Source organism: Wolbachia endosymbiont (group A) of Eristalinus aeneus (assembly GCF_964026915.1).
Lineage (GTDB): Bacteria > Pseudomonadota > Alphaproteobacteria > Rickettsiales > Anaplasmataceae > Wolbachia > Wolbachia pipientis.
In genome coordinates this window covers 980,413-1,095,755 of record NZ_OZ034712.1, presented here as the reverse complement: position 1 = coordinate 1,095,755, position 115,343 = coordinate 980,413, and the positions used below count along the sequence as shown (strand labels likewise).

Annotated in this window: 124 protein-coding genes, 2 tRNA genes, 1 other RNA gene and 11 pseudogenes (2 of these 138 only partly in view); 78 read left to right on the top strand and 60 right to left on the bottom strand. The window is 35.2% G+C overall.

Translation table 11 applies throughout. The features are described 5' to 3' along the window. From odhB to AAGD62_RS05650, 3 genes are all read right to left on the bottom strand, one after another. Positions 1-451 carry the 5' portion of a 2-oxoglutarate dehydrogenase complex dihydrolipoyllysine-residue succinyltransferase gene (odhB, locus tag AAGD62_RS05660; protein WP_155968569.1) on the bottom strand. 722 nt of this gene lie to the left of the window's left edge, so 451 of the gene's 1,173 nt are visible here — the first part of the coding sequence; its start codon is at positions 449-451; its stop codon lies beyond the left edge, outside the window. A 726-nt stretch (positions 452-1,177) separates the two neighbouring features. Beyond that, positions 1,178-1,660 (bottom strand): IS630 family transposase, encoded by a 483-nt coding sequence (locus tag AAGD62_RS05655; RefSeq protein ID WP_231115908.1) that lies wholly within the window; start codon positions 1,658-1,660, stop codon positions 1,178-1,180. 28 nt (positions 1,661-1,688) lie between these two features. Next, positions 1,689-2,036 carry an IS630 transposase-related protein gene (locus tag AAGD62_RS05650; RefSeq protein WP_155968342.1) on the bottom strand — a complete coding sequence of 116 codons (348 nt, stop codon included), beginning with the start codon at positions 2,034-2,036 and terminating at the stop codon, positions 1,689-1,691. Positions 2,037-2,074: 38 nt separating this feature from the next. Between AAGD62_RS05650 and AAGD62_RS05645 the strand changes: the two genes are divergently transcribed. Genes AAGD62_RS05645 through AAGD62_RS05635 form a run of 3 tightly spaced genes read left to right on the top strand, consistent with a single transcriptional unit; the run spans position 2,075 to position 4,382 of the window. Next, positions 2,075-3,475 carry a hypothetical protein gene (locus AAGD62_RS05645; RefSeq protein ID WP_196770127.1) on the top strand — a complete coding sequence of 467 codons (1,401 nt, stop codon included), beginning with the start codon at positions 2,075-2,077 and terminating at the stop codon, positions 3,473-3,475. A 48-nt stretch (positions 3,476-3,523) separates the two neighbouring features. Then, the gene (locus tag AAGD62_RS05640) at positions 3,524-3,871 is read left to right on the top strand and encodes an IS630 transposase-related protein (RefSeq protein WP_155968342.1); all 348 of its coding nucleotides are present in this window, start codon (positions 3,524-3,526) and stop codon (positions 3,869-3,871) included. Between the two features lie 19 nt (positions 3,872-3,890). Next, the gene (locus AAGD62_RS05635; protein ID WP_155968340.1) at positions 3,891-4,382 is read left to right on the top strand and encodes an IS630 family transposase; all 492 of its coding nucleotides are present in this window, start codon (positions 3,891-3,893) and stop codon (positions 4,380-4,382) included. A gap of 124 nt (positions 4,383-4,506) precedes the next feature. On the opposite strand, the pseudogene AAGD62_RS06910 reads toward AAGD62_RS05635, so the two are convergent. After that, positions 4,507-5,514, bottom strand: a pseudogene (locus tag AAGD62_RS06910) (PDDEXK nuclease domain-containing protein). Between the two features lie 172 nt (positions 5,515-5,686). Between AAGD62_RS06910 and AAGD62_RS05615 the strand changes: the two are divergent. The 3 genes from AAGD62_RS05615 to AAGD62_RS05605 all read left to right on the top strand — a co-directional run bounded on the left by AAGD62_RS05615 (position 5,687) and on the right by AAGD62_RS05605 (position 7,633). Next, the gene (locus AAGD62_RS05615) at positions 5,687-6,307 is read left to right on the top strand and encodes a hypothetical protein (protein ID WP_155969014.1); all 621 of its coding nucleotides are present in this window, start codon (positions 5,687-5,689) and stop codon (positions 6,305-6,307) included. A 467-nt stretch (positions 6,308-6,774) separates the two neighbouring features. Beyond that, entirely contained in the window at positions 6,775-7,122 is a 348-nt protein-coding gene (locus AAGD62_RS05610; protein WP_155968342.1) for an IS630 transposase-related protein, read from the top strand. A gap of 19 nt (positions 7,123-7,141) precedes the next feature. Then, positions 7,142-7,633 carry an IS630 family transposase gene (locus tag AAGD62_RS05605; RefSeq protein ID WP_155968340.1) on the top strand — a complete coding sequence of 164 codons (492 nt, stop codon included), beginning with the start codon at positions 7,142-7,144 and terminating at the stop codon, positions 7,631-7,633. A gap of 292 nt (positions 7,634-7,925) precedes the next feature. Here AAGD62_RS05605 and AAGD62_RS05600 read toward each other — a convergent pair whose 3' ends face one another. After that, the gene (locus AAGD62_RS05600) at positions 7,926-8,264 is read right to left on the bottom strand and encodes an outer membrane protein assembly factor BamE (RefSeq protein WP_006279908.1); all 339 of its coding nucleotides are present in this window, start codon (positions 8,262-8,264) and stop codon (positions 7,926-7,928) included. A 131-nt stretch (positions 8,265-8,395) separates the two neighbouring features. Between AAGD62_RS05600 and AAGD62_RS05595 the strand changes: the two genes are divergently transcribed. The 3 genes from AAGD62_RS05595 to tsaB all read left to right on the top strand — a co-directional run bounded on the left by AAGD62_RS05595 (position 8,396) and on the right by tsaB (position 11,238). Beyond that, entirely contained in the window at positions 8,396-9,385 is a 990-nt protein-coding gene (locus tag AAGD62_RS05595) for a ribonucleotide-diphosphate reductase subunit beta (RefSeq protein WP_341812705.1), read from the top strand. A 138-nt stretch (positions 9,386-9,523) separates the two neighbouring features. Further along, a complete protein-coding gene (locus AAGD62_RS05590; protein WP_155969597.1) occupies positions 9,524-10,654 on the top strand; it encodes a cation:dicarboxylate symporter family transporter in 1,131 nt (376 codons plus the stop codon). Then, positions 10,654-11,238, top strand: a complete 585-nt coding sequence (gene tsaB, locus AAGD62_RS05585; RefSeq protein WP_155969018.1) for a tRNA (adenosine(37)-N6)-threonylcarbamoyltransferase complex dimerization subunit type 1 TsaB — start codon at positions 10,654-10,656, stop codon at positions 11,236-11,238. Before AAGD62_RS05590 ends, tsaB begins: the two co-directional genes overlap by 1 nt. Here tsaB and AAGD62_RS05580 read toward each other — a convergent pair. Further along, positions 11,233-11,856, bottom strand: a complete 624-nt coding sequence (locus tag AAGD62_RS05580; RefSeq protein WP_155969020.1) for an AAA family ATPase — start codon at positions 11,854-11,856, stop codon at positions 11,233-11,235. The two genes, tsaB and AAGD62_RS05580, sit on opposite strands and share 6 nt — an antisense overlap. 280 nt (positions 11,857-12,136) lie before the next feature. Between AAGD62_RS05580 and AAGD62_RS05575 the strand changes: the two genes are divergently transcribed. Next, positions 12,137-12,847 (top strand): class II aldolase/adducin family protein, encoded by a 711-nt coding sequence (locus AAGD62_RS05575; protein WP_155969022.1) that lies wholly within the window; start codon positions 12,137-12,139, stop codon positions 12,845-12,847. Positions 12,848-12,952: 105 nt separating this feature from the next. Beyond that, the gene (locus AAGD62_RS05570) at positions 12,953-13,087 is read left to right on the top strand and encodes an IS3 family transposase (protein ID WP_007548354.1); all 135 of its coding nucleotides are present in this window, start codon (positions 12,953-12,955) and stop codon (positions 13,085-13,087) included. A 125-nt stretch (positions 13,088-13,212) separates the two neighbouring features. Here the strand turns inward: AAGD62_RS05570 and AAGD62_RS05565 are convergent. Beyond that, positions 13,213-14,045, bottom strand: a pseudogene (locus tag AAGD62_RS05565) (IS5 family transposase). A gap of 113 nt (positions 14,046-14,158) precedes the next feature. Here AAGD62_RS05565 and AAGD62_RS05560 point away from each other — a divergent pair. Next, the gene (locus AAGD62_RS05560; RefSeq protein ID WP_155968342.1) at positions 14,159-14,506 is read left to right on the top strand and encodes an IS630 transposase-related protein; all 348 of its coding nucleotides are present in this window, start codon (positions 14,159-14,161) and stop codon (positions 14,504-14,506) included. 19 nt (positions 14,507-14,525) lie between these two features. Beyond that, positions 14,526-15,017, top strand: a complete 492-nt coding sequence (locus AAGD62_RS05555) for an IS630 family transposase (RefSeq protein ID WP_155968340.1) — start codon at positions 14,526-14,528, stop codon at positions 15,015-15,017. Positions 15,018-15,452: 435 nt separating this feature from the next. Here the strand turns inward: AAGD62_RS05555 and AAGD62_RS05550 are convergent. From AAGD62_RS05550 to AAGD62_RS05540, 3 pseudogenes are all read right to left on the bottom strand, one after another. Continuing rightward, a pseudogene (locus AAGD62_RS05550) lies at positions 15,453-15,794 on the bottom strand (PD-(D/E)XK nuclease family transposase); the annotation flags it as partial. Positions 15,795-15,801: 7 nt separating this feature from the next. After that, positions 15,802-17,181: pseudogene (locus AAGD62_RS05545) on the bottom strand (IS4 family transposase). A gap of 81 nt (positions 17,182-17,262) precedes the next feature. Next, positions 17,263-17,848, bottom strand: a pseudogene (locus AAGD62_RS05540) (DUF6444 domain-containing protein); the annotation flags it as partial. A gap of 296 nt (positions 17,849-18,144) precedes the next feature. Here AAGD62_RS05540 and AAGD62_RS05535 point away from each other — a divergent pair. From AAGD62_RS05535 to AAGD62_RS05480, 12 genes are all read left to right on the top strand, one after another. Further along, entirely contained in the window at positions 18,145-18,267 is a 123-nt protein-coding gene (locus AAGD62_RS05535; protein WP_255322264.1) for a hypothetical protein, read from the top strand. Positions 18,268-18,272: 5 nt separating this feature from the next. Continuing rightward, positions 18,273-18,914, top strand: coding sequence for a protocatechuate 3,4-dioxygenase (locus AAGD62_RS05530; RefSeq protein ID WP_155968861.1), 642 nt, complete (start codon positions 18,273-18,275; stop codon positions 18,912-18,914). Between the two features lie 136 nt (positions 18,915-19,050). Then, entirely contained in the window at positions 19,051-20,514 is a 1,464-nt protein-coding gene (locus AAGD62_RS05525; protein ID WP_341812704.1) for a leucyl aminopeptidase, read from the top strand. Between the two features lie 540 nt (positions 20,515-21,054). Further along, positions 21,055-21,384: a transposase gene (locus tag AAGD62_RS05520; RefSeq protein ID WP_007548762.1), complete on the top strand. Its 330-nt coding sequence runs from the start codon at positions 21,055-21,057 to the stop codon at positions 21,382-21,384. A gap of 1 nt (position 21,385) precedes the next feature. Further along, entirely contained in the window at positions 21,386-21,568 is a 183-nt protein-coding gene (locus tag AAGD62_RS05515) for a transposase (RefSeq protein WP_167347183.1), read from the top strand. Between the two features lie 19 nt (positions 21,569-21,587). Continuing rightward, on the top strand, positions 21,588-21,995 hold the full coding sequence (locus AAGD62_RS05510; protein WP_264339099.1) for a transposase: 408 nt from the start codon (positions 21,588-21,590) through the stop codon (positions 21,993-21,995). 367 nt (positions 21,996-22,362) lie between these two features. Beyond that, complete coding sequence (locus AAGD62_RS05505) at positions 22,363-23,475, top strand: MFS transporter (RefSeq protein WP_231115895.1); 1,113 nt, start codon at positions 22,363-22,365, stop codon at positions 23,473-23,475. A 60-nt stretch (positions 23,476-23,535) separates the two neighbouring features. After that, a complete protein-coding gene (locus tag AAGD62_RS05500) occupies positions 23,536-23,841 on the top strand; it encodes an integration host factor subunit alpha (protein ID WP_006279881.1) in 306 nt (101 codons plus the stop codon). Beyond that, positions 23,841-24,167, top strand: coding sequence for a MerR family transcriptional regulator (locus AAGD62_RS05495; protein ID WP_341812703.1), 327 nt, complete (start codon positions 23,841-23,843; stop codon positions 24,165-24,167). The genes AAGD62_RS05500 and AAGD62_RS05495 overlap by 1 nt, the downstream gene beginning before the upstream one ends. 45 nt (positions 24,168-24,212) lie before the next feature. Next, positions 24,213-24,809 (top strand): murein hydrolase activator EnvC family protein, encoded by a 597-nt coding sequence (locus tag AAGD62_RS05490; RefSeq protein WP_006279879.1) that lies wholly within the window; start codon positions 24,213-24,215, stop codon positions 24,807-24,809. Between the two features lie 12 nt (positions 24,810-24,821). Then, positions 24,822-27,338 (top strand): leucine--tRNA ligase, encoded by a 2,517-nt coding sequence (gene leuS, locus AAGD62_RS05485; protein WP_010962340.1) that lies wholly within the window; start codon positions 24,822-24,824, stop codon positions 27,336-27,338. Between the two features lie 128 nt (positions 27,339-27,466). Beyond that, entirely contained in the window at positions 27,467-28,102 is a 636-nt protein-coding gene (locus AAGD62_RS05480) for a hypothetical protein (RefSeq protein WP_155968855.1), read from the top strand. A 472-nt stretch (positions 28,103-28,574) separates the two neighbouring features. Here the strand turns inward: AAGD62_RS05480 and AAGD62_RS06905 are convergent, their stop codons facing one another. From AAGD62_RS06905 to AAGD62_RS05465, 4 genes are all read right to left on the bottom strand, one after another. Further along, a complete protein-coding gene (locus AAGD62_RS06905) occupies positions 28,575-28,739 on the bottom strand; it encodes an IS3 family transposase (protein WP_155968853.1) in 165 nt (54 codons plus the stop codon). Continuing rightward, entirely contained in the window at positions 28,729-28,863 is a 135-nt protein-coding gene (locus AAGD62_RS05475) for a hypothetical protein (RefSeq protein ID WP_269203991.1), read from the bottom strand. The genes AAGD62_RS06905 and AAGD62_RS05475 overlap by 11 nt, the downstream gene beginning before the upstream one ends. A 101-nt stretch (positions 28,864-28,964) precedes the next feature. Next, positions 28,965-29,195 carry an IS3 family transposase gene (locus AAGD62_RS05470; RefSeq protein ID WP_341812783.1) on the bottom strand — a complete coding sequence of 77 codons (231 nt, stop codon included), beginning with the start codon at positions 29,193-29,195 and terminating at the stop codon, positions 28,965-28,967. A gap of 122 nt (positions 29,196-29,317) precedes the next feature. After that, positions 29,318-29,611: a transposase gene (locus AAGD62_RS05465; RefSeq protein WP_007548709.1), complete on the bottom strand. Its 294-nt coding sequence runs from the start codon at positions 29,609-29,611 to the stop codon at positions 29,318-29,320. 136 nt (positions 29,612-29,747) lie between these two features. Between AAGD62_RS05465 and AAGD62_RS05460 the strand changes: the two genes are divergently transcribed. After that, positions 29,748-30,455 (top strand): pyridoxine 5'-phosphate synthase, encoded by a 708-nt coding sequence (locus tag AAGD62_RS05460; protein ID WP_155968851.1) that lies wholly within the window; start codon positions 29,748-29,750, stop codon positions 30,453-30,455. On the opposite strand, the gene AAGD62_RS05455 is transcribed toward AAGD62_RS05460, so the two are convergent. From AAGD62_RS05455 to rplM, 3 genes are all read right to left on the bottom strand, one after another. Further along, the gene (locus tag AAGD62_RS05455) at positions 30,448-30,759 is read right to left on the bottom strand and encodes an HU family DNA-binding protein (protein WP_006279876.1); all 312 of its coding nucleotides are present in this window, start codon (positions 30,757-30,759) and stop codon (positions 30,448-30,450) included. The genes AAGD62_RS05460 and AAGD62_RS05455 overlap by 8 nt on opposite strands. A gap of 146 nt (positions 30,760-30,905) precedes the next feature. Further along, entirely contained in the window at positions 30,906-31,361 is a 456-nt protein-coding gene (rpsI, locus tag AAGD62_RS05450) for a 30S ribosomal protein S9 (RefSeq protein ID WP_006279875.1), read from the bottom strand. Between the two features lie 10 nt (positions 31,362-31,371). Further along, positions 31,372-31,830, bottom strand: coding sequence for a 50S ribosomal protein L13 (gene rplM, locus AAGD62_RS05445; protein ID WP_010082596.1), 459 nt, complete (start codon positions 31,828-31,830; stop codon positions 31,372-31,374). A 129-nt stretch (positions 31,831-31,959) separates the two neighbouring features. Here rplM and AAGD62_RS05440 point away from each other — a divergent pair, with 129 nt between their 5' ends. From AAGD62_RS05440 to AAGD62_RS05400, 9 genes are all read left to right on the top strand, one after another. Next, entirely contained in the window at positions 31,960-33,183 is a 1,224-nt protein-coding gene (locus AAGD62_RS05440; protein ID WP_341812702.1) for a TolC family protein, read from the top strand. Between the two features lie 19 nt (positions 33,184-33,202). After that, positions 33,203-33,778, top strand: a complete 576-nt coding sequence (locus AAGD62_RS05435; protein ID WP_010082598.1) for a PopZ family protein — start codon at positions 33,203-33,205, stop codon at positions 33,776-33,778. A gap of 76 nt (positions 33,779-33,854) precedes the next feature. Next, entirely contained in the window at positions 33,855-34,433 is a 579-nt protein-coding gene (locus AAGD62_RS05430; protein ID WP_015588787.1) for an RlmE family RNA methyltransferase, read from the top strand. A gap of 992 nt (positions 34,434-35,425) precedes the next feature. Continuing rightward, a protein-coding gene (locus AAGD62_RS05425) for an IS5-like element ISWpi1 family transposase (protein WP_094189578.1) occupies positions 35,426-36,258 on the top strand; the annotation gives its coding sequence in 2 pieces (ribosomal slippage) (positions 35,426-35,795 and positions 35,795-36,258; 834 coding nt in all). 78 nt (positions 36,259-36,336) lie between these two features. Then, the gene (locus tag AAGD62_RS05420) at positions 36,337-36,684 is read left to right on the top strand and encodes an IS630 transposase-related protein (protein ID WP_155968342.1); all 348 of its coding nucleotides are present in this window, start codon (positions 36,337-36,339) and stop codon (positions 36,682-36,684) included. Between the two features lie 19 nt (positions 36,685-36,703). After that, entirely contained in the window at positions 36,704-37,195 is a 492-nt protein-coding gene (locus AAGD62_RS05415; RefSeq protein ID WP_155968340.1) for an IS630 family transposase, read from the top strand. 142 nt (positions 37,196-37,337) lie between these two features. Continuing rightward, complete coding sequence (locus tag AAGD62_RS05410) at positions 37,338-39,176, top strand: ankyrin repeat domain-containing protein (protein ID WP_155968845.1); 1,839 nt, start codon at positions 37,338-37,340, stop codon at positions 39,174-39,176. A 360-nt stretch (positions 39,177-39,536) separates the two neighbouring features. Further along, positions 39,537-39,848, top strand: a complete 312-nt coding sequence (locus AAGD62_RS05405; RefSeq protein ID WP_007548422.1) for a hypothetical protein — start codon at positions 39,537-39,539, stop codon at positions 39,846-39,848. A gap of 136 nt (positions 39,849-39,984) precedes the next feature. After that, positions 39,985-40,533: a head-tail connector protein gene (locus AAGD62_RS05400; RefSeq protein ID WP_151807563.1), complete on the top strand. Its 549-nt coding sequence runs from the start codon at positions 39,985-39,987 to the stop codon at positions 40,531-40,533. 214 nt (positions 40,534-40,747) lie between these two features. Here the strand turns inward: AAGD62_RS05400 and AAGD62_RS05395 are convergent. After that, positions 40,748-41,580: pseudogene (locus AAGD62_RS05395) on the bottom strand (IS5 family transposase). A 57-nt stretch (positions 41,581-41,637) separates the two neighbouring features. Between AAGD62_RS05395 and AAGD62_RS05390 the strand changes: the two are divergent. From AAGD62_RS05390 to AAGD62_RS05380, 3 genes and pseudogenes are all read left to right on the top strand, one after another. Next, positions 41,638-41,964, top strand: a pseudogene (locus AAGD62_RS05390) (DUF3168 domain-containing protein); the annotation flags it as partial. Continuing rightward, positions 41,939-42,328 carry a phage tail tube protein gene (locus AAGD62_RS05385; RefSeq protein WP_155968839.1) on the top strand — a complete coding sequence of 130 codons (390 nt, stop codon included), beginning with the start codon at positions 41,939-41,941 and terminating at the stop codon, positions 42,326-42,328. The pseudogene AAGD62_RS05390 and the gene AAGD62_RS05385, both read left to right, overlap by 26 nt. A 65-nt stretch (positions 42,329-42,393) precedes the next feature. After that, entirely contained in the window at positions 42,394-43,179 is a 786-nt protein-coding gene (locus AAGD62_RS05380; RefSeq protein ID WP_155968837.1) for a hypothetical protein, read from the top strand. Positions 43,180-43,582: 403 nt separating this feature from the next. On the opposite strand, the gene AAGD62_RS06900 is transcribed toward AAGD62_RS05380, so the two are convergent. The 4 genes from AAGD62_RS06900 to AAGD62_RS05365 all read right to left on the bottom strand — a co-directional run bounded on the left by AAGD62_RS06900 (position 43,583) and on the right by AAGD62_RS05365 (position 44,617). Continuing rightward, positions 43,583-43,747, bottom strand: coding sequence for an IS3 family transposase (locus AAGD62_RS06900; protein WP_010082072.1), 165 nt, complete (start codon positions 43,745-43,747; stop codon positions 43,583-43,585). Next, a complete protein-coding gene (locus tag AAGD62_RS05375; protein ID WP_010082071.1) occupies positions 43,740-43,901 on the bottom strand; it encodes a DDE-type integrase/transposase/recombinase in 162 nt (53 codons plus the stop codon). The genes AAGD62_RS06900 and AAGD62_RS05375 overlap by 8 nt, the downstream gene beginning before the upstream one ends. Positions 43,902-43,904: 3 nt before the next feature. Then, complete coding sequence (locus AAGD62_RS05370) at positions 43,905-44,201, bottom strand: IS3 family transposase (RefSeq protein ID WP_094189604.1); 297 nt, start codon at positions 44,199-44,201, stop codon at positions 43,905-43,907. A 122-nt stretch (positions 44,202-44,323) separates the two neighbouring features. Continuing rightward, positions 44,324-44,617, bottom strand: coding sequence for a transposase (locus AAGD62_RS05365; protein WP_007548709.1), 294 nt, complete (start codon positions 44,615-44,617; stop codon positions 44,324-44,326). Between the two features lie 496 nt (positions 44,618-45,113). Between AAGD62_RS05365 and AAGD62_RS05360 the strand changes: the two genes are divergently transcribed. The 5 genes from AAGD62_RS05360 to AAGD62_RS05340 all read left to right on the top strand — a co-directional run bounded on the left by AAGD62_RS05360 (position 45,114) and on the right by AAGD62_RS05340 (position 48,502). Further along, positions 45,114-45,494 carry a hypothetical protein gene (locus AAGD62_RS05360; protein WP_265032060.1) on the top strand — a complete coding sequence of 127 codons (381 nt, stop codon included), beginning with the start codon at positions 45,114-45,116 and terminating at the stop codon, positions 45,492-45,494. Positions 45,495-45,501: 7 nt separating this feature from the next. Beyond that, positions 45,502-46,506, top strand: a complete 1,005-nt coding sequence (locus AAGD62_RS05355) for an Mrp/NBP35 family ATP-binding protein (protein WP_007548295.1) — start codon at positions 45,502-45,504, stop codon at positions 46,504-46,506. A 233-nt stretch (positions 46,507-46,739) separates the two neighbouring features. Next, positions 46,740-47,087 (top strand): IS630 transposase-related protein, encoded by a 348-nt coding sequence (locus tag AAGD62_RS05350; RefSeq protein WP_155968342.1) that lies wholly within the window; start codon positions 46,740-46,742, stop codon positions 47,085-47,087. A 19-nt stretch (positions 47,088-47,106) separates the two neighbouring features. Beyond that, positions 47,107-47,598, top strand: a complete 492-nt coding sequence (locus tag AAGD62_RS05345; protein WP_155968340.1) for an IS630 family transposase — start codon at positions 47,107-47,109, stop codon at positions 47,596-47,598. A 71-nt stretch (positions 47,599-47,669) separates the two neighbouring features. After that, positions 47,670-48,502 (top strand): IS5-like element ISWpi1 family transposase gene (locus AAGD62_RS05340; protein WP_094189578.1). Its coding sequence is split into 2 segments (ribosomal slippage): positions 47,670-48,039 and positions 48,039-48,502, totalling 834 coding nucleotides; the frame shifts between segments, so codons are not numbered across the junction. A 43-nt stretch (positions 48,503-48,545) separates the two neighbouring features. On the opposite strand, the gene AAGD62_RS05335 is transcribed toward AAGD62_RS05340, so the two are convergent. From AAGD62_RS05335 to AAGD62_RS05325, 3 genes are read right to left on the bottom strand one after another with little or no spacing between them, the layout of a single operon-like run. Next, positions 48,546-48,953 carry a transposase gene (locus tag AAGD62_RS05335; RefSeq protein WP_264339099.1) on the bottom strand — a complete coding sequence of 136 codons (408 nt, stop codon included), beginning with the start codon at positions 48,951-48,953 and terminating at the stop codon, positions 48,546-48,548. A 19-nt stretch (positions 48,954-48,972) separates the two neighbouring features. Continuing rightward, a complete protein-coding gene (locus tag AAGD62_RS05330; RefSeq protein WP_167347183.1) occupies positions 48,973-49,155 on the bottom strand; it encodes a transposase in 183 nt (60 codons plus the stop codon). A gap of 1 nt (position 49,156) precedes the next feature. After that, a complete protein-coding gene (locus AAGD62_RS05325; protein ID WP_007548762.1) occupies positions 49,157-49,486 on the bottom strand; it encodes a transposase in 330 nt (109 codons plus the stop codon). 333 nt (positions 49,487-49,819) lie between these two features. Between AAGD62_RS05325 and ubiH the strand changes: the two genes are divergently transcribed. Together ubiH and AAGD62_RS05315 are read left to right on the top strand one after the other, a co-directional pair. Then, positions 49,820-50,968 (top strand): 2-octaprenyl-6-methoxyphenyl hydroxylase, encoded by a 1,149-nt coding sequence (ubiH, locus tag AAGD62_RS05320; protein ID WP_155968829.1) that lies wholly within the window; start codon positions 49,820-49,822, stop codon positions 50,966-50,968. A 443-nt stretch (positions 50,969-51,411) separates the two neighbouring features. Continuing rightward, positions 51,412-52,374 (top strand): IS481-like element ISWpi4 family transposase, encoded by a 963-nt coding sequence (locus AAGD62_RS05315; RefSeq protein ID WP_012673056.1) that lies wholly within the window; start codon positions 51,412-51,414, stop codon positions 52,372-52,374. A gap of 2 nt (positions 52,375-52,376) precedes the next feature. Here AAGD62_RS05315 and pth read toward each other — a convergent pair whose 3' ends face one another. Beyond that, entirely contained in the window at positions 52,377-52,925 is a 549-nt protein-coding gene (gene pth / locus AAGD62_RS05310) for an aminoacyl-tRNA hydrolase (RefSeq protein ID WP_155968827.1), read from the bottom strand. Beyond that, the gene (locus AAGD62_RS05305; RefSeq protein WP_155968825.1) at positions 52,925-53,536 is read right to left on the bottom strand and encodes a 50S ribosomal protein L25/general stress protein Ctc; all 612 of its coding nucleotides are present in this window, start codon (positions 53,534-53,536) and stop codon (positions 52,925-52,927) included. The genes pth and AAGD62_RS05305 overlap by 1 nt, the downstream gene beginning before the upstream one ends. Before the next feature lie 145 nt (positions 53,537-53,681). On the opposite strand from AAGD62_RS05305, the gene AAGD62_RS05300 reads away from it, so the two are divergent. Beyond that, positions 53,682-53,981, top strand: coding sequence for an NADH dehydrogenase ubiquinone Fe-S protein 4 (locus tag AAGD62_RS05300; protein WP_341812701.1), 300 nt, complete (start codon positions 53,682-53,684; stop codon positions 53,979-53,981). Between the two features lie 301 nt (positions 53,982-54,282). Here the strand turns inward: AAGD62_RS05300 and AAGD62_RS05295 are convergent, their stop codons facing one another. After that, complete coding sequence (locus AAGD62_RS05295) at positions 54,283-54,594, bottom strand: hypothetical protein (RefSeq protein WP_007548286.1); 312 nt, start codon at positions 54,592-54,594, stop codon at positions 54,283-54,285. Beyond that, positions 54,591-55,472, bottom strand: a complete 882-nt coding sequence (gene rsmH / locus AAGD62_RS05290; RefSeq protein WP_007548285.1) for a 16S rRNA (cytosine(1402)-N(4))-methyltransferase RsmH — start codon at positions 55,470-55,472, stop codon at positions 54,591-54,593. The genes AAGD62_RS05295 and rsmH overlap by 4 nt, the downstream gene beginning before the upstream one ends. Before the next feature lie 213 nt (positions 55,473-55,685). Here rsmH and AAGD62_RS05285 point away from each other — a divergent pair, with 213 nt between their 5' ends. Next, positions 55,686-56,933, top strand: a complete 1,248-nt coding sequence (locus tag AAGD62_RS05285; protein ID WP_155968822.1) for an MFS transporter — start codon at positions 55,686-55,688, stop codon at positions 56,931-56,933. Between the two features lie 27 nt (positions 56,934-56,960). Here AAGD62_RS05285 and map read toward each other — a convergent pair whose 3' ends face one another. Together map and ftsA are read right to left on the bottom strand one after the other, a co-directional pair. Further along, positions 56,961-57,743: a type I methionyl aminopeptidase gene (gene map / locus AAGD62_RS05280; protein ID WP_155968820.1), complete on the bottom strand. Its 783-nt coding sequence runs from the start codon at positions 57,741-57,743 to the stop codon at positions 56,961-56,963. A 132-nt stretch (positions 57,744-57,875) separates the two neighbouring features. Beyond that, positions 57,876-59,114 carry a cell division protein FtsA gene (gene ftsA, locus AAGD62_RS05275; protein WP_155968818.1) on the bottom strand — a complete coding sequence of 413 codons (1,239 nt, stop codon included), beginning with the start codon at positions 59,112-59,114 and terminating at the stop codon, positions 57,876-57,878. Between the two features lie 149 nt (positions 59,115-59,263). On the opposite strand from ftsA, the gene def reads away from it, so the two are divergent. The 10 genes from def (at position 59,264) to uvrC (ending at position 71,515) form a co-directional block, all read left to right on the top strand. Beyond that, entirely contained in the window at positions 59,264-59,803 is a 540-nt protein-coding gene (gene def, locus AAGD62_RS05270; RefSeq protein ID WP_155968816.1) for a peptide deformylase, read from the top strand. Continuing rightward, positions 59,793-60,605 (top strand): uracil-DNA glycosylase family protein, encoded by an 813-nt coding sequence (locus AAGD62_RS05265; RefSeq protein WP_155968814.1) that lies wholly within the window; start codon positions 59,793-59,795, stop codon positions 60,603-60,605. Before def ends, AAGD62_RS05265 begins: the two co-directional genes overlap by 11 nt. Positions 60,606-61,539: 934 nt before the next feature. Next, the gene (locus AAGD62_RS05260; protein ID WP_006279675.1) at positions 61,540-61,752 is read left to right on the top strand and encodes a hypothetical protein; all 213 of its coding nucleotides are present in this window, start codon (positions 61,540-61,542) and stop codon (positions 61,750-61,752) included. A gap of 5 nt (positions 61,753-61,757) precedes the next feature. Further along, a complete protein-coding gene (nuoG, locus tag AAGD62_RS05255) occupies positions 61,758-63,806 on the top strand; it encodes an NADH-quinone oxidoreductase subunit NuoG (protein WP_155969574.1) in 2,049 nt (682 codons plus the stop codon). After that, positions 63,790-64,815 (top strand): NADH-quinone oxidoreductase subunit NuoH, encoded by a 1,026-nt coding sequence (gene nuoH / locus AAGD62_RS05250; RefSeq protein WP_015588803.1) that lies wholly within the window; start codon positions 63,790-63,792, stop codon positions 64,813-64,815. Before nuoG ends, nuoH begins: the two co-directional genes overlap by 17 nt. Further along, entirely contained in the window at positions 64,808-65,803 is a 996-nt protein-coding gene (hemB, locus tag AAGD62_RS05245; protein WP_155968812.1) for a porphobilinogen synthase, read from the top strand. Before nuoH ends, hemB begins: the two co-directional genes overlap by 8 nt. Before the next feature lie 146 nt (positions 65,804-65,949). After that, on the top strand, positions 65,950-66,708 hold the full coding sequence (locus AAGD62_RS05240; protein ID WP_155968810.1) for a phosphatidylglycerophosphatase: 759 nt from the start codon (positions 65,950-65,952) through the stop codon (positions 66,706-66,708). A 44-nt stretch (positions 66,709-66,752) separates the two neighbouring features. Continuing rightward, entirely contained in the window at positions 66,753-67,592 is an 840-nt protein-coding gene (locus tag AAGD62_RS05235) for a glycine--tRNA ligase subunit alpha (RefSeq protein WP_155968808.1), read from the top strand. A gap of 3 nt (positions 67,593-67,595) precedes the next feature. Then, positions 67,596-69,704, top strand: coding sequence for a glycine--tRNA ligase subunit beta (glyS, locus tag AAGD62_RS05230; protein ID WP_213863469.1), 2,109 nt, complete (start codon positions 67,596-67,598; stop codon positions 69,702-69,704). Then, complete coding sequence (gene uvrC, locus AAGD62_RS05225) at positions 69,689-71,515, top strand: excinuclease ABC subunit UvrC (RefSeq protein WP_341812699.1); 1,827 nt, start codon at positions 69,689-69,691, stop codon at positions 71,513-71,515. Before glyS ends, uvrC begins: the two co-directional genes overlap by 16 nt. Before the next feature lie 101 nt (positions 71,516-71,616). On the opposite strand, the gene AAGD62_RS05220 is transcribed toward uvrC, so the two are convergent. Further along, a tRNA-Arg gene (locus AAGD62_RS05220) sits at positions 71,617-71,693 on the bottom strand. Positions 71,694-71,840: 147 nt separating this feature from the next. Between AAGD62_RS05220 and AAGD62_RS05215 the strand changes: the two genes are divergently transcribed. From AAGD62_RS05215 to AAGD62_RS05195, 5 genes are all read left to right on the top strand, one after another. Further along, positions 71,841-72,614: an ABC transporter ATP-binding protein gene (locus AAGD62_RS05215; protein ID WP_006280146.1), complete on the top strand. Its 774-nt coding sequence runs from the start codon at positions 71,841-71,843 to the stop codon at positions 72,612-72,614. Positions 72,615-72,742: 128 nt separating this feature from the next. Beyond that, on the top strand, positions 72,743-72,910 hold the full coding sequence (locus AAGD62_RS05210) for a twin-arginine translocase TatA/TatE family subunit (protein ID WP_006013840.1): 168 nt from the start codon (positions 72,743-72,745) through the stop codon (positions 72,908-72,910). A 166-nt stretch (positions 72,911-73,076) separates the two neighbouring features. Beyond that, positions 73,077-73,733 carry an exopolysaccharide biosynthesis protein gene (locus AAGD62_RS05205; protein ID WP_341812698.1) on the top strand — a complete coding sequence of 219 codons (657 nt, stop codon included), beginning with the start codon at positions 73,077-73,079 and terminating at the stop codon, positions 73,731-73,733. Continuing rightward, positions 73,726-75,099, top strand: coding sequence for a cysteine--tRNA ligase (gene cysS, locus AAGD62_RS05200; protein WP_155968797.1), 1,374 nt, complete (start codon positions 73,726-73,728; stop codon positions 75,097-75,099). The genes AAGD62_RS05205 and cysS overlap by 8 nt, the downstream gene beginning before the upstream one ends. Positions 75,100-75,105: 6 nt before the next feature. Further along, positions 75,106-75,525 (top strand): DedA family protein, encoded by a 420-nt coding sequence (locus tag AAGD62_RS05195; protein ID WP_155968794.1) that lies wholly within the window; start codon positions 75,106-75,108, stop codon positions 75,523-75,525. An 83-nt stretch (positions 75,526-75,608) separates the two neighbouring features. Here AAGD62_RS05195 and AAGD62_RS06895 read toward each other — a convergent pair whose 3' ends face one another. Then, entirely contained in the window at positions 75,609-75,743 is a 135-nt protein-coding gene (locus tag AAGD62_RS06895; protein ID WP_406833276.1) for a hypothetical protein, read from the bottom strand. Here AAGD62_RS06895 and AAGD62_RS05190 point away from each other — a divergent pair. Next, positions 75,735-76,082, top strand: a complete 348-nt coding sequence (locus AAGD62_RS05190; RefSeq protein WP_155968342.1) for an IS630 transposase-related protein — start codon at positions 75,735-75,737, stop codon at positions 76,080-76,082. The two genes, AAGD62_RS06895 and AAGD62_RS05190, sit on opposite strands and share 9 nt — an antisense overlap. A gap of 19 nt (positions 76,083-76,101) precedes the next feature. Beyond that, on the top strand, positions 76,102-76,593 hold the full coding sequence (locus AAGD62_RS05185; RefSeq protein WP_155968340.1) for an IS630 family transposase: 492 nt from the start codon (positions 76,102-76,104) through the stop codon (positions 76,591-76,593). Here the strand turns inward: AAGD62_RS05185 and AAGD62_RS05180 are convergent. Together AAGD62_RS05180 and gatB are read right to left on the bottom strand one after the other, a co-directional pair. Further along, the gene (locus AAGD62_RS05180; RefSeq protein WP_155968791.1) at positions 76,590-79,379 is read right to left on the bottom strand and encodes an ankyrin repeat domain-containing protein; all 2,790 of its coding nucleotides are present in this window, start codon (positions 79,377-79,379) and stop codon (positions 76,590-76,592) included. The genes AAGD62_RS05185 and AAGD62_RS05180 overlap by 4 nt on opposite strands. Positions 79,380-79,431: 52 nt before the next feature. Next, positions 79,432-80,853, bottom strand: coding sequence for an Asp-tRNA(Asn)/Glu-tRNA(Gln) amidotransferase subunit GatB (gene gatB / locus AAGD62_RS05175; protein ID WP_155968788.1), 1,422 nt, complete (start codon positions 80,851-80,853; stop codon positions 79,432-79,434). Positions 80,854-82,036: 1,183 nt separating this feature from the next. Between gatB and ruvX the strand changes: the two genes are divergently transcribed. Further along, on the top strand, positions 82,037-82,504 hold the full coding sequence (ruvX, locus tag AAGD62_RS05170) for a Holliday junction resolvase RuvX (protein WP_010082183.1): 468 nt from the start codon (positions 82,037-82,039) through the stop codon (positions 82,502-82,504). Between the two features lie 44 nt (positions 82,505-82,548). Here the strand turns inward: ruvX and ruvC are convergent, their stop codons facing one another. From ruvC to AAGD62_RS05145, 5 genes and pseudogenes are all read right to left on the bottom strand, one after another. Continuing rightward, entirely contained in the window at positions 82,549-83,037 is a 489-nt protein-coding gene (gene ruvC, locus AAGD62_RS05165) for a crossover junction endodeoxyribonuclease RuvC (protein ID WP_155968785.1), read from the bottom strand. Continuing rightward, entirely contained in the window at positions 83,038-83,865 is an 828-nt protein-coding gene (locus tag AAGD62_RS05160) for a cytochrome c oxidase subunit 3 (RefSeq protein WP_006279354.1), read from the bottom strand. A 47-nt stretch (positions 83,866-83,912) separates the two neighbouring features. Next, positions 83,913-84,572: a TenA family protein gene (locus tag AAGD62_RS05155; RefSeq protein WP_155968782.1), complete on the bottom strand. Its 660-nt coding sequence runs from the start codon at positions 84,570-84,572 to the stop codon at positions 83,913-83,915. A gap of 44 nt (positions 84,573-84,616) precedes the next feature. Next, a complete protein-coding gene (locus tag AAGD62_RS05150) occupies positions 84,617-85,288 on the bottom strand; it encodes a TenA family protein (protein WP_070356740.1) in 672 nt (223 codons plus the stop codon). Then, positions 85,285-86,117 (bottom strand): annotated as a pseudogene (locus AAGD62_RS05145) (IS5 family transposase). Before AAGD62_RS05145 ends, AAGD62_RS05150 begins: the two are co-directional and overlap by 4 nt. Before the next feature lie 58 nt (positions 86,118-86,175). Here AAGD62_RS05145 and AAGD62_RS05140 point away from each other — a divergent pair. After that, positions 86,176-86,526, top strand: a pseudogene (locus AAGD62_RS05140) (IS5-like element ISWpi1 family transposase); the annotation flags it as partial. Between the two features lie 36 nt (positions 86,527-86,562). Then, positions 86,563-86,805, top strand: a complete 243-nt coding sequence (locus AAGD62_RS05135) for a transposase (protein WP_155968262.1) — start codon at positions 86,563-86,565, stop codon at positions 86,803-86,805. Positions 86,806-87,042: 237 nt separating this feature from the next. On the opposite strand, the gene ispG is transcribed toward AAGD62_RS05135, so the two are convergent. From ispG to AAGD62_RS05055, 16 genes are all read right to left on the bottom strand, one after another. Then, positions 87,043-88,323 (bottom strand): flavodoxin-dependent (E)-4-hydroxy-3-methylbut-2-enyl-diphosphate synthase, encoded by a 1,281-nt coding sequence (gene ispG, locus AAGD62_RS05130; protein ID WP_341812697.1) that lies wholly within the window; start codon positions 88,321-88,323, stop codon positions 87,043-87,045. Positions 88,324-88,348: 25 nt separating this feature from the next. After that, positions 88,349-88,969, bottom strand: coding sequence for a TRP75-related protein (locus AAGD62_RS05125; protein ID WP_070356736.1), 621 nt, complete (start codon positions 88,967-88,969; stop codon positions 88,349-88,351). A gap of 197 nt (positions 88,970-89,166) precedes the next feature. Beyond that, positions 89,167-89,703: a hypothetical protein gene (locus AAGD62_RS05120; RefSeq protein WP_155968266.1), complete on the bottom strand. Its 537-nt coding sequence runs from the start codon at positions 89,701-89,703 to the stop codon at positions 89,167-89,169. 154 nt (positions 89,704-89,857) lie between these two features. Further along, entirely contained in the window at positions 89,858-91,972 is a 2,115-nt protein-coding gene (locus AAGD62_RS05115) for an FtsK/SpoIIIE family DNA translocase (protein WP_155968268.1), read from the bottom strand. Beyond that, positions 91,973-92,251, bottom strand: a complete 279-nt coding sequence (locus AAGD62_RS05110; RefSeq protein ID WP_006279515.1) for a YggT family protein — start codon at positions 92,249-92,251, stop codon at positions 91,973-91,975. It lies immediately after the preceding gene. A gap of 171 nt (positions 92,252-92,422) precedes the next feature. Further along, positions 92,423-92,698 carry a type II toxin-antitoxin system RelE family toxin gene (locus AAGD62_RS05105; protein ID WP_007550684.1) on the bottom strand — a complete coding sequence of 92 codons (276 nt, stop codon included), beginning with the start codon at positions 92,696-92,698 and terminating at the stop codon, positions 92,423-92,425. Next, a complete protein-coding gene (locus AAGD62_RS05100) occupies positions 92,689-92,910 on the bottom strand; it encodes a hypothetical protein (RefSeq protein ID WP_006279415.1) in 222 nt (73 codons plus the stop codon). Before AAGD62_RS05100 ends, AAGD62_RS05105 begins: the two co-directional genes overlap by 10 nt. A gap of 83 nt (positions 92,911-92,993) precedes the next feature. Continuing rightward, a complete protein-coding gene (locus AAGD62_RS05095) occupies positions 92,994-93,242 on the bottom strand; it encodes a type II toxin-antitoxin system RelE family toxin (protein ID WP_265032051.1) in 249 nt (82 codons plus the stop codon). Between the two features lie 43 nt (positions 93,243-93,285). Continuing rightward, complete coding sequence (locus AAGD62_RS05090; RefSeq protein ID WP_095742622.1) at positions 93,286-93,507, bottom strand: hypothetical protein; 222 nt, start codon at positions 93,505-93,507, stop codon at positions 93,286-93,288. A 110-nt stretch (positions 93,508-93,617) separates the two neighbouring features. Next, positions 93,618-93,824 (bottom strand): type II toxin-antitoxin system RelE family toxin, encoded by a 207-nt coding sequence (locus AAGD62_RS05085; RefSeq protein WP_231115925.1) that lies wholly within the window; start codon positions 93,822-93,824, stop codon positions 93,618-93,620. Between the two features lie 67 nt (positions 93,825-93,891). Continuing rightward, positions 93,892-94,122 carry a hypothetical protein gene (locus tag AAGD62_RS05080; RefSeq protein WP_264339247.1) on the bottom strand — a complete coding sequence of 77 codons (231 nt, stop codon included), beginning with the start codon at positions 94,120-94,122 and terminating at the stop codon, positions 93,892-93,894. Positions 94,123-94,310: 188 nt separating this feature from the next. Continuing rightward, a complete protein-coding gene (locus AAGD62_RS05075) occupies positions 94,311-94,748 on the bottom strand; it encodes a ClpXP protease specificity-enhancing factor SspB (RefSeq protein WP_341812696.1) in 438 nt (145 codons plus the stop codon). 22 nt (positions 94,749-94,770) lie between these two features. After that, positions 94,771-95,101, bottom strand: a transfer-messenger RNA (tmRNA) gene (gene ssrA / locus AAGD62_RS05070). Positions 95,102-95,225: 124 nt separating this feature from the next. Beyond that, positions 95,226-95,816 carry a CvpA family protein gene (locus tag AAGD62_RS05065; protein ID WP_015588828.1) on the bottom strand — a complete coding sequence of 197 codons (591 nt, stop codon included), beginning with the start codon at positions 95,814-95,816 and terminating at the stop codon, positions 95,226-95,228. Between the two features lie 57 nt (positions 95,817-95,873). Then, positions 95,874-96,470, bottom strand: coding sequence for a riboflavin synthase (locus tag AAGD62_RS05060; protein ID WP_151808045.1), 597 nt, complete (start codon positions 96,468-96,470; stop codon positions 95,874-95,876). A gap of 181 nt (positions 96,471-96,651) precedes the next feature. Then, complete coding sequence (locus AAGD62_RS05055) at positions 96,652-98,367, bottom strand: hypothetical protein (protein ID WP_155968270.1); 1,716 nt, start codon at positions 98,365-98,367, stop codon at positions 96,652-96,654. 146 nt (positions 98,368-98,513) lie between these two features. On the opposite strand from AAGD62_RS05055, the gene pheS reads away from it, so the two are divergent. The 6 genes from pheS (at position 98,514) to metK (ending at position 103,779) form a co-directional block, all read left to right on the top strand. After that, positions 98,514-99,557 (top strand): phenylalanine--tRNA ligase subunit alpha, encoded by a 1,044-nt coding sequence (pheS, locus tag AAGD62_RS05050; protein WP_155968272.1) that lies wholly within the window; start codon positions 98,514-98,516, stop codon positions 99,555-99,557. Beyond that, positions 99,558-100,850: a bifunctional UDP-N-acetylglucosamine diphosphorylase/glucosamine-1-phosphate N-acetyltransferase GlmU gene (gene glmU / locus AAGD62_RS05045; protein WP_155968274.1), complete on the top strand. Its 1,293-nt coding sequence runs from the start codon at positions 99,558-99,560 to the stop codon at positions 100,848-100,850. Between the two features lie 1,030 nt (positions 100,851-101,880). Further along, the gene (gene rplU, locus AAGD62_RS05040) at positions 101,881-102,183 is read left to right on the top strand and encodes a 50S ribosomal protein L21 (protein ID WP_006279565.1); all 303 of its coding nucleotides are present in this window, start codon (positions 101,881-101,883) and stop codon (positions 102,181-102,183) included. 10 nt (positions 102,184-102,193) lie between these two features. Then, on the top strand, positions 102,194-102,463 hold the full coding sequence (gene rpmA / locus AAGD62_RS05035) for a 50S ribosomal protein L27 (protein WP_006279564.1): 270 nt from the start codon (positions 102,194-102,196) through the stop codon (positions 102,461-102,463). 9 nt (positions 102,464-102,472) lie between these two features. After that, positions 102,473-102,549: transfer RNA gene (locus tag AAGD62_RS05030), tRNA-Ile, on the top strand. A 57-nt stretch (positions 102,550-102,606) separates the two neighbouring features. Further along, a complete protein-coding gene (gene metK, locus AAGD62_RS05025; RefSeq protein WP_155968278.1) occupies positions 102,607-103,779 on the top strand; it encodes a methionine adenosyltransferase in 1,173 nt (390 codons plus the stop codon). Between the two features lie 193 nt (positions 103,780-103,972). Here the strand turns inward: metK and AAGD62_RS05020 are convergent. Continuing rightward, positions 103,973-104,805: pseudogene (locus AAGD62_RS05020) on the bottom strand (IS5 family transposase). A gap of 90 nt (positions 104,806-104,895) precedes the next feature. Between AAGD62_RS05020 and AAGD62_RS05015 the strand changes: the two are divergent. Further along, positions 104,896-105,258, top strand: a pseudogene (locus AAGD62_RS05015) (IS4 family transposase); the annotation flags it as partial. A gap of 141 nt (positions 105,259-105,399) precedes the next feature. Here the strand turns inward: AAGD62_RS05015 and putA are convergent. The 3 genes from putA to secB form a co-directional block, all read right to left on the bottom strand. Next, positions 105,400-108,540, bottom strand: coding sequence for a bifunctional proline dehydrogenase/L-glutamate gamma-semialdehyde dehydrogenase PutA (gene putA, locus AAGD62_RS05010; RefSeq protein ID WP_155968280.1), 3,141 nt, complete (start codon positions 108,538-108,540; stop codon positions 105,400-105,402). 134 nt (positions 108,541-108,674) lie between these two features. After that, positions 108,675-111,269: an aconitate hydratase AcnA gene (gene acnA / locus AAGD62_RS05005; RefSeq protein WP_155968282.1), complete on the bottom strand. Its 2,595-nt coding sequence runs from the start codon at positions 111,267-111,269 to the stop codon at positions 108,675-108,677. Positions 111,270-111,283: 14 nt separating this feature from the next. Further along, a complete protein-coding gene (secB, locus tag AAGD62_RS05000; protein ID WP_006279761.1) occupies positions 111,284-111,787 on the bottom strand; it encodes a protein-export chaperone SecB in 504 nt (167 codons plus the stop codon). 164 nt (positions 111,788-111,951) lie between these two features. On the opposite strand from secB, the gene AAGD62_RS04995 reads away from it, so the two are divergent. From AAGD62_RS04995 to gyrB, 4 genes are all read left to right on the top strand, one after another. Continuing rightward, a complete protein-coding gene (locus AAGD62_RS04995; RefSeq protein ID WP_155968284.1) occupies positions 111,952-112,602 on the top strand; it encodes a Tim44/TimA family putative adaptor protein in 651 nt (216 codons plus the stop codon). A gap of 17 nt (positions 112,603-112,619) precedes the next feature. Beyond that, entirely contained in the window at positions 112,620-113,315 is a 696-nt protein-coding gene (gene dnaQ, locus AAGD62_RS04990; protein ID WP_064124802.1) for a DNA polymerase III subunit epsilon, read from the top strand. A 44-nt stretch (positions 113,316-113,359) separates the two neighbouring features. Further along, positions 113,360-113,968, top strand: coding sequence for an SCO family protein (locus tag AAGD62_RS04985; protein WP_155968286.1), 609 nt, complete (start codon positions 113,360-113,362; stop codon positions 113,966-113,968). Between the two features lie 808 nt (positions 113,969-114,776). Then, positions 114,777-115,343, top strand: the 5' end (the start) of a protein-coding gene (gene gyrB, locus AAGD62_RS04980) for a DNA topoisomerase (ATP-hydrolyzing) subunit B (protein ID WP_155968288.1). Its footprint extends 1,821 nt past the window's final position; the window shows 567 of its 2,388 coding nt (coding positions 1-567); its start codon is at positions 114,777-114,779; its stop codon lies beyond the right edge, outside the window.

Here is a 115,343-nt window from a genome sequence, read left to right as displayed (position 1 = left end):
GCAATTCATATTGTTTTATTGCAGGCTGTTCTGCTTTGTTCATATGGCCTATCACATCTGCTTTTGTTATTCTGCCTCCCATGCCAGTTCCTTTGACGCTTTCTGCACTGATTGCATTTTCTTCCATAATTTTACGAGCTGATGGAGCATCTTTTTTAGCAGCACTTTCGCTTTTATCTTCTTTTCTCGCTTCCTCTTTTACTTCTCCCACGGAAAGCTTCGCTAACAATTGATCAGGACTTATTACATCATCTTCCTTTACAAGAAATTCAGTTATTTGCCCCGAAGCTTCTGCAGTTAATTCGAGTGCTGTTTTGTCAGTTTCAATTTCAAAGATCAAGTCATCTACTTTTACTGCTTCTCCAATACCCTTCTTTATTTTTACTATACCTTCCGTAACTGACTCACCACCAAGAGTTTTTGGTGCTCTGATTTCTATAATTTTGCTCATAAAACAACTTCCGTATAAAACTTTCTATAGATTTATACATGAAAAGAGACATGTAATAAACTAATAAATTCATTGAGGCTCTTATCATTTAGAAGTGGACAACAACTCCCAAATGTCATTCCAGCGTGTGACACTAAGTCATAAAAATTCCTTGACAAGCCTCGCCAGCTCCCTTATCATGAAAACGAAGCTATTTATTTATCTTCTCTGTACAGATTAAATGACAAAAAAACTCAACGTATCTGGCGTCTCATGTTTAATTTTTTGCACTATGTGCACTCTATGTCTTTATCAAATTTCTAGGTTTTTACCTACACAAGCTGAAATACGCTTATAAAGCATTTAAAACATTAAAAAACGCCAACTTAAAAGATGGATAGTGAATAACTAGCTACCCTAGGGTTTCTTTTGCCTTTTTTTCTGTTTAGTAAATTTCTTAATGTTTATAATTTAGATTAGTTGCAGCTTAAAAGCAGCTGAGTCGTGGTTATTAGACGTTTAGAATAAAAAAACGCCATACTTGAAAGTATAATGTAAGTAACTAGCCAACCACGGGGCTTCTTTTGCCTTTTTTTTCGCTTGGTAAATTTTTTAATATTTATAGCTAAACGACAACCGTCATCCCGCTGCTTGTTAGCGGGATCTAGAGATACCGTGACGGTATGACGGTTCGCGGTGGTATGACGATAAGGTTTATACCTTGTCATGCAAGTACTATAGTATTTTCTAAAATGAATGATAAATTTCCATTATGGTATTACCAACCAAAAGTTGTAAGTCTGTATATTTATGCATTAAAGGTCTGAGGCGGCTTTTGATGGTATTCCAACAATGCTCTATAGGGTTCAAATCTGGTGAATATGTTGGTAGATAGAGCAAACGGCATCTAGCATTATCTATTAACTCCTTTGTTTTGGGAGTTTTATGGAATGTGGCATTGTCCATAACTATTGTAGTACCATGTGGCAATTTAGGTAATAACATCTTCTCTAACCATGTATTGAATACCTCTTTGTCACACCCACCTTTGAAAGTCATTGGTGCAATAAATCTCTTTCCAATCCACCCGCCTATTATACTGATTCTCTCTCGTTTTCTTCCTGGAATATCTGCATAAATTTTCTTTCCTATTGGAGCACGTCCATACTCTCGGTATAACCTATTATCAACTCCTGCTTCATCTATATATAAGATGCTGGAATGGTCTATTTTTGAGATTTTATCGGTAAATCGCTGCCTATCTTCTTGATTGCGCTCTTGATATAGTGTAACTTTTTTTTAAAGTAATTCTTAGCTGTTTCAGCCTATACCAAATTGAATTTATTCCAAATCCAAGATTTTGTTTCATCTCTGCCAGCGTATGATCTGGATTCTTTTTAACATATTCTTCGAGTATTTTTGGGTCTATTTTTCGAATAAAGCTGCCGTTTTTCGATGGCCTTAGGCTTTCACCAGCGGCTTTCTTTCTTAACCAGCGGTACAGAGTTGCTATTCCTATCTCCAAAAGCTCTGCCACCTCAACCTTTGACTTCCCTTTTTCTATCATCGATACTGCCCTTTCCCTTAAATCCACACTATACGCCATTATAACTCAAATAGCTTATTATACCTTTATCATTTACTTTGGGAAGTACTATACTTAGTAATCGTATATTTAAGAAGAGAGATGGCACATCAACAGGTGATCATGGTTGCAAGTATGAAGTAAAATTATTAATGCTGTATCTACTTTATGGGTTAAGTAGTAAAATTGACTTTTGGTTAGCATCAAACATAGAAGGTTTTGGAGCCTTTGATGATATTTTTTTTGAGTATAAAGATCAGAAGAACAAATCGAGAATTATCTTGGTTCAAGCTAAACACCGTAACGACCCTAGTTCATCAGCGAATATTACTTTTGAAGATTTGTTTATTGATGGAAACAATAGAAAGCGACAGAAAGAGGATTTCGGGTTAAACAAATATTTTGAATCTCATCCTGAGATTAAGCAAAACCCTGAGTATAAGAACAGTGATATTACACTTGTCATTCATGCTAATGTTAATGTGAACTTAAAAAAAGGTACAGAAAAGCAAGGCAAAGTAGAAACATTAGAGGAGTATCTGGAAGAGTCAAAGTTAACAGATGATAACATTTTAAGTATTTATGAAGGTCACAGAGGAACGTGCTACAAAATAAAAAATCATATTGAACTGAAAAAATACTTCAGTTGCGGCAGTGAAGATGAAATAGAAGATTTTTTACTTAGAATAAGGTTTGTAGTTAATCAACCTAATCATTCAAAATTAGATGATATTATTAAGAAAGAAATAGGGAGTATATACAAAATATCAGGCAAGAAAAACATTGACATGGTTTTTGACTTTGCACGCGGGAAGGTAGAAAAATGGTGGGAACAACAGGGTAGCGAAGTTTCTTATCTAACAAGAAAAGACAATTATTTTAAGGAAGCCATAGAACATCTTTATAGTCTCAAACTTAAGGAAGATCTACCTGAATTTTGGCAAGTCCCTCTTCGAAATTATAACTTTGTCGGCAGAGAAGCGCTGCTAGATAAAATAGAAGAATGCCTGAAAGCTAATGATACAGCAACACTAGTTGCTTGTCATGGAATAGGTGGAATAGGTAAAACACAATTAGCATTAGAATTTATTTGGAGTAAGCTCCAAAAATATAGATGGATAATTTGGCTTGATACACGAGATAGAAATACTTTAATTAACGAGTACATCAAGTTAGGACGTGGACTAAACGTTATTCATGGTTACAGAGAAAACGTTCGTGAAGAAGATCACGCCAAGCATGTTAAGTATTGGCTAGAACACCCTGAACGTGCTGGGTGGCTACTGATATGCGATAACGCTCCTAACTACAAAGATATAGCAGATTTACTTCCTATAGAAGGAGGAAAGATATTATTAATTTCTCGTTATACATTTGGCTGGCCACAACCACAGAACACTATTTCTGTTGATGTTTTTGAACCTGGAGAATCAAGGAGCTACATTTGTAAGATACTATAGTACTTCCCAAAGTAAATGATAAAGGTATAATAAGCTATTTGAGTTATAATGGCGTATAGTGTGGATTTAAGGGAAAGGGCAGTATCGATGATAGAAAAAGGGAAGTCAAAGGTTGAGGTGGCAGAGCTTTTGGAGATAGGAATAGCAACTCTGTACCGCTGGTTAAGAAAGAAAGCCGCTGGTGAAAGCCTAAGGCCATCGAAAAACGGCAGCTTTATTCGAAAAATAGACCCAAAAATACTCGAAGAATATGTTAAAAAGAATCCAGATCATACGCTGGCAGAGATGAAACAAAATCTTGGATTTGGAATAAATTCAATTTGGTATAGGCTGAAACAGCTAAGAATTACTTTAAAAAAAAGTTACACTATATCAAGAGCGCAATCAAGAAGATAGGCAGCGATTTACCGATAAAATCTCAAAAATAGACCATTCCAGCATCTTATATATAGATGAAGCAGGAGTTGATAATAGGTTATACCGAGAGTATGGACGTGCTCCAATAGGAAAGAAAATTTATGCAGATATTCCAGGAAGAAAACGAGAGAGAATCAGTATAATAGGCGGGTGGATTGGAAAGAGATTTATTGCACCAATGACTTTCAAAGGTGGGTGTGACAAAGAGGTATTCAATACATGGTTAGAGAAGATGTTATTACCTAAATTGCCACATGGTACTACAATAGTTATGGACAATGCCACATTCCATAAAACTCCCAAAACAAAGGAGTTAATAGATAATGCTAGATGCCGTTTGCTCTATCTACCAACATATTCACCAGATTTGAACCCTATAGAGCATTGTTGGAATACCATCAAAAGCCGCCTCAGACCTTTAATGCATAAATATACAGACTTACAACTTTTGGTTGGTAATACCATAATGGAAATTTATCATTCATTTTAGAAAATACTATATTCCAAAGTTTCAAGGCTATGAGAGAGTAAGTTATTGGCTGCCACTCTTCTTCCTGAGCCTCCATGCTGAGCTTTTGGTTTGCTAAATAATTGTTTGAATGATTTTAGTAGCATTACTTTTCCTTATCTGAAACTTTCGATAATTCAGCTTCTAATTCTTCTATTGTTGGCAGAGCTGTTTTTATGTTTTCTGGTAGATTCTCAGTGATTTGATATTCTGCAAGACCTATTGGTTTGGTCATGTCTCGGAGTGTATATTTAGCAAGTACATCGTCTTTAGATTTACATAAGATTAACCCTATAGAAGGTTGATCTGTCGAGTGCTTCAGTAAATCATCAACTGCAGAAAGATAAAAATTCATTTTACCAGCATATTCCGGCTTAAAATCCTTATCTTTTAGTTCAATCACTACGAAGCAACGTAACTTTAAATGATAGAATAATAAATCAATATAAAAGTCTTTATTACCAACATCTAAATGAAATTGTCTACCAACAAATGCAAATCCTTCACCGAGTTCTAACAGAAATTTTTCCATATGCCCTACGAGTCCTTTTTCTACTTCTCTTTCATGAGCATCCTTACCTATACTTAAAAAATCAAAAATATACGGATCTTTTAATGTGTAATGTGCTAGATCGGATTGTGGAGATGGTAATTTTTCTTTAAAGTTATTTCCCTTGACGTTTATGTAGTCCAAGCTCTATCTGCATAACCATAATGTTACGTATGTTCAATAGCTTTTTTTACATAAAATAATCTTATTTCATGACTTTCTATTTTTTCCAAAAGAGTGATATTGTGATACCAAGTTAATTGTGCAAGAGGCTCCTGCACAAATTCAACATCAGGATATTCTTCGGCAAACTTACGCATATACTTCAGATTTCTCATGCTAAAGCCTTTCATTTCTGGAAATGTACTTCTCAAATCCTTACTTAATTGATCAATTACCTTAGCTCCCCAGATTTTGGCGTTTTAGGATCTCTGTACCAATATGGTGGTAAAGCAAAATAAGCTTACTATTTACTGCAAGTGCTGCTTTATAACGGTTTGTTGCAATATGATCCTTCAACTGCTCTAAAAATTCTGTATATTCTTTTGCTATAATTTTTGTCATACGGTTCCTTTTAATCCATTATACAATTCCTTTGTCTGTCGAGAAGACAATCTTTCGCTTGCCTTCAGCTTTGAAGGAATTCCTTATTGACTTCAAACTTGTCCATCAACTAAAATATATTGACTTTACGTGCAATATTAGCTTTAAACCAGTAAAACAAGCTGCTTAACATATGCGTTTTTTCTATTCTAATTATATTCTTTTTTTGTCTTTATGTTGTTTTTTGCTTTTTTCGTTATCTTCAACAAAAGCCCAAACGAATGATACGTTAGCTATTCCTATACCACAAAGGAAAAAAGAAATAGTTGAGCACACTGTTGTAGCACAACCGAGGCAAATTATCGAAATGCAAGAAGAAGTCATTATTAACGAGGGTAAAGAATTCATTCCTGTTCCAAAAAGAAAAAAAAGTGTAGAGAAGAAACTAAGAAGGGATGTCAGAGAGGCAAAGAATGAAATAGGAAACGAAAAAAGCGTTGAGAGCAAAAAGGATGAATTAGTTGTAACAGAAATTATTAACTCTATAAGAGAAAAGCTCACAAAATGCTGGAGCATTCCTGAAAGCATAGCTTACAAAGAAAATTTTAATATAAAAATTAACTTATTGTTATCCAGTCAAGGCGAGATAATTATGGCGGATGTAGCAGACAGTGATTCCTATCGAAATAATCCACTTTTCAGGTCGATAGCAGATAATGCAATGCGTGCAGTATATAAATGTAGCCCATTGACCGGCTTGCCTACTCAGCACCACCACATTTGGCGTGAAGTAACACTAGATTTTATTCTATAGCTAAAGTAATTCTATAATTTAATAAGCCCACTGTATCCGTTCAGGATAGCAGCAAGGTAGTATAACCATAGAGTAAAAGTGAGTTTACAACAAATGGTGTCATCCCAGTGCTTGACACTGGGATGGCTTTGTTGCATCGCTAGCTATGATGGATTAAAGATAAAAAAGGTGGAGAATATCAGTAGCTTATTATTCTGGTATTTATAACAAGAACGGTCAGTGAATACCTAAATTTGAGTAAAAGAAATTTCACTACCACTCACTAATCCGGCTAAAATTCAAGAATTTCAATGCTTTAGCTATTTTCAATAGAATTAAATTTATTAATATAAATAATAAATTACTATTCTTAAATTTGATCAGATTGATTGCAAAAAAACAAGATTTTCAATAGGTTGCTTATAATCCTAATTATATAGTACTTCCCAAAGTAAATGATAAAGGTATAATAAGCTATTTGAGTTATAATGGCGTATAGTGTGGATTTAAGGGAAAGGGCAGTATCGATGATAGAAAAAGGGAAGTCAAAGGTTGAGGTGGCAGAGCTTTTGGAGATAGGAATAGCAACTCTGTACCGCTGGTTAAGAAAGAAAGCCGCTGGTGAAAGCCTAAGGCCATCGAAAAACGGCAGCTTTATTCGAAAAATAGACCCAAAAATACTCGAAGAATATGTTAAAAAGAATCCAGATCATACGCTGGCAGAGATGAAACAAAATCTTGGATTTGGAATAAATTCAATTTGGTATAGGCTGAAACAGCTAAGAATTACTTTAAAAAAAAGTTACACTATATCAAGAGCGCAATCAAGAAGATAGGCAGCGATTTACCGATAAAATCTCAAAAATAGACCATTCCAGCATCTTATATATAGATGAAGCAGGAGTTGATAATAGGTTATACCGAGAGTATGGACGTGCTCCAATAGGAAAGAAAATTTATGCAGATATTCCAGGAAGAAAACGAGAGAGAATCAGTATAATAGGCGGGTGGATTGGAAAGAGATTTATTGCACCAATGACTTTCAAAGGTGGGTGTGACAAAGAGGTATTCAATACATGGTTAGAGAAGATGTTATTACCTAAATTGCCACATGGTACTACAATAGTTATGGACAATGCCACATTCCATAAAACTCCCAAAACAAAGGAGTTAATAGATAATGCTAGATGCCGTTTGCTCTATCTACCAACATATTCACCAGATTTGAACCCTATAGAGCATTGTTGGAATACCATCAAAAGCCGCCTCAGACCTTTAATGCATAAATATACAGACTTACAACTTTTGGTTGGTAATACCATAATGGAAATTTATCATTCATTTTAGAAAATACTATAGTTAGCCTTTCATAAGTAGCGATGCAACAAAGCCCACTGGGATCCAGTTTTCTTTACAAATTCACCAAAAGTGCTTCATTCTATAACGCAAAACCCATACTTACCAAACCCAATGCATTACTTGCAATTAAGTTTCCTGGATCCAAGTAGTCTGGGCACTGCCGTCATAAAGGAACTAGTGTCAGCTACTTTCATGACACCATTCTGGTAGGCCCAAATCGCAATGTTCGTACAGTTATGGAATGAACCGCGGTATGACGTAGGAAGATCTGAGCAAACTTTCAATCAGAAACAGCCAAAGATCTCTCTAAGATGTCAGTTTCTTTTGTATCTTCAACTTTACCGTCCTGGTCGAATGAAATTTGCAGAGACTTACTACTATACTTCCTTTTTCCTAAAAAATTGGCTTGTTTAATTTTATATGAGACATAGTACCAAACATTGTCATCGAACTTTGATACTAATGTTGGTGATCCTAAAGTGTGAACCACTTTTTCTTTATCGTCACCTACTTTTATCTTGCTCCACAATTCAACACTAATGCCAGGAGCTCCGTGATTGTGAATAGTGTGAGTGCAGCTCACTGTAAATAATAAAATAAAAGATATTAATACTCGCATTTCTGTTGATAAATTACTTGAAGCTATAATACACTAATAAATTATCTGCCGTCAAATTTCAAAAAAGTTAAATTGACTGATTCTCAATATCACTTAATATAATATTTACTTTAGAAAATAATAGGTGTCTTATGTCATTGTTAGAAGCAGATCCAATATACAAACCTTTTAATTACCCTTGGGCGTATGATGCGTGGCTGCAGCAACAAAGAATCCATTGGATACCTGAGGAAGTTCCGCTTGCTGATGACGTAAAGGATTGGAAAACTAAACTTTCAAGTGTAGAAAAAAATCTACTAACCCAGATCTTTAGATTTTTTACTCAGGCAGACATTGAAGTAAATAACTGCTACATGAGGCATTATTCAAATATATTTAAGCCAACGGAAATATGCATGATGCTTGCAAGCTTTTCCAATATGGAAACTATACACATTGCAGCTTATTCTTATCTTTTAGACACAATTGGCATGCCAGAAAGCGAGTATCAAGCATTCTTAAAGTATGATGCTATGAGAAAGAAGTATGAATACATGTTAGAATTCGAGGAAAGCAAAAAACACGATAAAAAACATGTAGCTAAAACTCTAGCGGTGTTTGGTGCATTTACCGAGGGGTTGCAGTTATTCACATCATTTGCAATTTTGCTCAATTTTCAACGCTTTGGAAAAATGAAAGGCATGGGACAAATAATTGCCTGGTCAGCCCGTGATGAAACTTTGCACACCAATTCAATTATCATGTTGTTTAATACATTTATTAAAGAGAATAATGAAATTTGGGACGACGAGTTTAAAGAGGAATTATATTCTGCATGCCGTACTATTGTTGAGCTTGAGGATGAGTTTATAAAGCTTGCTTTTAATTTCGGAGACGTTGAAGGACTATCTGCAGAAGAAGTGCGCAATTACATACGCTACGTAGCAAACAGACGGTTAATGCAATTAGGTCTTGAGTCCATATATGATGTTAATGATAATCCTATTCCGTGGCTTGATGAAATACTAAATGGCGTGGAACATACGAATTTCTTTGAAAATAGAGTAACAGAGTATAGCCGTGCAGCAACTCAAGGCACATGGGAGGAGGCTTTTACTGAAAACGACACGAATAATAAGTGAGTGCTAATTTCACTCTTCTTTGTCATTCCAGTGTCAGCTACTTTCATTACGTCATTTGCTGTGCAGTTTAGACAGTTTTGCTTTACTTAACAACTAACTTACCATATATATGTCCATAGGACATTGGTATATAAGAACGTGCTACAACTATTAATCTTACTCACGGTCATCACTTCAGTTGCATTCTTTGGTCATTTAGTTCCAATGGAAGCAAAAACCTTCTTGTACTCAACGAGCCTGAGTATAAAAGAGGTTTTGCTATTTATAATGCCTTTTATTATTTTTGCGTTAATCTTTAGCAGTGTTAACAATCTTAAGCAGTCAGCTATAAAGTTCATATTGTTACTTATTATAATGATCTTCTTGTCAAATCTGGCTTCAAGTTTAATAGCTTATTCTGTTGGGCATTTTATCATACAAAACACTCATTCAATACAAGATATAACGTATGAAGAAACAATTGTTCCCTTATGGTCGTTTAGGCTGCCTGCATTGCTTTCTAATTTTTATGCCCTTGCCTGTGGATTTGTGTCCAGCATAGTAGTGTCCACACTGCTACCCAAGAAAAGCAAAGAGCTTTCGAACAAAATGTTAGATTTAACTCTCTTTATTTTGAAGACGTTTTTGACGCCGATTATTCCAATATTTGTACTTGGGCTTGCTTTAAAAATGCAGCATGATCAAGTTTTATCTATAATATTTAAGGATTACTCAATAATTTTCATTATTATAGCATCTGCAACCTACCTTTATGTTTTCCTCTTATATGGAGCAGCAAATTCATTCAAGGTTACAAGCTGGATAGCTAGTATAGGCAATATGATACCGGCATTTATTACTGCAATGAGCACAATGTCTAGTAATGCAACTATGCCACTTACTCTTGAAGGAAGCAAAAAAAATGTAAAGCAACCTGACATAGCATCGTCTGTTGTACCAATAACTGCTAGCTTTCATTTAGTAGGTGATTGCTTTTTTATCATAATATTATCAATGATAATTGCCTCCGGTTATTCATTGTTCACAATAGATTATGTAACTTTTCTTCTCTATTTTTTGTTATTTAAGTTTGCTATCGTGGCAGTGCCGGCAGGAGGAATTATGGTAATGCTACCTATTCTTGAGAAATATCTCAAATTCTCTCCAGAAATGCTTTCGTTAATTACAGCATTGTATATAGTGTTTGATCCAATAATCACTTCAGCAAATGTTATGGGTAATGGTGCCTTTACTATAATATTTTCAAAACTCTATGATAAGCTTAAGTAATGTCTATTTTAGCGATTGATACTGTAGGTATTGGTAGTTCAATAGCAATAGTTGATTATGATGGTAACTGTTTTGTAGAGCACAATTCCACCAGCAATAGTCATGCAGAATCATTTTTTCAAATACTAAGTACTTTATTTGATAAGCACAACTATAATTATGATAAAATAGATCATTTGGCGGTAGTAGTTGGACCAGGAAGTTTCACTGGAATTAGAGTTGGTATATCAGCTGCACAAGGTATAAATCTTGCTACAAATAAGCCGTTATACGGGGTTAGTGCGCTGGAAGTTCAAGCCTACGCAATATCTTTGCTTTGTGCAAATAGCAAAAAAAATATCAGAGCTATAATCAAAAATGCTCAAGGGTTTTATACACAGTTATTTGATTTCAATTTATTGCCGCTGTCTGGTCCAACTGCAGCATGTGACCCTGGTTACGCTACAAGCAGTACACATATGGATTGCAATTTAAATGCTAGCCATGCAGGGCTATTAGTTCATTATAGACTGAAGAACAAGCAAAAATTAAATGAAGTTGAAGCTCTATATTTAAATGAGCCTCAGTATATGAAATTGCTATAGACTATTTTTTTGCATACACGCAATTTGGCTAAGCTTGTGCATCTGGTTTACTATCTCTTGAGCTACTTCTTTTATACTCATATTTGAATTTTCTATCTCTATAGCACTCGGTGGTGTAAATAAATTGTTAATCCTACATTGCTCTATCATGCTATTTAGATTAATCACCTTCCTATTTTTTCTTTGCCTTTTTAATGCAATACGCTTTTGTAATGTCGGTAGATCACACCTAAGTACCACAGGAAGGATTTCTGTGTTCATTTTTTTACTAAGCCTTACTATTGAATCATACATCCTCATGTTCTGGTCATTATTTTCCATCAACTCATCAATAAATATGTAATTTTTTGAGTGAATCGGATAATTTTCTATTACCTGAAGCATAATTTGCATAATGCCATATATTCTATCTTGAACTTCTTTAGGTATTTGATCACGTTCAAAGACACCATCGTATATAGAGCAAGCTTGAACATTGTTATAGAACTTGCTATTTACAATTAATGCGTCTATCATATTAGATAATTCTATTGCTGTGGAAAGTTTACCACTTCCCGAAAGACCAGAGAGATATATGAAAAATCCTGCTGGCTGTTTTTTTGTGTTAATATTTACCATATTATTTTCAATCTTGAAACTTACATTTATAATAACATAAAAATGAAGCTTTAAAACATATGAAATATTATATAGAAAATTATTTTTGTAGTTAAGATATTATGTAATTTAAAAACATAAATTCTGTATATAAACTCTATAATAACGATAACTATTTTTAAGCAAGCTACAACACAAAAGTGTTTGGTATTCAGAAAGCAAGACAGAGTGGCATAGACTTATTAGTTTACTACAAGTCTCTTTTCGCGTATAAACCTTCAGAAGATTCTAACAGAGGATTGTGTTGTTAACAAAGAGCAGAGTAAAAAGGGATCTAGTCTATGCCTATCAGATTTTGTCCTACCTTAAGTTCGATGATCATACATATACTCACCTTTCAGTGCGTTCTGAAGATCAAAAGTCGTTTTATATTTATCCGTTTGGTATGCGTTTTGATGAAGTAGATGAACGTTCGTTAATGAAAGTATCATTTGATGGAGATGTAATTGAAGGCAAAGAATATCAATATAATAGAACTGGCTATATAATTCATGGTTTTGTTTATCAAGCAAGGAAAGATATTCAAGCAATTTTTCACTTGCATACACCTTCTATTGTAGCGGTTTCTTCTCTCAAAGATGGGCTGCTTCCTATAAGTCAATGGGCACTGCACTTTTACAATAAAATCTCTTACCATAATTATAATTCCCTAGCACTTAGCGATACAGAAGGAAAGAGGTTAATAGCTGATCTGAAAGAAAATTTTGTCATGTTAATGCGTAATCATGGATCTATAACGTGTGGTCGGACTATACAAGAAGCAATGTTCTACACATATCATTTAGAACGAGCGTGCAAAACTCAATGTTTAACGTTAGCAATGAATAAGGAGTTATCAATTCCAAGTGAAGAAATTTGCTCAAAAGCTGTAAAGGATCTCCTATCTTTTGAAAGCAATCTTGGTGAGAGGGATTGGCACGCATGGGTTAGACTAATTAAAAGTAAGTTGTAAGAGACTTTCGCACTACTATCTGTCATCCAAGTAGTGACCTTACCCAGAAAAAGTAGAGAGAAAGTTAAGACGTTTTTGGAGTAAAATAAAACGTTTTTTCAAAATATGACAAATAGAAGAGAATATACAGCAGAATTCAAATTAGAAGCTGTTAAGCTGGTTAAAGAAACAGGTCAAGCAAGTACAAAAATAGCAAAAGATCTAGGTATAGATGGCAGTATGTTAAGTAAGAAAATATGATGGAAAAATGTCTGGAGCATACGCATTTCCAGGCAAAGGCTCCTTATGACAAAGAAAGATTTGATCTAAAAAAAGAACTAACAAGAGAAAGAGACATCTTAGAGGTTGTCCGGAAACTAGTAAATTCAAGCATATTCCCTCTTTAACATAACCCTACTCATAGCTAGGTATATGAAATTCTCAGTGGATGTTGTGAGTAAATCATACTCCTTCGATAGCCTTCTATTCCTATTAACCCAAGCAAAAGTCCTTTCTACAACCCATCTTCTTGGCTGTACTTTAAACCCTTGTTCTCTTGTTGGTAGTAGCTCAGGTGGCGTATCTTTGTGCACCCAAAATCTACATGGAGGCCTTTTAACAATTTCAATATCTATGTCATATTCTTCCTTTATGTGATTCTTTAAATTTCTTCCTTGGTATCCCATGTCAGCCCACATTTTTTTAACTTTAGTATATTTTGTTCTCATATTGTTTAATGCTATTTTAATACCATCTCTATCATTTTCGTTAGCAGCGCCTACGTAACAACCTAGTATAAAACCCTGAGTGTCTGTAATTATATGCCTTTTTCTACCCTTTACTTTTTTACTTCCATCATAGCCTTTGATCCTCCCTTTTCTGTAGTCTTTACAGATTGACTATCTACTATACAGGCACTCGGCTGCTCATTCCTTCCTATTTTTCTTCTACTATATTTTGTAATTTCATAATTCATTTTCTCAAAAATTCCCTGCTTCTTCCATTGCCTGAACTGCTCATACACAGTCTTCCATAGCGGAAAATCATTTGGTAAATACCGCCATTGACACCCTGTACGCAATACATAGAAAATTGCTTCTAATATTTCTCTTTTGCTATACTTTGGCGGCCTTCCTCCTTTCTTGTATGATACTCTGAAGTGTTTTTCTATTCTTGCCCATTCCCTTTCGCTTAGATCTGTTGGATACTTTTTTCTCATCTTTACCCCGTACTAAAATTTCAGATATTATAGCCTTTTACTTATTTCCGGACAACCTCATATAGTACTTCCCAAAGTAAATGATAAAGGTATAATAAGCTATTTGAGTTATAATGGCGTATAGTGTGGATTTAAGGGAAAGGGCAGTATCGATGATAGAAAAAGGGAAGTCAAAGGTTGAGGTGGCAGAGCTTTTGGAGATAGGAATAGCAACTCTGTACCGCTGGTTAAGAAAGAAAGCCGCTGGTGAAAGCCTAAGGCCATCGAAAAACGGCAGCTTTATTCGAAAAATAGACCCAAAAATACTCGAAGAATATGTTAAAAAGAATCCAGATCATACGCTGGCAGAGATGAAACAAAATCTTGGATTTGGAATAAATTCAATTTGGTATAGGCTGAAACAGCTAAGAATTACTTTAAAAAAAAGTTACACTATATCAAGAGCGCAATCAAGAAGATAGGCAGCGATTTACCGATAAAATCTCAAAAATAGACCATTCCAGCATCTTATATATAGATGAAGCAGGAGTTGATAATAGGTTATACCGAGAGTATGGACGTGCTCCAATAGGAAAGAAAATTTATGCAGATATTCCAGGAAGAAAACGAGAGAGAATCAGTATAATAGGCGGGTGGATTGGAAAGAGATTTATTGCACCAATGACTTTCAAAGGTGGGTGTGACAAAGAGGTATTCAATACATGGTTAGAGAAGATGTTATTACCTAAATTGCCACATGGTACTACAATAGTTATGGACAATGCCACATTCCATAAAACTCCCAAAACAAAGGAGTTAATAGATAATGCTAGATGCCGTTTGCTCTATCTACCAACATATTCACCAGATTTGAACCCTATAGAGCATTGTTGGAATACCATCAAAAGCCGCCTCAGACCTTTAATGCATAAATATACAGACTTACAACTTTTGGTTGGTAATACCATAATGGAAATTTATCATTCATTTTAGAAAATACTATAGCAGCTTGTGGTTGGCTACCTACTTATATTTTAATGAATATAAGAGCTTTTATGTGGTTACTCCGTTCCATGGCTTCGTTTCACGTTAAACTTAGATTCCTACTATTTGCCGGAAGCTGGGAACATCAATAACTAAAGTCTTCAATCTTTAGTTCCACTTTTGCTTCATACCGTTTTGGTCTATGCGTAATTCAACCTCCTTTCGCATACTATGCTTTGACGACAATTCAAACATAGGTTCCTCTCGTAATCATATCTAACTCTGTTTGCAAGGATTCACCATGAGGTTTAGTGTTACCTGCTTTTATCTCATGCTTGCACCCCAAAGGTTGCCACCCTTTAAAATGTGAGATATACATTATCCCCGATGTCTAGGGAAAGTGGAATTTAACCACCACAAAACCACGACTTTCAGGGTCGCACTAAAAAAATAAATCCATTTTTCAACAATATTTGAAAGCTGATCTTCTTTTGTCTTATTAAACTTTGGTAGCTCGATGAAAGTGCAACTAAAATCTTTGAGATCATGTTCATAGGTAATTTTATCAAAAGTAACGTGATCAGATTTGTAAGCCAGCTTGTTAGGAAATAAGATAAAATCGGCGATAGCAATAAAAATAACTCCTTTAAGATCTTGATCACCTTTGTGAGCTTGACTTGAATAAGCTTTAGCAGCATAGTATTGAGCGCGTTTCTCAAAACCTTTATCACGAGCAAACTGGTCAGGTAAGGAAGCAGTATTACTACTACTCCCTCCCTTAGAAACCTTACTATTACCCACAAATATGAGGTTCGTGAGCAAGTCGCCATCCTTCTGCTAGATCAAAGAGACGTCTCCACCCTTTCCAAAGAGTAATTGGTCCTGGTTTTGGGTCGCTTTTTCTTGCTAAATGACCTCCAAGTTCACGAAACGGCTTCTTTTATAGTAGGGGCTATATTTGGACATGGTTTCCTGTGTATTTTAACATATAAAACTTTCCATTCTTCCTCAGCTAATAAGGCAGTACATGGTAATGTTGGGTTAGTTCTTGCAATTGATGTAATAAAGAAAATTCTCCAAGCAATAATGCTCATGACTGTTAAATACCTCATTAATCTTTCTGCTGTTCCAAGTCTACATTCCTCAACTTTGAGACCAGATTTTAAAATCTTATGCAATATCTCTATTTTCCATCTCAAACAATACCAACTAACTTTTTCAACAGCTTCTTCAAAAGTACTGACCGGAAAAAAGCATCCACTCTAGAGGACTTGCTTCGGGAGGAGAGTTTTTTTCAACAACATGAATTGCGTGAAGTTGTAGACTCTGTCGGTTTATATTTTATGTGACCTTCTTTACATTTTATATGGCCTTCATGTGATAAATTTTCCGAATCTAATTTCTAAAAACGCTGTCCTTTTTTGCTTGTTATCTCTAGCAGGGATTTCAACTTCTACTTTTCCAGCGCAAGGGAGGCCTTGGATAAATGACCATAATTTTTGCTTGTTCCTGGTATGCATGAATTTTTTATTTACATTTCTGTTGTGGCAAGCTCTTACTAAAATTTCTGAGTTAAGATTATGTGCAAGTTCAAAAAAATCATGCATATCTGCTTCTCTGTCACATACAGTTATAGCTTCGGTTTGGGCCAGATCTATAATATTATTTGTTTTCTTTAAACTTTCTAGCCATTTCATACTTTCTTTATCCTCAATATGAACGTTGTTACGATGGCTCTTTAGTCTTTTTTCTTCTTCAGAAATGAGTTGCCTCGAGTAAATCTTTTGATCCAGTATTCCCAGCTTCCGTACTAACAGCAAGGGCTGTATGCATTACTGCTCCTTTTCCAGCAATAGTTCCCAATCCGCTTATGGCTTGAGTATGAAATATAAGTTGTATCTTGAATCACAAGAATTCTTTTATGAGCTTTTGTTCTTTCAACTGTTTTATCAATTTGTGAAGCTAGAATATCGACTTCTTTTACGTTCTCATTTTGAAAAAAACGATATGCTGCTTTTGCTTCTGACCAACTTCTGCATGCCTCATTAATTGAGCTTTCAGGTAAACTTATCAAACTATCAGCAATCTTTACTAATCGGTCAGTTAATCTTTTATCTCCAAGTACAGCATCTCCAAATTCATTTTTAGCCCATTCATTACTCTCGTTTGCCATTTTTATACCCTCAATATTTGCAAACTTTAATATTGTAATACTTTATTTATAAGTACATTTATATTTGTGGATAATAGTAAGATTTGATATGCTGCCAACACTTATGTTCAAATTAAAAATGTCATTTATGATACTAGCCACTTCACGCTTTGAGTTTTTGTAAAATCCGCTGAGTGCTGCAATTATAGACTTAACCCTTGGACCAAATGTATCTGGCGTAACACCTTCTGGTAACTTGCTACTTTTTCTTTTTCTGCATCTCCGACAACGACCATGTTCCAATTACTACATAAGGCCTAATTTCCGGAAGATCAACTTTTTGGTGAACATAAGGTTTTTCGCATATTACAAGCTCTCCTCCGCATTCGCAAATATTAGGCAACTCTATTTTTACTACTTTATCCGCTTCCATTGTGGCATGAAAATTTCCTTTATGCCCAACCTGATCGCCAACATTCCTTTCGCTTTTTGGCTTGTCCTTTTTTATTTTGTATAGCTCTTTTGAGCTGGGCAGGGATGAGTTTTTTGAATTTAAACCGAGCCTTTCCTTTAATTCAGCGTTCTCTATCTTTAAAGCTTTATTTTCTGCTTTTAAGTTTTCTATCTCTGCTTCCAGTTTTTCTATTTTTTGCTGTAAATTTTTGCAAAGTTCTAAAAGGTTTACCACATTACCTCACTTTTGCTCTATGATTATCTTTATTATCTTGCTTTGTCTACCTTATTCTACCACTCCGCTGAACGGATACAATTTACTAAACAGAAAAAAAGGCAAAAGAAACCCTAGGGTAGCTAGTTATTCACTATCCATTTTTTAAGTTGGCGTTTTTTAATGTTTTAAATAGCGCGTTTCAGCTTGTGTAGGTAAAAACCTAGAAATATTGTGAAGACATAAGGTGCACATAGTGCAAAAAATTAAAAATAAGACGCCAACTACGTTGTTTTCTTGCTGTTTAATCTGCACAGATGAAGATAACTGAATACCTTCAGTTTCATGATAAGGGGGCTGGCGAAGGGTGTCAAGCAAGTTTTTTCGTTTCTATTTCCAATAAAAGTTTGTTATATGGTTATGCAAGAAGTCTATTATAAATGAAATGAATGTGAAAAATATCTTGTTAGCACTTTTAGTACAAATGATATTCAGTTTGCCGCTATTTGCAGCTGATCCTGTTTTGCTCAACTGCATTAAAACTCCGGAAATATATGACCTTGATGCAAGGCCAAAAAATTTTAGCTCTTCAAACAATTTAAGAAGGAAACCTGGTTCTCCAAATAGTGCAATAGGGGAATTAATACACATAGTGGGTAGAATTACTGATATAAACTGCTTACCAATACAAAATGCTGTAGTTTCTATATGGCACGCGAATTCACGCGGCGTGAACCATTACGATAAGAATATAGAGGATGATCCGAATTTTGCTGGATCAGGAAGGTTTGTAGTGAATAATCTTGGCTATTATAATTTTATTACGATAGCACCTGGTAAAATTGGTGATAGAGCTCCACATATCAACTTTCTAGTTCAACATCCGGATTTTCCGGAATTCACAACGCAAATGTTTTTTGTTGACCATAATTGCGATAATTGTGCTGATCCTGTTCTTGGAGATTTTGTTAGTAATGGGCTTGCAAGCCTTCTCATAACACCATTTACTTACAGTGATCAGGTCATAAAAACCTATACGTTTAACATTACCTTGGGCGGATATAATAAGTTCTCTAATAAAAGATAAAAAACCCTTGCATGTAAGGGAGTCCATAGTAAACTTGAGTGTTATTGTACTTAGGATGTATATGAAAAATATCTTACTGATGTTTTTGCTGTGTTTTATGTACAGTTTACAATTATTTGCAACGGAGATGCCAGCAATGAAAATAACAATTTCTAAAATTTCGCCCGATTTTAAAACAATAGTAACGGGTTTATTTGAGGACAACGAAACCGTAAATGATGGCGGAGTTTTGCAAGGAAAACAGATCATGGATAATATAAAGCAATTTAGCAATTTCAATGGAAGTTTTGGTGAATTTTTCTCTACTACTTTGCCAGAAGAAAAAAATGTCATAGTTGTTGGACTTGGTAAGAAGGATGAATGGAATGAAAATAAAGAATTAAATATTGGTGGTAAAATATATTGTGAGCTAAGCAGATTAAAAATTAAAAAAGCAGCGGTTTTAATCGAAGGTAGTGCAGCAAATGTTGCATATGGTGCGTTTCTGCGTAGTTTTAAGTTTGATAAGTATAAAACTAAAAAGGATGAGAAAATTACAGAGGTAGAGGAGATTACCGTATTAGTAAAAGATGAGCAATTAAGTAATGCTGAAAGATCATTTGAGCACTCAAGGCAAGAAGGTGAGAGTATATTCCTTGCGCGCTCTTTTATAACAGAGCCTCCTAACATTCTATATCCAGAATCCTATGCTGATCATATAAAAAAAGAACTTACTAAGCTTGGCCTTGAAATCGAGGTGCTTGATAAAAAGCAGATGGAAGAGAAAAAAATGGGAGCCTTGCTTGGAGTTGCACAAGGAAGTAGTAAAGAACCAAAATTAGTAGTGATAAAATGGAATGGAGCTGCTAAAGAACAAAAGCCAATAGCTTTTGTTGGTAAAGGCATAACGTTTGACACTGGTGGAGTATCGCTCAAACCTTCACGTGGTATGGAGTCGATGAAATATGACATGGCAGGCTCTGCTGCTGTGGTTGGGGTGATGCATGCTTTAGCAGGACGAAAAGCAAAAGTAAATGCGATCGGTGTGGTCGCACTTGCAGAAAATGCAGTGGGTGGTAATGCTCAAAGACCAAGTGATGTAGTAACTTCAATGTCTGGACAGACAATAGAAGTGTTGAACACCGATGCAGAAGGAAGGCTCATACTTGCAGATGCTTTGTGGTATACGCAAGAGAGATTTTCACCACAATTTATGATTGATCTTGCAACTTTAACTGGTGCTATAGTGGTTGCGCTTGGAAATAACGAATATGCTGGTCTTTTTTCAAATAATGATGAATTAGCAAACCGTCTGATTGATGCAGGAAATGAAGTAAATGAGAAGTTATGGCGTTTTCCTATGAATGAAACTTACGATAAAATTATTGATTCACCGATTGCTGATGTGCAAAATATCGCTCCTGCGGGCTCTGGCGGAGATAGCATAATGGCTGCACAGTTTTTACAGCGTTTTGTGGATGAAACTTGCTGGGCACATTTAGATATTGCAGGCACTGCTTGGCACGAAAAAGGTACTGACATTTGTCCAAGAGGAGCAGTAGGTTTTGGTGTAAGGTTACTTAATAAGTTGGTTGAAAAGTACTACGAAGCCAATGATTAAAGATCTTTATCTGGATTTATGGCTTGACTTACAGCTACATGAACGTTTATTTTTGAGGCGCAGCAAATGAAAGTAGCTGATACATATTTCTTTTTTTCTGGATTCCAGTGTCAGCTACTTTCATGACACCCTGACAACCGTCATCCCGCTACTTGTTAGCGGCTGAGATACCGCGAATGAATCGCGGTATGACGGTTCGTGGCGGCGTGACGATAAGCTCGTCATCCCGCTGCTTGTTAGCGGGATCTAGAGATACCGCGGCGGTATGACGTAGGACTGCTGTCATCCCAGTGCTCCTTTTTTTGTCATCCAAGTAGCCTCCTATGGTGTCATCCCAGTGCCCAGACACTGGGATCCAGTTGAGCTATTTCAACAAAAATACTGCATTTTGAGATGAACGTTTATTTTCACCAGATTATTTACAAGTATAACAATTAAAGTCTGGATTCCAGTGGGCTTTGTTGCATAGCAACTGAAAAAATCTGGTGGCTACTGACAAAATTCATTATAAGATAGCCATTTAACCTTGAAAGAAAAAATATGCCACAAAAAATGAGGGTCAGTAACCATAGCGAATATAACAAATTTCTAGAAAAAAGAGGAAATATTTTTCATTATATCAACGAAGCCATAGAAAAGTGGTACGAGAATGGTCCAAAAATACCAGGTGGCAACAATATTTATAGCGATAAAGTTGTAATTTTGGTGCACATAATAACTTGTTTATTTAGAATAGGCCTGAGGCAAACAGTTGGGTTTATAGCAGGATACCTTGAGCAAATTGGGAAAAATTTGCAAGTTATCAGCTATTCACAATCATCAAGAAGGTTTAAGAAACTCAATATTAAGATCAATGATTGCAGAAAATAATATGGAAGATATCGAAATTGCTATAGACAGTACAGGAATTAGTATATACAACAACACTCCTGGTCATAGCAAAGAAAATAGCGAAGATAGAAAGTATCGCAGCTATGAACAGACAAGAAAATTGCATGTAATGTTGAATACAAACAGCAAAAAAGCCATAGCTGTAAAATACAGTAACGGCTGATCACTATGGAGCTTGTGATTTGCTAAAAGAAGTCGATTTTCAGTATGTCATAAAAGTACTATATGCAGATAGGGCATATGACAGAGAAAAGCTCTATAAGCTGTGTAATCAATATGGTATAAAAACGAAAATTCCTCCGAAAAACAACGCAGCAGAGCATCCAAAGTTAGACTATATGGCTGAGAGAAATGCTGCAATTAGACTAATAAAATCATGCAGCGAAGATGGAATGAAGAGGTGGAAAAGGCAAACAAACTACGGAAAAAGATCTTATATAGAAAGTTTTTTCTCGCGACTGAAACAAACATTCGGGTTTAGTTTTAGGAATAAATCTGAGACAAATAGAGAGAAGGAACTACTTGTTAAATGCTATTTGCTCAATAAGTTCACTGATATTGGTATGGCTAAATTTGAGATAGCTTCATAAATTTATTGTGCGTTACCTACTATCCGAAGAGCGATGCAACAAAGCCATTCCAGTGTCAAGCACTGGAATGACACCGTCTTGGATGGAAACCAGTGTTGGCTACTCGGATGACATCATAGGGGCGCTGGGATGACACCCCGACAATCGTCATCCCGCTGCTTGTTAGCGGCTAAGAGATACCGCGGCGGCATGACGTAGGGAAACCGTTTTTTGGGTTAGCTATAACAGTAGTCAGGAAACAATAGCTTAAAAAGAGACTTAGTGTTAAATTTCTAATAGATTACTTATAAAAACAAATCTTATGGAAAGCAGAGCTAAGGCTTGGTTCATTTGGCTGATTAGTAACTTGGTTGTTATATTCAGCAACATGCAGATAATTTATACCTTTATAAGTGTAAATCTCGAAAAGGAACTTGGACTTACAATCGCGCAAGTTGCACTGGCTAATTCAGCATATACTTGGACTTTCGCCATCTTACAATTTTTTAGTGGAGCAACGTTTAATGTTTTTTCCAGTAAAAAAATTTATTTTTTCTCGTTATCAACTATGATCTTGGGGTTTTTTGTCCTTATTAATAGTGACAATTTCTCCCATTTGATTTTGTCTCAAGTGTTGATTGCAACTGGAGCATCATTTGGTTTTATTGGTGCTGCTCACACAAGTAGCATATGTTTTTCCGCTGCCCAATTTGGACTAATGTTTTCACTAGTGCAGACAATTTCAAGCCTTTCTGCTTTGGTAATTCAAATACTGTTCTCTAACTTGCTTGCCGAAGATGCATATTGGAAAAATCTGATTGTATGCATAATACTATTTGGTGTGTTGATATTTGTACTTACGCTTTTTTGTCCAAACACACTTCCAGAAAGCAGCTCAGAAAAGCGCACAATAAAAAGCTCTATGAAGACAGTAATGTGCTCTATATTAACAGTGCTAAAATTAAGAGATATCTGGATAACTTCAGTGGTGGGTGCTATTACTTTTGGAACATTTTTAGCACTTAATACCTTGTGGGCTCCAAGGTTACTGGGCAACTTAGAACTCAATGCAATGGAGTCAGGTATAGCAACTGCAATACTATGGCTTGGTCTTGCAGTTGGTGCTCCAATTGCAGATCGAATCTCAAACTTATTTAAAAATAGGAAACATGTAATTTCTGCTTTTGCTTTATTGCAAGGCGTCTCAATTATTATTTTACTATACAGCCATTTAACAGTCCACGTTGTGTACTTTTGTATGTTAATGTTCGGGTTTTTTGCGGGAGGACATATGCTTAATTTTACTGTCGGCAGCGAGATTGTGAAACGAAAATACATCAGCACATCATCATCCATTATCAATGGATTTATGTTTATTGGCAGTGGAGTTATAGTGTCAATGTTAGCACTTTTTACAGATCATAAAATGGCACTTTTTGCAATATTGATAGTTGCCGGTATTTTAAATTATGCAACAAAAGAGACATACTCTAAAAAATAAAGTAGCTGAATCTCGAGTCGATTGCTATATTATATTTACGTATTGTAATATTTATCAATAATGGATCACGTTACAACAAAAGACACAACAGTAACTAAGGCAACGATAGCTGGAGATATAAACCAAGAAATAGGATTATCAAAGGAAGACTCTGTTTCGATAATAGATGATATATTGGACGAAATAAAGACAAGCTTGGTAAAGGATGGAATAGTAAAAATATCGTCATTTGGAACATTCTTGGTTAAGAAAAAGAAGGAAAGACCAGGAAATATACCAAATACATCGGAGAAAGTGATGATTCAGGCAAGAAATTCAGTTTCTTTTAGGCCTTCAAAAATTATAAAAAAATCAATCAATAATTAATGAACAAGGAAAAATTATTTTATACGATTGGGGAAGTAGCTGAAGAGCTACATTTGGAACAGCATGTTTTGAGATTTTGGGAAGGTCAATTTCATCAAATTAATCCTACAAAGCGTAAAGGAAGAAGGCTATATGATCGCAAGTGTATAGAGGCCATAAAGAAAGTAAAATACATGCTATATGATAAAGGATATACAATAAAAGGAGTGCAAAAAGAATTTGGTAATGATATAAAAGTCACAAAGAATTTGTTGCAAGAACTCACCGATTTGAGGGACTATTTAACTAGTAAAATAAATAACGAGGAAAGTAACAAGCAGGCGTGAAACACTACGTCTCGCTAAAATTTTGGAGTTTTGTGAGAGTTTAAAATGTGGCATATAGCCTCATTTCTTATGTTATTAGCAATATTAATAGGCTGTGGCCTGCAAAAACCTGCACCTGTGCTGCTTAAAGGCGAAGAATTTTACGGAAAAAGAGATCTGGAATATACAAGAGAGTACCATTTAATTAGGGAGCCTTCAGTGCAAAAAGAAAGTAGAAAAGCCATCATAAATAGGATATACAAAGATAACAATAATACACAAAATGTGGGGGTAAATTGTAAATTTGTAATGCCAGTTAAAGGTTCAGCTACCTCTTCTGATGAAATGTGTAAGGATGGCATAAAAATTGCTGCTCAAAATGGAACGAACGTAGTTTCCTCTGCACCAGGCAAAGTGATATATGTAGGCAAAGGGCTGAGATGGTATGGGAATTTAATTATAGTGGAACACAAAGATAATTACATGACTGTGTACTCCTATTTAAAAAACATACATGTTGAAATTGGCGATAAAGTAAAGCAAGGTCAAGTAATTGGATCTGCAGGTAAATCAAGCACACAAGATAAAGATCCACAGATGTGTTTCACAATACGACATAATGGCCAAGCGGTTGATCCTTTGATGCATATGAACTGTAATTGAATTTGGATTTATATGAAATATGATTTTAAAAGTGTTGAAAAATTTTATCAAGATAAATGGGATTTTTCTGTAAGCAAGAGTGGTAAACAAGAAAAGTGTTACGTGTTGGAAATGTTTCCATATCCATCTGGTAAAATTCATATGGGACACTTACGTAACTATGCAATAGGGGATGTGATAGCGCGTTACAAGAGAGCTAATGGATTTGAGGTTTTGCATCCAATTGGCTGGGATGCGTTTGGATTACCAGCTGAGAATGCAGCAAGGGATAACAATATTAGCCCCGAAACATGGACAAAAGAGAATATAGATAATATGCGTACACAGTTGAAATCTATAGGTCTTTCTTATAATTGGGAGCGTGAACTCTCCACATGTGAGCCTGATTATTACAAACACGAACAAAAATTTTTCCTGGATTTTTTAAAGCATGGGCTTGCCTATCGAAAAGAATCATGGGTTAACTGGGATCCAGTGGACCAAACAGTGCTTGCAAATGAACAGGTGGTTGATGGAAAAGGATGGCGATCAGGTGCAGTTGTTGAAAAACGTAAGTTGTCCCAATGGTTTTTAAAGATTACTGATTTCGCTGAAGATTTACTCAAGTGCCTGCAAAGTTTGAAAAATTGGCCAGAAAAAGTCAAAACAATGCAGGAGCGTTGGATAGGAAAATCTGAAGGAGCAACTATAGAGTTTGAAGTAGTTGGCCTGAATAAGAAATTAAAGGTTTTTACAACTTATCCTCATACTTTGTTTGGGGCTTCTTTTTGTGCAGTGGCAGCAGAGCATCCTATTGTGCAGGATTTAAAGAATGGTTCTTCTGTTGTCATCCCAGTGCTTGACACTGGGATCCAGGAAATAAAATCGAAAAGAGAGAACGATGAAAAAATAGGAGTTTACACCGGATTAAACGTCAAACATCCATTTCTTGATAAGGAATTGCCGCTTTACATAGCGAATTTTGTGTTGATGGAATATGGGGAAGGCGCGATTTTTGGTTGCCCTGCACATGATCAGCGTGACTTTGAATTTGCACAGAAATATAATTTGCCGATAATTCCCGTTATTTCTTCAGCCCACTTAGGTGTCATTCCAGCGCGTGACCAGAATTCTTACAATGGATCCCAGTGTCAAGCTACTCAGATGACAAAGGAGGCGTATACTGGAGACGGGACAATGTTTAACTCCGAATTCTTAAACGGATTAATGGTTAGTGAAGCAAAGGAAGCCATAGTTAAAAAATTTGAAGAAAAAAAAATAGGCAAAAAAACAATAAACTATCGTTTGCACGATTGGGGAGTTTCAAGGCAGCGTTATTGGGGATGCCCTATACCTATCATATATTGCAAAGATTGCGGAACTGTTCCAGTGCCAGAAAAAGACCTTCCTGTAGTTCTACCAATAGATGTAGAATTTACAAGTGGTGGCAATCCGCTGGATAAGCACCCAACTTGGAAATTTGTTGATTGTCCAAAGTGCGGAAAGCAAGCAGAGCGTGAAACTGATACATTCGACACCTTTTTTGAATCTTCCTGGTATTTTGCTGCATTCTGTAGTGAAGATAAATCAATAGACAAAGATGCATGTAATCGTTTTATGCCTGTTGATTATTATATAGGTGGGATAGAACATGCAATTCTGCATTTGCTTTATTCAAGATTTTTCTGCCGTGCTTTAACCAAATGTGGCTATTTTGATATTAAAGAGCCTTTCTCTACTTTAATCACTCAAGGAATGGTCTGCCATGCAACTTATAAAGACGAAAATGGTAAGTGGCTATTTCCCGCAGAAGCAAAAGAATTAATAGCGCGAGGTGCAAAAGTTCAAGTGGGCAAAGTTGAAAAAATGAGCAAATCGAAAAAGAATACAGTTGACCCAAACTTTATCATAGAAAAGTATGGTGCTGATACTGCTCGCTTGTTTGTGTTGTCCGACACTCCTCCGGAGAAAGATATGGAATGGTCCGATGATGGTGTGGAAGGTTGTTCTCGTTATGTAAATAAATTGTGGCGTATGGTCATGCAGCTAAGACCTGTAAATATACACTATGATAATGAAAATGTTACGGGTGGACTTCTAGAGTACAGAAAAAAAATTCATAAACTCTTACACGGACTTACAGATGACTTGGAAAACTGCAGATTAAACTGTGTAGTGGCAAAATTTCGTGAGATGACGAATTTAATAGCTGAAATAGACGTAAAAACTGGAAAATCTCTTATTGATGAAGGTATATGTATATTAATCAGAGTAATCGAACCATTCATACCACATCTAGCTGAAAGCCTATGGCAAGAAATAGGAGGTCAACCTTGGCCAAAAGCTGATGAATCATTATTAGTTGACGATACGGTAACTATAGCAGTGCAAATCAATGGAAAATTACGTACAACAATCAAGGTGGCAATTAACTTACCTCAAGAAGAATTGAAGAAAATAGCGATAGACTCTGTGTCCAGTAAGATCGATCAAAGCAAAGTTCGCACTGTATATGCTGTACCAAATAAGATAGTAAATATAGTTATATAAAAGACCTGAGTAGTACGTTTTATATAATCTGATTTTATGGCTATACTTTTTTTGACATGTAGTTATATCTTTTTTAATATAAAGGATATATACTTATGCATTATATATTTTTTTGTATGAGGAGTTATATGAAAATAAAGAGATTGTGCGTTTTGGCTGTGTTGCTTACTTCATCTCTAGCAGGTGCAGCTAGTAATAGTGCAAGTAAGTCAGAAGATAAGTACTATGCAGGTTTAAACTTTGGTGCTGGTTGGGGTGGTGGCTTTAAAATGAAACCTGGTGTTGTTCTTGGTTACCATTATGACCAAAACTCTAAATTTGAACTTGAGGTTCTCAGTAATATTAAGTCATTAAAGAGCATAGGAGCTAGCTTATTGGCAAACTACCGCTTCTATCCTGACCTTGATATTGATCCCGTTAAACTATATGTCAGCGGAGGTTTAGGAGGATATCTCCAAATAACACCTTTTGGCTTTGGTGTTAGTGATACAGTTGATGGTGATGGCGATAGTTCACAAGAAGAAAAAGAAAAGGAAGAAGAAACACAAGGTGCTCCAGAATCAGGTGGTGAAGCTGCTGGTTCATCTGTAGTAGATAAAATACTGAGTTCTATTTCCTATAAACTAAAGTTAGGTGTTGATTATGAAATTACTCCGCAGATAATTGGTGCAGTTGGTATGACCATGGGTGGGCAACTAAGTGGTATAAAAGCAAAACAAATACCAGATGCAACTCTAGAGATAGGGGTACGTTATAATTTTTAATGCTGCTACTTAGTTCATAAAGGTAGAGACGATGTTGAGGATGAAATAAACAGCATTAAAAAAAATCCGAAAACGTATTTTCGAATATGGTTTTGAACGCTAGCTATAGATTAGAAAAATAACAAGAAAAAGGGTAAACATACTGTAATTGCTGTTGAATGATGGAGTCCATTATTTTAGCACGAAGTAACGAATTCAGTAGAATAAGTTCTTCAAAAATAATTTAAACTTTTATTAGTAGGAGCAGTCTCATGGAATATTATAGCGATCTCACTAAAAGAAACTTTTATAAGTATCGTTGATAAGAAAGGAAAAATTGTTAAGGAAGAAGTTGTTGCAAGAGAAAGTAAGGCAATAGCTGAATTTTTTCTTGGTCAAGGCAAAAATGACCTTACCCAGAAAAAGTGGAGAGAAAGTGTGGAATGTTTTTTACAAAAAGAATGATGCATCAAATTGTTCTGGAATGCAATAGTTAATAGTGACGTTGTTTGTTATAAAAAATTTCTATGTATTCAAATATTGCAGTTCTAGTTTGTTGAGCAGAGTGTTGTGAAGTATCAATAAGTATTTCTCTTTTCAATGAGCTAAAGAAGCTTTCCACAACAGAATTGTCGTAACAACAACCTTTATGATTCATCTATGTTTTTTATGGATAAGAGATATTGATAACCTTGCAAAGTATATTGTGAACCTTGATCACTATGTAATAGTAGATTTTTAACAGGTTTACGCCTATTAATGGCCATTAATAAAGAGTTCATAACCAAAATTGTTTATTTATTGCACTACTCATTAACTACCATACGTGAGAATTATTGCTGCCAAATATAGCCATCCCTCCTTGGTTTTGATGTAAGTAATCTCATACTTTATTTGGTTGATCAACAATAAAGTTTTGGTCTAATATATTGGGAGCTACAGCTCTATTATCTGTTTGTTGTTTTTTAATTTTAAACTTTCTTCTCAGTATAGCCCTGATGTCATTTTTCTGCATAATACTTTGCACCGTTTTCAAATTGCAACTTTTACCCAAAGCCTTCAATTCAGCATGAATTTTAGGAGCTCCATATCTACATTTAGAAACTTGATATATTTTTTGAATAGCTTCGAGTAGCTCTTTATTTGCTGATTCTCTACTGCTTATTTTTCTTGTGGTCCACTTATAGTAGCCACTAGCAGAAAATCCTACATAATTCCTGTACTTTATAGCAGTTACTATATAAAAAAATATTTTACTCTTTTTGACTGGCCAGGGCTTTTTTTTAAATGTCTCTTTCCCTTGTTACTCTTGCTTTGTAAATCAAACCTCTCTTTGTCATAAGGTGCTACATCTGGAAATGCATTTGCCGCTGACTTTTTTTCGTTATATTTCTTCATCCATTTTCCTAATACACTATCCCTTATTCCTAGATCTCTTGCTACTTTTGCAACTGGTTGACCTACCTTTCTTTGTTCATTTGCCAGTTTAACAGCTTCCAATTTGAATTCTGCTGTATATTCTCTTACCATTTCTAATCCTCCAAAATTTTATTTTACCCAAAAAAACTCTTTTCTTTCTCTCCACTTTTTCTGGGTAAGGTCAAACAATGACTATGCAAAAAACCTAATAACATGTATAATCTATAAATAATTTCTGAGGTAGATTGTGAAACTAGGTGTTAATATCGATCACGTTGCAACCCTCCGCAACGCACGCGGAACTTCTTATCCAGATCCATTGAAAGCAGCAGAAATAGCCATTGACGCTGGAGCAGACTTTATTACTGTACACTTACGAGAAGATAGAAGGCATGTTAGAGATGAAGACGTATTTAACCTAAAAAAAAGCATTAGCACTGAGTTAAATCTTGAAATTGCAGCCACGGAAGAAATGCTTGAAATAGCAAAAAAGGTAAAACCCTATTCGATTAGTATAGTACCAGAAAAAAGAGAAGAATTAACAACCGAAGGTGGCCTGGATATCGTGAATATGCACAGTAAACTTTCTAGTATAATAGAGGAAATGCATAGCTCTAGCATAAAAGTCTCACTGTTTATCGATCCAAATATTGATCAACTAAAATATCTTGAAAAGCTAGGGACAAAACCTGACATAATAGAAATTCACACAGGGGATTACTGTGATAATCCATCAGAAAAAAAGTTACAGTTAATTACTAATGCTGCAGAGTACGTCAATAAATTAGGAATAGAATGCCACGCAGGACATGGCATAACTTATAAACACGCTAAGAAGATGACAAGAATACCTCACATCTCAGCTCTTAACATAGGCCACTATTTAATTAGCGAAGCTGTATTTTACGGCTTACACAGCGTAGTAAAAACAATGAAAATGACAATGTCTAACTAACTGCTGCTTTTTCCTTCTCATTTAAAATACTTAAAAGAGTTTGGCTTGCTTTAAATTTTACCCTTGTCTTTTTAGGAACAGTCATGATCTCACCACTTTGGGGGTTACGACATTGTTTTTCCTGACTGATAGCAGTAGAAAATGTTCCTATTCCATGCAAACGTATTTCACCTTTCCCATGCAGCTCATTCTTTATTATTTTAATAAACGCATCATGAATCTTGCTCAAATCAGATTTTGTTATATCTATATTCTGACTAGAACAATCTTCCTTTAATTGTTTTATTATATCTTCTTTACTCATAAATTACCTTAATATTGAAAAAATCACATAAATAGCATATTATGTTGACACCGATAGTCAACTAAATTCATCACAAAAATAGAGGATATCATACATTTTTGCAAATATTTGTATAATACTTACAAAAAAACACCCCTATAAAATAACTATCTCTTAGAAAATTGACACTTTTTCCGAGCTTTATGTTGACCATATTTCTTACGTTCAACAACACGTGAATCTCTAGTTAAGAACTCACCATTACGTAGTATAGAATGCAAATCTTGGCTTACACTACTTAAAGCTCTGCTTATTCCATGAGCTAGAGCACCTGCTTGACCAGATAGCCCTCCACCTTTTACAGTTGCAAATACATCGTATTTATCCAATGTGGAAGTTGCAACAAATGGCATTTTTACTATTTGGCACACTGACTCTCTTTTAAAATAAGAAATTAGATCGCCTTTTTTGTTAACACTAAATTTTCCACTCCCCGGCTTTATCCATACTCTTGCTACAGATTCTTTTCTTCGGCCTGTAGCATATAAACGACCAAGCGAATCAACTGCTGATTTAATTGTCTTTTCTGACCAATCATTGTTATTTATTGTAGAACTCTTCATTTTTACTCCATTACTTTTTATTTTTACGATTCAAAGAGGCAAAATCTATCTTTTCAGGTTGCTGTCCTTGATGCTTATGCTCTGAACCAGAATAAACATACAAATTTTCAAAGCGTCTACGTGCCATAGGCCCATCATCAAGCATCCTTTTCACTGCCATTTCTATTACACGCTCAGGAAATTTGCCATTTAAAATATTATCTGGAGTAGTTTTCTTCAAACCACCAGAATAACCTGTATGCTTATAGTAAATTTTATCTTTAAGCTTCTTCCCGGTGAAATGCACCTTTTCTGCGTTGATAATAATTACATTATCGCCACAATCCATATGAGGTGTATACTCAGGTTTATGCTTTCCACGTAATAGTGTCGCTACAAATGCTGCAAGCCTCCCTACCACTAATCCTTCTGCATCTATGACAAACCACTTTTTATTGATTTGTTTCTCCTTTAAGAAAAAAGTCTTCATTATTTGATCCAACAATAGTAAGCTATGATATACTTAATTTCTCAATAGTGTCAACAATATTAGTTATTGATTATTAAAGTAATTTATGTTAGTAATTGAGCTGCGCAACCAATATGCATAGGAATTAGAATGTTTCGATTGATTATCACACTTGCGATCATTTTTAATACTATAAGTTGCTATGCAACCGATGTGGGAGAAGTGATAAGCAAAGCCATCAAAAATAGCTCAAAAATAAAGTCTCAATTTTACCAATATAAAAGCGCAGAAAAACACTATAAATCTTCTGGGTTAGCTGGATTTTTACCTGACATTAATTTGCAATACAATTTCGATAGTAACTTTAATCTTGATACATCTGAAAAAAAACTTACATTGCGCCAGAAATTAATCGATGGCGGTGGTACCTTTGCCACATTCAGTCGATCAAGCCATCTTCTCAAAGCAGAAAAGATGCGATTTCAGCAATTAAAACAAGAGCTTGCACTTAATGCTGTGAAAGCATATGTTAATGTTTTACAAAAGACAGAAATATTAAAGTTCAGAGAACATAAAGAACGCGTTTCTTTGGAACATTTGTCAGCTATGAAAAAACGCTTTTCCCTTGGAGAGGTAACCAATGCTGAAGTTTTGTTAGCAAAAGCAAAATTTTCGTCTTCTATATCCGAAAGAGTTGATGCTGAAGGTAAATTAAAGTTGGTAAATATTGCTTATTATCATTTGATTGGCGAAGATGCTGATGACCTTTCTGAAGCTAATGATAAACTACCTTCTGTTCCAGAGCTAAATGAATGTTTACAGTTAGCAAAAACCAATAATTTATCTCTAAAAGCAGCAGTTTATCAAAAAAGAGCAGCCGGAATGGAAGTGATTGCTGAAAGCTCCAAGTGGCTTCCTTCTTTAAATCTAAGTGCAAGCAAAAATTTTGGGGAGGATGGTATGAAGGTAGACAAACTATTAGAAAATGTTCATGTAGTTTTTACTCTTGATGTTCCAATCTTTAAGAGAGGAGTTAATGCTTTTGGTGTCAGTAAAGCTAAAATGGATGCAAAAAAATCTACCTACGATTATTATGAAACGGTAAAAAATATAGAACAAGCAGTTGTAAATGCTTGGAATAATGTGTTGACAGCAAAGGCCATTATCAAAGCAAGTCAAGAAGCGGAAAAAGCAGCAGCTCTAGCATTGGAAGGAGTTGAGCAAGAAGTAAACTTAAATTTAAAGAGTACATCTGACCTTTTGGACACTGAAGATGCATTATTTAAAGCACGTTCAGACTTAGTTGAAGCAAAAAGCAATTATGTGATTAGTGTTTACAACTTGCTTTTTATGATAAATAGTATAGACCTCTAAATTTAATGGTATTAGCACTATGCATGATGAACAAGGCAATCAATCTGTAAAAGATATCCTAGAAGATATAAAAAAAGCTATATCGGGTAAAAACGCGAGTAACGATAAAGCAGAAATAAAGGATGAAAATGATGATGTGCTATACCTTGAGGAAGAGTATCCAGAAGAAATAGAAGAAGATGGCAAAAAAGAAAATAATGAAAAAGAGGACATTGATAATGATGACCAAAGTGAGGAAATGGCTTGCAACAATAACCAATTTAATGGCCATAGCTACAATTCAGAAGAAAAAAAAGATATTTATTTGTACGATAATATCCAAATGAGTAATAACAAAGCGAGTAATAGCGGCTTACAAGCGCAAAATAACGATCATCTAATTTTAAAAGAGAATATGGAAGAGATCAAAGCGTTGCTTGGAAAAATGCAAAACGAATTACAGCATAAACAACAAAAAAAAGCGAACCTTACTGTTGAAGAATTAGTTACATCTCTTTTAAAACCTCAGCTCTCAGAATGGCTGAATAAATATCTACATGCACTGGTAAAAGAAGTAGTTGAAAAAGAGCTTAAAGATATAATCAATAATAAGTAGGGTATTAGCAATAAAAACTAGAGTAAAGACGGCTAGAGGCAGAAAACTATCTTCAACAAGGTGGCTACATCGTCATTTGAATGATCAGTATGTGCAAAAAACTAGCAAGGATGGTTATAGGTCACGCTCAGCATATAAGCTGGTAGAAATGGATAACAAATTTAAATTATTCCAAGAAGGGCAAAAAATTATTGATCTTGGTGCTTCTCCTGGTGGATGGTCACAAGTTGCATCTCAGAAAGGTGCAAATGTGGTTGCTCTTGACATAAAACCAATGAACGCAATTAATGGAGTAGAGTTTATACAATGTGATATTATCAATGAGTTTGAAATTTTAAGAGAAAAATTCAAGGATCAAAAATTTGATGTAATTTTATCTGACATGGCGCCCGAATCTTGTGGTTTAAAATCGTTGGATCATATCAGAATTATGCTTTTATGTGAGGCAGCGCTCAATTTTGCAAAGCATTTCTTGAGCCATGGTGGCACGTTTGTAGTAAAAATTTTCCAAGGAGAATCTGATAAAGATTTTTGTAACGAGCTAAAAAAAATGTTTAAAACAGTAAAATACTTTAAACCAAAGTCAAGTAGATCTGAATCTACAGAAATGTATTTGGTAAGTTTAGGCTTTATTGGCAGCAGACTTTCTATATAATATTAATCCAGGTAGCCCACAGAAACGAAAAAACTTACTTGACAAACTCCGCCAGCCCCCTTATCATGATAGTGAAGCTATTGTATTTGCTTTCGCCAATCTGCAGATTAAAAGGTAAGGATTACTTAATGTATCGGCGTCTTATGTTCAATTTTTTGCAGTATATAGATACTGTATGTCTTTACAAAACTTCATCTACATCTAGATTTTTATCTAAATAAGCTGAACGCGCTTATAAAGCGTTACAAGACATCAAAAAATGCCAATACTCGACAGAGATAGTAAAAGACTAGCTAACTCGGGGATTCTTTGTCTTTTTTTCTGCTTAGTAAATTTCTTAAACATTTGCAGCGTAGGTTAGTTGCAATTAAAAGCAGCTAAATCTTGCTTGTCAAGCGTTTAAAACATAAAAAACGCCAATATTTTAAAGCAGATAATAACCCCAGGGCTTCTTTTGCCTTTTTTTTTATTTGGTAAATTTCTTAATATTTATGGCTAAACGACAACCGTCATCCCGCTACGTGTTAGCGGCTAAGAGATACCGCGGCGGTATGACGGTTTGCGGCGGCATGACCTCGTCATTCCCCTACGTGTTAGCGGGATCTAGAGATACCGCGAATGAATCGCGGTATGACGGTGTAGATGATGGTTAAGTAATTCGTCATCCCGCTACGTGTTAGCGGGATCTATGTTAAGGTATAGTAGGGGATCTATGTTAAGAGATACCGCGAATGAATCGCGGTATGACGGTGTAATGATGGTTAAGTAATTCGTCATCCCGCTGCTTGTTAGCGGGATCTCTTGTTAGCGCCGCGGCGGTATGACGTAGGACTGCTGTCATTCTGCTACTTGTTAGCGGCTGAGATACCGCGAATGAATCGCGGTATGACGGTTCGCGGTGGCATGATGTAGGACTGCTGTGACACCATTATAGAGGTTGTCCGGAAATAAGTAAAAGGCTATAATATCTGAAATTTTAGTACGGGGTAAAGATGAGAAAAAAGTATCCAACAGATCTAAGCGAAAGGGAATGGGCAAGAATAGAAAAACACTTCAGAGTATCATACAAGAAAGGAGGAAGGCCGCCAAAGTATAGCAAAAGAGAAATATTAGAAGCAATTTTCTATGTATTGCGTACAGGGTGTCAATGGCGGTATTTACCAAATGATTTTCCGCTATGGAAGACTGTGTATGAGCAGTTCAGGCAATGGAAGAAGCAGGGAATTTTTGAGAAAATGAATTATGAAATTACAAAATATAGTAGAAGAAAAATAGGAAGGAATGAGCAGCCGAGTGCCTGTATAGTAGATAGTCAATCTGTAAAGACTACAGAAAAGGGGGGATCAAAGGCTATGATGGAAGTAAAAAAGTAAAGGGTAGAAAAAGGCATATAATTACAGACACTCAGGGTTTTATACTAGGTTGTTACGTAGGCGCTGCTAACGAAAATGATAGAGATGGTATTAAAATAGCATTAAACAATATGAGAACAAAATATACTAAAGTTAAAAAAATGTGGGCTGACATGGGATACCAAGGAAGAAATTTAAAGAATCACATAAAGGAAGAATATGACATAGATATTGAAATTGTTAAAAGGCCTCCATGTAGATTTTGGGTGCACAAAGATACGCCACCTGAGCTACTACCAACAAGAGAACAAGGGTTTAAAGTACAGCCAAGAAGATGGGTTGTAGAAAGGACTTTTGCTTGGGTTAATAGGAATAGAAGGCTATCGAAGGAGTATGATTTACTCACAACATCCACTGAGAATTTCATATACCTAGCTATGAGTAGGGTTATGTTAAAGAGGGAATATGCTTGAATTTACTAGTTTCCGGACAACCTCCTATAGTACTTCCCAAAGTAAATGATAAAGGTATAATAAGCTATTTGAGTTATAATGGCGTATAGTGTGGATTTAAGGGAAAGGGCAGTATCGATGATAGAAAAAGGGAAGTCAAAGGTTGAGGTGGCAGAGCTTTTGGAGATAGGAATAGCAACTCTGTACCGCTGGTTAAGAAAGAAAGCCGCTGGTGAAAGCCTAAGGCCATCGAAAAACGGCAGCTTTATTCGAAAAATAGACCCAAAAATACTCGAAGAATATGTTAAAAAGAATCCAGATCATACGCTGGCAGAGATGAAACAAAATCTTGGATTTGGAATAAATTCAATTTGGTATAGGCTGAAACAGCTAAGAATTACTTTAAAAAAAAGTTACACTATATCAAGAGCGCAATCAAGAAGATAGGCAGCGATTTACCGATAAAATCTCAAAAATAGACCATTCCAGCATCTTATATATAGATGAAGCAGGAGTTGATAATAGGTTATACCGAGAGTATGGACGTGCTCCAATAGGAAAGAAAATTTATGCAGATATTCCAGGAAGAAAACGAGAGAGAATCAGTATAATAGGCGGGTGGATTGGAAAGAGATTTATTGCACCAATGACTTTCAAAGGTGGGTGTGACAAAGAGGTATTCAATACATGGTTAGAGAAGATGTTATTACCTAAATTGCCACATGGTACTACAATAGTTATGGACAATGCCACATTCCATAAAACTCCCAAAACAAAGGAGTTAATAGATAATGCTAGATGCCGTTTGCTCTATCTACCAACATATTCACCAGATTTGAACCCTATAGAGCATTGTTGGAATACCATCAAAAGCCGCCTCAGACCTTTAATGCATAAATATACAGACTTACAACTTTTGGTTGGTAATACCATAATGGAAATTTATCATTCATTTTAGAAAATACTATAGAATGAACCAGTGTCAGCTACTTGCATAGAAAATGTTTATGACTAATTTTTAGATCAAACATGGAATTTCGACAAACTTAACTTTTTTGTGAGACTGTTCAGCAATAATAAATAAATTGAGAGGAAAGGTTATGGCAATAAAAAAGGAAAAGTTTTTTGAAATAATAAATGAGGTAAGCAAGAGTGAAGGTTTAAATGAGAATAATTTACTTGAAAGAATAGGAAATGAGTTAGAAAAGATAAACTCACAAGAGCATACAACACATAATATGTATAGTGATTTAAAAAAAAGTGGGCGGTTAAAAGATAAGATCTTCAGTATATTAAATTCAGGCAAAACTGTAAATTGTATGTTGTTACATCTTGCTGTGGAATGTAACAGTGTACCAATAGTAAAACTCCTACTAGCAAAGGGAGTAAAAGTTAATGAACCAACACATGAACTTGGGAGAGTTAAGTCTCAATTAACTGCTTTGCACATTGCTGCTTTGCATGGTCATCAAGAGATAGCTCAGCTTTTATTGAATAATGACGCAAATCTTTTACTAAAAGATAGTCAAGGCCGAACTCCAAGGGATATTGTCGGTGATGTAAAAGGTAAAAAGGCTATAATAGAAATGTTAAAGGAAGGAGAACAACGTTATGCTGAGGCAGGAGCTACGAGAAGACAAAATAGACAAGGCACTTTACCGCAGCCTAATAATAAAACTCCAGGAAATTTAGCTGTGAACGGAAATAACGCAACTGCTGCAGTGCAAGCATGTAATGCAAGAGATCAGGAAGAGAACAACGGAACTACACCAAACAACAGAAAAATCTATGTACAAGATGAGGATGAACAGACTTCTTCAAACTCAATCGTTAATGAAAACAATACAGACAAAGTAGATGATACATTAGAAAGAGAACAGGCTATAAGAGAAAGAGATGCTATGTTGCAAAAGTTGCGAGAGGCAGAGCAACGACTTGCCAATAATCAGAAGCGCATAGAACAAGATTACTTGCACGATCAACATCTAGAGCAGTATACTATACATAATGGTGAACAGACCTTTTTAAATAAAAGTAGTAGTGACGACAGTGGAATATGTTTTGATGGAGATGGATCTGAAGCTTTAGGCCGATCTATATTAGAAAATGGAGAAGACATTGATGCACAAGATAAAGATGGCGTGACCCCTTTACATTGGGCTGTTGCAGATAACAATAAAGAATTAGCAAAACTTTTGATAAAATATGGAGCAGATCGCTCATTGATAAAGGATGAAGACCTAATAGATAGACTAAACAGTATGTGTGATCAGCCATCTGAGGTTGTATCTAGTACTTCTTCCCATTCCAAAACACACAACGCAATGGAAACTCCAGAAGAAGCAGAAAAGGTTAAAAAAAGTAAAGTTAAGTTAAAAGAATTACGTACTCAGCTAAAGGATAAGCAGAAAAAGAATGAATTGCTAAAACAACAAATACAAGATCTAGAAAGTGAAAAAGCAACGCTTAAGGATAAATTAGACAAAACAGAAAGTCAGCATTCTAAAACAGAAGTGTTGTTAGAAAAAGCGCAAAAAGAACTAGCAGAATCAAAAAGTTGCATAGTTGGACATGAGACTAAGTTGAAACAATTCAATAAAGAGAATGAATCACTAACACAAAAAATAAAAAGTCTGGAGAATGAAAACACACCACTTGAGGGTGAACTGGGCAAAACTAAAACAAATGAAGTGTCACTAGAAAAAGTAGGAAAAAGACAATTTTCCCCAAAAGTTGCCTACGCGAGCCTTGCAGCTATGTTAGTAGTAGGTGCTGCTCTTAGTATTGCTTCCGGATTGTCTGCTCTATTAATAGTTGCAGCTTCTGTGGTATCTGCACTGATAGCCGGTGGCATTACATACACAATATCAAAACCCATCGCTCCTGACACTGAATTGAAAGAAGTGGATATTCAAGGTTCAGCACAACGGTGTTTGTAAAACTTAGCACCTACATCTGTACGAACATTGCAGTTTGCAGATGCAAGTAGCTGCACTGGAATCCCAAAAAGGATGATGTCATTCCAGTCTGGAATCCAGCCTTGCCGTAATCTCATCAAGAACGTTGTGTTTTAACATAAAACGGCTACTTTTATGCTTACCAACTTAATAAAATTCCTGGATCCCAGTGTCAGCTACTCGGATGACAAGAAGAGGGTACTTGGATAAGAGTCATTGCCCTCCTGGTAGGCCCAAATTGCAATGTTCGTACAGTTATGAGTTACACAGTAGTGCGAATTTTTTACTTTGGTAGTTTTTTTATTACAGTTATAATCATAAAAGTAGTTGAGTTTAATTGATATGAAAACTTTTACGAAAAATTTTAAAAATAACGAAAAAAAGCTAGAGGAGTTTAATAAGGAAATTGAAGATATAACAACTATAGCTCAAGATAAATTTGCACATGAACTTGAGAACATCGCATATGACAGTGTGCAGAAATTTCGCAGTCTGCTTGCTAAAGAGTTAAACTCCATCTTCAACAATATTCATTCTCAAAATGTTAATCTACTAAAATCTAGCCTAGTTGAATATGCTATAAGTTCAAATTTTATCAATAAAAAAGGAGAAACAGCTTTAATTCGCTCTCTTCTTAATATATTCATACGATAAAGCACTCAGAGTTGTTGCTGCGCCAATCTAACTTAATGTTGAATGCAAGCTGTATAGCTAAAGTAAGTAAGATTTGCCCCACGCTGTCACGAGGTAAACCTTACTTATTCTAGCTATATCAAAAAGGAGGGTTATTATGTCAATAAGATCTACTTCACCAAGAATATCTGTGCAACGTAAATCTAAGCTTAAATCTTTTCCGGTTACTTTAGAAGAGGTTAAATCTTTTTTACGCATTGAGAACGACCAGGATGATAAGTTGATTTCAGATCTAATTTTTATGGCTACTGATTATGCTGAGTGGCATATGGAAAAGTCACTGGTGAAACAAACATGGCAAGTTTCATATGAAGATTATGTACCTCGTAGGATCTATTTAAGCTATGGCCCTGTGAGTAAGATAGTATTGGCTACTGCAATGATGTCTAAAAATCAAGAGAAGAGAACACTTAAGTATTATTTTAGTGATGTAGGGGGCTACGTTGAGTTTTTCAATTGTTTGAATGCAATAAGAGTTGATGTTGTATACGAAGCTGGTTATGACAATGTTCCTGAGCAGATAAAACTAGGTATTATGCGGCATGTTTCTGCTCTTTACAAAAATCGTGAATCGGAGGTAAGTAGCCATTTATCTGAAGTGAAGAAGGTATATTCTCCATTTCGCGAACCAAAGGTTGTTTTGTAGCTCTTTCTGGTCATTCAAACTGGGCTACTACGTCATACCGTTACGGATAGATCCCGCTAACAAGCAGCGGTATCTCAGCCGCTAACACGTAGCGGAATGACAGCAGTCCTACGTCATACCGTCACGGATAGATCCCGCTAACAAGTAGCGGGATGACGAACTTATCGTCATACCGCCGCGGTATCTCTTAGAGGTTGTCCGGAAACTAGTAAATTCAAGCATATTCCCTCTTTAACATAACCCTACTCATAGCTAGGTATATGAAATTCTCAGTGGATGTTGTGAGTAAATCATACTCCTTCGATAGCCTTCTATTCCTATTAACCCAAGCAAAAGTCCTTTCTACAACCCATCTTCTTGGCTGTACTTTAAACCCTTGTTCTCTTGTTGGTAGTAGCTCAGGTGGCGTATCTTTGTGCACCCAAAATCTACATGGAGGCCTTTTAACAATTTCAATATCTATGTCATATTCTTCCTTTATGTGATTCTTTAAATTTCTTCCTTGGTATCCCATGTCAGCCCACATTTTTTTAACTTTAGTATATTTTGTTCTCATATTGTTTAATGCTATTTTAATACCATCTCTATCATTTTCGTTAGCAGCGCCTACGTAACAACCTAGTATAAAACCCTGAGTGTCTGTAATTATATGCCTTTTTCTACCCTTTACTTTTTTACTTCCATCATAGCCTTTGATCCCCCCTTTTCTGTAGTCTTTACAGATTGACTATCTACTATACAGGCACTCGGCTGCTCATTCCTTCCTATTTTTCTTCTACTATATTTTGTAATTTCATAATTCATTTTCTCAAAAATTCCCTGCTTCTTCCATTGCCTGAACTGCTCATACACAGTCTTCCATAGCGGAAAATCATTTGGTAAATACCGCCATTGACACCCTGTACGCAATACATAGAAAATTGCTTCTAATATTTCTCTTTTGCTATACTTTGGCGGCCTTCCTCCTTTCTTGTATGATACTCTGAAGTGTTTTTCTATTCTTGCCCATTCCCTTTCGCTTAGATCTGTTGGATACTTTTTTCTCATCTTTACCCCGTACTAAAATTTCAGATATTATAGCCTTTTACTTATTTCCGGACAACCTCTAACATTTATGACTACTTACCTAAACAGGTCACCATTCCTTACCTGAGATTGCGTGTAGTGAATTATAATAACCTGCATATGCTGTCCAATTTTGCTACAAAGGCAAGATTTTCATGCGACATATATACTTATCATATAGACAGTATGTTTGCCATTATAAGGCATATTAACTTGATACTTAAGAGCATTGAAGGTTTTAATAATGAGGCCATTTTAGAAAGTAATTGTGCTATGGATCAGCACGATGAAATTTTACATTCAACAATTAATTTTGATATTTTGATAAAAGGAGGTGATAATGAGCAAATTACAGCTAAAAATTAAAGATCATGACAATAATTTTATTCTGTTAAATAATATAAGAAACCTAAGGTTTACTTTGCGTAATAACAGAGAAGAGGTGAAAGATATTTCTTCTTTTGGCTGGAGAAAAGTATTGGACTCTGCTGGAAGCAGACATATTACGATAAAAATTAATGGAATTTTAGACTCTGTATTAGCTGATGAATTATTACGTAATTCTGCTATGCTAAACTCTAATAATGATTATGAAATTAGTTTTAATGCTAAGGAAAAGATAAGGCTTAGGTGTTCAGTTGAACTGTATGAGAGGTATTATGACCCCGCTGCTTTTGACAGCTTTACTGTCGTTTTAGCCAGTGCTGAAGTTGTAAACGCTTTTCATTAATGTTAATTTAATCTTTTTATATACAATAGTAACTGGTGAGAATTTTAACTAAATTAAAAAAAATCATGAACGACAAAGACCTTTTCGAGGAAGACGGTGATAATATTGAAGAAAATAACGATGATAAAAGAGAGAAAAGTTTAGAAAATGAAAATCAGCAAAATCAAGAAGAACAACACAAAGAGGAAGATAAGCAATACATAATACAGTATATTCAAGACTATTTGAAAGTTTTTGAGGATATTCTAAATCAGATCGACGAAGGAATTGATAATTCGGATAGTTACGAAAGGACTATGCAAATAAAGCGAAGCATAGACAGGCTCATAGAGACTTTATATAGTCAGGCTGCGTCCGAAGATATTGATGCAGAATTTGAAACTACCAAACACACTCGCGATAAATCAGAATCTATGAAAAGAGTTAGAGAGAAGAGAAGAAAGCAAGTGATAGAAGAAGTATTAAGTAGCATGTTTGTCCAGCAACAAAAGGAGCTAATGAACGCTAAACACTTAAGTCATGGACATGAAACAGCAAAAGATGGGGATGTCCACGAAGCAAAGGAAAAAGTGAAGTCTTCAATCAGGGGAGTGTTGTTTTCGGTGATTGCTCATAGGATGGATCCAAGAAGGAGGGCAGGGGAAACTGCTGACGGTAACGAAAAGCAAGCTCATATATATGGCAGGGAAGCAGTTGGTGGAGCTTTAGGTGCATTGTTAAAAACGTTTTTAACAGCAGTTATTGCCGTTGTGCGTGAAATTGCTAAGCCACTTCAGAAACCGGAAACATCTTTTGCAAAACAAGTTGAAGAAAGCAGAAACGCAGATTCACAAAAGGGTCGATCTGAGTAGATTTCTCCTTGTAATAATCTTTCGATTCTACTGTCTGTTAATTCAAATTAGGGTTATAAAATTTTAGAAGCCAGCTCTTATATAACCAATTTATAGCAAGAAATTACGATACAAAAATCAGCGTCCGTTAGAAAATAAACATAACACAGGGTGATAGAGTTGCCCCTATCCATAAGCGTCAGTTAAGCTCAAAATTGTAAGCTTAAAATATGGTTGAATAATTATTAATAATAGTATATAATTATTAACGTTTTTCAGGCATTTTTGTTATGGGTGCGCCAAGTAAGCGTTTAGAATACAGTTGGTGAAAATCCAACTGACCTTACCCAGAAAAAGTGGAGAGAAAGTGTGGAATGTTTTTTACAAAAAGAATGATGCATCAAATTGTTCTGGAATGCAATAGTTAATAGTGACGTTGTTTGTTATAAAAAATTTCTATGTATTCAAATATTGCAGTTCTAGTTTGTTGAGCAGAGTGTTGTGAAGTATCAATAAGTATTTCTCTTTTCAATGAGCTAAAGAAGCTTTCTGCAACAGAATTGTCGTAACAACAGCCTTTATTACTCATCTATATTCTTTACAGCTAAGAGATATTGATACCCTTGCGCAGTATATTGTGAACCTTGGTCACTGTGCAGCAGTAGATTTTTAACAGGTTTACGCCTATTAATGGCCATTAATAAAGAGTTCATAACCAATTGTTTATTTATTGCACTACTCATTAACTACCATACGTGAGAATTATTGCTGCCAAATATAGCCATCCCTCCTTGGTTTTGATGTAAGTAATCCCATACTTTATTTGGTTGATCAACAATAAAGTTTTGATCTAGTATATTGGGAGCTACAGCTCTATTATCTGTTTGTTGTTTTTTAATTTTAAACTTTCTTCTCAGTATAGCCCTGATGTCATTTTTCTGCATAATACTTTGCACCGTTTTCAAATTGCAACTTTTACCCAAAGCCTTCAATTCAGCATGAATTTTAGGAGCTCCATATCTACATTTAGAAACTTGATATATTTTTTGAATAGCTTCGAGTAGCTCTTTATTTGCTGATTCTCTACTGCTTATTTTTCTTGTGGTCCACTTATAGTAGCCACTAGCAGAAAATCCTACATAATTCCTGTACTTTATAGCAGTTACTATATAAAAAAATATTTTACTCTTTTTGACTGGCCAGGGCTTTTTTTTAAATGTCTCTTTCCCTTGTTACTCTTGCTTTGTAAATCAAACCTCTCTTTGTCATAAGGTGCTACATCTGGAAATGCATTTGCCGCTGACTTTTTTTCGTTATATTTCTTCATCCATTTTCCTAATACACTATCCCTTATTCCTAGATCTCTTGCTACTTTTGCAACTGGTTGACCTACCTTTCTTTGTTCATTTGCCAGTTTAACAGCTTCCAATTTGAATTCTGCTGTATATTCTCTTACCATTTCTAATCCTCCAAAATTTTATTTTACCCAAAAAAACTCTTTTCTTTCTCTCCACTTTTTCTGGGTAAGGTCAGTCTTTAGGCACCCAAACAAAGGGAAATGCTGGATAAAAAGAAAATACTTTAAAAAGTATAATAACGATAACTGGCGTTTTATGACAAGTAACAAGATACATCTTATTATACACAGCGATCATGTTATTAAACAAAGTGCAAAAAACCAGATCTCCATATGATGGTGATTGGGTTTATTGGGGTAAACGTCTGAGAAAAATACCAGATAAGCCATTAAGAGTAATAAAACTATTGAAGTTACAACAAAGTAAATGTGATAATTGTAGACTATGGTTTAAAAGTGATGATACAATAGAAATACATCACAAAGACCGGAATAGACGAAACAACATGATCAAAAACTTATCTTTGTTACATGGACATTGTCACGATGAATTACACAGGAGGTGTGCATGAAAAGCTCCAAATTGGAGAGAAGCCGTATGAGGCGCAAAGTCTCACGTACGGTTTTGAAGTCGAGTGAGGAGGGGCGACCTTCTTCACTTAGACAACAATATGCAGATGAAACTACGGAAGAAGACTTAAGGAAAATAGCAGAAAAAGCACCAATAATAAAGTTAGCCTACGATGCATTAGACAGGTTTAGCTGGAATGAAAAAGATTTAGTAGCATATGAAGAAAGAATAATGGATCTGCGGAAAGAAGAAGGTATCCTCGCTAAAAAACTTGATGAGGGAAAGATTGAAGGAAAGATTGAAGTAGCAAAAAACCTACTTAAGGCTGACATCTCTATTGATATTATCTCTCAGACAACCGGCCTTCCTCAAGCTGAGATTAAACGACTTCAGGAAGAAATCACCTAAAAGGCTAATGATCAACGAAAAAATTGTAAGAGAGAACTTAAAAAAAGTCATAGAGCAAAAAAGCGGTAAAGATGTGATCGCTCTTGGCATAATATCCTCAATTATTATTAAAGGTCAAGATGTTGGTTTTGTGCTTGAAGTTGCCGGTAACACGCAAGCAAATGAAGAATTAAGAAGAAATTGTGAGCAAGCTGTTAAAGCTATACCGGGGGTGACAAAAGTGACCGTGGTTGCTACTTGTCAAAAACAAACTGGGCAACAAAAAGCTAAATTACATATCGAAGGAGTGAAAAATATAATCGTTGTGGCCTCTGGTAAAGGCGGTGTGGGCAAGTCCACAGTTGCGCTAAATCTTGCTCTCTCATTAGCAAAGTTAAAACACAAAGTTGCGCTGGTTGATGCAGATATATATGGTCCTTCAATTCCTAAAATGCTTGGCGCTGAAAAATTAAAGCCAGAAATACAGGATAGTAAAGCAATGCCTATAGAAAAGTATGGACTGCATACTATTTCAATTGGCTATTTTATCGATAAAGATCGTGCAGCAATATGGCGCGGACCTATGATTACAAAAGCACTTTATAGTCTGCTAATGGGAACAAAATGGTCCGATATAGAGTATTTGATAATTGATACACCACCTGGAACTGGCGATGTGCATTTAAGTCTTATGGAAAATTTTAACTTAACTGGGGCGATAATAGTTTCAACTCCACAGGAGCTCTCTTTAATCGATGCTCGCAAAATTTATGATATGTTTACAAAGCTCAGCGTACCGGTTATTGGCATTGTAGAAAATATGAGTTATTTCATTCAAAGCGGCTCAAAAATATACATATTTGGAAAAGACGGTGCAAAAAAAATGTCTGAGGAGCTGGGCATCAAACTTCTAGGCAGAGTTCCTCTAGATCCACAAATATGCCATGCTTCTGATTGCGGAAATCCTTTAATGTTAAGTGAGGATTTGGCAGAGATTTATGAAGACATTGCTCAAAGTATAGTTAAACAATAGAATAAGCGTGAGAAACATGCGAATCAAAGTCCTCTTTTGTTAGTTACAAAATAGACTGCTTGCATAACCATTATTTACATGAAAAATTAGCAGCTTTTGTCATTCCAGCGCGTGACGCTGGAATCCAGAAAAAAAGAAGAATGGATCCCAGTGGGCTTTGTTGCATCGCTCTTCGGATAGTATAGTACTTCCCAAAGTAAATGATAAAGGTATAATAAGCTATTTGAGTTATAATGGCGTATAGTGTGGATTTAAGGGAAAGGGCAGTATCGATGATAGAAAAAGGGAAGTCAAAGGTTGAGGTGGCAGAGCTTTTGGAGATAGGAATAGCAACTCTGTACCGCTGGTTAAGAAAGAAAGCCGCTGGTGAAAGCCTAAGGCCATCGAAAAACGGCAGCTTTATTCGAAAAATAGACCCAAAAATACTCGAAGAATATGTTAAAAAGAATCCAGATCATACGCTGGCAGAGATGAAACAAAATCTTGGATTTGGAATAAATTCAATTTGGTATAGGCTGAAACAGCTAAGAATTACTTTAAAAAAAAGTTACACTATATCAAGAGCGCAATCAAGAAGATAGGCAGCGATTTACCGATAAAATCTCAAAAATAGACCATTCCAGCATCTTATATATAGATGAAGCAGGAGTTGATAATAGGTTATACCGAGAGTATGGACGTGCTCCAATAGGAAAGAAAATTTATGCAGATATTCCAGGAAGAAAACGAGAGAGAATCAGTATAATAGGCGGGTGGATTGGAAAGAGATTTATTGCACCAATGACTTTCAAAGGTGGGTGTGACAAAGAGGTATTCAATACATGGTTAGAGAAGATGTTATTACCTAAATTGCCACATGGTACTACAATAGTTATGGACAATGCCACATTCCATAAAACTCCCAAAACAAAGGAGTTAATAGATAATGCTAGATGCCGTTTGCTCTATCTACCAACATATTCACCAGATTTGAACCCTATAGAGCATTGTTGGAATACCATCAAAAGCCGCCTCAGACCTTTAATGCATAAATATACAGACTTACAACTTTTGGTTGGTAATACCATAATGGAAATTTATCATTCATTTTAGAAAATACTATAGGAGGTTGTCCGGAAATAAGTAAAAGGCTATAATATCTGAAATTTTAGTACGGGGTAAAGATGAGAAAAAAGTATCCAACAGATCTAAGCGAAAGGGAATGGGCAAGAATAGAAAAACACTTCAGAGTATCATACAAGAAAGGAGGAAGGCCGCCAAAGTATAGCAAAAGAGAAATATTAGAAGCAATTTTCTATGTATTGCGTACAGGGTGTCAATGGCGGTATTTACCAAATGATTTTCCGCTATGGAAGACTGTGTATGAGCAGTTCAGGCAATGGAAGAAGCAGGGAATTTTTGAGAAAATGAATTATGAAATTACAAAATATAGTAGAAGAAAAATAGGAAGGAATGAGCAGCCGAGTGCCTGTATAGTAGATAGTCAATCTGTAAAGACTACAGAAAAGGGGGGATCAAAGGCTATGATGGAAGTAAAAAAGTAAAGGGTAGAAAAAGGCATATAATTACAGACACTCAGGGTTTTATACTAGGTTGTTACGTAGGCGCTGCTAACGAAAATGATAGAGATGGTATTAAAATAGCATTAAACAATATGAGAACAAAATATACTAAAGTTAAAAAAATGTGGGCTGACATGGGATACCAAGGAAGAAATTTAAAGAATCACATAAAGGAAGAATATGACATAGATATTGAAATTGTTAAAAGGCCTCCATGTAGATTTTGGGTGCACAAAGATACGCCACCTGAGCTACTACCAACAAGAGAACAAGGGTTTAAAGTACAGCCAAGAAGATGGGTTGTAGAAAGGACTTTTGCTTGGGTTAATAGGAATAGAAGGCTATCGAAGGAGTATGATTTACTCACAACATCCACTGAGAATTTCATATACCTAGCTATGAGTAGGGTTATGTTAAAGAGGGAATATGCTTGAATTTACTAGTTTCCGGACAACCTCTAGGTAACGCACAATAAATTTATGAAGCTATCTCAAATTTAGCCATACCAATATCAGTGAACTTATTGAGCAAATAGCATTTAACAAGTAGTTCCTTCTCTCTATTTGTCTCAGATTTATTCCTAAAACTAAACCCGAATGTTTGTTTCAGTCGCGAGAAAAAACTTTCTATATAAGATCTTTTTCCGTAGTTTGTTTGCCTTTTCCACCTCTTCATTCCATCTTCGCTGCATGATTTTATTAGTCTAATTGCAGCATTTCTCTCAGCCATATAGTCTAACTTTGGATGCTCTGCTGCGTTGTTTTTCGGAGGAATTTTCGTTTTTATACCATATTGATTACACAGCTTATAGAGCTTTTCTCTGTCATATGCCCTATCTGCATATAGTACTTTTATGACATACTGAAAATCGACTTCTTTTAGCAAATCACAAGCTCCATAGTGATCAGCCGTTACTGTATTTTACAGCTATGGCTTTTTTGCTGTTTGTATTCAACATTACATGCAATTTTCTTGTCTGTTCATAGCTGCGATACTTTCTATCTTCGCTATTTTCTTTGCTATGACCAGGAGTGTTGTTGTATATACTAATTCCTGTACTGTCTATAGCAATTTCGATATCTTCCATATTATTTTCTGCAATCATTGATCTTAATATTGAGTTTCTTAAACCTTCTTGATGATTGTGAATAGCTGATAACTTGCAAATTTTTCCCAATTTGCTCAAGGTATCCTGCTATAAACCCAACTGTTTGCCTCAGGCCTATTCTAAATAAACAAGTTATTATGTGCACCAAAATTACAACTTTATCGCTATAAATATTGTTGCCACCTGGTATTTTTGGACCATTCTCGTACCACTTTTCTATGGCTTCGTTGATATAATGAAAAATATTTCCTCTTTTTTCTAGAAATTTGTTATATTCGCTATGGTTACTGACCCTCATTTTTTGTGGCATATTTTTTCTTTCAAGGTTAAATGGCTATCTTATAATGAATTTTGTCAGTAGCCACCAGATTTTTTCAGTTGCTATGCAACAAAGCCATCCCAGTGTCAAGCACTGGGATGACACCTTTATGTTTGAGGCAAAACCGGCCATAGCATTTAACACACTGCCTTCGCAAAATGTTCGTACAGTTGTTCGTTACGTGCTGGAATGACAAGGTGGAGTGTCTTTAGATGTCATCCAAGTAGCTGACACTGGGATCTAAAAAATTTAATTTATATATAAAGTTTGTTTAAACTATTTTCAAAACAGATAAAATATAATTTTACAATTAGCGTAAATAAAATGAATTATGATGTAATCATTTCAGGTGGTGGGTTACTTGGTCTTATTACTGCCATTGGCCTCAGTTGTGACTCTGTGTCTGTAGCTGTGATTGAAAAAAATAGTCTACCACGTGTAGTAGATGATAATCGAGCATTTGCTATTTCTCAAGGCTCGAAAAAAATATTGGAAAAGTTAGGGATTTGGCAGTTTGTGGAAAGTGAAGCTGAGCCAATACTTGATATATGCATATTAGATGCGGTTACTGTGCATTACAATCATAAAATGGTTAGCGAAGAGCCAATGGGTTATGTTATCAACAATGCTACTATATGGAATGCAATCAACAATAATTTTCTAAATAAACTGAATATATACTCTCCACATTCCTATAAAACAATTGCTTGTGATTCAGGATATGTGGAAGTGATTCTTGATAATAACCAGGAATTAATATCATCGCTACTTATCTGCGCTGAAGGCAAAAACTCTAAATTACCAGAGTTATTTTCTATACCGACAGTGAAATTTGACTATAAACAAAGTAGCATAGTATTTAATGTAAAGCATGAACTGCATCACCAAAACTTAGCTGTGGAGCGTTTTTTCCCTGGCGGTCCATTTGCAATTCTACCGATGAAGGGTGGCTATACTTCTTCGATAGTTTGGACAGAAAAATCTGAGATTTCAAAAATGCTAATGGATCTGTCTGAAGAAGAATTTATTATAGAGCTTAAAAAAAGATTTGGTTCTTATTTAGGAGAGATAAAATTAGAGGGTGAAAGAAAACTTTATCCTTTAAGTTTTGCTTTCGCAAAAAAGTTATATAAGGGTAGAGTTTTGCTTATCGGCGATGCAGCACATTCAATTCATCCAGTTGCAGGTCAAGGGCTTAATCTTGGAATTAGAGATGTAGAAAGTGTTATAAAGCACGTAGTTGCTGCAAAAGCGGCTGGTACTGATGTTGGCAGTAGTTATTTATTAAAGAAAATTTCACGTAACAGATACTTTGATAATTTTACAATGGCGCTTGCAACTGATGGATTAAATAGGATGTTTTCCAACAGAATATTCTGCGCTAAAGCACTAAGAAATCTTGGCTTTATTGCAGTTGAAAATTCAAATTTCCTCAAAAAACGCTTCATTCGGCATGCTATGGGATTTATATAAATCACTATTTTATAGTTAATGCAAGTCAGGTTTCCCACGTCATACCGCCGCGGTATCTTGGCCGCTAACACGTAGCGGGATGACGAATGTATCTGTTTAGCAGTTGTGTTAAAAGTCAATAGAAAAATTGATGTAGCTGTGGATAAGTACTTTTATCTGTATAAACGTGCTTATCCACAGCTATACTGGCTCTTAGATAGAAACAGACAGAGAGTTATATTCCTCAGTAAAAACCCTGTCATCTCTGACTAAAGAGTTAGCAAGAATAAGCAATTTCCTCATGGCAGCAGTGGAAGCAATTTTATATGGCTTTTTATATTGACTATATAATCTAGTAAAGAAAGGTTTGATATAGGAATTAGGGGGGGGAGGGGGGGATGTATGGTCCCAGAGTGTGATGGTATGATAAAATATGAGAAAACAATACCATCAAAGGAGGAATTATGGGACAAATATTACATGGGTGCGCCAAGACAACAGAGACAATTCGTAGAGCAATACAAAATAGTAAAGAGAGCATAGCAAAACTCTCCAGGTACTATAACCTTAATCCAAAAACTATCATTAAATGGAGAAAACGGTCTTTTGCCAAAGACGCTGATATGGGTCCGAAGCATGCAAGATCAACTGTTTTAACTTTAGAAGAGGAGGCTGTAATTGTTGCATTTCGTAAGCATACTCTATTGCCATTAGATGATTGTCTCTACGCTTTGCAAACCTCAATCCCACACTTGACTCGCTCTAGTCTACATCGTTGCTTACAGAGGCACAGCATTAGCAGACTACCAGATGTTGATGGCGAAGTTAAACCAAAAAAGAAATTCAAACAATATCCTATAGGCTATTTCCATATTGATATTGCAGAAGTCAGAACAGAAGAAGGAAAGTTATATTTGTTTGTTGCAATAGATAGAACATCCAAATTTACGTATGTTGAGTTGCATAAAAGTGCTACAAAACCTATAGCTGCTGAGTTTCTACGTAATTTGATTAAAATTTTACCATATAAAATCCACACTATTTTGACAGATAACAGTGTACAATTTACCAACCAAAAACGCCATAAATACGCTTTTCAACATATATTTGATAGAGCTTGTGAAGAAAATGACATTGAACACCGTCTAACAAAAGTTAGCCATCCTTGGACAAATGGGCAAGTTGAGCGTATGAACAAAACTTTAAAGAATGCCACTGTTAAGAAGTATTACTATCAGTCTCACCAGCAACTCAAAGAGCATCTTTATGACTTTGTTATGGCCTACAATTATGCTAAAAGACTCAAAACTCTTAAGGGTCTTACACCTTTTGAGTTTATATCTTTACAGTGGACAAAATCTCCTGAATTGTTCATACTAAATCCACACCATCACACTCTGGGACCATACACTCCCTGTGTTTCGTAATATTATACAATCAAATTGATAAAAGCTGTATTATCTCCTTGCAGCATTAAGTGTATATTTTTTGCTATTTTTTCCACTAAGGGAGTAACATTATCAAAATTTGAAAATTTTGATAACACATAATCTGCTAAGCTTCTTTGATCTTCAGGTCTACCCACTCCAAATCTCAAGCGCCAATAATCGTTGCCAATAAAACTATCTATGGATTTAAGTCCATTATGTCCAGCAGAACTACCACCTTTCTTTACTTTTATTCTTCCAAGTTCCAAATCAGCGTCATCGTGTATGACAACGATATTATCTAGCGATAATTTGTAAAAGTTTCGTATTTTTGCAACAGAAATGCCTGAATTATTCATAAATGAATAAGGCTTTATTAACATGATTTTATTATCATTAATTATGCCAGAGGTTATTAGATAATCGGCTTTTTTAGAGAACGACTGGAAATTCCAATATTTGCAGATTGCATCAACGGTGATGAAGCCGATATTATGATGAGTTAGCTCATATTGACTGCCAGGATTACCAAGCCCAACTATCAGGTGCACTATTCCTCTGTTTCTGCTTGAGGTTCTTCAACGTCACTATCGGCAGCAGAAATTGTAACAATGGTAAAATTTTCTTCTTCATGAGCTACAAACTTAACACCTTCTGGTAATTTTACATCATTGATATGTATAGATTGGCCAATCATTTTGCCGGATAAATCAACTTCTATAACCTGAGGTATTTTATCAGGAGAGCATTTAACAGCAATAGAACGACACAAAACATTAAGCACTCCACCTAACTTGATCCCTGGAGCTTTACTTTCATTCACAAATGATAGAGGTATGTCTATTTTAATTTCGCTGCCTTTATCAACAAATTGAAAATCAACATGTTGCACAGTATCCTTTACTACATGCAATTGGATATCGCGAACAAGAGCATATTCCTTTTTGCCCGAAATATTCAGCTCTATCAAATGTGCAGAAAGAGAACCTGATTTATATTGCTTCGTGAATTCCTTTGCAGACAATGTCAAATTTACATTATTATGGCCCTTTCCATATATGATTCCAGGGATGTTTCCTTTCTTCCTTAGAGAATGCATCGCTTTTGTTTTTGTTATATCACGTAACTCTGCATTAATTGTTACTATTTCCTGTTGCGTCATCGGTTACTCCTGTTTAGCTAATCCTTTTAATATAATTTAATAATAATATAACATAAAAATATTTATTTCAAACTTCATTCTTTCATACTAATTGTTTGTGAAAGGATTTATTTGGATATATATTTAAGCTTATTTAACAAGAACTATGAGCATTGACGATAAAGTAGTTTTTAGGATTTATAGACCAACAAGAACTGCAACACAATCTGGTTTAGGTAATACAAATTTCTGGCACCTAAAAATTGAATCTGGTTCTTACTACATTGAACCTTTGATGGGGTGGGTTGGCTCAAAAGATCCAAAAAAACAGATTGTATTAAAGTTTGACTCTCTTGAAAAAGCAGTATTCTACGCAAAAAAACGCAACGTTAAATACGTAATTGAAATGCCAAAAAATGTTAAGAGGCTGCCAAAATCTTACGCAAGCAATTTCATACTAAAGTAAGTTGCACAACAAATGGTGTTATGCAAGTAGCTGACACTGCTCTCCTTTGTTATCCCAGTGCCCAGACACTGGGATCCAGGAATTTTATTAAGTTGGTAAGCATAAAAATAGCTGTTTTACGTTAAAATACAATGTTTTTGATGATTATGGAAAGGCTGGATCCCAGTGTCAAGCACTGGGATGACACCATTTGTTGTAAACTCACTTTTACTCTATGGTTATACTACCTTGCCGCTATCCTGAACGGATACAAAGTAAGTTTTATTGTGATGTGCTCATCTGTAAAAAATAAGACTTAATCTCACTGTTGATCATGGATTTTAAGTTGTGCTAGCACGCTGCGGCCATTTAAAGAGTCAAGATTTTTAACCTGGCTAGCCAGTATTAAAGAGTTATTTTTCAGGTATTTCTTTACAAGGCTTGCAAGCCTTTTTGGATTATTCAAATAGCTCCATTCTGCTTGTAAAACTTTTATATCACTTTGCACTAAATTAATTTCACTTTTTATTTTTATTAGCTCTCTATTTAATGACTGAACATGTAATTTTACCTTAAATAGTCCTACAATGCTAAGAAAAAACATAACTATTGAGATGATGCAGAAAGTTCTCATGACAACCTCTGTATAGCTCTTAGTTTTGCTGAGCGTGAACGCGGATTTGCACTTACTTCTTCTATACTTGCTTCGATCACTTTTTTATTTAGAAGAGAGAATGTCTTGCAATCAGTAGCACATAAATCTTTAAAAAAAGTTTTGACTATACGATCTTCTAAGGAATGAAAGGTGACGACAATTAATTTGCCATTCTCACTTAAAATCTCAGATGCAGCTTTAATGCCCTTTTCAAGTTCTCCCAGCTCATCGTTTACCCATATTCTGATTGCCTGAAATGTTCTGGTTGCAGGATCAATTTTGCTTTTTCCACGAAATACCACGGAACGTACAATATCCGCAAGCTCAAATGTAGTTTTGATAGTTTTCTTCTTCCGTGCATTTACTATTGCTCTTGCGATTTTGCGAGAATGACGTTCGCCTCCGTAGTTATATATAGTATTTGCGATTTCTTCTTCGCGTAAAGCGTTAACAAACGTTGAAGCGTTTATATAAGAAGAGTTATCCATACTCATATCGAGTGGACCATCATGTAAAAATGAGAACCCTCTATCCCCGTTATCAAGCTGCATAGATGAAACTCCGATGTCAAAAACTATTCCATCGATACCTTCAATATTGTTGCTATCTAATAAATTTTTAATATTACTAAACTTCTCAATGAATAGTTTTATTCTATCTGGATATCTAACGCTTAAATCATCATAAAACTTAGTTACCGTTTCATCTCTATCAATTGCATATACTTTGCAATCAGCTGACTCCAATATTGCTTTGCTATACCCTCCAGCTCCAAATGTGGCGTCCACGTATATGCCACCATCCTGCGGTGATAGTAGTGATAGCATCTCTTTTAACAAAACTGGAGTGTGTGTCATATCAAAAAATTTAAGTACAGTTGGTGTAGATATCCTACTCTACTCTTCACATCAATTTTATTTATGTACATAGATTTTCTTGCCAAAATATGGTATCTTATCGGAATATATGAGCAATAATATTAAAATCAAGGTTTAATATTGTTAATATAATATTCACATAACGTTCACATTTTTTTTTATATATAAGATCAAACAGGCTATAGGGAAATTATGCAGCAAATAACAAAAGTAATATTTTCAAGTTTGATTTGTAACACTTTATTGTGGTATGACCACATGCTTTTTGGCCACTTAATAAACATAATAGGTGGTGTGTTTTTTCCATCGGATGATCAACTAACCAGCGTATTGAAGGCTTTTGGAATGTTTGCAGTGGGTTTCTTAATGAGACCAGTCGGTGCTGCTATATTTGGTCACATTGGTGATAAACATGGCAGAAGAGTTGCCTTATTGCTCTCGATTATATTAATGACTTTATCAACCGTATTAATTGCTTTTGTTCCAGGTTATCAAAGCATTGGAATACTAGCGTCAATGCTGGTAGTGTGTTTAAGATTATTGCAGGGTATATCTCTTGGAGGAGAAGCAGGAAATGCACCATTTTTAATAGAACATGCTCCTAAAAACAAAAAAGGATTTTTTGGCAGCATTGAAGTATTAAGCGCAATTTTTGGTTCAGTATTAAGCTTGATAGCGGTACTCATATGCAAAAAAGTATCTGATTTTGAATCTTGGGGGTGGAGATTACCTTTCATTTTCAGTTTAGCAATGGGATTAATTAGCATATATATGAGATATATACTTGATGAAAGCCCAGAGTATAAAAGACAAAAAAATCCGTCTAAATTGCCACTAAAAGAGTTATTAAACAATTACAAAAAGCCTGTTCTAATATCAATAGGTATTGACTTGGTTGAAAATGCGTCTCTCTATATATATTTGGTATTTTTCAATGTGCTTACGAATAAAATATTAACAGTAAATACTCATTTTAATCATATAGTGGAAATACTGAGTCAAATTGCGCTCGGAGGATTGACAATATTGTTTGCAATACTTTCTGATAAGGTAGGAAGAGAAAAAGTTATGAAATTTGCATTTATAGCTTTTGTAATAGTGAGTTATCCAGTTTTTTCAATGTTATGTAGTGGCAATTACTTGCTGGCACACATTCTTTTTATAATTCCAATAGCTGCATCGCTTGGTCCTGTCAGTGCACTTATGTGCGAATTATTTCCAACAAAGGTTCGGTACAGTGGATTTGGTTTATCAAGAAATATAGCTGCTGGATTTTTTGGCGGCCTTGCACCATTTATATGCACAACAATTATCAAGGTTACAGGACAAGAGACTTCAGCTAGTTTTTACATGATTTTCTGTGCATTAATTGGGCTAGTTGCTATATCGCAAATTAAGGGTGAGCTTTCTTCAAAATTACCCAAAGTAAACCAAGTATAGTTGCAGTATAGCAGAATTTAAAAAAATCTAATTATAAGGTGGGAAATGCCAATTCTTAGGTGATAATGTGAATATTTCAGCACCATCTTTTGTTACTCCAATCGTATGCTCAAATTGAGCAGAAAGTGAAAGATCGCGTGTTGTTACTGTCCAGTCATCGAGTTTACTGAGCAGAGTCTCATGTTTTCCAGCATTAATCATTGGCTCTATTGTAAAAAACATACCTTCCTTCAAGACGAGATTTTCATCTTGATCATAGAAATGCACTACATTTGGTGGAGCATGAAAGACTTTTCCTATACCATGTCCGCAGTAGCTGCGTACGATAGAATATCCAAAATCTCTAATATATTTCTCTATAGCAAGCCCTATTTCATTTAACTTATTGCCGGGCTTAACTTGTTTGATTGCTTCCATCAATGCATGATAAGTAGCGTCACACAAGCGTTTTGCTTTTATTGATGGCTTGCCAACCCAAAACATGCGACTTGTATCACCATGCCAGCCATTTAAAATCACCGTGACATCAATATTTAAAATATCTCCATCTTTAAGTGGTTTATTATCGGGAACACCATGGCACACAACTGCATTTTTTGAAGTGCAAATCGATTTTGGATACCCCCTATAGTTTAGTGGTGCTGGAATTGCACCTGCATTAATTATAAAATCATGACATAGATCATTTAACTCATTAGTTGTCACCCCTACCTTTACGTACGGTGCAATGAAATCAAGAGTTTCAGCAGCAAGCCTGCCAGCCTTGCGCATAAATTCAAAATCTTCTTGTGAGTGTATAGTTATGTTCATATTTTCCATGTCTTATTGTAATTGGTACGCTTACTCGCAAGTACATAAACATAATAATTTTACATATTATAAAAATAAGTCCTATGGATCCTAGTGTCAAGTCATTTGTATGAAAGGTGGTAAAACAGAAATCTAGACTGTAACTTTTGATTTAACCCAATTATACAATTTACTCATTTTACCATCCTGACCTAAAATACCAGAATTATTTTTATAAAAAGTGTCAACTATTAGCTTTATAGAGCCTATAGCAGCAGAAAATACAGGATTTTTATCATATTCGCCATCAAGACCGCTACAAGACTCAGGGCACCCAATTCGAACTTGCTTATTGAATATATAGCCTGCAATTTCCTTCATGCTTGTGAGTTGACTAGTTCCACCTGTGATCACTACTTTATTAATTGGATCTTTCTGCTCTTGAAATTGCTCTCTTACCATTTCAAGTATTTCTTCAACTCTTGGTCTTATGATGTTAATAAGCTCAGATTTGAATACTTGAGTAGGTTCATCATTTTCGTTGTTTTGCATTGTAATGTACTCATTCTCATCTATTGAAGTTACGATAGTGCTACCATACAGTATTTTTATATACTCTGCACGTTCTATGCTTGTGCATAGCCCGTAAGCAATATCTCGAGTGATATGAACGCCACCAATTGGAACGCTGCTTGCATACACAAGTTTCCCTCTTTTGAAAATTCCAATTGCAGTGCACCCACCGCCTATATCAACAATAGCAGTCCCGAGCTCTTTTTCATCTTCACTGAGACACGCAAGACCTGCAGAATATGCAGAAGCAATACAACCTGCCATATTTAATCCACCATTATTGGTAATACAGTTTTCAATATTGGTAAGCGCTGGACGCGAAGCAGTGACAACATTAACATCAGCAGATAGTCTTTTTCCGTACAATCCACCAACTTCTTTTATGTCAGTCATGTCATCTAAGTGATATTTCAGTGGTATATTGTGAATGATAACATTTTCTTCAATATATTTCTCAAACGTCTGAAAAACTACACGTTTTATATCCCGGTCAGAAATTTCATGATTAGCTGCAATAATTTCATTATGTACATTGAAAGATGAGATGCCACATCCAGCAATGCTCACATATATCTGGTCTATAGTTTCCTCTGACACTTGCTCAGCTAAACCTATAGTTGATGAGATGGAGTAATTTGCGTGTTTTACATTAGTTATCGACCCACCGTTTACACCTTCTGCAATCTTATAACCCGTTCCTGTTACTTTATAGCTGAAGTTGCCATTTATCTTAACGATTAGACAAATAATCTTTGTTGTACCTATGTCTAAAACAGCAAAAACGTTTCTCTTTGGTTTTGCTATTACTGCAGAGTACATTAGTTAACCTTATTACGCAATTTCATTTAAATTGTAGCTTTCTTTAATAATTTATATTTCTATTATAGATATAGCAACATTTTAATATACACTAAATTCTGGACAAAAGGAAAAGCAAAACATAGAATTATAATTTTTATGTCCATTTTATGTCCATATTACCAATTGTAATTGCCCCTGATGAAAGACTAATCACACGTGCCAGTGAAGTAACAGATATAAACGATAAAATTAAAGAATTAGTAAACGACATGTTCGAAACTGTGTACGATGCAGAAGGTCTTGGCCTTGCTGCAGTGCAAGTTGGAGTGTTAAAGAGAATTTTTGTTATGGATATTCAGCTAGAAACGATTGAAAATGAGCCAGCAGGATATGGCTCAACTGGCAAATTTTACATGATTAATCCTGAGATTACAGAATTATCCGATGAACAAGTAATTCTCAAGGAAGGATGCCTTTCAATTCCAGAGCAAAGTCATGAAATTAAGCGTCCAAAGTATCTAACTGTGAAATACAGAGACTTAAATAACGAAGAACAGACGCTAAAAGCTAGTGGTTGGCTTGCAAGGTGTATTCAGCATGAATTAGATCACTTAAACGGCATATTATATATTAGACATTTATCTAAATTAAAGTATGATATGGCCATGAAAAAAGCACAAAAGGTTAAAAAGCATTATGAGCAATAAAGACCTAGAATTATTAAAATTTTACCATGAAGTGGGCGTTGATTGCACACTAATGGAGGGTGAAGAGGAAAAAAAATTGGAGAGCAAAGAACCCTCTGTTATCCAAACTGGGACCAAGAAGAAAGATGCAGATACGCGCTGGGGTGACACTAAAGATGGAAAAGACATGTTTCCAAGTGATTGGATAATTGAAGCAAGGAAACTTGCAGGTAAATGTGGGAGTGTGGATGAATTAAGAAGTGCAGTTGAATCATTTGAAGGTTGTGAGATAAAAAAAACTGCAACTAATACTGTCTTTTCCGATGGTAATCCAAATGCAAAAATTATGCTCGTTGGTGAAGCTCCAGGAGCAAATGAAGACCTTCAAGGCATACCATTTTGTGGTGCAAGTGGAATGTTGCTCGATAAAATGTTAAATGCAATCAATCTTGATCGCACTAAGGTATACATAAGCAATACTGTATTTTGGCGCCCACCTGGCAATAGAAAGCCAACCGACCTAGAGCTTGATATGTGCAGACCATTTGTTGAGAAGCATGTTGCACTGGTTTCACCGCAAATTCTAATTTTAGTCGGGGGAATCGCATGTTATAGCCTTCTTGACAGCACAAAAACTATATCGAATTTGCGTGGTAGATTTCATACGTACACTAACCAATATTTGTCCAATTCAATCACCACAGCCGCTATATTTCATCCAGCTTACCTACTTCGCCAACCGGCACAAAAACGTTTAGCCTGGGAGGACTTGAAGAAGATTAGGGAGTATCTTGATAACACCAATAACTGCACAAATACCTAATAAAGTGGTAGACCTCTTGCATAGTTTTTTGCAGCATGTTAACAATCGTTAGAAACGAAAAAACTTCCTTGACAAACTCCGCCAGCGCCCTTATCATAAAATTGAAGCTATTGTATTTGCTTTCGCCAATCTGCAGATTAAAAGGTAAGGATTACTTAATGTATCGGCGTCTTATGTTCAATTTTTTGCAGTATATAGATACTGTATGTCTTTACAAAACTTCATCTACATCTAGATTTTTGTCTAAATAAGCTGAACGCGCTTATAAAGCGTTACAAGACATCAAAAAATGCCAATACTCGACAGAGATATTAAAAGACTAGCTAACTCGGGGATTCTTTGTCTTTTTTTCTGCTTAGTAAATTTCTTAAACATTTGCAGCGTAAGTTAGTTGCAATTAAAAGCAGCTTAATCTTGCTTGTCAAGCGTTTAAAACATAAAAAACGCCAATATTTTAAAGCGGATAATAACCCCAGGGCTTCTTTTGCCTTTTTTTTCGTTTGGTAAATTTCTTAATGTTTATAGCTAAACGACAATCGTCATCCCGCAGCGGGATCTATGCTTTGAGATACCGCGAATAAATCGCGGTATGACGTAGAGCTCGCGTTAGCTACACTTTTATGCTTACCAACTCAGTATCCAATCAAAATCCTGGATTTCAGTGTCAAGCACTGAAATAACACCGAAAGGGCTACTGCTGTCTTGGATGGAAACCAGTGTCAGCTACTTGAATCTGCCACGCAAATTGCCTGCAAATTGCAATGTTCGTACAGCTGTGCGTCATGCGCTGGAATGGCATCAAGGGGTAACTTTTTATTTAAACAATGATTGTAAAATGATTATAATAAGAGATCTATTGAAATTTTAAAGTTATTAAATATTGACGCTATATACTTAAGTGTTAAAATAGAATGAAAAGTTTTTAGGAGTTTATATGGCAGCAGGTGGGAAAGCAAAGACAGCTAGTAAAAATAACCCTACTCAGCGTAAGAAAGCTGAGCAAAAAATGTATAAAGATAAACCGGTAAAACCTGTTAGATATATAGATCGTGATTCGCGCATGAATTATATGTCTGCTCAATATGACAACGGCAATCTGGTTGAAGATGAGGTAAGCGGCAATCCTATAAAGTGGGAAGCTGTATAATAGTTGTGGTTAAAGTTACTATTAATTCTAAGGAATGTGAAGTAGAGCATGGGCTCACTATAATTCAAGCTTGTGAAGTCGTGGGCGTTGAAATTCCACGTTTTTGTTATCATGAGCGTTTAGCAATTGCTGGTAACTGCAGAATGTGTTTGGTTGAAGTGGAGGGTGGACCTCCAAAACCAGTAGCCTCTTGTGCAATGCCAGTTGCAGAAGGGATGGTTATTCACACTGATACCCCTAAGGTTAAAAAAGCACGTGAAGGTGTGCTTGAGTTTTTGCTAATTAACCACCCGCTTGATTGCCCAATTTGCGATCAGGGTGGTGAATGCGATTTGCAAGATATCACGATGGCTTATGGGAAAGGAACCAGCAGACTTGATGAGCATAAGAGGGCTGTACCAAAAAAACACTTCGGACCACTGATTGAGACTGCGATGAATCGATGCATTCATTGCACTCGGTGTGTTAGATTTTTGTCTGATGTTGCAGGTACAAATGAACTTGGAGGAATCGGAAGGGGAGAAAATGTAGAGATTAGCACTTACATAAAAAGGCATATTAGTTCTGAATTATCTGGAAATATCATAGATCTCTGCCCGGTAGGAGCTTTAACTTCAAAGCCTTACTCCTTTACAGCGCGTCCATGGGAGCTATCACATTGTGAGACTATAGATGTGCTAGATGCTGTGGGTAGCGCAATTAGAGTTGATTATCGTGGCCCGGAGGTTATGAGGATATTACCAAGGCTGAGCGAAGAGGTAAATGAAGAATGGATATCAGATAAAACCCGCTTTGCCTATGATGGACTAAAAGTTCAGCGTCTTGATCGACCTTATATAAAAAAAGATGGTAAATTAGCCCCAGTTGATTGGAATGAGGCATTAACTGTTGCTGCAAAGAAATTAAAGAATACAAAATCAAATAAAATAGCTGCAATTGCAGGTGATTTAGCAGATTGTGAGTCTATGCTTCTACTTAAAGAAATGATGCAGAAGCTCGGCTCGGGAAATATAGATTGCAGGCAGGATGGTGCAAAACTTATACCAAATAATCGTGGATCGTATGTGTTCAATACCACTATTGAAGGTATAGAGAATGCGGATTTGTGTCTGCTTATAAATACAAACCCAAGGATAGAAGCACCGATCATTAACGTAAGATTGAGAAAGAGATATTTACAGGGCAACTTTCCTGTTGCAAGTGTTGGTCCTAACATTGAATATTTGTATCATGTTGAGAAATTGGGCGATAATCCTGATATTTTGAGTGAAATAGCAAATGGAAATCATAAGTTCTGTAAGCTGCTGAGTGCTGCTCAGAGCCCTATGCTGATTATCGGTCAAGATGCATTAGTAAGAGACGATTCTGAATCAGTTCTAGTTCTAGCTGGCAAAATTGCAGAAAAATTTAACATGGTCAGAGATGACTGGAATGGCTTTAATATGCTGCATAAAGCTGCAGCAAGAGTTGGTGGGCTAGATATTGGGTTTGTTCCTAAAAAAGGCGAAAGGGATATTAATCAAATATTGGAACATGCAGAAAGTGGTGAAATAGAAGTTGTTTATCTTCTTGGTGCAGATGAAATTGACACATCAAAGTTAGAAAACACATTTGTAATTTATCAAGGTCATCACGGTGATAAGGGTGCACATGTGGCAGATGTTATCTTGCCTGGTGCTGCATATACAGAAAAATATGCAACTTATGTAAACACTGAAGGTCGAGTGCAAAGAACAAATTTAGCTGTATTTCCTCCAGGTGAAGCAAAGGAGGACTGGTTAATTATTAAAAATCTCTCGCAATATTTGGATCTCTCCTTACCATATGATAGTTTATTTGACGTGAGAAAAAAATTAGATACTATCGGTCCACAGTTTAGAAATGCTGATCAAGTGATAAAAAACACATGGGTACCAATCAGCAATGGTAAAATAAATTTAAGTAATACACCTTTTACTTTAAAGGAGTGTAATTTTTATATGACGGATTCAATAAGTCGCGCTTCAAAAATAATGGCAGATTGTACTAAAGCTTTTTATGAACACGCTAGTTAATATTTTATTTATTTTAGTACCGCTACTACTTTCAGTTGCATATTTGACATACTTTGAGCGTAAGGTCCTTGCTGCAATTCAACTGAGGCACGGCCCAAGTGTAGTTGGACCTTTTGGGCTATTGCAGCCATTTGCAGATGCTATTAAGCTCCTGATTAAGGAGCCGATAATACCATTTAGAGCGAGCACCATACTGTTCATTATGGCTCCAATGCTTACCTTTATCTTGGCATTAATTGCCTGGGCAGTTATACCGTTTGGTGCTGAAGTAATTGTAGAAAATGGCCAGCAAGTAGTTATTCCTAAGGTTATAGCAAATATTAATGTTGGAGTGCTTTACGTGCTAGCTATATCGTCGCTGGGAGTATACGGCGTAATTATTGCAGGCTGGTCAAGCAATTCTAATTATGCATTTCTTGGTGCTATACGGTCGGCTGCTCAGATGATTTCATATGAAGTTTCAATAGGCTTAATAGTTGCTGCAGTCGTTATTACCACTGGAACATTAAATCTTGGAGAGATGGTGGTAGCGAAACACAATATGCCATTTTGGGTTGATTTACTACTAATGCCTATAGGAATAATATTTTTTATTTCTTTGCTTGCAGAAACTAATCGTCACCCATTTGATTTACCAGAAGCTGAAGCAGAGCTAGTCTCTGGATATAACGTTGAATATTCATCCATGCCTTTTGCCCTCTTTTTTCTTGGAGAATATGCAAATATGATTCTAGCAAGTGCTATGATGACGATATTCTTTCTAGGAGGATGGTATCCTCCGTTAGAACTTGGTTTGCTTTATAAAATTCCAGGTTTAATTTGGTTCGTTTTGAAGATAATTATACTTTTATTCGTATTTATTTGGATTAGAGCAACAATACCTCGTTATCGATATGATCAGCTAATGCGCCTTGGTTGGAAAGTATTTCTACCAATATCGGTGCTTTGGGTAATACTCATTTCAGGGGTGTTGCTCTTTACTGGGAATTTGCCTGGATCCAATGTTTAATTTCCCAAATACAAGATTAAGACGCAGGCGCTCGAGCAAATGGGTTCGCAATTTAACAAGTGAAAATAGTTTATCAGTAAATGATTTAGTTTTTCCTCTATTTGTTCACGACAGAGAAGAAACAACTGAACCAATTTCTGGCTTACCAGGCGTAAAGTGTTATTCAATAGATGGATTAGTGTCTATAGTTAAGGAAGCTAAAGATTTAGGAATTAATGCTGTTGCAATTTTTCCTGTAGTTGATAGTAAACTAAAATCTGAAAACGCTGAGGAAGCATATAATTCTGACAACTTAATCTGCAGAGCAATTTGTGCTGTAAAATTAAAGGTACCTGAAATTGGTATTATTGCAGACGTTGCATTGGATCCATACACTATTCATGGCCATGACGGCATTTTAAAAGATAATCAGATGGATGTAGAAAACGATGAAACTATATCAGTACTGTGTAAGCAAGCACTTGCTTTAGCGAAGGCAGGATGTGATATAGTTGCTCCTTCTGATATGATGGATGGTAGAGTAGGAAGAATCAGAAAATCATTAGATGATAACAACTTTCAAGACGTATTAATATTATCTTATGCAGTGAAATATTGCTCTAGCTTCTATGCTCCATTCAGGCAAGTCGTTGGTTCATGTGGGCTATCACATTCTATAGACAAAAGTGGTTATCAAATGGATTATAAAAATGCGCACGAAGCAATGTGCGAAATTGAAATGGATATAAATGAAGGTGCAGACTTTATTATGATTAAACCAGGTATGCCATATTTAGATATTATCAAAACAGCAAGTGATAAGCTTAATTTTCCGATTTTTGCTTACCAAGTAAGCGGTGAGTACGCAATGATAAAAGCTGCTGCAAATAATAGCTGGCTAGATTATGACAAGGTGATTTATGAGTCTTTGATTGGTTTCAAACGTGCGGGTGCAAGTGCAATATTCACTTACGCTGCACTTGATATTGCAAAAAATTTAAGTGCATAAGCCCTATAAAATTATTAAATTTTTGGCGCACGTTCTTCTACTGTTGCTGCATATTACCTAAAATCTTCCAATACATGTTTTAAGTTATTGATAAGTCCGTTACAATACAGTATTATAAATAATATAAACCAAGTGTTACTTAGAACATGGGGATTTTTTTTAAATTTTTGGGGAAGATGCTAGGCAAGGTTTTTCCTGCTAAAACAGTAAGCTCTCTTTTAGGAATAGGATATTTACCAAGTTGGCAGAACTATTGGTCTTCTTTTTTAATATTATTTATTGTCGATGTTATATTAATTCTTACATATGGAGGCGAATACTTACTATATAAAATGCCAGACTCAGGAATAGTCGTAGCTGCTGTTTTTACAAAATTGGCAATAGTTATGTTAGTAATGCAATTAATTGGAATATTTATTTTTCATGCTCAAGACCCTTCAGCAAACAGTGGTGAAGAAATAGTAATACAAATAGCGTCAGGGCAAGTACTGACTGTAGCACTTTCAATGCCAGCAATAATGTCAATTTATTATGCTGTAAGTAAACTCTATGGGAATATATGTAAGCAGATGTTTCAATGCCCATTTTGGTTTAATGATTTTATGCACTTTTTCTTTTTTCTTATGATACCTTACGTATTTTTTAATGTCGTAGAAGTGATAAAACCATGGCCAATAAGTTCAATACAGCTCAGCTATAATAATGCAATGTCAATTACATTTGAGGGGATTTTTCACACATTTTATGCGGTGATTTTACTGTATTTAATAGCATTTATATTCTGCGATTTAACTATGCATGATGCAATTGTCCTAAATAAAAGCATAATTCAGTATGTGAGAGAAAGTTCAGCAGTCTTAGGTGATTATTTACATGATACTGTTAAAAAAATAGGTATTGAATAGTACTTATTTATTTATATATTTAGTATAAAAAGTGTGCAATTTGTGTGAACTTACAAAGTATAATAAAAGAGTTACAAGATTTTTGGGCTAGTGAAGGATGTGTTATACTTCACTCATACACATCTGAAGTTGGTGCTGGCACATTACATCCTGCAACAATTATGTCTGCAATTGATACAAAACCGACAAAAATTGCATATCTACAACCAGTAATTAGGCCAGCAGATGGACGCTATAGTGATAATCCTAATCGTTTGTATCAACATCACCAATATCAAGTTATAATAAAGCCATCTGGTAATAATTTACAAGACGTCTATTTAGATAGCTTAAAAGTTCTTGGCATATCTACAGAAAAATATGATATTAAGTTTGTTGAAGATGATTGGGAAAATCCAAGTGTTGGTGCATCAGGACTTGGATGGGAAGTTACATGCAATGGAATGGAAGTAACACAGCTTACTTATATACAGCAAGTTGGAGGGATTGACTGCAAGATGATTCCTGGTGAGGCGGCATATGGGTTGGAACGTTTAGCAATGTGCATACAAGGTGTAGATAATGTTTACGATATAATTTGGAACGATAACGGTGTAACTTACGGAGATATTTTTAAACAAAGAGAATATGAATTTTCTTATCTAGCGTTAGACTATTATGATACTAAAGTGGTACAGCAGCAATTCGAAGATACGGAAAAATTGTGCAAGTTCCTTATTGAAAAGGAGCTACCAATGGCAGCTTATGACCAATGTATTAAAACTAGTCACCTACTTAATCTGCTTGATGCAAGAGGTGTGCTTGGTGTGAATGAACGTACAGCTTATATTGGTAGAGTTAGAGAGCTGACAAAAAAATGTTGTGAATTGTACATGAGTAAATAGCGTATGTCGTTGCAGTTGTTATTTGAGTGCCTTTCAGAAGAAATACCACCGAGAATGCAGAATTCAGCTACAGTTCAAGTTAAGAGCTGTATTGCCAATGTTTTTAACAAAAATAATGTAAAATTTACATCAATGGAGGTTTTTATAACGGCACGTCGCATTACCCTATTTGTCGACAACATAAATGCTTTGGAGCTAAAGGATTCCAATAACGAAGTTAAGGGACCAAACATTAACGCACCAAAAAGTGCTATCGAAGGTTTTTTAAGAAAATATCAGAAAAATGAAGAAGATTTGCTCGTTCGAAAAGTAAATAATGAGGATTTTTACTTCATTAAAAGAGAAAGCTGCTCATTTAACATTCAAGAGTTTCTTAAAAATCAACTAGGAGAAATATTAAAAAATTTCTCTTGGCCAAAAAGTATGAGATGGGGCAAAGGAAAAGAAAGGTGGGTTAGGCCAATTAAAAACATTTTATGCATTTTAAATGACGAAATAATACCTGTGTCTTTTGCAGGGATCACAGCATCTAACACAACATATGGCCATCGATTTCTCTCAAGTGGTACAGCGTTAACTGTTAAAGCACCTAAAGACTATTTTGAATTGCTAGAAAAAAACAGTGTAATTCTCCAAATGGACAAAAGAAAGCAATTTATACTAGATCAGATTAATAAATTCACAAAAGAGCAGAATTTACAACTTGAGAAAAATGATTATTTACTAAATGAATTGACAGGGCTTATAGAGTGGCCAATCGTACTGTTTGGTGAAGTGAATCAAGAAAAGTCATTTGGATTACCGAAGGAAGTAATACTTAGTATAGTTAATACACAACAAAAATACCTTGCTTTAAGTAATGGAAAGAGAATTTCACACTTTGTCACTGTTGTCAACGTCAACAATGGTGAAGTTGTTAAAGGACACGAAAGAATATTAGAAGCACGTCTTGCTGATGCCCAATTTTTAATATCTCAAGATAAAAAGGAAAATCTAGATTATTATGTCAAAAAATTAGGTTTGATATTATTTCATGCTTCACTTGGCAGCGTGGGGGAAAAGGTGAAGCGTATTACGGCTCTGTCAAAGTATATAGCTATATTTATTCCACATGCTTCGCTGATAAAAGTTGAACGCGCTGCATATTTGGCAAAAGCTGATTTGGCAACATCGATAGTAAGAGAGTTTCCAGAATTACAAGGAGTAATGGGTGGATATTATGCTTCTTATTTTCAAGAAGATAGAGAAATAGTGGAAGCTATAACTGAGCATTATAAGCCAATCGGGCCAGAGCAAGAGTGTCCTAAATCTCCTTCTGCAATTGCTGTGTCAATTGCAGACAAAGTGGATAGCTTAGTTGGTTTAATTGCAGCAGGTGAGAAAATCTCTGGTTCGTATGATCAGTTTGGTTTGCGGAGAATGACAATTGGTATAATTAGGACAATACTTGAAAATAATTTGCATATTCCAATTAGGCTACTGATAGACAAGTCAGTATCTTTATATTCAAGACTTCTATTTAATAAAAATACAACGTCAGCTGATAAGCCAAATAGAAAACAAATTTCAGAACTAGTATTGAGATTCTGCTTAGAAAGATTCAAGGTTATTTTAAAAAATAGAGATATAAGGCAAGATATTATAGATTCAATACTACATAAAATCGATATTAATGATCTGCTGACAGCAGAAAAGCAAACTGTTATATTGGATCGTTATCTTAGTATGCCAGAAGGTGAACAGATTCTAAGCACTTACAAAAGAGTCAGTAACATGATGAGCAAAGTAAGAAAAAGTGATGGCACTACTTATAGTGCATCTTACGGTAAGAGGTTTTTGATTGAAAGTGAAGAAATTGCGCTATCAAATTGTGCTATAACTGCTTGTAAAAACATAAAACAAGCGATAAAAAATAACCACTTTAATGTAGCACTTGATGAACTTGCTGGTTTTGCTCCGTTTATCAATCAGTTTATGGACAGTGTAAAGATTAACTGTGATTCTGATAAGCTGAGAAGAAACAGATTATCTTTGCTTGAAAATGTAGTTTCCATCTTTCATTTAGTAGCAGATTTTAACCTCATACAGGTTAAGCAATGGATAAATGCTTAGGCAACTATAAAGAACAAATCAAATCATCTCCAAAGTCCTGTGGCGTGTATAAGATGGTCGGAGATAAGAATAAAGTTTTATATGTTGGAAAAGCAAAAAACTTAAAGTCAAGGTTATCCGACTACCTTCAATTCGAAAATCTTTCTGAACGAATTAGAGTTATGCTCTCACAAGTTATTAAGGTTGAAATATTCATCACTGAGAATGAAATCGAAGCACTGCTTCTTGAAGCACAGCTAATAAAATCATTGAAACCACTTTATAATATTGTGCTTAAGGATGGAAAATCTTATCCTTATATAACAATTTCCAAGCACGATTATCCAAGAATAGCAAAATATAGAGGCAAATTTAAGAAGAATGAGTTTCATTATTATGGTCCCTTTACATCTGCCGCTGCTGTTAAGCAAACTATATTGTCATTGCAAAAAGCTTTTCTCCTAAGAGTATGTTCAGATCAATACTTTTCCTCAACAAAAAGACCATGTATTGAATATCAAATTAAGCGCTGCTCAGCACCATGCGTAGATAAAATCACAAAAGACGACTACTGCCAATCAGTAAAACAGGCACGAAATACATTGCTTGGAAGAAATAAGGAAGTGAAAGAACAGTTACTTTTCACAATGAGAAAGTGCAGCAGTGAAGAAAACTATGAGCTTGCTGCTATATATAGAGATCGGGTAAAGTTTCTTGAGCAAATTCAAATACAGCACACGGATTTTTCTTTTGAAAAAGATGCAGATTTCTTCAGTATTGTACGTGAAGAGGATCTAGCATGTATTAGTGTGTTATCGTTTAGAAATAAAGACAACTACGGCAGCACTCCTTACTTTGCCGAGAACTGTGGTGATCACTCAAATGATGAAATTTTATCCACCTTTTTGGTCAATTTTTATAATTCAGCTAACATACCTCCAATACAAATTTACGTTCCAGATTCTATTGTGGATAAGGAAATTATAGAACAAGCACTATATAAGGTTGCTCAAAAGCCAGTAAAAGTTCTGCATGCAAAGAATAAAAAAGAGCGTGATTTATTGAAATTTGTTTATGATAACTCTCAGCATAGCTTAGAGCAGAAGCTTATCGATTATAGAAATAACCTAGAAAAGCTTGAAGAGCTTAGCAAAATCTTCTTGTTACCAAACATTCCAAAGCGTATTGAGGTTTATGACAATAGCCATATATTTGGAAACCAACAAATTGGTGTAATGGTTGTTGCAGGGCAGGAGGGTTTTTTAAAAAGTGAGTACAGAAAATTTACTATAAAGGAAAAATTTTCAGGCGATGACTATAAAATGATGAGGGAAGTGCTAACCAGACGTTTCTCCGGCAATATAAAAGGCATAATACCTGATTTTTTACTGATTGATGGTGGACCAGGACATGTTTCCATAGTACAGAATGTACTGGAAGTATTGAATATAAACGTTCCTTTTGCTTGTATGGCAAAAGGTCCTGATCGTAACGCAGGAAATGAAAGATTTTATATGCTGGGCAGGGAAGAATTCAGTCTGGCAAATGACAGCAAAGTCATGCTTTACTTACAATCGCTGCGTAATGAAGCCCACCGTTTTGCGATAACTTCACATAGAAAAAAACGCGATAAACAGTTTATAGTTTCACAATTAAGCAAAATACCCGGCATCGGCAACAAAAGAAAAAAAGCGTTGATGTCTTATTTTGGTTCAGTGAAAAATATAAGCAAAGCTTCTCTGGCTGAAATTCAAAACGTACATGGAATTAGTAAAGGTTTAGCAGAAGTCATTCTTAAACACGTGAATTATAAGAGAGGAGTACTGGAATGACACAAAACCCGTTTTATTATTAGGGAATTTATATCTTAAAACCGCAAAAAAAGGTGTGCGTATTTGTGAAAAAAAATCTCCATAAAATTTGTGAAGCAATGTGGTGGGACTAGTGCGATTCGAACGCACGACCTTCGGATTAGGAGTCCAACGCTCTATCCTGCTGAGCTATAGTCCCGTGTTTCCTACCATTCATGTAAAGTTATAGCAAAAAATCCTTTCTTTTCTAGATTTCTTGCATAACCAATTTATGACGACAAAAAACATTTCTGTACTTCTTGAGTATAATGCTATTATATTTAATAACATGGTTTAAGTAAGATTAATGCTAGTTAACAATATTGGTTATTTCTATAACAATCAAAACGACTTTGCTTTAAGCAATATAAACATTAAAGTAAAGAAAGGAAATGTTGCATGTTTATTGGGGCATTCTGGCTGTGGCAAGTCAACAATTTTGAAATTAATTGCGGGGATAGAAAATCCAAAATCTGGAACTATTTTTATAAATGATAGGTTAGTTGCGAGCAATAAGGCATCAGTCGCTATAGAGCATAGAAATATCGGATTGATTTTTCAGCATTCTGCATTATTTCCTCATAAAACAGTAGTAGAAAATATAACCTTTGCTATCCGCAGCTCTTCCAAGAGAGAAAAGCACCTAATTGCATTGGAAATTTTGAAGTTACTCAATATAGAAAAATACGAAAATATGTACCCTAACGCCTTATCTGGAGGACAGCAACAATTAGTTGCAATAGCAAGAGTGATGGCACAAAACCCTGATGTTGTGTTGTTAGATGAACCATTTTCTAATTTAGATATACTGCTCAAGTGCCGAATAAGACAACATATATTGTCCCTTTTTAGAAGTAAAAATATCCCTGTGCTAATGGTAACTCATGACCCGCAAGAAGCATTGAAAGTTGCAGATTTTATCTACGTAATGAAAAATGGTAAAATTATTCAATCAGGAGTTTCTAGCGATATATACCATAAGCCTAAAGACGATACGCTAGCAAAGTTTTTTAGTGAGCTCTCTTCTACTCTACAGTTAAGCGAAAAGTTTCCACTTATTCGCTGCAAGAAAATAATCTAGTTTGGGATTGTTATAAAATAATTAAAAAACCTTGATTTATAATTAAATAAAGGTGATATAATCTATGTGTTACTTGACTTCAGTCAAGTTTTAATATTTAAAGGTCAATATTTTAAATGGAGGTGAAAATGAGTTTAGGACCATGGCAATTGTTTCTAGTCTTAATAATAATTTTAGTTCTGTTTGGTGCAGGCAGATTACCGCAAGTTATGGGTGATTTAGGAAAAGGCATCAAAAACCTTAAACAGGAGCTTAAGGACTCAGAAAAATTATCGTCTAATGAACCAGATCGTTAGCGTCCTCATACTTCGTGACATGCACCTTAGTGCATGTCATCTGTTTAAAAACTTAGTCAGGTTAAAGAATGAAAGAGATGAAGTGTTGGTATGAAATAAATAACAAATATTGAAATACAGCAACAACTATGTTAGCTTAAGAGGAATATTTTATTAAAGGATAATTGTGCAAAAAAGTGAGAAACTAGCTAAAGATAAAAAACTAGCTTCTGATATTCTAAAAGAGGTTGCAGATACCAATAACAATGATAGCAATAAAGTAACTTTGTTTGACATTAAAACAGCTTTGCATGAGCGCGGTTTTGGTATTTTAATAATCATCTTCTCCTTGCCGCTATCGGTGCCTATACCGGTTCCACCTGGTTATACAACTATTCTTTCTATACCTTTAATCTTATTCTCACTGCAGCTTCTATTTGGATTTGATTCTCCTTGGATGCCCAGTTGGCTAGAAAGAAAATCTTTTCAGCGTTCAACACTAGCTTTTGTGGTAGAGAAAACTTCTCCAGCATTAAAAAAAATAGAAAAGTTCATGAGACCAAGAATGTCTTTTATTTTCTATGGGCCCGGTGAAAAAATTTTAGCTTTTATAATGCTGCTTTGTGCGTTATCAATAGCTCTTCCACTACCTCTTACTAACTTCATTCCTGCAATTGGTACGACTCTTATTTCGCTTGGTATCATGAGTAAAGATGGGTTTCTATCCATATTGGGAGTTCTAATATCATTGTGTGGGTTATTGCTTACTCTTGTTGTAGTAGTCAAAGGGCCACAACTTATAATTGGGGCATTTTCTTTTCTCAAAAGCTTCGTATATGGTTAGGCTTTACAACACCTTAACAAAAAAAAAGGAACTTTTTACACCAATCGATCAAGATCATGTGAAAATGTATGTTTGCGGACCAACAGTATATGACACAGCACATATAGGCAATGCACGGTCTGTTGTTGTGTATGATGTGTTATTTCAGCTACTTAAGTTTTGTTATGGCGAAGTTACCTATGTGCGTAACATAACCGACATTGATGATAAGATAATTAATGCAGCAAGCGAGAAAAATAGCAACATAGAAAGTATAACCACATATTACATTAAAGCTTTTCATGATGATATGGAAAGCATAAATTGTAAAGAGCCAACACACGAGCCAAAAGCAACGGAAAACGTAGATTATATTATAAAATTAATTGAACATTTGCTGCAATCAGGCCACGCTTATGAATCTGACAAACACGTGTATTTTAATATAGAATCTTACCATGAATATGGTGCTTTATCAGGAAAAAAAACTGATGAATTGGTTCCAGGTAGCAGAGTTGAAGTTAATGAAAATAAAAAGCACCCGGGAGATTTTGTGCTGTGGAAGCCTGCAAATGATATTGACTACAAACTTTCAAGTTATTGGAATAGCCCATGGGGAGAGGGCAGACCTGGATGGCATATAGAATGCTCAGCAATGTCATATGCTTACCTTGGCAAAGATTTTGATATTCATGGTGGCGGCATAGATTTACAATTTCCTCACCATGAAAATGAAATTGCACAGAGTAAGTCCGCATTTGCTGGATCAATGTTTGCAAAATACTGGATACATAACGGCTTTCTTACAGTAAATGAAGAAAAAATGAGCAAGTCCTTATTTAATATAGTCAAAGTAAGAGATTTGCTAGATAGTGGAATAAAGGGTGAAGTAATACGCTATGCACTGCTCAAAACTCACTACAGAAAACCACTTGATTGGACAGAAAACGTTATTTCTGATGCACAGGAAACCTTAAACAAATTTTATCGGTTATTACGTGGTTTAGATATAACGAATATTGATGAAAGTAACGCAGAGATTTCTAAAGATTTTATAGACGCTTTAAAAAACGACTTAAACATCCCTGAAGCTCTAGCTATATTACATGAAATGGCTGCAAAAATTAACAAAATGAGTAATGAAAGTGAAAAGCTTAAATTAACTGAGAGTTTTGTTAAGAGTGCCAGATTTATTGGTCTTCTTGAGTCAAGTTATCAAGAGTGGTTTACTGCTGGTGTGAGTCATCAAGAAATAGAAAGATTGATAGATTTAAGAAGAGCAGCAAAACAAAATAAAGATTATAATACTGCAGACAAAATAAGGGACCAGTTGAAACAAATAGGGGTTACAATTTCTGACAATGAAGATGGTACAACAACCTGGTAAATTCATATGGAAAACTACTTCCTGTTATTCACAGATAGTCTAGTATCATCATTAGTCTTACCCATACATCAAGGTTTTGTATTCAATACCATGCTTTATTTCAGGTCGTATCACACTCCACTACTTATGTTATTTTTTGGAGTACTAGGATCAAGCCTTGGTGGAATAGTTAACTGGTACTTAGGTAGAATAACAATCTCTATACGAAAATCATACCACAAATTAGAAAACGAATATACAACGCCAAAAGTTACAAAAAATTTGCTAATTTTTGCAACTTTATTACTTTCGTGGGTGCCAGCACTTGGAAGTGTGATTCAAATTTTATCAGGTTATTTCAAGTTAAACCTTTATATCCTTGCCCCTTTAATCATTCTATCTAATTTCTTCTATTTATTATATCTAATACTTACTTTTGGAGTATAACAGCTATAGTATTACAGCTATTAAAGCCCACTTCCGTCATTCTATGCCTTGATAGAAGCGGAGCTATAAATTAAATGCAAAATTCAGTAGTCATAGGATGCACCATGAGCTAAAAGCAATTCCACAAGCTCTTGGTGATTATTATTAGCTGCATAATATAGTACTTCCCAAAGTAAATGATAAAGGTATAATAAGCTATTTGAGTTATAATGGCGTATAGTGTGGATTTAAGGGAAAGGGCAGTATCGATGATAGAAAAAGGGAAGTCAAAGGTTGAGGTGGCAGAGCTTTTGGAGATAGGAATAGCAACTCTGTACCGCTGGTTAAGAAAGAAAGCCGCTGGTGAAAGCCTAAGGCCATCGAAAAACGGCAGCTTTATTCGAAAAATAGACCCAAAAATACTCGAAGAATATGTTAAAAAGAATCCAGATCATACGCTGGCAGAGATGAAACAAAATCTTGGATTTGGAATAAATTCAATTTGGTATAGGCTGAAACAGCTAAGAATTACTTTAAAAAAAAGTTACACTATATCAAGAGCGCAATCAAGAAGATAGGCAGCGATTTACCGATAAAATCTCAAAAATAGACCATTCCAGCATCTTATATATAGATGAAGCAGGAGTTGATAATAGGTTATACCGAGAGTATGGACGTGCTCCAATAGGAAAGAAAATTTATGCAGATATTCCAGGAAGAAAACGAGAGAGAATCAGTATAATAGGCGGGTGGATTGGAAAGAGATTTATTGCACCAATGACTTTCAAAGGTGGGTGTGACAAAGAGGTATTCAATACATGGTTAGAGAAGATGTTATTACCTAAATTGCCACATGGTACTACAATAGTTATGGACAATGCCACATTCCATAAAACTCCCAAAACAAAGGAGTTAATAGATAATGCTAGATGCCGTTTGCTCTATCTACCAACATATTCACCAGATTTGAACCCTATAGAGCATTGTTGGAATACCATCAAAAGCCGCCTCAGACCTTTAATGCATAAATATACAGACTTACAACTTTTGGTTGGTAATACCATAATGGAAATTTATCATTCATTTTAGAAAATACTATACAATGCTGTTTTTCCTTCATTATTTTTAGCGTTAACATCGGCGTTGTGTTTTAGCAGTATTTTTGCCACAGCAACTTTTCCCATTACGGCAGCAAAGTGTAGTGGCGTATCGTCATCTTTGTTCTTGGTATTAACACCTTTTTCGGCAAGGTATTCTACTATTTCCAAATTTTCACGAAAAACAGCACAGTGTAATGGAGTCAAGCCATCTTTATCCATAGCATTGACATTAGCGCCTTTGTTTACAAGATGTTCTACTACATCTAAATCACTATTACTAGCAGCTAAATGCAGAGGTGTTTTATAATAAATATCCCTAGAATTAATATCAGCTCCTTTCTCTATAAACTTTTTCACTACAGCTAAGTAGCCTAGATAAGCAACCGAGTGTAGAGGAGTTGTACCGTCATTATCTTTTATGTTAATGTCTGTACCCTTTTCATCTATCAAGTATTCTACTACATTCAAGCTTCCACCCTGAGCAGCATAGTGCAACAGAGTACTGCCGTCTTTGCTCTTAGCACTAATGTCAGCACCTTTACTAACAAGGTACTTTACTACATCTAATCTTCCATTATAAACAGCAAAGTGTAATGGAGCGTGACCAGAATTATTTTCAACATTAACAGCCATTATCAATTTACCTGGGAAATGTGTTGATATATGTGTGAGTATAGCCTTAATTGCTTTAAAATCACCACTTGCAGCAAGCAAGTGCAAAGGAGTACTTTTCTTTATAAAAAATGGTTTCCTATGTATACAAGATGAGTTAAAGTAAAAATCATCAATCAACTTACCATATTTACTTGCATATTCCCAAATAGACACAATGTGACTGATTGCTATATCACCACTATTTATCAATTCCAGAGCTTTTCTAAGAACTTCTTCTTCCCGGACTGCCTTTTGTAAATTCAACTCAGTTACTTTCTGCACTAGTCTGTGAATGTTTGCCACTCCTTTTTTTAAGTCAATTATTGAATATCTATCGAGTAGCTCAACAGCCTTCCATAACTTTTCCTTATCCTCTGCTATTAACTTTGAAAAGACTTCTTCTATATGAATCTTGTCAGGAGCAAGATAAGCCATTACTTCTAGAATCTTCAATGCTTCTGGCCCACATTCTCTTTTTGCTATAGCATCAATCGTAATTTTCCAAGCTATGAATGTTGTTTTAGTATAACGGTCACTTTTATATTTAGACTCAAAGTCGAGCAGTTTCTCTGCTTCTTTTTCATACCTTTTTAGGTAGTCACTAACCCCAACTCTTTCTTCACCTCTGCGACTTAATACAATGTTGCTTTCATTTATATATGCAATTGCTTGCCCCAAAGCTAGTGGGAAATATTGTAACTCCTCTATTAGTTTTTTTATTTCTTCATCTTGTAAATTATCTTTTATATTTAAAGCCCTCTTGACAAACCTTATAGCCTCCGTTTTTTTGAATACACCTAGCTGTATTGTTTTTATTTTTTCCTCGTCTTCTGCTATTCTCCAATCTTTATTACGAGAAGTAATTAAAATGTAAGGTTTTTTATGTCTAGGGTGTAAAGATGAAGGTAAAAACCTTTTAATGTCTTCATATCCCTCAGCATTATCAAAAATGAACAGGCTTCTCCTTCCCCTTCTTGCAAAAAAAGCATATACTTCTCTAACAATGTTTTCTATCGTCTTGTCCCTTTCGTGCCTATCTTTGGTAGGAATGCCTAATCTATTATTAGCTAAATCCAGGAAAGAATTTTTCATAGTTTCAGTGCTTTCAGCATCTATCCAGATAGCATTAACATAATAATCCTTTCCATATTTGTAAGTATATTTCCTAGCCAACTCACTTTTACCTACTCCTCCAAGACCGCTAATAGAGGCAACCTGCGATATCACCGCTTGTTTTTTTGCACTTCTTTGTAGCATATTATGCAGAGCTGTTAACACTCTGCCTCTACCAGTAAAAGATGCCACTGGCTCTATTATGCCAAACCATACCGCTCCTAAAATTTCCTCTCTTATTCTTTCAAGAAGAGCTTTTGCTTTCTCATATGATAGAAACTCCTCTTCTTCTTTTTCCAGCAAAATCAGCACTTCTTCCTGGTAACGGCTGTAGAAGTGACTTGCATCAGTATTGCTGAATTCCTTGCCCAATTCACTCTTAATAATTTCACTAAGTTCAGTTCCGCTTGGCAAATTGACTGCAAATACTAATTTATTTAAAAAGTCTTCTATTTCTTTATCGCTGACTTCTCTACCTACCTCACGCTTTATAAAATTCTTATTCTCCTGCAAGTATGAGATAATGCTATCATCAAATTTATATCTTACACCATCACCTACATCCAGAAATTCATCTTGTGTGTCTATTCTTATGACTGAAATTTCCTTTCCTTTATTCTTCCCACTCGGCATCATTCTCAGCTTTCTTACTGGATGCGATGTCGAATCCGCGGAATCAAAATCATCATTTGTAATAATGACAAAATCCTCTATTTCACCCTCAAACTCTCCACTACTTTTGATCTTTAAATAAGCAATGAGATATTTTATTAAGCCAAACGCACCATTCTTTCCCGGTGTTAATAAGTCACCTATACTGATCTTTTTGTGCCTACCCTGCCTGTGCTTGACTTGTATGAATCTATGTACTATTTTCCCATCTTGTTCATACCGAAGAACAATATCATCAAAATCCTTAGCTGATTTTTTCTCTGTGAATAGGCGGAAAGAATACTCTCTATCTACTGCATGTTTAGGAAACAGCATTAGCCATCTCGCTTGATACATAATACCATGAAAGGTGCGCTTAACCGCCGAGCAGGATAATCTTACAGGCACCTCACTCTAATCTCTCACTCAAAATTGAATTCACAACATCAGGGCTGGCTTTTCCCTTGGTGAATTTCATGACTTCACCAACAAAGAAACCATATAATTTTGTTTTACCGCTTTTGTATTCTTGAACTTTATCTTGGTTGTTATTGATGATTTTGTCGATAACTTCTGCTATTTGACCTCTATCGGTTATTTGCTTTAGGTCTTGCTCTTCTATAGTTAGAGATGCAGGTTTGCCAGTTTCAAACATACTATCGAATACCTGTTTGCCAAGTTTAGCAGAGATCGTTCCATCAACAATAAAATCTAAGAGTTCGGACAAAGCATTTGCTTTGATTGGAGAGCTCGCAATATCAATACCTGCTTTATTCAAACGACCAAAAAGCTCTACGGTTAACCAGGTAACCGCGAGTTTTGAATCATGTTTTTTTATCAATTCCTCAAAATAATCAGCAATTGCCTTATCGGAAGTAATGACGTTTGCATCGTATTCATTGATACCTAATTCCTCAATGTATCGCAGCTTTTTTTGATCTGGCAACTCGGGCAAAGATGATTGAATTAAATCAATTTTCTCCTGGCTTACCTCAACAGGTAATAAATCAGGCTCAGGGAAGTATCTATAGTCGCTTGCATCTTCTTTGTTTCGCATCACTTTTGTTTTTCCCGAAGCAACGTCAAACAATAAGGTATCTTGACTTATTTCTTCCCCACCTTCTAAAATTTCAATTTGTCTTTGTATTTCATAGTCTATAGCTTGCACAATATAACGTATCGAGTTCAGATTTTTTATCTCACAACGAGTGCCAAATGTGCTACTGCCTTTTAGGCGGACAGAAACATTTGCATCACAACGAAGTGATCCCTTTTCCATATCACCATCACACGAACCAATGTAACGCAAAATCTGCCTCAATTTTTTCATGCATTCTGCAGCTTCCGCAGATGAACGGAGATCTGGTTCTGAAACAATTTCCATTAAAGCAACCCCTGCACGATTTAAATCTACATAAGTTTTGCTTTCCTCATGAACGCTCTTTCCTGCATCTTGCTCTAAATGAATTCTCGCAATTCTTATTTCTTTTTCATTGTCGTTGATAAATACTCTACCGTTTTTAACTATTGGCTCAAAAAACTGAGTTATCTGGTAACCTTGTGGTAAATCAGGATAAAAATAATTTTTCCGATCAAAGTAAGAATACTTATTAATTTCTGCAGAAAGTGCAAGACCAGTGCGTATTGCTTGCTCTATGCAGTAATAATTTAGTATTGGCAGCGTACCTGGCATTGCCGCATCAACTAGAGAAACTTGAGTGTTATGCTCAGCACCAAATTCCGTTGATGAGCTAGAAAATAGCTTCGTATTAGAAGAAACTTGAGCGTGTACCTCAAGCCCAATTACCGCTTCCCAATCCTCTTTCGTCATGTATTTTATTTAAATGATAATCTTAATATTCTGCAAAATTAGCACAAAAAGTCAAAACAAAACTCATGTTAGCTAAGTGGTATGCAGATTGTTTTACCCATAGAAACGGGTTAAATGCAAAAGATTACTTGACAAGCTTCGCCAGCCCTCTTATCATAAAATTGAAGCTATTTATTTATCTTCTCTGTACAGATTAAATGACAAAAAAACTCACGTATCTGGCGTCTCATGTTTAATTTTTTGCACTATGTGCACCTTATGTCTTTATAAAACTTCTACCTACATAAGCTGAAACGCGCTTATAAAGCGTTTAAAACATAAAAAAACGCCAACTTAAAAAATGGATAGTGAATAACTAGCTACCCTAGGGTTTCTTTTGCCTTTTTTTCTGTTTAGTAAATTTCTTAACGTTTATAATTTAGATTAGTTGCGGTTTAAAAGCAACTGAATCGCGGTTATTAAGTGTTTAGAATAAAAAAACGCCATACTTGAAAGTATAATGTAAGTAATTAGCCAACCACGGGGCTTCTTTTGCCTTTTTTTTCGTTTGGTAAATTTCTTAATGTTTGTAGCTAAACGATAACCGTCATCCCGCTACTTGTTAGCGGCCGAGATACCGCGAATGAATTGCGGTATGACGTAGGATTGCTGTCATTCCAGTGCCAAGCACTGGGATCCAGCCTTTATTATTTGGTTGAAATTAAGTCTTCTGGATCCCAGTGTCAGCTACTTGGATGACACCATTCTTTTTCCTGGATTCCAGTGTCTGGGCACTGGAATGACATCCTCCCTTGTGGAGATTGCTCTCAAATCACAATGTTCGTACAGCTATGCAAACACAAAGGTGTCATTCCAGCGCGTGACGCTGGAATCCAGTTGAGCTATTTCAACAAAAATACTGCATTTTGAGATGAACGTCTATTCTCACCAGACTTATTTACAAGTATAACAATTAAAGTCTGGATTCCAGTGTCAAGCACTGGAATGACATCATAGGGGCACTGCCCTTTTGGATGGAAACCAGTGTCAGCTACTTAGATGATACCTTTTTTCTACTTAGTTTGGGTTATGCAAGAAGTCTATTGCATTCCTGAGCAATTTGATTCATTATTCTTTTTGTAAAAAATTTTCTTAACTTTCTCTCCACTTTTTTGGTAAGGTCACTTTAAAGGAAGTCTAATAGATGCTACATAGAAATCCAGATGAGTTTCTAAAGTCTATTCCAAAAGATAAGCGCATAATGTGCCTTGACATGGGAGAAAAGCAAATAGGCATAGCATTTAGCGATAAAACACAGCTCATAGCCACAGCTCATAGCATATATCACAGAAAAAATATGAGCAAAGATTTAGGTTATCTGCATAGAATATTCAAAGAAAATGAATCTGGATCAATGGTAATAGGACTACCATTAAAAATGGACGAGCAAGAAACTAAATGGTGTAAAACTATAATCCAATTCGCAAATAAAATAATAAAAAAATATAAAGTAAATATATACTTACAAGACGAAAGCTTCTCAACATCTATCGCAACTCATACACTAAAAATTACTGGAATATCAATCACAAAATCGAAAAAAATAGATGATAAAATCTCCGCATGTATTATTTTGCAACGAACGTTAGACAAGATAAATACAATCAAATAGTTTTTCCAGATCTGGAAATCTTCAAACTGAATCCCATATAAAAGTTACTCAACAAAACAAGAACCTTTCGTATAAGCATGACAAATTGCTACAGCAAGAGCGTCAGCAGCATGGTGGCATTTTATACTCAAATTTTTAACTATTTGCTTCACCATAAATATCATCTGATCCTTATCAGCATGGCCATTTCCGGTAATGCTTTTTTTTACATAGTTTGCGTCATATTCATTTATAGTTAGATCTGTTATTTTTAACGCTAAAATTACAACCCCTCTTGCATATCCTAAAGTTAGTGAAGATTTAGGATTTTTATTAACAAAAATTTTCTCCACCGCAGCTTCATTCGGAGAGTATAGGGAAATTACTTTCTTTAATTGTTCAAAAATTATATGTAGGCGTTCACCTGTACCCAATTTACCATCAGTTGATATGGTACCGCCGCCCAAAAATTCAATATTATTTTTTTCGTTCAGGCTGATAATGGCCCACCCAGTCTTGCTTATTCCTGGATCTAGACCTATTATTTTAACCACTTAATAAACGCTTAACCAATAGACAAACAAAAATAAAAATATCCAGACTACATCTACAAAGTGCCAATACCAGGAGGCAAACTCAAAGCACAAATGGTCCTGAAGTGTAAATTGGCCTTTCCGTGCTCTAAATAAACACACTGATAAAAATATTATTCCTATTATAACGTGTGCGCAGTGAAAACCGGTAATCATATAAAAATTGGATGTATAAATAAGCTTTTCTCCTGTTTCTTGTAGAGAAAAACTCGCTTCATGATACTCTATTGCTTGCACTATTATAAAAAAAACTCCAAGCAATATAGTTATGGACAGCATTTTAATCATGCTCTTTTTATCATTTTTAAGTAAAGAGTGATTTGCCCAAGTAATTGTTGTACCAGAAAGCAATAATATTAATGTATTCATGAATGGTAGTGACCACGGATCAGGTGGCAAAATTCCCTCAGGGGGCCATTCAACTTTTTTTGCAGGAGAAAACGCCTCAAATAAAAAAACTGGATCAAGCCAGGCTTTAAAGAATGAACAAAAGAACACTATAAAAAATACGACCTCCGAGAGAATAAACAAGTACATTGCAAATTTGAGTCCATGTTTTACAATGGCAGTGTGACATTTGTCATAAATGGCCTCCCTTATTACATCTCTCCACCAATAAAACAGCACCCCTGATACTGCGGAGATTCCCAAAACTAAACAAAACATTCCGACAATTTGTTTATGAAGCGCGCCAACTAATCCAAGTGCAAGAATAAGAATTGCTGCTGATACAGCAATTGGCCAAGGGCTTGGATCCACTAAATGAAAATCATGTTCTTTACTTTTCATAGCATTTTAAAAAATACTTATTAAGGATACAAATTAGCTTAAAATTGTCAATGTTCCTTAGGAAATTGATTGAATCTTGAAAAATTATATGCACCGTTCAAAAAATCTAACACAAATTGTGCAGTTATTCTAAACAACTCAAGCATTCTGCTCTTTTCGTTTTCTCTTGCTCTGCTGCAATATCCATCAACAATATTTTCCAAAATAATGCATCCAGACTTTACTGAATCACTGTAACAAAAATTAAACCAATCCCTATATCTATTATTTTTCTTGAATCTATTTTTCATGCTATCAACGACAGTCTCGTATATAAACATGCAAGAATACGAAACCGTCATAGCCTCATAGGTATTACTATGCGAGATGGATAAAAGAAAATTAGTGAAATTAAAACACTCAAGAGATTTCTTTTCGCGACTTATACCGTACATAGTAAAGTAGTAGTCATATAGCATTCTATTAACAGTCACTACTCTTTGGGCTACTTCAGCAAGCGAGATAATACTACTATAATCTTCCATTTTGGATGCAGTAATTAAGGTGGTACGAATATAATCACCTAAGAACAACGTCTTTTGTTGAGCATAGAATTTGAAGTTCTCTATATTTAGGGTGTGATTCGCTAACTCAACATTAAAAGGATGCTCAATTATATCCTTTAAAAGATTTGACCCGTAACAGCTCCTAATTATGCCACTGAACACTGTAGTTACCGATAAAAGATCAAGTTAACGTAAATAATCCGCTGCTAATATTCTTTGCTAGATATATTAGAGTAATATGCCTCATCCCAAAACATTATTTCTAATTCCAGCCCTTTCTTAAAAAACTCATACATCCTCTTTTTTTCACAGTCACTAGCTTTTTTATATAGCTTATTTGTAATATCAGTAACCTCATCAATTACAGCATTTACTGTTTCGCTACTATAAATGTTGATCCACTCTTTGTATTTGTTATTTTTAACCCCTTTAGTTGTTATCTCATTTACCATATGGCGTATAACGATTTGGTATATGTTAAAGCAAGAATAAGATGCTACTAAAGCTTCATTAACAGAATTGTGATATGCGGCACTCATGAAAAAGTCAGTAAAGGCAGAACAAGCTCTTGACTTTTTGTGATCATCAGATAGATCACAATCTTCAAAATATTTTTTATACTGTTCTCGAACATAAAATGCTCCTTGTGCCAAATTGATTAAACTACTCATCATTTCAATATCATCAACTCTAGCTGCAACAATTAAAAAAGCACGAGCGCAATCTATACAATACAGAAAATCCTGCTGAAGGTAGAATTTGAATTTTTCATAATCTAATGTATTATTTATCAATTCAACATTAAAAGGGTGTTCTTTTATTTTATCAATAAGATCAGAAAACTCTTTTAGAGGTTGTCCGGAAACTAGTAAATTCAAGCATATTCCCTCTTTAACATAACCCTACTCATAGCTAGGTATATGAAATTCTCAGTGGATGTTGTGAGTAAATCATACTCCTTCGATAGCCTTCTATTCCTATTAACCCAAGCAAAAGTCCTTTCTACAACCCATCTTCTTGGCTGTACTTTAAACCCTTGTTCTCTTGTTGGTAGTAGCTCAGGTGGCGTATCTTTGTGCACCCAAAATCTACATGGAGGCCTTTTAACAATTTCAATATCTATGTCATATTCTTCCTTTATGTGATTCTTTAAATTTCTTCCTTGGTATCCCATGTCAGCCCACATTTTTTTAACTTTAGTATATTTTGTTCTCATATTGTTTAATGCTATTTTAATACCATCTCTATCATTTTCGTTAGCAGCGCCTACGTAACAACCTAGTATAAAACCCTGAGTGTCTGTAATTATATGCCTTTTTCTACCCTTTACTTTTTTACTTCCATCATAGCCTTTGATCCCCCCTTTTCTGTAGTCTTTACAGATTGACTATCTACTATACAGGCACTCGGCTGCTCATTCCTTCCTATTTTTCTTCTACTATATTTTGTAATTTCATAATTCATTTTCTCAAAAATTCCCTGCTTCTTCCATTGCCTGAACTGCTCATACACAGTCTTCCATAGCGGAAAATCATTTGGTAAATACCGCCATTGACACCCTGTACGCAATACATAGAAAATTGCTTCTAATATTTCTCTTTTGCTATACTTTGGCGGCCTTCCTCCTTTCTTGTATGATACTCTGAAGTGTTTTTCTATTCTTGCCCATTCCCTTTCGCTTAGATCTGTTGGATACTTTTTTCTCATCTTTACCCCGTACTAAAATTTCAGATATTATAGCCTTTTACTTATTTCCGGACAACCTCTAAACAATATGAGAACAAAATATACTAAAGTTAAAAAAATGTGGGCTGACATGGGATACCAAGGAAGAAATTTAAAGAATCACATAAAGGAAGAATATGACATAGATATTGAAATTGTTAAAAGGCCTCCATGTAGATTTTGGGTGCACAAAGATACGCCACCTGAGCTACTACCAACAAGAGAACAAGGGTTTAAAGTACAGCCAAGAAGATGGGTTGTAGAAAGGACTTTTGCTTGGGTTAATAGGAATAGAAGGCTATCGAAGGAGTATGATTTACTCACAACATCCACTGAGAATTTCATATACCTAGCTATGAGTAGGGTTATGTTAAAGAGGGAATATGCTTGAATTTACTAGTTTCCGGACAACCTCTTATTACCTAAATTGCCACATGGTACTACAATAGTTATGGACAATGCCACATTCCATAAAACTCCCAAAACAAAGGAGTTAATAGATAATGCTAGATGCCGTTTGCTCTATCTACCAACATATTCACCAGATTTGAACCCTATAGAGCATTGTTGGAATACCATCAAAAGCCGCCTCAGACCTTTAATGCATAAATATACAGACTTACAACTTTTGGTTGGTAATACCATAATGGAAATTTATCATTCATTTTAGAAAATACTATATTGCATTCCTGAGCATTTTGATTCATCATTCTCTTTGTGAAAAACATTCCAAACTTTCTCTCCACTTTTTCTGGGTAAGGTCAGTCAAACCTCCATTTTTTTTATATCAATTTATTACTTTTTTTTCGGTTTGACACACTTTTTTGAACATTCCCAACGAAAAAAGAAAAACAAGGTTTAATTTTCTTTTTTATTTGCGATTTATCTATTAATTAACCGTGAAAGGTTACGTGTAATGCTTCTTCACATAATTATCAATAATTGCCTTAAATTCTTCAGAGACATTATCACCTTGTAAAGTTTTGAAATATTTGCCGTTTTTGTAGACTGCTGAAACAGGTTTTTCTCCATATCCAGGTAAGCTGATTCCCAAATTTGCGTGTTTGCTTTCTCCAGGACCATTTACTATGCATCCCATAACAGCAATGTTCATATGCTCTACACCTGGATTTTTTTTCTTCCACATCGGCATATGAGTTTTTATATAGCCATTCACCTCTTCAGTTAATATACGAAAACGATCGCTACTCGTGCGCCCACAACCAGGACATGAATTAACCTGAGGGTTAAAGTGTCGCAAGCCTATAGACTGCAATATTTCCTGACACACCACCACTTCATTAGTACGCGATTCACCAGGACGTTGAGTCAAAGAAGCCCGTATTGTATCTCCAATGCCATTTTGCAATAAATAAGTAAGCCCTGCTGCGGTATTTACCACACCTTTATTGCCCATACCAGCCTCAGTTAAACCCAAATGCAGCGCATAATTGGAAGATTTTGCAAGTGCCATATAAACTAAAATTAAATCTTGTACTTTGCTAACTTTACATGAAATGATTATTTTGTTTGAATTTAGACCAATTTCTTCAGCTTTTTTTGCACTATCAAGAGCAGACATTACAACTGCTTTGCGCAGTATAACGTCAGAAGGCCTTGAATTACTAAGCAAAGAGTTTTCATCCATCAATTTTTGCAAAAGGTATTTATCAAGACTACCCCAATTTACCCCAATTCTAACCGGAAGATCGTGCATTATTGCATACTCTATAACCCTTTCAAACTTCTCATCACGTTTGTTGCCAAAACCTATATTGCCTGGGTTTATCCTAATTTTACCCAGCATTTTGATGTTGTCTGGATAATCTTGAACTAATTTATCTAGCTCATACTGACCACAGCCTACCAATATTTTACCGTCAAAACCTTCTTTATTTATCTCTTCTACTATATAAGGTATGGCTCTTGCTACCTCCTCTGAGTTCAAGGCAATTCGCACCAATTCTGAACCTGTACGCGCTAGTTCTGTTATTTCTTTTGCATAATGTTTTGCGCTACTTTTTATATTATCAGAATCTATATGCACACCAAGCGCCATAGATTGTACAACTACAGGATTATTTCCGCCTATCTTTACTTTTCCAACTTCTACAACATGAGTCTTGTGCCTGGAAATCGGCAATAATTCATATGCATCATCATTCAATATCAGGTCTTTATCTAGCATATTATTAATGGCCAATATTGTGATACTATTTTACTGTGTCAGCTACACTGCCAAATGAACTTGAACCATTCAAACTATAAGCATCTACGTTATCCAAATTAGCAATAGAATCATGTGAGCACGTTCTTCTTGATGGAGTTTCTTTTATAGTGACATTTATAGGAGAAACTTTCTTTTCTCGTGTTGAAGTAACTTTCTTTTCTTCTTGTTGTTCACTTTCATGCTGCTTATTTTCATACTGGAAAACTGACTCTTGATCTATAAATACAGCACCCCTTAAACGTGCGATATTAATACCATGCTGATTTATCATAGTGCTCTCTTCATCGTCGACTATGCAAGCTTCCATGTCATTTGGCTCATTATCAAGACTAGCAATTTTTTTCTCTTTTAATTTTTTGATTAGATCTTCTTTATTTATAGCTCGATCTTGTAATTTTTTTTTCTTGAGCAATTCCCTACGCTTCTCATACAGTTTATATGACTCAGCAAAATCCTCATCTGTATGAAAGTTTGCACCACCAGGGTTACCAGGAGGTATGTATCTCTTACTGAGCTTAGATTTAGCTTCAGCACTATGCACAGTAAAAAAGCTAGAAACCAAAAACATTAATATAAATAAAATTTTAGAAAAAACCCTAAGCATATGGTGCTATAGTAAATATCGTGTTTTAAAAGATAGCAATTAACAAACTTTAAGTAAACCAGAATCTTTACTAACTTTACAATACAAATATTTTTCTAAAAAGTGATATGTTTGCTATCAAAAAAACCTACGCAGACTAAGAGAAGAGTAAGGTGTTACAAGTTGCGTAACACCTTTTCAAGAAAAGTGTTATGCAGCTATATGTTTGCAACTTTTAAGTTATTCTGTAGTTTTTCAGTACCATCGGTAGTATCTACATTACTAAGTTTTGCGTCTGGCGTATCTTTAGATAAGTCGTTTTTCTTCTCTTTATCAAGCTTAACTCCCTGATAGATACAGAATGCAACAAAACTAGTTATTGCTATTGCGGCAACAGCACTGACTATGATACAAATTGCCATTATTTTTTGTTGATCTGCTACTGCCTCTGCAAGTGTTTCCACTTTTTCTTGCAGGCCGTTTAAGTGCTCTTGCATAGCTTGAAACTGCTTAGTACCAATCTTGTCTTCTAATGCACTAAAAACTTTTTCAAACTGCTCAACATCTATCTTTTGAGCTTCTTGCCATTCTTTTAATGCACTAAATACCTCTTCAAACTGTTTAGCATCTATCTTTTGAGCTTCTTGCCATTCTTTTAATGCACCAAAAACTTTTTCAAACTGCTCAGCATCAATTTTTTGACTTTCTTGCAATTCTGTTACACCTAACCAATTGCACAAAATTCCTTTTACCATTTTAACCCCCTAGTTAATTAATATATTATAATTTTACATTCCCAATGTTTAAATTATTATTAAATTAACTGTCATTATGTATTGACCTTTTAATAATTTTGTTTGACTTGCTTTTTGAAAGTGCGGAAACTTAAATTAAGGTATTACAAGATTGTTATTCAACCAATATCTCTCTTTTCCCTGAGTAATTTGGAGCGCTGACAATACCTTCCTTTTCCATTCTTTCAACGATGTTTGCTGCTCTGTTATAGCCTATTCTAAGCTGCCTTTGAATGTAACTGGTTGAAACTTTTTGATCTCTTTGAATGATGGCCACTGCTTGGTTATAGAGGTCATTTTCTTCATCCTCCGTTTCATCGTGTGACTCTGTAGAAGAATTTTCATCTTCTTTAGTGATTTCCTCCATGTAGTTTGGCTCACCTTGCATTTTCAGATGATCAACTATATCTTGCACCTCATTATCACTTACAAATGGGCCGTGAACTCGAATGATCTTACCACCAGAGGCCATATAGAGCATGTCACCCATGCCGAGCAATTGTTCAGCCCCTTGTTCGCCAAGTATTGTACGGCTATCTATCTTAGAAGTAACAGCAAAACTGATTCTCGTTGGAAAGTTCGCCTTTATCACACCTGTGATCACATCCACAGATGGGCGTTGTGTTGCCATTATGATGTGTATTCCTGCAGCACGAGCCATCTGAGCTAAGCGTTGAATAGAGCACTCTATTTCTTTGCCGGCAACAAGCATCAAATCTGCCATTTCATCCACGATCACTACAATATATGGAAATGTTTCCATCTTGATTGGTATTTTTTCAAACAGAGGTTTGCCTGTTGTTGAGTTAAAGCCAATCTGCACAACGCGCTCCAATTCTATTCCACTATTCATCGCTTCTGTGATTTTTTGATTATAGTTTATAACATTGCGTACATTCAAATACGACATCATGCGATAGCGGTTTTCCATTTCTTTCACGATCCACTTAAGAGCGACTACAGCCTTTTTTGGCTCTGTTACTACTGGCGTTATTAGATGTGGTATTGCATCATATATTGAAAGCTCAAGCATTTTGGGGTCGATCATTATCATCTTGCATTCGTCAGGACTTAATCGATAAACGAGTGAAAGAACCATAGTGTTAATCGCAACTGATTTACCAGACCCTGTGGTTCCAGCAACGAGCAAGTGAGGCATTTTAGTTAGATCTGCAATAACTGGTTTTCCACTTATTTCTTTGCCAAGCGCAATTGGAAGATTTAAGTTTGCATTTTGGTATTCTGGTGATTCAAGCAAATCACGCAGCATTACAATTTCCCGTTCCTTGTTCGGCAACTCTATTCCCATAGCATTTTGCCCACGAATTATTGAAATACGTGCAGAGAGTGCACTCATCGAACGTGCAATGTCATCTGCAAGGCCAATTACTCTTGCAGATTTCGTACCAGCTTGTGGTTCAAGTTTGTATAAAGTCACAACCGGCCCATAGCATACACTGATAATTTTTCCTTGCACGCCAAAATCACTCAGGACTTGTTCCAGCAGAGATAAATTTTTATTGCTCTCCATCTCATTCAGCTGCTTTCTCTGCAAAGACTCTTCTGCTTTAGAAAGTAAATGGATACTTGGAAACTCGAACTCACTGGAAGGTTTAAAAATTTCTTCAGTCTGTCTTTTTCTTGGTTGCTGTCTAGTAGTGACTTGAGCTTTATGTTTTTCTTCTACTACTAATGGTGCAACTGAATATTCAGCAGTTTTACGTGATCTGAAGAATAGAACATTTACAAATAAGCAAGCTATTTTTTTGAATAGGAAAAATATAGAGTAAGTTGTTCTCTTCCAACCAACCAATCCTACAAGACCTATTGATGTTACTATCACAAATACATAAAACGGACAGTGATTAACGAGTACATTCCCTATTATTCCACTGTGTCTGTACCTTGCAATGACGCCTAGCGAAAGTTGTGGTAATATAGCACATATCCCTAAATTGATTAATATTAAACAGAGAATTTTCAGCAGCCTTTTTGCTGGCCTGAAGATCAACAAGTAAACTATGGTTGTAGCTATTGTAACACTAGTTAATCCGAGAAATTGAACCAATATATCAGCTAAATATGAACCTACTATTCCACCTAAATTTGTCACTTCCTCATTTGTAGCCGTGTTTAAGGAAGGATCTTTATAGTTATAGCTAAAAACTGATATATATATATATATTAAAAAGGATAGATATATTGCTGATTTTAGATATTTTTTTAACATCTACCTAAAGTAGTAAGCTACTGTATATTTTACAAAGTGAATTGTTATTAGCAATATCATTATAGATAAATCTAATCCGTTGAACGGTGGTATATATCTTCTAATAATCTTTAGTGGTGGATATGTCAATTGGTTCAAGATGTGCATTATGCTACTGACAGTTTCATTATATATGTTCACCATATTAAGTTTAACCAGCCAGTTTAGGACAACCCAACATATTAGAATGAAGCTATAAAGATCAAGTAACGTATTGAGTAGATATATGATTGGATGCATACATATCTATTACACGAAAGTTATATAAAAGACAAGTATTTAGCCTTTTCAAACTCAAAATGTTGTTTTTGCTGAACCAAAAAAAACTTCATTTTTTGAGCTGCGCAAAGCCACCTAAAGTAGAGAATGGACAAGGAAGGAGGGGTGTATAATATATATTAATGTTGATATTTATTTCTTATAAATATCATCTCTATGTCCTATCTCTGTGATAGTCACTATATGATCTAATTGATTTACTCTGTAAATTACACGATAGTCACCAACTCTTAGCCTTCTACATCCTTTTAAGTTATGATGTAGTGGTTCACCAAAATTTATTGGGTCAACTGTAAGACGTTCTTTTATAGCCTTTTGAACTCTTAGCCTTATTATCTTTGGAAGGTTTGGTAAATCTTTTTCAACAACACTCTTTAGAGACTTAACCTTGTAACGCTCTAATCCCACTTAATATCTTCAAAATCAACTGTTTCTGCACCTTCAACATCACGCTCATCAGAAATTTTAGATACTAAAAAATCCTCCATTTCAAGCTCAACTGCTTCTCTAAATAGTTTTCCTGCTAATTCTTGAACGGGCTGTTTAGTAAATTCAGATAATTCAGCAAGATGCTTTAAAGTTTCTTCGCTAAGAGCTATGTTAATGCCTGAATTTGCCATATGTTTTACCAAAGTCCACTAATAATTATACAACATTTTTTTTAATTTTTCAATAAAGAAAGGAGTGGTGTATAAAAATATATTTAATGTTTCAGTAGGTCCAATATTGCCTGCTTGTAAATATTGTCCCTGTGTCCTATTGAAACAATAATTACTATACGTTTTACAGTATTTACACGGTAGACAATACGATAATCATCAGCAACTTTTATTCTTCTATGTTCCTTTAATCTCTTGCGTAGCAACACACCGTTACCAATAGGATCAGTCTCAAGATACTCTTTTATTGCATCTTTAATACTTGGCTTTACATCTTCCGGCAAGGAAGGCAAATTTCTTTTAAGAACATGCTTTAGATATTTAATGGTGTATTGCTTATTTCCAGATGTCTTCACTATCCTCTACTTCTTCTGCATCATCAGAATTTAACTCCCTAATAATTTTGGAAAATGCAATATCTTCCGCTTCAAGTTCGATTGCTTCCTTGACTAGCTTTTCTGTTAATTTTTGAACAGACTGCTTGGTGGCTCTAGCTAGTTCAACAAGATGCTGCGAAGTTTCTGGGTTGAAAGTTACACTAACTTTTGAATTTACCATAAGTTTTACCAAAGTCTACTACTATAGCTATTTTACAACATTTTTTTTAATTTTTCAATAAAGAAAGGAAGGAAGGAAGGAGGGCTGTATAAAAATATATTTAATGTTTATCAAGTAGCCTTCTCATAAATGGTGTCTCTATGTCCTGCTGTAGCAACAAATACCTTATGTTTTGCAATATTTACAGTATAAATAATTCGATAATCACTAACCCTTATTCTTCTATACCCTTTTAGCCTGCCACGTAATGGTTTACCAAATTTAATTGGATCAGTTGTAAGCCGCTCGTTTATCGCTTTTGTAATCCTTGATCTTATTGTTTTTGGAAGATTTAGAAAATCTCTTTCAGTAAAGTTTTTTGAGTAGACAATATCGTATTTCAGTTTATGTCCTCTCCCTTTCAGATAGTACTGTATTCCAGTCTACATCCTCACATTCCTTAATAGTTTTATATAACGCAATATCTTCTACTTCGCACTCGATTCCTTCGATGACTAACCTTTTTGCTAGTTCTTGAACGGATTCCTTGGTGATTTCAGCTAACTTAGTAAGGTTATGTGAAGTTTTTGGGTCAAAAGTTATACTAATTCCTGAATCTGTCATATGTTTTACCAAAGTCTACTAATAATTATACAACATTTTTCTGAATTTTTCAATAAAGGAAGTTGATGATATGTAAGAAAAATTTTGCCACCTGCGTTAATAAATAATTAAAGATTTAGCATATTTATCTACCCTCTATTCTATTACTTAAGTTAGACCACTTTTTTCTATTAATATTTTTTGTTTATAAAGATGAGCAGTTACTCATCACGCAGTTGATCTATGGATATAATACTACCGTTTGATAGTTTTTCAGTACATTTTTCACTTTTGTATTCTTTATCAGAGTCGATACTGATTTTGTCAAATATTAAAACATCTCCTGAAATTTTATCACGAAACTCACTAATAGCAAAAAACGGTATAGTAATTTGCTCTTGTTTTCCTTGAAAACTCAAACTGACGCTAAATTTATCCTCAGAAACTTTTAAATCATAGAATTGATGCTGTAATATAATAAGCATTTGAGTAGGGTATGACTTTTTCAAACGATCTGGCATGGTCACACCATTAAAATATGTGAAAAATAATATTTCTAAGTGAGGGATAAAACCATTACCTGATATAACATCTAAAGTCTTTTTGATAACTTGAAACTTAGCAGAATTAAGCAGTTTTTTGTAATCTGTTTGCTCCATATAACTTTCACATACGTAAATTTTGGGGGAACTTCTGTTACCCGGCGTTCCCTAAACCGTGCTTTAGTAATAAACCGGTTGTGCTAAATTAAGCAGCAACACGATATTCTTCAGCAGCAAAATTATCGTTTGCATTTAAATTATGAACTCTTAGCGGTGGTGTCTAACCGAGCAAAGCTACCATCTTTACTATGCATGTCGATCCTTAATCGCCCCCGTATAATTAAAAAACATGGTGGAAGCGCCGAGTACTGCCCTCGGGTCCAATACACCTATTACAAGGTAATTTTATTGCTATAGTACACAAAATGTACATAGCTATTATATAGCAACATTAAATAAATGTCAAGATATTATGACCTTAAGTTGATTTATTGCTAAAACAAAATTAATATTTCCAGTAAAAAATTCTGTGCTCTTAACCTGACACATATGGCTTTTTGAATACTCCCAATGAAAATATTTATAAATAAATATTTACTCTTCTTTTTTATTGTTTTTAGGTTTTTCTTGATCAACCATTTCTCCACCGATCTCTTTTATTTTTAGTATCAACGACTCTGGTACATACATGTCAATTACTTCTTCTGCTGTCACAAATAAAGCCTGATAAGAGTGTGAATTTATTATCCAATTAGGCAATATGTCTTCTGCTTCTATTTTATACTCTCCCTCTTTTTTGTCATATACTGTGTAGCAATATAAGTGCACAGCAAAAAATAATACATAAGAGAGCAATATTCCTTTAAGCACTCCGAGAAAGATTCCAGTAACTCTATCGATAAACCCCAACCTTATGGGTAATAATATGTACATTAGCCAGTTATTTATTATCATGAATATAAGATTAAGTATAATAAATACAGAGATTGTAGAAAGTATGTTTAGTGTAACTTTAGAATCAAAATATTTACTATAATTTGGAGTGAAAAAATCATAGTGATTAGCTGTCAGAAAGACCGATAAAAATAGAAACATTAGTGCGCATAGCTCTTTTATAAAGCCTCTAGTTACCGAGATTATTACGCATAGAACAACAATGAAGATAATTAGGCTATCGAAAAGCATGTTTTATATCTATATGGTTTTCAAGATATAATAGTTGTAAATAACAAGGTTGTAAAATTAATTGTATTTATGCTGCATCAATTGATCTAAATACCTAGCGATCATGTCAATTTCTAAATTCAAATAATCATTTACTTTGTTGTACTGAAAAGTTGTATTTTCCCATGTATAGGGAGTGATATTTACTGTAAATTCCTGATTAATAACTGAATTCACTGTGAGGGAAACCCCATCTAGTGTAACGGAGCTTTTTTTTGCAACAAATTTAATTAATTCTTGTGGGCACGATAGTTTGATTTCATGAGAATCTAAATTTTGATTAATTGTTAAAAATTTTACTATCCCATCAACATGACCCTGAACCAGGTGGCCATCGATCTTATCGCTTAATCTCATTGCTTGTTCGAGATTTATTTTTTTTCCTATTCTCCACGTATTTAAGTTAGCAACCTTCATAGTTTCTTGAGATGCTTGGACTGTAAATATATCGCTCATTATATCAACAACAGTTAAACACACACCAGAGCAAGCTATTGAATCTCCTTTATTTATAGAGGATAAATTTTGTGTCTTGATATGGAAAATTTGATCAGAGTTGGAGTGAGTGGTAGTATCAGTTATAGTCCCGATATCCGTGATAATTCCTTTAAACATATGGTGAAAATAAATAATTTTACCATGAAAAATTTTTTACAACAACTTATTTCTATCTTGTTATAGTTAAAGTAATTCTGGTTTACCGACAATTTAAAAAACGACAAATTCGTCATCCCGCTACGTGTTAGCGGGATCTAGAGATACCGTGACGGTATGACGTAGGAAAACTGAGCCTGCACTAGCTATAGGCGCGAGAAAGGGGATCGTTTTCACTTACTTGTTCAATAGATTCTATAGAATATTCAGAATATATGAAATAAGCCAAACTCAGAACACATAATGCAGTTAATATTGGTAACCCTATGTTCAATGCTAGCCCAATACTTTCTCTTTTTTCTGGTGGCACTAATCCTTTTAACATTGACACTTTTCCTAACGGAAAATGCCATAAGCAAAGTGTTGATGCAGATGCTACTATTATAAATAGACAAAAATAAGCCTTTTTTGAGGAAAATACAGTTTTTAACGGTGATTTGAGTGTAATGTTAGTAGGTGGTAGAGTTTTAGCTTCATTTGTTGCTGGTGAAAGATCTTTAATTGGTAAAGGGTTTGTAGATTTATGAGGAGTATTTTCATGTTGTGGAGAAGGTTGTTGTATATAAACACCTGAAACTAATTTAAGCAATTGCTCTTTTTTTCTATATACTTGTTTTTGTAAATATTCTTTACCTAAAAGTGAGTTACTAAGAGGTTGTGGCCTTTCGAGTATCTGTAATACTTCTGATATTTCGCCTGGCTCTAATATTGCATGTAATTGTTTATCTTGAAAGTAAACAATATTGAATACTGAGCTGAAAATATTGCAAAATGTTTCTGGATCTTGATTTTTGTATCCACTCATCACTTCAATAAATATTTTATCGAGTTTTTTCCCCCTGTGCTCAATTTGGTTATCTATCATAGCTACTCTAGCATCATTTTGTGCTTGTTTTATGGCTAATGGTTTTTCTTTCTCTGATAGTTCTTTGGTCTGCTTTTTTGACTTCTTTTTTCTGTTAGCCTTAAAATACTCTGTGTGCGAAGTAGTTTGACCGAAATCAGAAATAAGCATTGTGACGTCTTCTATTCTTCTTTCGTCGATTCCATCTTTTTGTGTTACCTTGTCCTGTTTTGTCTCTTGAAGTGTTGGATGGTAAGTCAAAGCCCTCTGGTTTCGTATGGACAGTTTTGGTGGCTGTTGAAAGAAGAATTGTATTGTATTAAAAAAATTGGATAGCCGAAAAGAAGATCCAAACCAAAAAAAATTGTCACGCATTGCAGCAACAACTATTGGAACCCGCATCACTTGCTTTTTACTACTTGTTAAATTATAGCCAAACAGGCCTGTAACTGGTACGATTTGTTTATTTTGTGCATTTTTTTGGTTAGTTTCACTCTGTTCTTTTTTGTCTTCATTTTCAGTTTTTTCTGCATGTTGTAGCTTTTCATTTAGAAATAACTCGATTTGGTACAAGTTGTCCAGGTTAATGTTTTCAACGTCTGTTTGTAGCGTTATCGTTGTGCCCTGCAGAAGGATTTGAGGCGGAGCACTATTTACGAATTCTTCTACAGTTTTATAACTGTTAGTTTTACAGTAGTTATTATATAGTTCACTGCTTTCTTTGGGCACTTTTATGTTGGCTGTAAATTTTTTTTCCCGGGAAAGGCAGATTTTGAAAAAATCAATTAAAGGGTTTATTCGAAATAATCTTATATTAAAGGTGTCTTTATCTGTTGCTGTTAGCTCAAATGAAAATTTTTGTATATTGCTTTCAATACTTCTCGAGCGAATAGCACTGATCTTAATTGTTTCGCTAGAAAATGCTTTACTTATGTTTCTGGATTTTTCCTTAAAGAGCTTAGGTAAATCCTCTATTTTATACTTATTCTTAGTTTCAGTGTTACTGTTGTGCATAGTTGATACAGCAAATTCATCAACGCAAAGGTAAATAAAAAAGATTAATTAGTCAATAAATTAATAATCAGAATAGGGCAATTTTTCGGATTGTTGATGATATTTAAAATTTCACTATAATGAAAGTTTAAGCCAGCGTTTTTAAGATGAATAAAGAGTTATTAGATGACATACTTTCACTTGAAGATAAAGCAGTTTCCGAAATTGAGAATGCTTCTTCTTTACAAGATTTAGAAAAAGTCAGGCTATCATATTTGGGAAAAAAGGGTGTAATTAAAGCTTATTTTGACAACTTAAAAGAGATAGAAGACGCAGGAAAAAAGCGCAATTTAGGCGAAGTTATCAACGTTTTACGTAATAAGCTAGATCATCTTATCATGAATAAGGAAAATATACTAAAAGCCGAAGAAGTTAACTTTAAATTGCAGAACGAGGCAGTTGATATCACGTTGCCTGCGAGGCCAGAAAAAATTGGCAAGGTCCATCCACTCAGTAAGGTTATAAATGAAGTAAAGCTTATTTTTGCACATATGGGTTTTAAAGCAGTTGATGGCCCTGATATTGAAGATGAATTTCATGTATTTGATGCACTGAATACTCCAAGTCATCATCCTGCGCGAGAGGAGCAAGATACCTTCTACTTAAAGAATAAAATAAACGATAAAAGAATGGTACTGCGCACTCACACTTCATCTGTACAGATTAGAACCATGGAAAAAACAAAAAAATTCCCAATTAAAATAGTAGCTCCTGGTAGGGTATACAGAAATGACTTTGATGCAACTCATACTCCTATGTTTCACCAGATAGAAGGGTTATATGTCGATGAAAACGTCAATATGGGCCAGTTAAAATTTACTATTCATCACTTCCTTAATAAGTTTTTTGGAGATAAAGGGCTGAAGATACGTTTTCGTAATAGTTTTTTTCCTTTTACTGAACCCTCTGCGGAAGTGGACATAAGTTATAAAGGTAGTAAATGGATAGAAGTGCTTGGATGTGGTATGGTGCATCCAAATGTCTTTCAAAATGTTGGAATAGACCATACTAAATACAACGGTTTTGCGTTTGGCATTGGTATAGAAAGGCTTGCGATGCTAAAATATCAAATCAGCGACCTAAGAAGCTTTTACGATAACAAAATCAGTTGGCTTGATCATTACGGTTTTCATTTTTCATCTTTAAGATAAGTGATAAGTAAAACTCATACGTTCGTTATACTTGCTGCAGGGCATGGCAGGCGGATGAATTCAGATTTGCCTAAGGTCCTACACAAAATAGGCAATTTTTCCATGCTTCAGCATGTCATTTACAATGCAAAACAGTTAAATCCTGAAAATATTGCTGTTGTAGTTGATCAGCCTTTAATTGAAAGACTAAAGTGCTTTGAGGATATACAGTTAATTACACAAGAATCAACACTCGGCACGGGAGATGCAGTCAAAACTGCGATGAGAAACCTGAAAGAATTGCCAGATTCGAACATAGTTGTTGTGCAGTATGGAGATACTCCGCTCATAAAAAGCAGCACAATAACTAAAATGGTTAGTTATTTAGAAGGCAAGACTCTAGTTTGCCTAGGTTTTAGGGCAAGCAATAAAGAATATGGTAGGTTAATCATTGAGAATGGTTCCTTAAGAGAAATCGTAGAAGCAAAGAGTGATAAAAATAATCATGAAGAGTTTCTTGCAAATGCTGGAATAATGGTTGCATGTGCAAAGAATTTACGTGAATTGGTAGAGAAAATAGAGTGCAATAGCTCAACTCATGAATATTATTTGACCGATATAGTTTCCATTGCAGTGAAGAGTAATTTAAATGTCGGTTACGTTATTACGGGTGGAGAAGAAGCAACGGGAATAAATAACAGAAATGACCTTATAAAAGCTGAATTTTACTTTCAAGAAAATAAAAGAAAAATTTTTACCGACGCCGGAGTAACACTTGTTGCGCCAGAGACTGTTTTCTTTTCTCTTGATACGCAAATTGCCAGAGATTCAGTGATTTACCCATATGTTTTTTTCGGTACTGGAGTGAAAATAGAGTCTGGTGCGAAAATACTGCCATTTTCGCATTTAGAAAATTGCTTAATTAAAAGCAATGCTGAGGTCGGTCCATTTACCAGAATACGCGGAAACACAACAATTGGTAATAAGGCAAAAATAGGAAATTTTGTGGAAGTGAAAACAAGTGAAGTTGGTCAAAACACTAGAATAAAACACTTAAGTTATATAGGAAATGCTAAAGTAGGGCAGGAGAGTAATATAGGAGCAGGCACTATTGTTTGTAATTATGATGGGAAAAATAAACATGAAACGAATATAGGGAGCAATTGCTTTGTTGGCGCCAATAGCTCACTAATTGCGCCGCTTAATATTCATGATGAATCTGTAATTGCAGCAGGTAGTGTTATAGTTGAAGATGTACCAGAAAAAAGCCTTGCAATAGCAAGAGAAAAGCAAGTAACTAAGAGAATAAAGTAGTCTAATTTAATTATGTTGTTGTGTCATTTTTAATATTAGACTTCTTGCATAACCATATAACAAACTTTTATTGGGAATAGAAACAAAAAAACTTCCTTGACAAACTCCGCCAGCCCCCTTATCATAACAGTGAAGCTATTGTATTTGCTTTCGCCAATCTGCAGATTAAAAGGTAAGGATTACTTAATGTATCGGCGTCTTATGTTCAATTTTTTGCAGTATATAGATACTGTATGTCTTTACAAAACTTCATCTACATCTAGATTTTTATCTAAATAAGCTGAACGCGCTTATAAAGCGTTACAAGACATCAAAAAATGCCAATACTCGACAGAGATAGTAAAAGACTAGCTAACTCGGGGATTCTTTGTCTTTTTTTCTGCTTAGTAAATTTCTTAAACATTTGCAGCGTAGGTTAGTTGCAATTAAAAGCAGCTTAATCTTGCTTGTCAAGCATTTAAAACATAAAAAACGCCAATATTTTAAAGCGGACAATAACCACGGGGCTTCTTTTGCCTTTTTTTTCATTTGGTAAATTCCTTAATGTTTATGGCTAAACGACAATCGTCATCCCGCTGCTTGTTAGCGGGATCTATTGCTGAGATACCGCGAATGAATCGCGGTATGACGGTTCGCGGCGGTATGACGTAGGACTGCTGTCATCCCAGTGCGTGACACTGGAATCCCAAAAAAGGATGATGTCATCCTAGTGCTCCTTTTTTTGTCATCCGAGTAGCTGACACTTGGATGACATCGTCATAAAGGAACCAGTGTCAGCTACTCGGATGACAGGAGAAGGGGCTACTTGCATGACGGTGTCGGTAAACTTAGAGCTATAATAACTATTTGCCTTTTTTCTGCTTAGGTTATGCAAGAAGTCTACTGTCTGAGAAAAGGTAGATAAAAGATGAAAACAGATAGAAGTATTTTAGTAGCTCAAAAAGAACGTTAAGTCATGCTTTTTATTTATATTGACAGCGTATATGACATCGTTTACGATTAAAGTTAATAACAATAATTTATATTTATCATGTTTGCAGTAATTGAGACTGGTGGAAAGCAATATTTAGTAAAAGAAGGTAGTATAATAAAGGTAGAGAAGTTAGAAGCTGAAGAAAAAAAAGAGGTGGAAATCAATAAGGTGATTTGTATTTCAAATAATGGCTTATCTTATTCATCTAATGCTACTGTTAAAGCTGAAGTGTTGGAGCAGTGCAGGGGGGAAAAAATTATAATCTTTAAGAAGAAAAGAAGAAAAAATTACCGTAGGAAAACTGGTCATAGGCAGTATATAACTGTTCTTCGTATAAATGAAATTAGTCTTCAAAAGTAAGAGGTAAGATATGGCAACTAAAAAATCAGGTGGTAGTTCCTGTAATGGTAGAGATTCAGCGGGTCGTAGGTTAGGAATAAAGAAGAATGGGAAGGTTATTCCTGGTAACATAATTGTGCGCCAAAGAGGCACAAAATTCCATCCTGGAAAGAATGTTGGTATAGGTAAAGATCATACGATTTTTGCTAAAATAGAAGGCTGGGTCAGCTTTAGAAGGTCAGCAAATAAAAAGACTTTTATTGATATCGTGCCTACAGATAATATGAAAGCTTCAGCTTGAATAAATCATGGGTCTGTAGCTCAGGTGGTTAGAGCGCACGCCTGATAAGCGTGAGGTCGGAGGTTCAACTCTTCCCAGACCCACCATTTAGTAGTTACTAACTGTGTTTTCTATAGCGGTTTTGATATTGTATAAGCAAAAACATGAGTTTATATAAAAATTTAGTAACCAGTGAATCAGTGGCGGCTGGTCATCCAGATAAAGCAGCAGATCAAATTTCAGATGCAATACTTGATGAGTACCTTTTTACTGATCCTTTTGCGCGAGCTGCAATAGAGACTTTAGTCACCAAAGATAACGTTATTATAGCTGGGGAAGTGTTTGGGCCTAACATCAAAAATAGCAGGATTGAAAGTATTGTACGGAATACAATAAAAGATATTGGTTACAAGCACGATGGGTTCCACTGGAGAAAAGTGAAAGTAAATATATTGCTGCATGAGCAATCAAATGACATTGCAATAGGGTTGGATCAAGGTGCTGGAGATCAGGGCATAATGTATGGCTATGCAACAACAGAGACAGAAAACCTTATGCCGGCACCCATTTTTTATGCACACTCGATTCTGAAAAATATCATGAGCGCAGTTAAAGAAGCAAAACTTGGTCCAGATGCAAAGTCACAAATCACTTTGGCATATGAGAATAACCTCCCGGTACGTGCTGAAAGTATTATTGTCTCAATACAGCACCCTGAGGATTTGGATCAATCAAAAGTAAAAGAAATAATTTACCCTTACATAGTTTCATCTTTACCTGAAGGATGGATGTGTCCTGAGGAAAATCTCTTAGTCAATCCAACTGGTAGATTTGTTATTGGTGGACCGGTTAGTGATTGTGGATTAACCGGACGAAAAATTATGGTTGATACTTATGGAGGTTATATTCCACACGGTGGAGGAGCGTTTTCCGGAAAAGATGCAACCAAAGTTGATAGATCTGCGGCTTATATGGCAAGATATCTTGCTAAAAATATTGTCTTTGCAGGTTTGGCTGAACGTTGTCTTGTGCAGCTTTCTTATGCAATTGGTGTATCAAAACCTACTTCATTCTATATTGATACATTTGGTGCGAATAAGGTAGAGGAAAGAGTAATTAAAAAGTTTATCGAGAATAATATAGATTTATCAACAAAAGGCATAATCAAGCATTTATCGCTTAATCATCCTATATATAAACGTACAGCCTGTTATGGACATTTTGGTAAACAGTCGGAAAGGGACGGTGGATTTTCTTGGGAAAACATGGACTTATCTGCTGATCTTTGTAGAGAATTCAATATAGAAGGTAATAGTAAAATTTCTTTAGATTGCTAAAATTTTTGATTTACAGCCCCATATTTATATACTAGCTTATTGTTAAAGCATAGCACGCTTTTTCATAATAATTATACCACATTAGTAATAATTTTTATATTCAATTTTTATTGTGAGGCTTATAAAGTGTATAACGAAATAGAAGGAGAACTGTACAACGTAATTGTAAGAGGTTGTCCGGAAACTAGTAAATTCAAGCATATTCCCTCTTTAACATAACCCTACTCATAGCTAGGTATATGAAATTCTCAGTGGATGTTGTGAGTAAATCATACTCCTTCGATAGCCTTCTATTCCTATTAACCCAAGCAAAAGTCCTTTCTACAACCCATCTTCTTGGCTGTACTTTAAACCCTTGTTCTCTTGTTGGTAGTAGCTCAGGTGGCGTATCTTTGTGCACCCAAAATCTACATGGAGGCCTTTTAACAATTTCAATATCTATGTCATATTCTTCCTTTATGTGATTCTTTAAATTTCTTCCTTGGTATCCCATGTCAGCCCACATTTTTTTAACTTTAGTATATTTTGTTCTCATATTGTTTAATGCTATTTTAATACCATCTCTATCATTTTCGTTAGCAGCGCCTACGTAACAACCTAGTATAAAACCCTGAGTGTCTGTAATTATATGCCTTTTTCTACCCTTTACTTTTTTACTTCCATCATAGCCTTTGATCCTCCCTTTTCTGTAGTCTTTACAGATTGACTATCTACTATACAGGCACTCGGCTGCTCATTCCTTCCTATTTTTCTTCTACTATATTTTGTAATTTCATAATTCATTTTCTCAAAAATTCCCTGCTTCTTCCATTGCCTGAACTGCTCATACACAGTCTTCCATAGCGGAAAATCATTTGGTAAATACCGCCATTGACACCCTGTACGCAATACATAGAAAATTGCTTCTAATATTTCTCTTTTGCTATACTTTGGCGGCCTTCCTCCTTTCTTGTATGATACTCTGAAGTGTTTTTCTATTCTTGCCCATTCCCTTTCGCTTAGATCTGTTGGATACTTTTTTCTCATCTTTACCCTGTACTAAAATTTCAGATATTATAGCCTTTTACTTATTTCCGGACAACCTCTGAGAAACAGAGTTTTTGACCGAGACTTTGGAGCAAAGCTTATGTGTTAAGGTGGCACATAGAGGAAACGACTCAAAGTAGGAGCAGAGTTAGAGAATTTTTCTGGAGAGGCTGTATTACAAGAATTTTGGGCAAACTTGGTCATGTGCAATATATTATCGCTTCATATGTGTGATGCACAAGGGCCTTGGAACCCAGATCAAATTACTGAGTATCGTTTAAATTTTTCAGTTTTATTTGGTGTAATGAGGCAGAAACTCTATCAGGTACTTATTGCGCCAAAAAACTTTCAAGCCCTTTTTAAGTATACGCGCTAAAGTTAAAATCCGACCGGGACAGCCGCAATAAAGTAGATAAGCCTAAACGCCATCATGTCTTTAGGAGAGTTTGCTAATGAAAGTTCTTAAGTTGACGCCATTGGCTGAACGGATACGATTTATTTCAGTGCATGAGCTGGTCCTTTTCGGATTTTAGCGCTGTGTACATAACTGCACGAACGTCTAGTTTAGGGGTAAGAAAAATTAGGGCACGCAAATTAATCCAAACACATAAGTGTAGTGTTACCACCAAATGCTGTAGTGTTAACACTTACAACTTTTTCTGTAGAAAAACGCTGTAAATAATGAGGACCACCAGCTTTTGGCCCAGTGCCAGATAGTCCTCTACCACCAAATGGTTGTATCCCAACTGCTGCACCTATCTGGTTACGGTTGATGTAGACATTTCCAACTGATATTTTTTTACTTATAGTGTCAATTTGACTTTGTATACGACTCTGCAAAGAAAACGTAAGCCCATATCCAGTACTATTTATATCACTTATAACTTCATTTAATTGTGACTTGTTAAAACGTATGATATGTAAAATAGGACCAAATACTTCTTGCTTTAATTGCGAAATTTTTTGTATCTCATAAATATATGGAGGAAAGAAATAACCATTATGAGAATTTGTATCCATGGGTACTTTAAATAACAGATTTGAATCTTTATCCTCTGACATTTTTTGCGTATGTTGAGTGAGCATATCGATAGATGCTTTATCAATTATTGGACCAATATCAGTACTAAGTTGTATTGGGTCACCAATCTTGAGTTCTTGCGCTGCACCGCATATCATTTTTATCTGCTTCTCTGCTATGTCCTCTTGAATAAACAGCACTCTAAGCGCAGAACAGCGTTGGCCAGCGCTGCGAAACGCAGAAAGCAAAACATCCATAGCCACTTGCTCTAAAAGAGCAGAGCTATCAACTATCATAGCATTTAATCCGCCAGTTTCAGCAATAAATGGCACAATAGGACCATCCCTATTTGCAAGCATTCTATTAATTATTTGAGCGGTTTGTGTTGAACCAGTAAAAGCTACACCGGAAATTCTATTGTCTGGAACTAATATTTTGCCTAAATATCCACCATCCCCAGGAATGAGGTGCAACACATTTTTTGATATCCCAGCTTCATGTAGTATCTTAACAGCTTCATAGGCAATAATCGGCGTTTGCTCTGCCGGTTTTGCCAGCACTGCATTACCTGCTGCAAGTGCAGCTGAAACCTGCCCAATGAAGATAGCGAGCGGAAAATTCCACGGTGATATGCATAAGAAAACTCCTCTGCCTTCAAAAAAGATGAAGTTATCTTCACCTGTTGGCCCTGGCAATTTTTTCCAGTCGCTCAGTTCATTTTTTGCTATCGTTGCGTAGTAACGTAAGAAATCCACTGCCTCTCTTACTTCCGCTATTGCATCAGATAAAATTTTTCCTGCTTCTACGATCAGAATGTAAATCAACTCTTTCATCCTTTCTTCAAGCAAATCTGCAGCTTTTTCAAGGCATTTAGCGCGCTCTACTGCTGAAACATTCTGCCATTCAGCAAAAGCACTATGTGCTATTTCAAGAGCGTTTAAAGCTTGATCGCTTGTTGCACTTGACACTTCTCCAATTACATTTTCCAAATGTGCAGGATTCACTACTTCGATAAATTCAGCATTATCAAATAGTGCTTTTCCATCAATTATTGGTCCAACTTGCCACTTTTTTTCACTAAAACCCTTTATATCATCTGCAAATTGTGAGACTATCACATAATCACTAATATCCATCCCCAAGGAATTTTTTCTTTCTGGTCCCAAAATATCTTGTGGTAATGGAATGCCTGGATGAGGTTCATAATTAAAATTTATAGCTTTTTCCAGTGGATCTGAAATTAACTCATCGATTTTAACGTTAGGATCACTTATTTGATTAACAAACGAACTATTAGCTCCATTTTCAAGAAGGCGTCTTATAAGATAAGGCAACAAGTCACTATGTTCCCCAACGGGTGCGTAGACACGACAGCTAACATTTGTTGCAAGCTCTGACATTGCATAATCATATAAGTCTTTTGCCATTCCATGTAAGCGTTGAAATTCAAATCCAGGGTGGTTTTTATCAGCAAGTTCCATGATAGAAGCAAAAGTATAGACGTTATGAGTTCCAAAGCATGGGTAAAAGCTGTTTGGTTTACTCAAAAGTTTCTGTGCGCACACGAGGTAAGATACGTCAGTATAGCTTTTTCTTGTAAATACTGAGTAATCATTTAATCCCAATTCTTGCGTACACTTGATTTCTGAATCCCAATATGCACCTTTTACAAGCCTCACCATAATTTTGTGCTTTGATCGAATAGCAACATCCTCTACAAAGTCAAGAACAGATAAAGCACGTTTTTGATATGCTTGTACAGCCAAGCCGAGCCCTTCCCACTCAGAAAGTGATTCATCAAGCCGTAATTGTTCAAACAAGATTAAGGAAATTTCAAGCCTTTCTGTTTCTTCTGCGTCTATGCATAGTGAAATGTTGTATTTTTTTGCCTCGCGGCAGAGCTCTAAAACCTTAGTGAATATCTCACCAGCAATTCGGCCAAATTGACTAAATTCATAACGTGGGTGTAAAGCAGAAAGTTTGATTGAAATTCCATGGGATTTAAAACAATCATTTATTTCAGTGGATTCACCTATAGCTTTTATTGAGTGCATGTATGAATTAAAATACTCTTCTGCATCCTCAGTTGTGTGAGCAGCTTCGCCAAGCATATCAAAAGAGTATAAAAACTTACTATTGTCATCTAGTTTTGCGTACCTTAAAGCTTCTTCTATGGTTTCTCCAACAACAAAATGATTACCAAGCATAGACATTGCTTGTTTTACTGCTTTGCGAATGATCGGTTCTCCTAAATTCTTAAGTAACTTAGAAATTGCGTAATAGAACTTCGAATCGCCTTCATTATCTCTCAATATACTGCTACCTATCATTAAACTCCACGTGGAAGCATTGACGAACAATGAAGAAGAATATCCTAAATATTTACTCCATTCTTGATTGGCAATTTTATCTTTGATTAGCTCGTCTATTGTATAATCATCTGGTATTCTAAGTAGCGATTCAGCAAGGCACATCAATGCTATTCCTTCATCATTGGAAAGCGAGTATTGCTGCATAAAGGAATCTACAATACTTAATTTATTGTGTTTGATTTTTTCAATAACTTGTTTTGCAATATTATAAATTCTATTTTTTGAATCAGCCGAAAGCTCTGCTTTTTCTACAAGATAACGTATATAACTCTTTTCATCAGTACGATAAAATCCTTGTAAACGTTTTCTGAGTTCATTAGGTTCTTGTATAGAGCTTATCATATATAATTATCTCCAAAAAATACTCCGACACCATATGTATGGTGAAATTATATCATAACTTTGCGCAGAGCAAATTGCTATTTACAAAGGGATCAGGGCTGGCTAAAAGAAGTCCATGCAATAACTTCACTAAATCAAAAAGATTGTGCAAGTATGTAGCTCAACACTCCACCACACATCAAGTATTTAGTCTCAGTTGCGGTTTGTACACAGCATTTGAGTTGAATTGATTGCCTTGAATTATCCTTTCTTTTGATGATACATTCTAGATTTCCACCTGGCACTATTTCACCTTTTATGCTTATTACCTTACTACCATCAAATATCTTTCTGGTTATTCCATTTTGAAATACAAGTGGAAGAACACCCATACCAACTAAGTTGGACCTATGTATACGCTCAAAGCTTTCTGCAATGACAACTTTAACCCCCAACAATAAAGTACCCTTTGCTGCCCAATCCCTACTTGAACCTGTGCCATATTCTTTTCCTGCAACAATGATTAGAGGTACATTATTTTCCTTGTAACGCATTGCTGCATCAAAAATTGACATAATTTCTTGAGAAGGAATATATTTTGTATATCCACCTTCGGTGCTAACCATTTCATTTTTTATTCTAATGTTAGCAAAAGTGCCACGCATCATTACATTGTGATTACCACGGCGAGACCCATATGAATTGAAATCCTGTGGTTCAATTCCAAGCCCTTTTAAATATAGACCGGCAGGACTACTCGAGGCAATATTTCCCGCAGGGGAAATATGATCAGTAGTTATGCTATCGCCAAACATTGCCAATATTTGTGCACCCTTTATATCGATTTTATTATTTTTAGGTGATAAGTTATCAAAATAAGGCGGATTTTGTATGTAAGTGCTGTTTGCATCCCAATTATAGATTTCACTTTTTTCACACTTTATCTTTCGCCAATGTTCATCACCAGAAAAAACATCCTTATACTTTTGTATGAACATCTCACGTGTTACCACACTTTTAACACAATCTTCGATTTCATTGTTTGTTGGCCATATATCTTTGAGATAGACATCATTTCCATTCTTATCTTTGCATATTGAATCTTTTGTCAGATCAATTTGCACAGTACCAGCAAGTGCATATGCAACAACAAGTGGCGGAGATGCCAAGTAATTAGCTTTGACTAACGGATGAATTCTTCCTTCAAAGTTACGATTGCCAGATAAAACTGCAGCAACGGTTAAGTTTTTGTTTTTAATGCCATCTTCTATATCTTTATTAAGTGGACCAGAATTCCCAATGCAAGTTGTGCAACCATATCCAACTAGATTAAAACCCAAAGCATTTAGATCTACCTGCAATCCAGACTTTTCTAAATATTCTGTTACAACTTGTGACCCTGGAGCAAGAGAAGTTTTAACCCAAGGCTTTGATTTTAATCCAAGTTTAATTGCATTACGAGCTACAAGACCTGCAGCAATCATCACACTTGGATTAGAAGTATTAGTGCAGCTTGTTATTGCTGCAATAACTACACTTCCATCTTGGAGTTTATCGCTTTCCTTTGACTCATTAACTAAAAATGATTTAGAAAAAGACTCTGCCACTTGTGAAAGAAAAACCTTATCTTGTGGTCTTTTGGGACCAGCCATTACTAGCTCCACGCTTGATAAATCAAGCTCTAGTGTGTCAAAAAATGCTAACTCGTCACTACTACGCCACAGTCCTTGCTCTTTCGCATAAGCCTCAACTAGCTTAATCAGCTTTTCTGGCCTTCCGGTTAAGCTTAAATAATCTAGCGTTTTTTGATCAATTGGAAAAAATCCACAAGTTGCGCCATACTCCGGGGCCATGTTTGCTATAGTGGCTCTATCTGCCAAAGATAAATAATCTAAACCATCACCATAAAATTCTACAAACTTACCAACAACGCCTTTTGTTCTTAGGATATTGGTAACCGTCAGCACTAAATCGGTCGCAGTTACTCCTTCCGACAATCTGCCAATTAATTTAAATCCAACTACTTCTGGGATCACCATACTAATTGGTTGACCAAGCATCACAGACTCAGCTTCTATGCCTCCAACACCCCAACCAAGAACTGATAATCCGTTAACCATTGTAGTATGGCTGTCAGTACCAACTAAAGTATCAGGATATATGACTCCATCATTATTACACACAACTTGCGCTAAATATTCAAGATTCACTTGGTGGCAAATCCCTGTGCCAGGCGGCACTACTCTAAAATTTGTGAAGGACGATTCTCCCCACTTTAAAAATTGATATCTCTCCAAATTTCTTTTTACTTCTAACTCAACATTCTTACTGAATGCGGAAACACTTCCATAACTATCTACTTGAACAGAATGGTCAATCACAAGATCAACCGGTACAGACGGATTTATATTGCTTGGGTTTCCTCCATTTTTCTTAACATAGTCCCGCATTGAAGCTAGATCAACAACAGCAGGAACCCCTGTAAAATCTTGCATCAACACCCTTGCTGGTTTATAGCTAATTTCGTGATTAGTGTGTTTATTAACGCAGTCTGCTAGTACTCTTATGTCATCTAGCTTTACGTTCACTCCATCTTCATTGCGCAATAAACTTTCAAGCAGAACCTTAAGTGAGCAAGGCAATTTAGTCACATCTATTCCTAAAAATTCACTAGCACTACTTAGGCTAAAATAGTTGTATGACTTCCCGTCAATGTTTAAAGTCGTTTTTGCATTTAAAGAATTGTTCATCCTATCACACTATATTAGTTAAAATTGGAATTACTGCCGTTACTTTTTTGTTGTTGACCTTGCTGCTCATACATAGTTTCGAAATCTATCGGATCTAGCATCAGTGGGGGAAATCCACCACTACTTGTAACTCTTGCAATTATTTCTCTTGCAAAAGGAAAAAGAAAAGTAGGTCCGCCAATAAACAAAGCTTGTCTTACCTCTTCCTCACTCAACTCTTTTAAATTTTCTATTGAAAAAATGCCACAATATTTCGTCTCACAAATGAAAGCTACACCATCTTTTATGCCTTCATCTTTTACCGTTGCTTTGACTTCTATATGCAAAGTAATTTCATGAAAAGATTTTTCTTCATTCACTTCTTCTTTGTTTTTCGTCCCTTCTAATTTTGCTGAATTGATATTAACCATTACATTAATATCTGGAGCTTTACTAGAAGAAAGGAATGGCGAATTCGGATTCTCAAATGATAGATCTTTAACATATTGACCGTGAATTCTCATTTTTTGTTGTGGCATTTCTTACGTCTCCTTTAATTAAGTTGAGATATTTAATACTTTCTTATATAATATATTCATTTACAAACGAATAGCAAACCTGATTATAAGTTGATATGAAAAACATATTTTCATTAATAATTAATAATGTTCGGATACTTTATATGCCAAGGAGTTGAGTTACTATGATAGAGCTTGTAATATATGCTTTATTAGCGGCGTTCATTTTTTCACGTTTGTATAATTCTTTAGGAAGGTCAGCCAACCTCAACCTAAAAAAGCTAACTAATGTATTGGATGTAAGCCGAAGTAGAGAAGATGTAGTAGAAAACATTGAGGGTTACATTGATAGCAATGATGAAAATTCAATAAAAGTTACTTATAAACAAATATTAAAAAAAAACAAAGATTTTTCTATTTCCCACTTTATAGAAGGTTCAAGCATAGCTTTTGAATTAATAATAAAATGTTTCAATCAAGGAAATTTGTCTCAGTTAAAACCACTTCTCGATAAAGACTTATATGATAATTTTGCAGAGAAGATTAAACATCGTAAAGAGGTGCACGAGTCTATAATTGTTTCTATCGTTTCACAAAAGATTTTAGAAATAAAGCTAGTAAAAAACGCAGTGTTTATTGCAGTATATTTCCTTTCAGAGCAAATTAACTTCGTTAAGAACAATGAAGGAGATACAATATCAGGTAGTACATCCACTATTAATAAAGTTGAGGATGTATGGCAATTCAAAAAAAATGTTAATTCATCAGACCCAAGCTGGTTGCTTGTTTCTATTCACTATAAAAAGACAAGTAACGATAAGACAAATGATAAGTAAGATGAGTTTTATTTGAAATGGAAAGCAAGCTACGCGAAATAGTACTTGACACTGAAACGACAGGTCTTGACACTGAATCTGGTCATCGAATTATTGAAATAGGGTGTGTGGAATTAATTAATCGTATTCCAACAGGTAAAGTATTCCATCGGTACCTTAACCCAGAAAGAGATATACCTTATCACTCGTTTAAGATTCACGGTATTAGTGAAGAATTTTTAGAAGATAAACCATTATTTTCAGATGTTGCACTTGAATTTCTTGACTTTATATCTAATGATATTTTGGTAATTCACAACGCTGAATTCGATGTTAAGTTCCTTAACATGGAGCTAAGCAAGCTGAATGCTGGGTTAATTTCCTCAGATAGAGTGCTAGATACATTACCTCTTGCGAGGAAAAAATTCGCAGGATCACCTGCTTCTTTGAATGCATTATGTAAGCGTTTTGATATATCGCTAGAGAATAGAGAATTGCACGGAGCACTAGTTGATGCTCAATTGCTTGCAAAGGTATATGTTGAACTTACAGGAGGGTTACAAACCTTTCTGTTTGATAATGAATGCAATCAGGACAGTAACTCTACATTCGTTCAGCATAAAGTGCGTAATCTAACTCCCAGAGAACATTCACCAAATAGTGAAGAAATTGATGAACATAAGAAACTGTTAGACAAAATTAACAATACACTTTGGAATAAATATATTGAATAGATCAACCAATAAAGATACAATTTAATTTTACTGAGAGCACCCTAATGGTAAGGTTTATAAGATTGTTATCTAATATGCTAGTAGCATTAGCAGTTGTTTTTTTAGGTTATTGTTATTTCACTAAAAAAGGCATATTTGCCCCAGCAGCGATTCACAACGCAGAAGTTAAGATAGGCGGAGATTTTTCTTTAATTAATCAGGACGGACAGATCTTGCGCAGTAGTGATTTTAAAGATAAATACATGATGATTTTCTTTGGGTTTTCCTCATGCAAAAGAATTTGCCCTATGAACCTTGGAATAATTTCAGAAACACTTGCAAAGTTAGATGAGAAAACTAACAACAAGCTACAAACATTCTTCATCACAGTCGATCCTGAGCGCGATAGCACGGAAAGACTTAAAGAATTTCAGCAGCAATTTGACCACAGAATACAAATGTTAACTGGTGAAAGAGAAAAAATAGACGAAGTAATTGCAAAGTATAAAGTATATGCTAGCAAAGTTGGTGGAGAAGAAGAAATCAACCATTCTTCAATAATGTACCTTATTGGCCCTGGAGGAAAATATGTTACACACTTTGCAGCTGATTTAAATTCAGACGAAAGTCAATCTGATAAGATTTTGGCTGAGATAAGAAAATACGTAAACTGAATTATAGATTTTTCTGTTAATTAGTCGAGCATGCAACTGCATGAGCATTATGATTTGAGAGCAATCTCCATGGGAAGACACACACAACTGTACGAACGTTGTAGTTTGGGAGCAATTCCCACCAGTGGGGTGTCATCCCAGTGCCCAGACACTGGGATCCAGCTTCTATGCAACTTAATTAAAAACGTTTGTTTTAGCGTAAGACAACTACCTTTAGCTCATCAGCTCAGTTATAAGCAAAATTTCTGGATTCCAGTGGGCTTTGTTGCATCGCTACTTATGAAAGGCTAACTATAGTTAGGATTATAAGTAACCTATTGAAAATCTTGTTTTTTTGCAATCAATCTGATCAAATTTAAGAATAGTAATTTATTATTTACATTAATAAATTTAATTCTATTGAAAATAGCTAAAGCATTGAAATTCTTGAATTTTAGCCGGATTAGTGAGTGGTAGTGAAATTTCTTTTACTCAAATTTAGGTATTCACTGACCGTTCTTGTTATAAATACCAGAATAATAAGCTACTGATATTCTCCATCTTTTTTATCTTTAATCCATCATAGCTAGCGATGCAACAAAGCCATTCCAGTGTCAAGCACTGGAATGACATCATCTGTTGTGCAATTTACCTTCAAAAATGAATGTTCGTACAGTTATGGAAGACACATTGGAATGACACTATTTGCTGTCTTCAAAAATAAACATTCGTAAAGTTGTGCTTTTAATATGGGTTATCAGTTTAAAAATGTTGCTAATCAGCATATATGAATGTAATATCAATTAACATTCATAAACGAAGCAATACCATGGAAAATAGTTATAATGCCGATGCAATAAAAATCTTAAGGGGTCTTGATGCTGTAAGGAAACGTCCAGGTATGTACATTGGTGACACTGACGATGGATCTGGCTTGCACCACATGGTATATGAGGTTGTTGATAACGCAATAGATGAATCTTTAGCTGGATATTGTGATCAAATTGAAGTTAGCATAAATAAAGATGGTTCAGTATCTGTAACTGATAATGGTCGTGGCATTCCAACTGACATTCATGAAGAAGAAGGAATATCAGCAGCAGAGGTAATAATGACTCAACTCCATGCTGGTGGTAAATTTGACAGCAATACCTATAAAGTTTCTGGGGGATTACATGGTGTTGGAATCTCAGTTGTGAATGCATTATCAAGCTGGTTGGAATTAACTATTTGGCGCAATAAGAAAGAACACTTTATGCGTTTTGAAGATGGTGAGTCTATTGAACCTTTAAAGGTAGTCAACGAAAATACAAACAAAAGAGGAACTAAAGTCACGTTCATGCCATCAACAGAGACTTTTAATGGCATTAATTTCAGTTACTCAACGCTTGAAAGT

Excerpts from the sequence above, each read along its gene's own strand:
- AAGD62_RS05650 (WP_155968342.1), bottom strand. The coding sequence starts at position 2,036 with ATGGCGTATAGTGTGGATTTAAGGGAAAGGGCAGTATCGATGATAGAA.
- AAGD62_RS05640 (WP_155968342.1), top strand. The coding sequence starts at position 3,524 with ATGGCGTATAGTGTGGATTTAAGGGAAAGGGCAGTATCGATGATAGAA.
- AAGD62_RS05615 (WP_155969014.1), top strand. The coding sequence starts at position 5,687 with ATGCGTTTTTTCTATTCTAATTATATTCTTTTTTTGTCTTTATGTTGT.
- AAGD62_RS05610 (WP_155968342.1), top strand. The coding sequence starts at position 6,775 with ATGGCGTATAGTGTGGATTTAAGGGAAAGGGCAGTATCGATGATAGAA.
- AAGD62_RS05600 (WP_006279908.1), bottom strand. The coding sequence starts at position 8,264 with ATGCGAGTATTAATATCTTTTATTTTATTATTTACAGTGAGCTGCACT.
- AAGD62_RS05595 (WP_341812705.1), top strand. The coding sequence starts at position 8,396 with ATGTCATTGTTAGAAGCAGATCCAATATACAAACCTTTTAATTACCCT.
- tsaB (WP_155969018.1), top strand. The coding sequence starts at position 10,654 with ATGTCTATTTTAGCGATTGATACTGTAGGTATTGGTAGTTCAATAGCA.
- AAGD62_RS05580 (WP_155969020.1), bottom strand. The coding sequence starts at position 11,856 with ATGGTAAATATTAACACAAAAAAACAGCCAGCAGGATTTTTCATATAT.
- AAGD62_RS05570 (WP_007548354.1), top strand. The coding sequence starts at position 12,953 with ATGACAAATAGAAGAGAATATACAGCAGAATTCAAATTAGAAGCTGTT.
- AAGD62_RS05560 (WP_155968342.1), top strand. The coding sequence starts at position 14,159 with ATGGCGTATAGTGTGGATTTAAGGGAAAGGGCAGTATCGATGATAGAA.
- AAGD62_RS05535 (WP_255322264.1), top strand. The coding sequence starts at position 18,145 with ATGAAGATAACTGAATACCTTCAGTTTCATGATAAGGGGGCTGGCGAA.
- AAGD62_RS05530 (WP_155968861.1), top strand. The coding sequence starts at position 18,273 with ATGAATGTGAAAAATATCTTGTTAGCACTTTTAGTACAAATGATATTC.
- AAGD62_RS05525 (WP_341812704.1), top strand. The coding sequence starts at position 19,051 with ATGAAAATAACAATTTCTAAAATTTCGCCCGATTTTAAAACAATAGTA.
- AAGD62_RS05520 (WP_007548762.1), top strand. The coding sequence starts at position 21,055 with ATGCCACAAAAAATGAGGGTCAGTAACCATAGCGAATATAACAAATTT.
- AAGD62_RS05515 (WP_167347183.1), top strand. The coding sequence starts at position 21,386 with ATGGAAGATATCGAAATTGCTATAGACAGTACAGGAATTAGTATATAC.
- AAGD62_RS05505 (WP_231115895.1), top strand. The coding sequence starts at position 22,363 with ATGCAGATAATTTATACCTTTATAAGTGTAAATCTCGAAAAGGAACTT.
- AAGD62_RS05500 (WP_006279881.1), top strand. The coding sequence starts at position 23,536 with ATGGATCACGTTACAACAAAAGACACAACAGTAACTAAGGCAACGATA.
- AAGD62_RS05495 (WP_341812703.1), top strand. The coding sequence starts at position 23,841 with ATGAACAAGGAAAAATTATTTTATACGATTGGGGAAGTAGCTGAAGAG.
- AAGD62_RS05490 (WP_006279879.1), top strand. The coding sequence starts at position 24,213 with ATGTGGCATATAGCCTCATTTCTTATGTTATTAGCAATATTAATAGGC.
- leuS (WP_010962340.1), top strand. The coding sequence starts at position 24,822 with ATGAAATATGATTTTAAAAGTGTTGAAAAATTTTATCAAGATAAATGG.
- AAGD62_RS05480 (WP_155968855.1), top strand. The coding sequence starts at position 27,467 with ATGAAAATAAAGAGATTGTGCGTTTTGGCTGTGTTGCTTACTTCATCT.
- AAGD62_RS06905 (WP_155968853.1), bottom strand. The coding sequence starts at position 28,739 with ATGAATCATAAAGGTTGTTGTTACGACAATTCTGTTGTGGAAAGCTTC.
- AAGD62_RS05475 (WP_269203991.1), bottom strand. The coding sequence starts at position 28,863 with ATGAACTCTTTATTAATGGCCATTAATAGGCGTAAACCTGTTAAAAAT.
- AAGD62_RS05465 (WP_007548709.1), bottom strand. The coding sequence starts at position 29,611 with ATGGTAAGAGAATATACAGCAGAATTCAAATTGGAAGCTGTTAAACTG.
- AAGD62_RS05455 (WP_006279876.1), bottom strand. The coding sequence starts at position 30,759 with ATGAGTAAAGAAGATATAATAAAACAATTAAAGGAAGATTGTTCTAGT.
- rpsI (WP_006279875.1), bottom strand. The coding sequence starts at position 31,361 with ATGAAGAGTTCTACAATAAATAACAATGATTGGTCAGAAAAGACAATT.
- rplM (WP_010082596.1), bottom strand. The coding sequence starts at position 31,830 with ATGAAGACTTTTTTCTTAAAGGAGAAACAAATCAATAAAAAGTGGTTT.
- AAGD62_RS05440 (WP_341812702.1), top strand. The coding sequence starts at position 31,960 with ATGTTTCGATTGATTATCACACTTGCGATCATTTTTAATACTATAAGT.
- AAGD62_RS05435 (WP_010082598.1), top strand. The coding sequence starts at position 33,203 with ATGCATGATGAACAAGGCAATCAATCTGTAAAAGATATCCTAGAAGAT.
- AAGD62_RS05420 (WP_155968342.1), top strand. The coding sequence starts at position 36,337 with ATGGCGTATAGTGTGGATTTAAGGGAAAGGGCAGTATCGATGATAGAA.
- AAGD62_RS05410 (WP_155968845.1), top strand. The coding sequence starts at position 37,338 with ATGGCAATAAAAAAGGAAAAGTTTTTTGAAATAATAAATGAGGTAAGC.
- AAGD62_RS05405 (WP_007548422.1), top strand. The coding sequence starts at position 39,537 with ATGAAAACTTTTACGAAAAATTTTAAAAATAACGAAAAAAAGCTAGAG.
- AAGD62_RS05400 (WP_151807563.1), top strand. The coding sequence starts at position 39,985 with ATGTCAATAAGATCTACTTCACCAAGAATATCTGTGCAACGTAAATCT.
- AAGD62_RS05385 (WP_155968839.1), top strand. The coding sequence starts at position 41,939 with ATGAGCAAATTACAGCTAAAAATTAAAGATCATGACAATAATTTTATT.
- AAGD62_RS05380 (WP_155968837.1), top strand. The coding sequence starts at position 42,394 with ATGAACGACAAAGACCTTTTCGAGGAAGACGGTGATAATATTGAAGAA.
- AAGD62_RS06900 (WP_010082072.1), bottom strand. The coding sequence starts at position 43,747 with ATGAGTAATAAAGGCTGTTGTTACGACAATTCTGTTGCAGAAAGCTTC.
- AAGD62_RS05375 (WP_010082071.1), bottom strand. The coding sequence starts at position 43,901 with ATGAGTAGTGCAATAAATAAACAATTGGTTATGAACTCTTTATTAATG.
- AAGD62_RS05365 (WP_007548709.1), bottom strand. The coding sequence starts at position 44,617 with ATGGTAAGAGAATATACAGCAGAATTCAAATTGGAAGCTGTTAAACTG.
- AAGD62_RS05360 (WP_265032060.1), top strand. The coding sequence starts at position 45,114 with ATGAGGCGCAAAGTCTCACGTACGGTTTTGAAGTCGAGTGAGGAGGGG.
- AAGD62_RS05355 (WP_007548295.1), top strand. The coding sequence starts at position 45,502 with ATGATCAACGAAAAAATTGTAAGAGAGAACTTAAAAAAAGTCATAGAG.
- AAGD62_RS05350 (WP_155968342.1), top strand. The coding sequence starts at position 46,740 with ATGGCGTATAGTGTGGATTTAAGGGAAAGGGCAGTATCGATGATAGAA.
- AAGD62_RS05330 (WP_167347183.1), bottom strand. The coding sequence starts at position 49,155 with ATGGAAGATATCGAAATTGCTATAGACAGTACAGGAATTAGTATATAC.
- AAGD62_RS05325 (WP_007548762.1), bottom strand. The coding sequence starts at position 49,486 with ATGCCACAAAAAATGAGGGTCAGTAACCATAGCGAATATAACAAATTT.
- ubiH (WP_155968829.1), top strand. The coding sequence starts at position 49,820 with ATGAATTATGATGTAATCATTTCAGGTGGTGGGTTACTTGGTCTTATT.
- AAGD62_RS05315 (WP_012673056.1), top strand. The coding sequence starts at position 51,412 with ATGGGACAAATATTACATGGGTGCGCCAAGACAACAGAGACAATTCGT.
- AAGD62_RS05305 (WP_155968825.1), bottom strand. The coding sequence starts at position 53,536 with ATGACGCAACAGGAAATAGTAACAATTAATGCAGAGTTACGTGATATA.
- AAGD62_RS05300 (WP_341812701.1), top strand. The coding sequence starts at position 53,682 with ATGAGCATTGACGATAAAGTAGTTTTTAGGATTTATAGACCAACAAGA.
- AAGD62_RS05295 (WP_007548286.1), bottom strand. The coding sequence starts at position 54,594 with ATGAGAACTTTCTGCATCATCTCAATAGTTATGTTTTTTCTTAGCATT.
- rsmH (WP_007548285.1), bottom strand. The coding sequence starts at position 55,472 with ATGACACACACTCCAGTTTTGTTAAAAGAGATGCTATCACTACTATCA.
- AAGD62_RS05285 (WP_155968822.1), top strand. The coding sequence starts at position 55,686 with ATGCAGCAAATAACAAAAGTAATATTTTCAAGTTTGATTTGTAACACT.
- map (WP_155968820.1), bottom strand. The coding sequence starts at position 57,743 with ATGAACATAACTATACACTCACAAGAAGATTTTGAATTTATGCGCAAG.
- ftsA (WP_155968818.1), bottom strand. The coding sequence starts at position 59,114 with ATGTACTCTGCAGTAATAGCAAAACCAAAGAGAAACGTTTTTGCTGTT.
- def (WP_155968816.1), top strand. The coding sequence starts at position 59,264 with ATGTCCATATTACCAATTGTAATTGCCCCTGATGAAAGACTAATCACA.
- AAGD62_RS05265 (WP_155968814.1), top strand. The coding sequence starts at position 59,793 with ATGAGCAATAAAGACCTAGAATTATTAAAATTTTACCATGAAGTGGGC.
- AAGD62_RS05260 (WP_006279675.1), top strand. The coding sequence starts at position 61,540 with ATGGCAGCAGGTGGGAAAGCAAAGACAGCTAGTAAAAATAACCCTACT.
- nuoH (WP_015588803.1), top strand. The coding sequence starts at position 63,790 with ATGAACACGCTAGTTAATATTTTATTTATTTTAGTACCGCTACTACTT.
- hemB (WP_155968812.1), top strand. The coding sequence starts at position 64,808 with ATGTTTAATTTCCCAAATACAAGATTAAGACGCAGGCGCTCGAGCAAA.
- AAGD62_RS05240 (WP_155968810.1), top strand. The coding sequence starts at position 65,950 with ATGGGGATTTTTTTTAAATTTTTGGGGAAGATGCTAGGCAAGGTTTTT.
- glyS (WP_213863469.1), top strand. The coding sequence starts at position 67,596 with ATGTCGTTGCAGTTGTTATTTGAGTGCCTTTCAGAAGAAATACCACCG.
- uvrC (WP_341812699.1), top strand. The coding sequence starts at position 69,689 with ATGGATAAATGCTTAGGCAACTATAAAGAACAAATCAAATCATCTCCA.
- AAGD62_RS05215 (WP_006280146.1), top strand. The coding sequence starts at position 71,841 with ATGCTAGTTAACAATATTGGTTATTTCTATAACAATCAAAACGACTTT.
- AAGD62_RS05210 (WP_006013840.1), top strand. The coding sequence starts at position 72,743 with ATGAGTTTAGGACCATGGCAATTGTTTCTAGTCTTAATAATAATTTTA.
- cysS (WP_155968797.1), top strand. The coding sequence starts at position 73,726 with ATGGTTAGGCTTTACAACACCTTAACAAAAAAAAAGGAACTTTTTACA.
- AAGD62_RS05195 (WP_155968794.1), top strand. The coding sequence starts at position 75,106 with ATGGAAAACTACTTCCTGTTATTCACAGATAGTCTAGTATCATCATTA.
- AAGD62_RS05190 (WP_155968342.1), top strand. The coding sequence starts at position 75,735 with ATGGCGTATAGTGTGGATTTAAGGGAAAGGGCAGTATCGATGATAGAA.
- AAGD62_RS05180 (WP_155968791.1), bottom strand. The coding sequence starts at position 79,379 with ATGTATCAAGCGAGATGGCTAATGCTGTTTCCTAAACATGCAGTAGAT.
- gatB (WP_155968788.1), bottom strand. The coding sequence starts at position 80,853 with ATGACGAAAGAGGATTGGGAAGCGGTAATTGGGCTTGAGGTACACGCT.
- ruvX (WP_010082183.1), top strand. The coding sequence starts at position 82,037 with ATGCTACATAGAAATCCAGATGAGTTTCTAAAGTCTATTCCAAAAGAT.
- AAGD62_RS05160 (WP_006279354.1), bottom strand. The coding sequence starts at position 83,865 with ATGAAAAGTAAAGAACATGATTTTCATTTAGTGGATCCAAGCCCTTGG.
- ispG (WP_341812697.1), bottom strand. The coding sequence starts at position 88,323 with ATGCTAGATAAAGACCTGATATTGAATGATGATGCATATGAATTATTG.
- AAGD62_RS05125 (WP_070356736.1), bottom strand. The coding sequence starts at position 88,969 with ATGCTTAGGGTTTTTTCTAAAATTTTATTTATATTAATGTTTTTGGTT.
- AAGD62_RS05120 (WP_155968266.1), bottom strand. The coding sequence starts at position 89,703 with ATGGTAAAAGGAATTTTGTGCAATTGGTTAGGTGTAACAGAATTGCAA.
- AAGD62_RS05115 (WP_155968268.1), bottom strand. The coding sequence starts at position 91,972 with ATGTTAAAAAAATATCTAAAATCAGCAATATATCTATCCTTTTTAATA.
- AAGD62_RS05110 (WP_006279515.1), bottom strand. The coding sequence starts at position 92,251 with ATGCATCCAATCATATATCTACTCAATACGTTACTTGATCTTTATAGC.
- AAGD62_RS05100 (WP_006279415.1), bottom strand. The coding sequence starts at position 92,910 with ATGGCAAATTCAGGCATTAACATAGCTCTTAGCGAAGAAACTTTAAAG.
- AAGD62_RS05090 (WP_095742622.1), bottom strand. The coding sequence starts at position 93,507 with ATGGTAAATTCAAAAGTTAGTGTAACTTTCAACCCAGAAACTTCGCAG.
- AAGD62_RS05075 (WP_341812696.1), bottom strand. The coding sequence starts at position 94,748 with ATGGAGCAAACAGATTACAAAAAACTGCTTAATTCTGCTAAGTTTCAA.
- AAGD62_RS05065 (WP_015588828.1), bottom strand. The coding sequence starts at position 95,816 with ATGCTTTTCGATAGCCTAATTATCTTCATTGTTGTTCTATGCGTAATA.
- AAGD62_RS05060 (WP_151808045.1), bottom strand. The coding sequence starts at position 96,470 with ATGTTTAAAGGAATTATCACGGATATCGGGACTATAACTGATACTACC.
- AAGD62_RS05055 (WP_155968270.1), bottom strand. The coding sequence starts at position 98,367 with ATGCACAACAGTAACACTGAAACTAAGAATAAGTATAAAATAGAGGAT.
- pheS (WP_155968272.1), top strand. The coding sequence starts at position 98,514 with ATGAATAAAGAGTTATTAGATGACATACTTTCACTTGAAGATAAAGCA.
- rplU (WP_006279565.1), top strand. The coding sequence starts at position 101,881 with ATGTTTGCAGTAATTGAGACTGGTGGAAAGCAATATTTAGTAAAAGAA.
- rpmA (WP_006279564.1), top strand. The coding sequence starts at position 102,194 with ATGGCAACTAAAAAATCAGGTGGTAGTTCCTGTAATGGTAGAGATTCA.
- metK (WP_155968278.1), top strand. The coding sequence starts at position 102,607 with ATGAGTTTATATAAAAATTTAGTAACCAGTGAATCAGTGGCGGCTGGT.
- putA (WP_155968280.1), bottom strand. The coding sequence starts at position 108,540 with ATGATAAGCTCTATACAAGAACCTAATGAACTCAGAAAACGTTTACAA.
- acnA (WP_155968282.1), bottom strand. The coding sequence starts at position 111,269 with ATGAACAATTCTTTAAATGCAAAAACGACTTTAAACATTGACGGGAAG.
- secB (WP_006279761.1), bottom strand. The coding sequence starts at position 111,787 with ATGCCACAACAAAAAATGAGAATTCACGGTCAATATGTTAAAGATCTA.
- AAGD62_RS04995 (WP_155968284.1), top strand. The coding sequence starts at position 111,952 with ATGATAGAGCTTGTAATATATGCTTTATTAGCGGCGTTCATTTTTTCA.
- dnaQ (WP_064124802.1), top strand. The coding sequence starts at position 112,620 with ATGGAAAGCAAGCTACGCGAAATAGTACTTGACACTGAAACGACAGGT.
- AAGD62_RS04985 (WP_155968286.1), top strand. The coding sequence starts at position 113,360 with ATGGTAAGGTTTATAAGATTGTTATCTAATATGCTAGTAGCATTAGCA.